Here is an 89,522-nt window from a genome sequence, read left to right as displayed (position 1 = left end):
ATGACAAAAGAAAGTAACCCGCCGCTTTAGTGGCGGAAGCTTTAGGCGTTTGATCTAGATATTGACCTTGCTTGGGAGAAGCGCCGCGAGACCTTCGCAGCGCGGTCGCGGCTTGCGCCGCTCCTACCCGGAAGTATCCGCGACCCGCTCGTCTCCCAGCACTAGACGACCGGTCTAATTGCGGCTATCGTGCCGCCTATGAACGCCACCCCCGCCGCTACCGACGTCCGCCGACACATCCTCGAGGTGGCCCACCCGCTGTTCCTGCGCAAGGGCTTCACCGCGGTCGGGCTGTCGGAGGTGTTGGCCGCGGCGCAGGTGCCGAAGGGCTCGTTCTATCACTACTTCGGTTCCAAGGAAGCCTTCGGCGAAGCGGTGCTCGAGGTCTATTTCGCCGAATACCTGGGGCGGATGGACGCGCTGTTGTCGCAGCCCGGTACCGGGGCGCAGCGGACGATCGCCTTCTTCAACGACTGGCTCGATTCGCAGACCGGCGAGGAAAACCAAAGCCGCTGCCCGGTGGTCAAGCTCGGCGCCGAGGTCTGCGATTTGTCGGAAAGCATGCGCGCGGCGCTGGCGCGCGGCACGCGCGGGGTCGTCGATCGTCTGGCCCAGTGCATCGAAGCAGGGCGCGTGGACGGCTCGCTCGCCGGTCTCGCCGATGCATCGGATTCGCAGGCGACCGCGGTCGCGCTCTACCAGAGCTGGCTCGGCGCCAGTCTGCTGGCCAAGATCGCCCGCGACCGCAGCGGCCTGGATATGGTCATGGCCGGCACGCGCGAGCGGCTGGGCCTGGCCCAAGACGCCTGAGCCGAGGCGGGAGCGTGCCTGCGTTCCCGCCTTTAGTTTTGCCTGTTTTATAGACGACCGGTCTATTTGTCGTGCGGCCTGTCGTCAGCACCTCGCTTACGAACGATCCAACCCCCACCCCAGCGCTAAAGGAATGCACTCATGTCGCAACGCGATACCGTCAACCGCCGCATCGTCCTGGCCAACCGCCCGCGCGGCTTGCCGACGGCCCAGGATGTCCGCTTCGAAGAAACCGCCGTACCGACGCCCGACGAAGGCCAGGTGCTGCTGCGCACCCTGTACCTGTCGCTCGATCCCTACATGCGCAATCTGATGGACGAAGCCGGGACCAGTTACGCGCCGCCGGTGGCGCTGGGCGCGCCGATGGTCGGCGGCACGGTCAGCCGCGTCGCCGCCTCGCGGCACCCGCAGTTCCGCGTCGGCGAGGTGGTGCTCGGCAATGCCGGCTGGCAGGACTACGCCCTGTCCGATGGCAAGGATCTGCAGGCGCTCGGCGACATGCCGCAGCCCTCGTTCGCCCTCGGCGGCCTCGGCATGCCGGCGTTCACCGCTTACGTCGGCCTGCTCGACATCGGCCAGCCGCAAGCCGGCGAAACCGTGGTCGTGGCCGCGGCGACCGGTGCGGTCGGCTCGGTGGTCGGGCAGATCGCCAAGCTCAAGGGCGCGCGCGTGGTCGGCATCGCCGGCGGCGCCGACAAATGCCGCCATGCGGTCGAGGAACTCGGCTTCGACGTGTGCCTGGACCGCCACGACCCCCGACTGGCCGAACACCTTGCCGCGGCCTGCCCGGACGGCATCGACGTCTATTTCGAGAACGTCGGCGGCGCCGTGTTCGACGCGGTGTTGCCGCTGCTCAACATCGGCGCACGCGTGCCGGTCTGCGGCGTGATCGCGCATTACAACGGCGCTGAGCACACCTCGGGCCCGGACCGTTTGGCGCAGACGATGACTGCGCTGCTGCAGAAGCGCATCCGCATGCAGGGCTTCATCATCCTCGACCATTACGGCGATCGCTTCGAAACGTTCAGCCGCGACATGAGCCAGTGGGTCGCCGAAGGCCGGGTCAAGTTGCTCGAGGATGTCGTCGACGGCCTGGAGAATGCGCCGACGGCTTTCATCGGCCTGCTCGAAGGGCAGAACCTCGGCAAGCGCGTGGTGCGAGTCGCCGCGGCCTGAGGCAAGGCTCGGCCCGGCCTGCACGAGTAGGTTCGGCCCGAACGCCCGGCGCGCATGCGAGCGGCGTCCTCGCGGCTTGCATGCGTGCGACGGATTCAATCCGCGTCGGCGCCGGGCCGTTGCGCGATCGCATACACCGCCTGCACCACCTTGGCCATGCGTGCGTAGTCGAGCTTGTCGTAGGTGTCGCTGGCTTGATGGTAGGTCGTGCTGCGAAGGAAGGCGGTGTCGCTGACCATGAAGGCCGGATAGCCTTCATGCCAGTAGCTCAGGTGGTCGGAGAAATCGATGCCCTGCAATAGCGGCGGGGCATTGATCGAGTGCACCGGCAGGTCGGTCGCCCCGGCCATGATCGCCTTGAGCCGGCGCAGGCGGCCGAAGTCGCCCAGCCTGCCGACCAGGATCACGAAGTCGCCGCGGTCCGGGTACAAACGGTCCATGCCGCGCAGCGGATAACGCTGGCTACCGGGGCGGTCGCTGAAGCGGCCGATCATCTCCAGCGACAGCATGAACTCTACTTCGCGCCCGCTCGCCTTGAGCGAACGCGCATGCCAGGCGCTGCCCATGTGCTCGCTGCGGAAATGCGGCGGCTCTTCCAAGGTGTAGGCGACCAGTTCGACCGCATGCGCGGGCGGGTTGCGGCCGAGCAGACGCGCCAGCTCCAGCAAGCCGGCGACGCCGCTGGCGTTGTCGTCGGCGCCCGGCGTATGCGTGCGCGGCGAATAGCCGCGCGGATCGTCGGTGTCGAAGCCGACATCGGCGAAGGAATCGTAGTGCGCGCCGATCACCCGCACAGGCCCGCTGTCGGGGCCGAAGCGCACGATGAGGTTGCGGTAGGTGCGTTCTTCGACTTTCACGTCCTGGTGGGACACGCGGCCGCCGCTGTTGGCGAATTCGTCGCGGATGAAGTTCGCGGAGCGCTCCAGGCTGTCGGGCTGGTCGTAGCTGCGCGGGTACAGATCGACCGACAGGTGCCTGACGTCGGCCTTCAAGCGCGCGCTATCGACGGCCACAGGTTGCGAGGGCAAGGGGCTGACGAACGGTTGCACCACGGCGACCACGACGGCGGCGGCGATCGCTGCGAGGGCCGCAAGCAGCAGGAGAAAACGGCGAAACAGCATGGGAGCGACGGCCTTGTCTGCGGATCGGCCAGGACGAGGCCGGATGGGCAGATATACCAGCGAACGCGGTCGCCTTGCGACTGCGTCCGATGTGCCGCGGACTCCGTGGGCCGGTTCCCGGTGCCGGTCGACGTTTCCAACGGCAGGCATGGTCGCGATTCTCGGCCTTGCAGGTGGCGGCAACCGCGAATGCCGCGGTCGCGAGCCTTACAGTTTCTTCAGGCCTTGGTTGTCGAACCCGTCCGGGCTCTCTTTCATCGTCGACTCGGTGATGCTGGAAGCGCCGCGTCCGGCCAGCGTGTTCGCCACACCCAGGGCCAGATCGATCGCGACGGCGGTCTGGCCCAGCAACTTACGCGCGCCCGTGGTGGGTTCGAGGAAGTCGTAGCCGGCCATGACCGCTCTGATCGCCACTTCCTGGTTGGCCATGAAGGCCGCGATCGGAACCGCATTCGTCGCCGGCGCTGCGCCCGTGGTATTGGCGAGGGTGCGGTTGTACGCGCGGGCAAGCTCTTCTGCGGCCGCTGCCCTCTCGCTCTCGGGCAGTGTCCAATAGTTGATCACGACACGTGGAGTCGGGGCCGAGGTCGAGCCGGCACTGGAACCGGTACTGGAGGTGGAGGCGGTAGTCGGCACGAAGTTGGTGAGGCTGACCGGCGCCGGAGGCGTGTAGTTGGTGGACTGATCGATGAAGTCCCGGTCGGCTTTCACCGCGGCCATCAACGATCCCGTGTCGAAGCGGATCAGCCGCTCCCTGGTCCAGCCGGCGAGCACAAGATAACTGTGGGTGTTGCCGAGCGATTCGTCGAGCTGCCGCAGCAAGAGCGCCGGATGGGCCGGAACATCGCTGCCGCCGATACTGCCGCTGGTGCTGTCGCTGTCGCTGTCGCTGCTGTCGTCATTTCTCAGCGATGCCCGGTCTGTGCTCATGTCTTCGTTGTAGTTCAAGACTCTGCGAAACTGCTCCAGGATCTGCGATTGGCGCTCCGTACCCATGCCGATCTGCTTCACCAAATCCCGCACCATCTCGTACCAATGCACGCGATGCAGCATGTCCATCGCCGCCCAATCGTCGGATCGCATCGGGGCTTTGAGGAGATGGCGGATGATGCCGTCCAGGGTCACCGCATCGATGCCGTCCTGGGGATCGACTTTCGAGAGCGCGAACAGATCGCTGATGGTTTTGGCTTTGGCTTTGGCTTTGGCGTCGGCCTGTTCGGCCTCTTTAGGCGGCTTGTTTCCCATGAGGGGCTCCCGTGGGCGCAATGGCGGAATGCACAAAGAAACGCCGTCGGCAGGTAGCCGTGAAACCCGAACGGCGAAGGGCGCTCGCGCCGCCGTGCGCGTTGACATGAGCCCCTGCGGGTGGAGGGCGGCGGCCCCGGCCTGGCATTCGGGGCCGCCGCGCCGGCTCAGCCCGGGAACTCCGCGAGCGGCTGCCACACATCCGGCTTCACCCCGATGCGCAGATCGATCAGGTTCACGCCGACCGGCGACATCACCAGCAACTCCTTGGGCCGCGCGAACCAGATCACCGCGATCTTGGTCGCCATGTCGAGGTCGTTGCTGTTGAGGTATAGCTTCATCTTCGGCACGTTGTCCTTGCCGAGCACCGTCCACGGCTGCTGGACCAGGCCATCGGTATTGATGCGATAGAAGAACTGGTAGGTGTCGTAGGCGGTTTCTTCGTCCAGCCCCGTGCTGAAGAACCAACCGTTCTCGCGGTTCTTGTCGATGCACCAGCGCTCGGCTTCGATGGCCAGGGTGCCGGTGTTCACCAACTGCCTGAGGTTGGCGCGGCTGGTCTGGATGTTGTCCGATCTCCATGGCCTGAAGCCGCCGGATCGTTTGACATCACCCGGGGTGCGCCCGGGTTTGCCCCCGATGGGGCCGTCTTCGCCGCGATAGGCATAAGTCATTGCATGTCTCCGTTTCGATGGGTGAGGGCGAACGCGCGCTGTGTACGCAGCCGCTGTCGGCCACGGGCGCGGCGCCGGCCGTACCCGCATCGGAAACGAACGTTGTCGGAGGAGCCAGTGTGAAAGGCCGCTAGGCAGGCGCATACGCCGCGGCCGCGGGCGCGTGTCCGCTCATGCGCCGTGACAGAAGCCGCCGTACGCACTCGCATACGCCCGCCTGTCGCACCTCGATGGCCCCGGCCTTGCGCCGGGGCCATCGCGCCGACTCAATTTCCGTTGTAGTCCTCGAGGGGCAGCCACGCGTCCGGATTCCTGCCGATGCGCAGATCGATCCGGTTCACGCCGACCGGCGACATGACCAGCAACTGCATGGGGCTGGCCATCCAGATCACTGCGATCTTGGTCGCCGTGTCGAGGTCGTCGCTGTCGAGGTACAGGTGCATCTCCGGTGCGCCGATATCGCCCAGCACCGTCCATGCCTTCTGGGTCAGGCCGCTGATGTCGAAGCGGTAGAAATAGGGAGAGGCACGGTAGTCGGTCGGTTCATCCAGCTGCGAGCTGAAGAACCAGCCGTCCTTGCGGTCTTTTTCGCCGCACCAGCGCGCTGCTTCCAGAGCCAGGGTGCCGTTGTTCACCAACCTGCGCAGGTTGGCGCGGCTGATGGCGAGGCTGTCCGAGTTCCACGGCTTGAAACCGCTGGCCAGCTTGATCTCGGATGGGATCACGCCTGTGGCGCTCTCACTGGGGTTTTCCGGGCAGAAATAGGCGTGGGTCATTGCGGTCTCCGTTTCGGTGGGGGGCGATCGAGCGGTTCCTTGCGCAGCGGCGACCGTGCCCGCATCGGAACCAAGGTTCTGCACAGGAGCTCGCGCTAAGTCGTCGCCGGCAGCGCTACCCGCGTGTTCGACTTGGCGCCGAGCCGGCTTGCGATGCGCTTGCCGAGGCGAATGCCGGGCTCTTCGACGTAGCGATAGGTGAGCAGGGCGCTCGCACACAGCAGCAGGGCACAGCCGAGGTAGACGATGCAGAACGCCGGACCGCCGCTGGCGGCATAAGCGCCGACGCCCGGGATCGCGAACACCGCGACCAGGATCAGCCCCTGCGAGAGGTAGATGCCGTAGCTGAGGTTGCTCAGCCGGCGCGAGGCCGGCCACGCCAACAGGCCGAACAAACGGTTGCCCGAGCAGACGATGAAGAAGAACGTGCCGGCGAGCGGGCACAGCAGGAACAACTGCGCCAACCCGATGCGCGGCGCGCCCGCGATCATGGTGGCGAACAGCGCCGCCAGGCAAAGCAACGCGACCACGCCCCACAGCGGCCGCCGCCATTGCACGCGCGCGCCGATGCCGGCATGCAGCAGCGAGGCGACGAACATGCCGGCGCCGAGCATCAACACCAGCTCGGCCAACACCGCCAGAAAAAGTATCGGCCGCGGCTTGATGCCGGGCTCGAAGCCGCCGTGCCAGCTCGCCGCGGCGATGGTCAGCAGGCACAAGGCGACCAGGCCGGCGCTGAAGGCCAGATGCCGGCCGCGGCGCACGAACCAGGCCGAGACCGGCAGGGAGAAATAGAACAGCCACTCGAAGAACAAGGTCCAGGTGACGCCGGCCAGGATGGTGCCGGTGTCGGCATACCCGTTGAGGGTCGGCGGTGGCGGCACGATGCCGAGCGCCAACCAGCCCAGGGCCGAGGCGATCGCCTGCGACGGCGGAACCCGTAGCTCAAAGCCGGTGCGGTAGGCGACGATGGCGATCATCGTCAGCACCGCGACGAGATACATCGGCCCCAGACGGAACACACGGCCGATATACAGGGCTTTCCAGCCGGGGCGGCCGCCGGCCGTGAGCAGTTTGTTCCAGAACAGGAAGCCGGTGATCATGAAGAACAGGCAGATCCCGAGCAGGCCGGCGCTGTTGTAGAACGCCGACGGCGACGGTTCCCACACGCCGGTGCGCAGGTATTCGTGATGGACGATGACGTGGCTGGCGAACACGCTGAGGGCGAGAAACCCGCGCAGGCCGTCGAGGGTGTCGCTGCGTTGGTCCGCTTGCGGCGGGGCGCGGTCGGCGGCGCGGAACCAGGGCAGGGCGGCGAAGGCCAAGGCCAGCGCCAGCATCGCGAAGTACGGCCATACCTGATGGATATCGACCATGCGGCTTCCGATGCGGGGCGGGGTGGATTGGCCGAGACTAGCGGCGCCGCCGGCGCGCTTCCGTTGGTTGGATCACGCTTCCTCATGCGCTGCGCTGCGCGGCGGATGTCGAGACTCGGAACGGGGTTGCCGTTCGAGCGGACCTAGGTCGCATGCGCCGTGCTCGTGCGCAGGCATCGGCCCAGCGCGTACTCTCTCGTCGGCACCCTGGCATCCAAGCCGGGCCGCGATGCGCCGGCGCTGCCGCTGCCGTCGGCCCGCTGCAGGCTCCTTTCGCATGACGGACGATTCGATGATCGCTTTGGACACACGTGGGGCGCCTTGGCTGCGCTGGCTGTTGCTGGCGCCGGCGATCGCCTTGTCGGCCGCCTGGGGTGGGTTGGCCTTGTGGTATCGATTGCCGCTGGCGGTCGCGTTCAAGGGCGTGATGGTGGCGGCCTTCGTCGTCAGCGCGCTGGCGGCGTTGTTCGCCGTGCGCCGCCTGCGCAAACCGGAGTTATGGGTCTATCTGTTGGCCTTCGCCGGCGTGCTGCTGTGGTGGAGCACGCTGCGCCCGTCGCAGAACCGGGCATGGGCCGACGATGTCGCCCGCCACTTGCACGCGCAGGTCGACGGCGACCGGGTCCGGCTCGACAACGTGCGCAATTTCGATTGGCGCAGCGACGACGACTACACGCCGCGCTGGGAACGCCGCGAATACGACCTCGGTCGTCTGCAGTCGGCGGATCTGGTGTTGTCGTACTGGATGGGGCCGGCGATCGCCCACACCCTGGTGTCGTTCGGGTTCGACGACGGCCGCAAGCTGGTGTTCTCGGTCGAGATCCGCAAGGAGCGCGGCGAGCAGTTCTCGACCCTCGGCGGATTCTTCCGCGAGTTCGAGACCACCCTGGTCGCGGCCGACGAGCGCGATATCCTGCGGGTGCGCAGCAATGTGCGCAACGAAGACGTCTATCTGTACCGGCTGCGTCTGCCGAAGGAGGCGCTGCGTTCGTTGTTTCTCGGCTATGTCGCCGAAGCCGGCGAGCTCGAACGGCAGCCGAGTTTCTACAACACTCTGACCAGCAACTGCACCACCATCGTGTTCGACCTGATGCGCCAGATAGCGCCGGGCCTGCCGCTCGATTACCGATTGCTGCTGTCGGGCTATCTGGCCGAGTACGCCTACGACCAAGACGGGTTGGTGCCGGGTTACGACTACCGCACCCTGCACGATCGCGGGCGCGTGACCGACCGCGCGCGCGCAGCGGGCGACTCGTCGGCGTTCTCGGAACTCATTCGCGAAGGCGTGCCCGGCGTGGCGGCCGATCAGGTCCGCGCTCGCTGAGGCCTCCGCGCGCGGATCGAGGCGTTGCGGCCAAGGCTTACTCGACGCGCGACAAGCCGAAACCCTGCAGGTACTCGTCGGTGACCTTGGGCATGCCGGGGCCGCTCCACACGAACGAGAAGATCGCATCCTCGTGGATGGTGTCGGTGATCTTCGGTGCGGTGACGCCGGGCACGCCGTCCAAGGCGGCCACGCCCAGGTCGGACATGGGCACAGGCGACAGCTTCGGATTGCCGTTACGCCTCAATCGGATCGACAGGCGCATGGCCTTCCCCTTGGTGGTGGACGTTGCGTGCGATACAGCTTAGGCGGTGGGCCGTGACTGCCCCGTCAGGTCCCGGGGGCTGCGGGCATAGCTCGCATGCAGCGGGATGCGGCAATGCAGGTCGACCCATGAGCGCATGAGTCCGAAGTCGGCCAGATAACGGTCGTTGAGATCCGGCTCGGCGCGCAGGCGCCATGCGAAAGACACGCACACGCAGGTCGAGGTTTGCCAACCGATTTCGGGTGCCGCCGAGCCGGGCAATGCATTGACGGCTTGCAGGGCGAGTTCGTGCAGCGGCGTGGCGAGGAATCGCGGATCCAGCGTCCGCCTCAGTGCCGCGACCCAGCGCGATCCCATAGGCCGATCGGTCGCCGCGCGATAGGCGCCGAAGCCATGCGCATGCTTGTCGTCGGGCTGGATGCGGCCGTCGGGCTCGTTCGTGCTGCTCATGGCGCGCATGACCGGCGGATACTGCGTGAGATTGCCGTTGCCTGGCCGTCCGATCGGTAGCTGCATGGTCGTCCCCTGGGCGGAAGTGTGCTTTCCAAGGCCAGCATGGGCGCGCCGGGTGACTGCCACCTAACCCCTGCGACGGCGGTTCAGTTTGAGCGCTCGCACCTGCGCCGCATCGCGGTCGGTTCGGGCCGATCACCGCCGTTCGAGCCATGCCGCGCGCCGCTCATTCGGCGGTGGACTCCAGCATCGTCAACAGTTCCGACAAGGCATCGTCGAGTGAGCGCAGGCTGGCCGGCGCCAGGCTCGCCATGATGCGGCGCTCGTTCTCGATGTGCGCCTCGACGGCCCGGTCGATCAGCGCCAGGCCAGCCGGCGTCAGTTGCACCAACAGGCTGCGCGCATCGCTCGGGTTGGCCCGGCGTTCGATCCAACCGGCCGCTTCCAGCCTTTGCAGGCGGTGGGTCATGGTGCCGGAGGTGATCATCAGCGCCGAGAACAGCGCGGTGGGCGCCAGGCAGTGGGGCGCGCCGGAACGCCGCAGCGTGGCCAGCACGTCGAACTCCCAACTGGTCATGTCGAAGGTCGAGAAGGTCTTGTCCAGCCGGCGCTGCAACAGGGCCGCGCAGCGCTTGACCCGGCCGATGGCGCCCATCGGGCTGGCGTCGAGATCGGGACGCTCGCGGCGCCATTGGTCGAGGATCGCGTCGACCGAGTCGGGCTGTCGTTCGCTCGTGGCCACGAGGGCTCCCTGATTTGTCTTGACTTCAAGATAAATTGTCTTCAGGCTAGGATCTTATCTTGAATTGAAGATAGTTTCATGAGCGCAGCCCCGCACCGCCCGGTCTGGATCGACATGCTCCTGACCGCCCTGGCCCCCGCCATCTGGGGTTCGACCTACATCGTCGCGTCCGAGCTGTTGCCGCCGGACCGGCCTTTCACCGCCGCCCTGATCCGCACCCTGCCGGCCGGCCTGTTGCTGGTCGCCTTCATGCGGCATTGGCCGGCGCGCGGCGAATGGCTCCGTCTGCTGGTCTTGTCGGGCTTGAACATCGCCGTCTTCCAGGCGCTGTTGTTCGTCGCCGCCTACCGCCTGCCCGGCGGTCTCGCCGCGGTGGTCGGCGCGATCCAGCCCTTGTTGGTGATTGCCCTGACCTGGGCGGTCGACCAGCGCCGGCCGCTGCAGTTCACCGTCTGGGCCTGCGTGCTCGGCGTGGTCGGTATGGGCGTGCTGCTGCTGTCGCCGGACACGGTCTGGGAGCCGGTCGGCATCGCCGCGGCCCTGGCCGGTGCCGCCTGCATGGCGACCGGCAACTACCTGACCCGGCGCTGGCGCAGCGACCTGCCGGTGTTCGCCCTGACCGGTTGGCAGTTGCTGCTCGGCGGCCTGATGTTGGCGCCGGTCGCCCTCGCCATCGATGCGCCGCTGCCGCGCCTGAGTCTGTTGCAGGTATCGGCCTATGCCTATTTGTCGATCGCCGGTGCGTTGCTGTCGTACGCCCTGTGGTTCCGCGGCCTGGCGCGTTTGCCGCAGGTAGCGGTGTCCTCGCTCGGCCTGTTGAGCCCACTGACCGCGGTGATCCTCGGCTGGGCCCTGCTGGGGCAAGCCCTTACCGGCGTCTCTCTGCTCGGCCTGCTGGTCGTGCTCGGCAGCGTCCTGGCCGTGCAATGGCGCAGCAGCCGGCCGGCCTGAACCAGCGGCCTGCGTTCTCGCTGCGCCCCTCCAGTCCTCTCATCAGAAGTGCCATGAACCATCCGATCAGACAACTCATCGAATCGCGCGTGTCGGCCAACCGTTACGACCCCGACCGACGGATTTCCGACGAAGACATCGCCGCCCTGGTCGATCAGGCCACGCGCGCGCCGTCGGCGTACCACTTCCAGAATTGGAAATTCATCGCCGTGCGCACGCCCGAGGCGAAAGCGCGCCTGAAAGCGCTGTCCTACGGCCAGCAGAAGATCGCCGACGCCTCGGTCGCCTTCATCGTCTGCGGCACGCTCGCGGCGCACGAACACCTGCAGCGGGCGCTACAGCCCTCGGTCGAGGCCGGGATCATGGCGCAGTCGATGGCCGATGGTTGGGTGGCCCAGGCGGCGCGTGCGCACGCCGACGATCCGTCCTTGCAACGCGACGAAGCGATTCGTTCGGCGTCGCTGGCGGCGATGACCTTGATCCTCGCCGCCGAAGGCATGGGCTGGGCCACCGGCGCGATGGGCGGGATCGATTTCGCGGGCGTCGCGCGCGAGTTCGCGCTCGACGCCGACGAAGTGCCGGTGCTGGTCGTCACCGTCGGCCATCCGCTGCCGGGCAACTGGCCGCAAAAACCGCGCAAGCCGGTGCACGAAGTCATCGCCTACGTTTGAACGTCGGTGCCGGCTCGGGCCGGCGCCGGCATCAGCCCGGGCGGACCCGGGTCGAGAGGAATTCGGCGAGCGCGCGGCCGATCGCGTGCGGTGCGTCTTCCTGCAGGTAGTGAATGCCCGGCACGGTCACTTCGGTCTGGTTCTTCCAACTGCGGCAGAACTCGCGCGCGCGTCCGGTCAACAAGGCCCCGGGCTCGGCGTTGACGAACAACTTCGGCAGCGTGCTCGACGCCAGCCAATCGGCGTACGCGTCCACCGCCTGGGCGACGTCGGCCGGCTCGCCGTCGATCGGCAGCTCGCGTGCGAACGCCAAAGTCGGCAGGCGCGATTCGCGGGTCGCGAACGGCGCGCGATAGGCCTGCAATTCCTCTTCACTGAGTTGGCGCAGGATGCTCTTGGGCAGTACGGTCTCGACGAAGAAGTTCTCGTCGAGCACGAGTCGTTCGCCCTGTTGCGAACGCATCGCCCGGAACAAGGTGTCGCGGCCGGCCGGGAAATCCGCCCAGGTCCGCGACTGCACCAGCGATTCCATATAGGCGATCGCGGCGACGCGCTGCGGGAACCGGCGCGCGTAATGGAAGCCGAGCGCCGAGCCCCAGTCGTGCAGGACCAGGGTGATGCCGTCGGGCAGGTCCTTGGCTTCGAACCAGGCGTCGAGATAGCGCACGTGGTCGGCGAAACGATAACCGCCGCCGGGTATCGGGCCGGACTGGCCCATGCCGGCCAAGTCCGGTGCGAGACAGCGGCCGAGGTGGCGTACCTGCGGAATGATGTTGCGCCACAGATAGGACGAGGTCGGATTGCCGTGCAGGAACACGATCGGCGCGCCCTCGCCGACATCGACATAGCTGATCTCGGTATCGAGCACGTGGATGCGACGGCGCGGCAGGGTGTCGATGGGCAGGACGGGGTGTTCGCTGGCGTTCATCGCAGACCTTTCGATTGGACTGGGCAAATTTTTTCCGCGCCGCCCGCGTGCCGGTAGGGCCAGATCCAGGCAAAACCGAGGGGCCAGCGGGGCGGCGGCGAGGGCTTGCGCACGCTGGCTGCCCTGATTCGCGCGCAGAAGCGTGGACTGTCGCCGATCGGGCACCGCCGACGCATTCCCGGTACGCGCCGGGCGGGTACTATCCGAGGCGCAGGGGGCGATATCTGAGGATGACCGCGATGACATCATCGGGGCAGAGCTTGCCGCGCGTGGCCTTGGTGGAAGACGACGCGCTGCTGCGCGAGCGGGTGTTGGTGCCGGGCCTGGCGAACTTCGGTTTCGCGGTGACCGGCATGGACACGGCAGCCGCGCTGCACCTGCATCTGGCCGCGGCGACGTTCGACATCGTCGTGCTGGATGTGGGCCTGCCCGATGCCGACGGCTTCGCAGTCGCGCGCGAGGTGCGCGAGGCTTTTCCCGGCATCGGCATCGTCATGCTGACCGGACGCGGCGACACCTTGGATCGCGTGCGCGGATTGAGCCAGGGCGCCGACGCTTATCTGACCAAGCCGGCCGAGGTCGAAGTGCTGGCGGCGACTTTGCACAGTCTGGCGCGTCGCTTACGCGGTGCAGCACCGGTGCGCCGCCGCTGGCAGCTCGACGCCGATGGCTGGTGCCTGCTGTCGCCGTCCGGTGGCGCGGTGGCACTGACCCGTACCGAGCGCCGCGTCGTCGAGCGACTCACCGCTGCATCCGGACAGTTGGTGACGCGCGAGCAACTGGTCGCGGCGCTGACCGACAATGTCTACGACTTCGACATGCACCGCCTCGATTCGCTGGTCTATCGCTTGCGCCGCAAGGTCGCCGACGCCTGCGGCGAACCTTTGCCGCTCAACGCCGTGCACGGCGAAGGCTACGTACTCGGCGGCGCGCACTGAACGATCGGTCCGGCCTAGTCGTCAGGCCATGCCCTCGGCGTTATCGACCGCCTCGTGGGCCAACGGCAGGCGAATGGTGAACGCGGTGCCTGCGCCGGGCGCGCTGTCGACGCGGATATCGCCCCCCAGGGCCTTGACCAGGTCGTGCACCACCGACAGGCCCAGGCCGGTGCCATGGGCAGCCAGCTTGGTGCTGAAGAACGGTTCGAACACGCGTTCGCGCACGTGCTCGTCCATGCCCAGGCCGTTGTCGGCCAGGCGGATTTCGATCTCGCCGCCTTGCGCCGTCGCGGCGATCGCGAAGCGGCCGCCGTCGGGCATCGCATCGCGCGCGTTCGCGGCGATATTGAGCACCATCAGCTCGAACTCGCTGCGATCCAGACGCACCGGCAATGCGGCGGCGACGGCCGGCAGTTCCAGACGGACCGCGGCAGGCAGCAGCTGCCGCAGCATCGGCTGCAGGTCGCGCAGCGCGCGCGCCGCATCGAAGGTCTCGATCCGCAGCACGTCGTTGCGGCTGAAGATGAGCAGCTTGCGGGTCACCGCGCAACCGCGCTCGGCCGCTTCCTCGACGCCCTCGAGGGCGGCGGCCAAGGCCGCGCTGCGTTCGCGCGGGTCCGGCAGGTCGAGCGCGGCATCGCGCTGCGCGGCGAAGCCCTGGATCAGCCCGAGGATGTTGTTGAAATCATGGGCGATGCCGCTGGCCAGGCGTCCGCTGGCCTCCATCTTCTGCGCATGGATGAGCTGGGTCTGGGCGCGTTCGCGCCGGGCCATCTCCAATTGCAGTTCGCGGCCGCGCGCGTTCGATTCGTCCAGGCTTTCGCGCAATGCGGTGACGGCGCGGTCGAGGATCGCGGTGATGATCAGGTAGCTCGCCACCAGCGAGGGCGCGTTGCGCAGGGCATTGCCGATCCATTGCGGGCCCTTGGCGGTGTTGTGGGCATCGGTGGCGAAACCGATGGCGAAGATCGCCAGCAACAACGCGAACACCGTCCACAGCGCGCGCCGGCCCAGCACTACGCCGGCGATGACCAGGGTCAGGATCATCGCGGTCTGGTCGATCAATTGCGCCTGCGTGCCGAGCTTGTGGAAGGCCAGCGCCAGCGAGGTCAACAGCGCGCCGAGGAACAGCATCATCGCCGTGCGGTAACGATCGCGGCGGATCAGCCGCACGCACAACAACGCCAGCGCGGCGGTGGTCAGGTCGAGCAGCAGGACGATGGCCCAGCCCGCGGGAATCGGTCGAGACGACAGATGCCAGGCCCAGTTGGCCGGCAGGGCGATGCCGTAGAACAACAGCAGCAACTGCATCGCCGGCGCGTTGCGGCGATCGACGGCATCGGCGATGGGGGCGCTGCGCAACCAGTGCGCGAAGGGTTTCCACATGGGCAGGCGGCTCGTCGTGTCGGACGCAGAGGGATGACGCAGCGGCACGGTCGCACGTCGTCCATGGCGCTGGCGATCCGAACGGCCGCGGCCGTCGGTGAGAACTCGGTGATTATTCGGTGAGATCGCGAGCGTGACAACGCGGAAGCCGGCGTCTTAGGTTCGCACTCAGCCGATGTCGTCATCCACGTACGCGGCGAATCATCCAGGCGACCGGCCAGGGCGGGGCCGGCCATTCATCCAACGGCATTCGATGCGACGGCATCGACCGGTCTTCCGGTCGTTCTGGGCCGACGGGCGTCGCATGCCTCCGAAACGACACAGTGGGCGGGAGAGCGATCGATGAACAAGATTTTCAGCCGCGTATGGAGTCACGCCAAGCAGGCGATGGTGGTGACCTCGGAATTGGCCTCGAGCGGCGGCAAGCGCGATGGCCGTCGCCGCCTGGCCGATGCCAGCGCCGGCGTGGCGGCGATGAGCCTGTTGCTGGCACTGGGCGCCCCACCTGCGTGGGCCGACGACGTCGTCGGCAAGACGACGAGCGCCGCGCCGACGGCCGAATCGATCGCCGCCGACGAGACTTGCGCACGCGCGCAGGCCGACGATGCGGCGGATATCGACTGCGCCGCGGCCGCGCAGGCCGTCGTCGCGGCGACGCCGATCGTCGATACGCCCTACTTCAAGATCAACGGCCCCGAAGACCTGCCGTGGACGCCGGAAGTCGAAGGCCCGGTGGATGCCATCGCCGACGGCTACAGCGCGATCGCGATGGGCTCTGGTGCCAAGGCCGAAGGCGACTACGCCAGCGCCATCGGCGACAGCAGTTGGGCGGCGAACAATGCCGCTACCGCGGTCGGCGCGCAGAGCGCGGGTGTAGGCATCGGCGCCAGCGCTTTCGGCCAGGGCGCGATGGGCTTCGGCGATGCCAGCACCGCGATCGGCCAGAGTGCGTTCGCCGGCGGTTTCGGCAACACCGCGCTCGGCGCCGGCGCCGAGGCCACCGCCGAACAAGCCGCCACCGCGCTGGGCGCCTTGAGCACCGCGGCCGGCATGGGTTCGGTTGCGATCGGCGGTTATGCCCAGGCCTATGGCAGCGGCAGCCTGGTCGGCGGTTTCAATGCCGGCGCCAACGGCGAAGCCGGTGTGGCCCTGGGCGCGAATTCGCGCGCGGTGGCCGGCGATTTCGGCGTGGCCATCGGCGGCTATGCCAACGCGGTCGGCGGCGGCAGCGTCGGCATCGGCGGCAACAGCCTGGCTTATGGCGCGCGCGCGGTCGCACTCGGACATAACGCCGCGGCGAGCGGCGAAGGCACCATCGCCATCGGCGGCAGCGAATGGGTCGATCTCGATGGCGACGGTGCACCCGACGTCGGCGAGGCGACCTATGCCGAAGGCCAGAACGCGGTCGCGATCGGCAACGTCGCCGGCGCCAGCGGCATCGGCGCGCAAGCGATCGGCGATCACGCCAGCGCCTTGAACCACAACGCCACCGCCAGCGGCGCGCAGAGCCTGGCTGCGGGCGAGGCGAGCACCGCGACCGGCGCTTACAGCGTCGCCAGCGGCGTCGAGAGCAGTGCCTACGGCTATCAGAGCCAGGCCGCGGGCGATCATGCCACCGCGGCCGGCGGTTCCAGCCTGGCCTTGGGTCAGGGCGCTTCCGCGTTCGGTACCGCCGCCAACGCGATCGGCGACTACAGCATCGCCAGCGGGTATGGCAGCGTCGCCGACGGCGCGAATTCGGTCGCCCACGGCAACGGCGCGCAAGCCCAGGGCGGCGGTGCCATTGCTCTGGGCAGCGCCAGCGTCGCGATGCACGGCAACGGCATCGCCATCGGCAACCAGAGCCTCGCCCAGGGCTTGGGCGCGACCGCGATCGGCGGTCTGGCCGAGGCCAGCGGTTTGTTCGCCACCGCTCACGGCATGTTCGCCTGGGCCAACGGACGCGAGAGTTCGGCCTTCGGCGCGGCGGCGACCGCCAACGGTTGGAAGGCGAGCGCGCTCGGCGTGGGGGCGTGGGCCGAGGGGCTGTTCGCCACCGCGCTCGGCGCCGATGCGCAGGCCAAGGACGTATCGGTCGCGGTCGGCCAGGGCACGCTCGCCGACATCGCCTCCACCGCCGTCGGCGTGCAGGCGCGCGCCGGCGAAGGCGGCGTTTCGGTCGGCAACAACACCTTGACCTCGCTCAACAGCGTCGCCCTCGGCCGCGAAAGCTGGGCCACCGGCACCGAAGCGACTTCGGTCGGCTACAACAGCTACGGCAATGGCGACGGCGCCGCGGCCCTGGGCTCGAACGCGTGGGCGATGGCGGGCAACAGCACCGCGGTCGGCTCCTACACGTCGGCAACGGCCGACAACAGCGTGGCTCTCGGCCATGGCTCCAGTACCGGCGAACGTGCCAACACGGTGTCGGTCGGCGCCGCGCAAGCCTGGACCGATCAATACGGCAACACCTTCGCCGCGATCGACCGGCAGATCGCCAACGTCGCCGCCGGCACCGAGGCGACCGACGCGGTCAACAAGGCCCAGCTTGATGCAGTCGCCGACAGCGTCGGCGATGCCAACGATTACCTCGCCGCCGATGGCGCCGGCGACGGCAGCGATGCCGCCATCGCCGATGCCGAACATGCCAGCGCGGTCGGCGCCAACGCCGTCGCCGGTGGCGTCGAGAGCACCGCGGTGGGCTATCAAAGCAATGCCGTCGGCGATCATTCGACCGCGGTCGGCGGTTCCAGCCTGGCCCTGGGGCAGGGCGCATCGGCGTTCGGCACCGGCGCCAACGCAATCGGCGAACAGAGCACCGCCAACGGCTACGGCGCGGTCGCCAACGGCGCGAACAGCGCCGCGGTCGGCAGCGATGCCCTCGCCGACGGCGACGACAGCTTCGCCGGCGGCAACGGCGCGCAAGCCAACGGCGGCGGCGCGGTCGCGCTCGGCGCCGGTTCGGTGTCGAACGGCGCCTTGGGTGTGTCGATCGGTTCGGGCGCGCAGAACAACGGCTTCCTCGCGACCGCGGTCGGCGGCCTGGCGCTCGCCGATGCGCCGTTCTCGACCGCGCTCGGCAGCTTCGCCACGGCGTCGGCCTGGCAATCGACCGCGGTCGGTTCCGGCGCGTATGCGCAGGGTTGGAACTCGACTTCGGTCGGCGCCAACTCCAGCGCAGGCGGCGGTGGCGTCGCCGTCGGTGTCGGCGCCAAATCCGGCTACTGGCAGTTCGACGAGAGCACCGGCGAGAACGTCTACATCGCCACCAGCGGCACTGCGATCGGTGAGAACGCCGCCGCGACCGGGCAGTACAGCACCGCCCTGGGCGGTTTCTCGGCGGGCTCCTTCAGCTCCGCCGGCGCGAGCGGTCTGTACAGCACCGCGCTCGGCGCCGGTGCGTATGCCGGTTCGTACTGGGACAGCAGCCTGGTCGGCGACTACACCACGGCGGTGGGCGCCGAGAGCTGGGCGATAGGCGGCTCCTCGACCTCACTGGGCTTCAACAGTTTCGCCCAGGCCGAGCACGCGACCGTGCTCGGCGCCAATGCCTGGACCACGCCGGATGCCGCCAATGCGGTGGCCTTGGGCGAGGGCTCGCTGGCCGACCGCGCCGACAGCGTGTCGGTGGGCGCGGCCCGCGCCTGGACCGATGCCGGCGGCACCGTGCACGCCGCCATCGATCGCCAGATCGCCAACGTCGCGGCCGGCACCGAAGCCACCGATGCGGTCAACAAGGCGCAGCTCGATGCGGTGGCCGGCGGCGTCAGTCAGGCCAATCACTACTTCAAGTCCAGCGGCAAGCAGGACGGCAGCGACGATGCCAGCATCAACGGCCAAGGCGCATTGGCCGCGGGCGCGAGTGCGGTCGCCAACGCTAACGGCAGCACCGCGGTCGGCGCCAACGCTCGCGCCGACAAGGTCAGTGGGTCGGCGTTCGGCAGCAACGCCCGGGCCGCCGAAACCAACGCCACCGCCCTGGGTGCGAACAGCCAGGCGATCGCCGCGACGGCGACGGCGGCCGGTTCCAATGCACAGGCGCGAGCCCAAGCGTCCACCGCGATCGGTTACGACGCGCGTGTCGCCGACGCCGCGCAGGACGGCACCGCGCTCGGTGCGCGTGCCCGGGTCACGGCGGCCAATGCGGTGGCGGTGGGTGCGGGCTCGGTCGCCGACCGCGCCGGCACGGTCGCGGTGGGCGCTGCCGGCAAGGAACGCCAGATCGCTCATCTCAAGGCCGGCAGCGCGAACACCGATGCGGTCAACGTCGGTCAGTTGAACGCGGCGGTCGGCGAGATCGACGAAGCACTCGCCACCGCGGTCAAGTACGACGACGACGGCAAGAGCGCACTGACTCTGGAAGGCGCGGACGGCACGGTGATCGGCAACGTCGCCGACGGCCGGCTCGCCGGCGGCAGCCGCGAAGCGGTCAACGGCGGCCAGTTGTTCCAACTCGGCGACAACGCTGCGCAGATGCTCGGCGGCGGCGCTTCGATGGGGCCGAGCGGCATGATCGGGCCGACCTACGCCATCCAGGGCGGCAGTTACTACAACGTCGGCGATGCGCTCGGCGCGCTCGATGGAGCCATCGACGGACTCGATGCGCGCGTCGATCAGCTCGAGCACAAGCCGGGCAACGGCAACGGCAATGGTCACGGCAAGGGCAAGGCGGCGAGCGCTGGAGAAGGCGCGGTTGCCTCGAGCGGGCTGACCGACAGTGCTCCAGTCACGGCCGAAGCCAATGCGGTCTCGGTCGCCAGCGCCGGCAGCGAACGCAAGCTGAGCAACGTCGCCGCCGGCGTCGGCGCCACCGATGCGGCCAACGTGCAACAGGTGCAGGCCGCCAACGCGCAAGCGGTCGGCAGCGCCAATGCCTATACCGACAGCGCCGCGACGCGCACCTTGTCGTCGGCCAACGCCTACACCGACAGCCGCTACCAGGCGTTGAGCGATGAGTTCACCGGTCTGCGCGACGAACTGGGCCTGCGTCTCAACAAACAGGACCAGCGTATCGACCGCCAGGGTGCGATGAGCGCGGCGATGATGAACATGTCCATCAACGCCGCCAACAGCCGCAGCCCGCGCGGACGCATCGCCGTGGGCGCCGGCTGGCAGAACGGCGAAAGCGCCTTGTCGGTCGGTTATTCCAAGGCGATCGGCGAACGCGCCTCGATGAGCATCGGCGGCGCTTTCAGCAGCGACGACTCGTCGGCCGGTATCGGCTTCGGCTTCGATCTGTGAGCCGGTTGCCGTTGTCGTAACGCCTCGCTCTTTCCTGCGCCGGCTCGCCTGCGCAGGAAAGACACAGGTCAGCGCAGCGTCAGTCCGCTTCGCGCCTATCCACCCACAAAACAGCGAGCGCCGCGACCGGATCCCCCGCAACGGTCGCCTTGCCCGCATCCGAATCGCACTTCCCTGGGAGAGAGATATGAAGAAGAGCACGCGCATCCTCTGCAACGGCGCGCTGGCCACCGCCGTCATCGCCGGCCTGTCGGCCTTCGCTTCGGGCTACCTGACCGGTGCCGCGCCGTGGCCGGCGTCGGGCCTGACCGCACTGGCGACGGCGAACGGCCCGGTCGCCGGCGCGCCATCCGTGCGCAAGACCTTGCTCGGCAGCGCGCCGGCGCAAGCGCGCTTCGATCGCATCATCGTCCGCTACCAGGACGCCGCACAGACGCGCAGCCGTCCTGCCTCCGTGCTCGGCGCGGTGAATGCCGCGGCGACGCGTGCCGGCCTGGCCGGATCGCGTGCCCTCGCCGGCCACGGCGCGTCCGTACTCGACGTGCAGCACGTGCGCCGATTGGCGACGGGCGCCGACGTGCTGCGTTTGTCGCGCGGCCTCGACCGCGGCGAAACCGACCGGCTGCTGGCGGAACTGCGCGCCGATCCGGCAGTGAAGTACGCCCAGCCCGATTACCTCAAGCAACGCCTGGACTTCGTCCCCGACGACCCGCGTTTCGACCTGCAGTGGCACTACACCCACCCGAGCGCGGGCATCGACGCACCGGCCGCCTGGGACACCAGCCACGGCGACGGTGTCGTGGTGGCGGTGCTCGACACCGGCTACCTCGATCATGCCGATCTCAACGCCAACATCGTGGCCGGTTACGACTTCATCCACGACCCGGACGTCGGCGGCGACGGCGACGGACGCGATGCCGACGCGCACGATCCGGGCGACTGGGTCGGCGGCAATCCGAGCTCGTTCCACGGCACCCATGTCGCCGGCACGGTCGCCGCGCTGACCAACAACGGCGTCGGCGTGGCCGGCGTGGCGTTCGCTGCGAAAGTGCAACCGGTGCGCGTGCTCGGTCACGGCGGCGGCTACACCTCGGATATCGCCGATGCCATCGTCTGGGCTTCCGGCGGCCACGTCGACGGTGTGCCGGACAATGCCGATCCCGCTGAAGTGATCAACCTGAGTCTCGGCGGCAGCGGTTCCTGCAGCCAGGACCCGGTAACGCAGGAGGCCATCGACGGCGCGGTCGCGCGCGGCGTCACCGTGGTCGTCGCCGCCGGCAACGACAATGCCGACGCCGGCTTCTTCTCGCCGGCCAGTTGCAAGGGCGTGATCACCGTCGGCGCGAGCGGCATCGACGGCGCTCGCTCGTGGTTCTCCAACTACGGCGCCACCGTCGCCGTCACCGCGCCGGGCGGCAACGCCACCAGCGGTTCCGATCCCGACGATCGCTGGATCTGGTCGCTCGGCAACGCCGGCACCCAGGCGCCGCTGCCGAGCCCGGAGGGCGATCGCCTGATGGGCATGATCGGCACCTCGATGGCGAGCCCGCACGTTGCCGGCGTGGTTGCGTTGATGCAAGCCGCGGCCACCGAGGCAGGGCGTCCGCCGCTGACGCCGGCGCAGGTGAAGGCATTGCTGCGCGGCACGGTCAAGCCGTTCACCGTCGTGCCGCCGGCGAGCAAGCCGCAAGGCCCCGGCATCGTCGACGCGGCCGCTGCGGTGCATGCGGCCACCCAGGAAATCCCGGTCGACCAGGGCGAACTGCTGAGCAACCGTGTCGCCATCGCCGGCCAGACCGGTGCGGCCGGCGATGCGCGGTTGTTCAAGATCGTGGTCCCGGCCGGAATGCGCAGCCTCAATCTGCGCAGCTACGGCGGCAGCGGCGACGTGTCGATCTACGTCGCCTACGAGCGCGTGGCGACACCGACGCTGTTCGATCGCAAGTCGGCCAAGCCCGGCACCGGCGAAGCGGTAGTGATCACCCAGCCGGCGGCGGGTACGTATTACCTGAGCGTGGTCGGCGAGAGCGCCTTCAGCGGCGTCTCGGTGCTGGGGGTGTATCAGTAAGCAGCCTGCCGCGGAAACGCAGGGAGGCGGGTATGTTCCGCCTCCCTGATCCTGCGGCTGCAGATTCGATCCTGACCGGGTCGGATCGAACTCAACGTCGCTCGATATCGAAACGCACCACCTGATCGAGGTCGTTGTACTCGATCGCATAGCGCTCCAAATGCACGCCGTAAGGCGAAGCGCCGAGTTCGTAGTAATCGTTACGCAAGGTACTTCGATCGGGCGGGCCGAGCAGCTCGGTCACCTCGGTGCGGCGCATGCCTTCGCGGATATGGCCGCCCTCTTCGAGGGGGACGACCTGTTCGACCCGCGGATTGTCCAAAACGGTGGAACCGCGCTGTTCGCGCCACAGCTCGGCATCGAAGTCGCTGGACATTTTGCAACCTGCCATCGTTAGGCCCAGGAGGGCAAGTAAGAGGCGTTTCGGGCAGTGCGACAAGGAGTGCGCTCCTGACGTCGGTCCGGCCGTGGCTCAGGTGCTTCAGGAAGGATAGGTCTCGCCGTCGGGCCTGGGTTTGCCTTCTTCCATGAACTGGCCATCGGCCTTTCCATGATCTCCCACCGGCACCTGATCGCTCCACGCCAGATTGCCCTGCCGATCGATCACGATCATCTCGCCGTTGCCGACCGCCGCCTGGACCAGGTCGGCGAGCTCCTTATTGCTGGCATGAGGGTTCTCGGTGGCGATGCGGCGACCGACCTCGTTGTTGTAGAGGTCCATCGCCTCGCGATCGCTCTTATTGCTCGTTCCCTCATGCGCGGTGGCGAAGTCCTTGGCGAATTTCTCGCCGTACTCCTTGGTCATGCGTGCGTTCCAATAGGCATGGCGGAACGCATCCTGGTGACCGTCCTCGGCGCTTTCGGTGTCGAATCGCTTCTCGGACGTGCTGAAGGCCTCCTTCCCGATCTTCTTGAACTCGTCGACGCCGATCAAACCCTCCTTGGACTGGAGGTTGTCGAGCATCTCGCCTTCGGTCTTGGTCATCTTCGTCGACTTGACGAACCAGCCGACGTAGTTCGGCTCCCATTTGATCATCTTGTCGGTTTCGACTTGATAATCGCGCTCGATCTGGCCCAGGTCCGGGCGCGAGTTCAAGGGTTGATTGGGTTGAATCGCACTGCCACCGCCGATGGGATCCAACAACATGACACGCTCCTGTGCAGTTGTGACTGGAGGCCAGTAGACGATGACCGAGCGTGGCCGGCAACCTAGGTCGATCCCTAGTGCAAGTATCTGAAATTAAAGAAATTATTCGGTAAATTTATTGGCGCGGAAGAAATCTTGTGCGGGTTGGATAAGGCTATCGTCGGAGATCACGTTCCCGATCACGACACGCGTCGCAGTTCCGTCGTCGCCCGCTTCCTGGCGTTGGAAGCGTGCGTAGATTTCCGCTGATGTCGCACGGGCGGTCGTTCCGCCAAGTGAACGACAAGTCGCGGAGTGCAGGAGTCCAGGCAATCGCATGCCACGAAATCCGCAGCGTGCCGGGCGCAGTCCAGTCGCCGAGACTCAGGGCTTGGGATGGGCGAGAAAGAAATCCCAGCTGAGGTTGCTGGCATCGGGGCCGGAGGGATCGCCGTAGAGGCTGCAAGGGCAGCCGCCCGGGTAGGCATGGCCGGCGCCGTCGATCAGATAGGACTCGATCAAGGACGGGCCGGTCGCGGCCGCGCGATACGCCTTGTGGGTGTAGGTGCGGCCGCCCGGCACCTGGCCATGCACCACCTCGTCGGCGACGCTGTCGATGCCCGCGACGGTCGCCCACTGACCGACGAGGCGTTCGGCCGTCGACGGCGCCACGACCAGATCGGCGCTGCCCTGGAAGATCAATGCCGGCACGGCGCGGCGGCGGCTGCCCATCTCGGCGATGGCCTTGTTCCCAGAGGTTTCGGGCGACTGCAGCTGCAGGATGTCGCAGTCGTATTCGCAGCCGGCGAGGATGCTGGCGGCGGCGTAGAGGTCCGGATAGGTTACGGCCATGATGTTGGCCATGACCCCGCCGGCGGACACGCCGGTGACGTAGATCCGCCGCGGATCGACGCTGTAGCGCGAGCGCAGCTTGTTGGTGATGCCGGCGATGATCGACGGCTCGCCGAGGCCGCGATGCTGGTTGCTCTCCAGGTACCAGTTCCAGCAGCCGAGCGGATTGGCGAGGTTGTTCTGGTCGGGAAAGACGACGATGAAGCCGCGTTGCTCGGCGAGCTGGGTCCAGCCGGAAAGCAATTCGAAACCGACGTCGTTTTCGGTGCAGCCGTGCAGGGCCACCAGCATCGGTATCGGCACACCGGGGCGGTAACTGGTCGGTACGTAGCCGTGGTAATCGCGGGCGCCGGCCAGGCTGACGTAGAGGTCGCGGAAATAGCCGGCTGCGTAAGCGGGCGCCGGGATCGACGACACCAACAACAGGGCGGCGAGCGCGCACAGGAAGCGGCGGCGCAGGGCGATGGACGGTAGCGACATGACGGTCTCTCCTGGCGGTCGGACGACCGCGCGGTCTTCGCGTTGTAGCCGCTCGCGTCGGGCCAAGTTTCACCGCGGGAGCACCAAGTCTTGACCACAGCCGATCGCTTGCGCGAAGTGCGGGCCGCGGTCGCGAATCCGGTCGGACCTCGCCGCCGGGCGCGATCGTCGCGCTAAGCTGGCGTGCACTTCACCGCATCGGCCAGGGAGTCTCGATGAGCCAGCGTTATACCTTCGACAATCTCGGCGAGCACGTGGCGAAGGAGCTCGGCGTGTCCGCCTGGCAGACGGTCGACCAGACGATGATCGACCGATTCGCCGAGACCACCGGCGACCGCCAGTGGATCCATGTCGATGTCGAACGCTGCCGCAAGGAGAGTCCGTTCGGCGGCACCATCGCCCACGGTTTCCTGTTGTTGTCGCTGCTCGCGCCGCTGCAGATGCAGCTCGGCATCTTGCCCGAAGACATTTCGCAGGCCCTCAACGCCGGTCTCGGCGAGGTCAGGTTCCAGGCGCCGGTGCTGGCCGGCGAGCGTGTGCGGGTGCGGGTCGCGTTGGCCGCGGTCGGAGCGAAGGGCGAGGGCCGCCTGCTGATGATCACCCGCAACGTCATGGAAATAGAAGGCAAGGACAAGCCAGCGCTGGTCGCCGACATGGCGGCGATGCTGTATCGCTGATCCAGCAGGGACGTGCTGGCCGGCGTGGCGCGCTCAGTGGCGGCGCAGTTCGCTCGGCGAAACCCCGAACTGCTGGCGGAACACTCGGCAGAAGTTCGACTGCGAACGAAAGCCGTTGCGGTAGGCGATCTCGGAGATCGGCAGCTTGGCCAGGGCCGCGTTGGTCAGCATATCGCGGGCCTTGCCCAGGCGCAGGGCGCGCAGCCGCTCCATCACCGACTGCCCGCTGTCGCGGAACAAGCGGTGCAGATAGCCTTCGGAGATGCTGCAACGCTGGGCGATCATTTCCGCCGACAGGTCCTCGTTCGAGTAATGCGCCTCGATGAAATCCAGCGCGCGCTGCTTGTGCGCGGCGGCCAGCGAGCGGTCGTCGCAGAAGGTGCGCGAATCGCCGCGCAGCATCAGGGCGACCAGGTCGCACAACTGCGTGGTCAGGACCTGCGCTTCGCCTTCGCCGAGCTGCTTGGCCAGGCGGTCGATCTGCCGCGCATAGGCGCCGAGCAATTCGGCGCGCGGGTCGGTGCCATCCAGCGGCGCCGAGAACACGGTCGGCAGATGCGACACGCGTTGCTGCAGCAGATGCGCCGGTATCAGGGTGTTGAAGCTTTTGTAGCAGCCTTCCGGTTGTACCTCGCCGACCACCGCGGCCGAGATCAGGTAGATGCGGTCGGGCACCAGGATCACGTCGTGGCCGCCGACGAGGTTGCGCGAGCTGCCGGCGGCGGGCAGGGCGAGCACGTAGTTCTGCGCCAGTCCCGACAGATGCTGCGGGGTGCGGCGCATGTGCAGCCCGCTCAGGGCGATGTGGTTGAGTTGCAGCGCGCCGACCGATTGGCTCGCCAGCCAGCCCATGCGTCCTTCAGGGCGGGTCAGTTGAACGTCGGCGCTGCCGAAGCCGGGCGAATGCACGGTCGACCAGCCGCCCATCGCGATCCGTGGAGTCGCCGCGGCCTTGGCGGGGAATGCAGTCGGCGCTGCAACCTCGGTTGCGAACATGGCGATCCCTCGGTGAACTGTCGATCGGCATCTTAGGAGCCTTGCGGCTCGCGCTGCATGTTGCGACGCAGCACGTCTGTGCACTCAGGGTCAATGCGGTGTGCTCCCGCGGTGGAACCGCGGCGAGGCGACGCCGCTATGTTGCAGCCATGCCGTCATTGCGACGACGGCGATGCGCGCAGGGGAATGGACCAGGATGAGACACAGGCTTTTGAGCGTGGCGATCGGTGTGGCGATGTCGACGCAGTGGTCGGCGGTGCGGGCGCAGGAGGTGCAGGGGGCATCGACCGAGACCCGAACCGAGGCCGAAGCAGTGCAGGGCGAATCGGAAAAGAAACCGACCCAGTTGGAATCGATCACGGTGACCGCGCGCAAACGCGAGGAAACCCTGCAGGACGTGCCGGTCGCGGTCAGCGCCTTCACCGCCTCTGCGCTGTTCAAGCAGAACGTGCAGACCCTGGCCGACCTGCAGGGCAAGGTGCCGTCGCTGCAGGTGTATGCGGCGCGCGGTTCCAACACCACCCTGACCGCCTACATCCGCGGCATCGGCCAGTCCGACCCGACCTGGGGCTTCGACCCGGCCGTGGGCGTGTACCTCGACGACGTCTATCTGGCGCGGCCGCAAGGGGCCTTGCTCGACGTGTTCGACGTCAGCCGCATCGAAGTGCTGCGCGGCCCGCAAGGCAGCCTGTACGGCAAGAACACCATCGGCGGCGCGATCAAGTACGTATCGAGCCCCTTGCCCAAGAGCACTCAAGGTTCCGTCGAAGCCACGGTCGGCACCCATGGCGAACGCGGTGCCAAGGCCAGTCTGGGCGGTGCCAGCGACGATGGCGTCTGGCGCGCCCGTGTCGCCGTCGCCAGCATGCACAACGACGGCTACGGCAAGAACCTGGTCCAGGACAGCCGCAACGGCAACAAGAACACCAACGCCGCACGCGCCACCTTCGGTTACTTCCCGTCGGATACGTTCAACGTCGAACTCGCGCTCGACGGCATGCACGACAACTCCAATCCGCGCGGCGCCAAGATGTTGAAGGCGAACAAGTACTATCCGGCGTACAAGCCGCTCGCCAGCGACTTCGACACCCGCAGCGCGATGCCCCAGGTCAACCACAGCGAGCTGGAAGGGGCGGCGCTGACCGTCAAGTGGATCGCCAGCGCCGACTGGGCGTTCAAGTCGATCACCGCCTACCGCAGCTCATCGACCCAGAGCAATATCGATTTCGACACCTTGCCGGAACGGATCGGCGAAGCTTCCGGCGGCTACAGCGACCATCAGTTCAGCCAGGAACTGCAGGCCAATTACGATGCCGGCGGCAAGCTCCACGGCGTGTTCGGCCTGTTCTACTTCAAGGGTGCGGCCGGCGGCATCAACCGCAGCACCTTCCTGGGCTCGCCGCCGTACACCGCGCTGCGGCTGTCGCAGTACGCGGTCAGCAGCGGCCGCATCGGCACCCGCAGCATCGCCGCCTATGGCGATTTCACCTGGGACCTCGACCCGCAGTGGAGCCTCGATCTGGGGCTGCGCCTGACCGAGGAGACCAAGGACGCGCTGATCCAGAACTACGCCTTCGCCGACGGCGCCTTCCAGGTGCCGATCGCCGAGCTGGCCGACTTCACCGGCTCGAACACCTCGCGCAACGTCTCGCCGAAACTGACCCTGTCCTGGCGCGCCAACGATCACGTCAATCTGTATGCCAGCTATAACGCCGGCTTCCATTCCGGCGGCTACAACATCCGCGCCAATTGCGCGGTGATCCCGGCCTCGTGCCGGCCGATCGACGACGAGAAGGTCCAGTCCTTTGAGCTGGGCAGCAAGATGACCTTCTTCGACGACCGCCTGATGATGAACACCTCGTTGTTCCACAACGACTACAGCAACATCCAGTTGTCGGTGTTCACCTCCTACACCTTGCCGAACGGCAGTCCCGGCTTCTTCGGCGACTTCACCAACGCCGGCAAGGGCACCATCCAGGGGCTGGAACACGAGTTCGCCTGGAAGCCCTCCGAGCATTGGACGCTCAGCGGCAACGTCGCTTACCTGCGCAGTAAGTACGATGAGTACCGCAGCGGCGGCGTGGACATCGCCGACAGCCAGCGCTTCACCAACGCACCGAAATGGTCGGGCGGGCTGAGCCTGGACGCGCTGTATCCGCTCGCCAACGGCGGCAGCCTCGGCGGGCGCATCAATTACAGCTATCAGAGCAAGACCTATCCCGAGACGACCTTGTCGCCGCTGATCGCGCAGCCGGCTTACGGATTGTGGAACGCCGGGCTGATCTGGCAGGTCAACCAGCCGTGGACCTTGAGCCTGCAGGGCAGCAACCTGGGCAACAAGTCCTATCGCAGCACCGGCTACCACATCGCCGCGCTCGACATCGTCACCGGTTTCTACGGCGCGCCGCGCACAGTGAGCCTGTCAGCGCGCTACGAGTTCTGAGCGCAGGTCCTCCGGCGCACGCCGCGAACGGCGCAGCGGGCGTTTCCATCGGCCCTCGGTCGGCACATGCTCGGGGGCCGACCACACTTTCGTTGGCACAGGAATTCCCTCCCCACCATGTCGGCCGAACCTTACGACGCATTGCATTGGCACAGCCGCGATGGACTGCGGCTGTACGCCCGCGATTACCCCGCGGCGGTCTATTCCGGCGCGAAGCCGCGCTGCCCGGTGATCTGCATTCCGGGGTTGACCCGCAACTCGGCCGATTTCGACGAGATCGCCACGGTGCTCGCCGCGGCCGGGCGGCGCGTACTGGCGGTGGACCTGCGCGGCCGCGGCCGTTCGCAGTACGCCGACGATCCGTCCAGCTACAGCGCCGACCGCTATGCGCTGGATATTCTCGATTTGATGGCCGCGCAATCGATCCCGCGCGCGGTCTTCATCGGCACCTCGCTCGGCGTGTGGGTGACCATGACCGTGGCGGTGAAGCAGCCGGCCGCGGTGGCGGCGGCGGTACTCAACGACGCCGGCCCGCAGGCGCCGAAGTCGGCGCTGGACCGGATCGCGCGCTACGCCGGCGTGCCGGTGCCGCCGATGACGCGCGAAGACGCGGCGGCTTATATCGAACGCATCGGCAGCGCCGCCTATCCGAAGTACACGCGCGCGGACTGGGCGCGGATGATCGAGCGCATGTTCCGGGTCCGCGACGACGGCCTGCTGGTGCTCGACTACGACCCGAAGATCATCCGCACGGTCAGCCCTACCAAGCTGTGGCTGCTGCGGCCGTTGATGTGGCATCTCTACCGCAAGCTCGCCGCCGGCCGGCCGATCCTGCTGCTGCGCGGCGCCTTGTCCGACATCCTCGAGGCCAAGACCGCCCGGCGCATGGCCGCGGTGTCGCCGCTGGTGCGCCTGGTCGAGGTGCCCGATGTCGGCCATGCGCCGTCCTTGTCCGAACTGGATGCCCGAATCGGCATAGAAACCCTGCTCGACGTTGCGGATTGAGACCGCGGCCCTGTCTGCGCGCGTCGATGCCCTCAATCTGGGCGGGCAGCGGCGCGTTCCGATCCCTTCGCCCTGACCGAGCCTTCACGCGACACGGAGACCCTTCCATGTTGGATGCACCGCAACCGTTGCTGCCCGAAATCTTCGCCCTGCACGGCCGCTGGCGCGCGCGCTCGCCCGCGCTAGTCGCGCCGCAGCGGACCCTGGACTGGCAAAGCCTGGACCGCAGCACCAACCGCATCGCCAATGCCCTGATCGGCGCCGGCTCGCGCCACGGCGACCGCGTCGCGCTGCTGATGTCCAACTGCATCGAGATGGCCGAATTGATCGTCGGCATCATGAAGGCCGGTTGCGTCGCCGTGCCGCTCAACACCGCGATCAGCGCCGAGAGCGCGGCGAGCATGTTGGCCGATTCGGGGGCCGTGTTCGTATTCGCGACCGCCGATCACGCCGCTCGCATCGGTGCGATTCCCGGCATCGCCCGCATCGAGGTGGTCGGCGAGGGCGCCTCGGCCACGGCCGGTTGGCGCGCGTATGCGGACTGGCTCGGCGGCGCCGACTCGCATCCGCCGGCGGTGCCGGTGTCCGCGACCGACCTGTGCAACATCATCTATTCCTCGGGCACCACCGGCGAGCCGAAAGGCATCGTCCACAGCCACGGCACGCGCGTGGCCTGGGCCTACGACGCGGCCCTGGCGCTGCGCTATCACGCCGGCGCGCGCACTCTGCTGGTCACCGGGTTGTACTCGAACATCAGCTGGGCCGCCTTGCTCGGCACTTGGCTCAGCGGCGGCACGGTGGTGCTGCGGCATGTCTTCGATGTCGCCGACACCCTGGCCACCATCGCCCGCGAGCGCATCACCCACACCGCGATGGTGCCGGTGCAATACCAGCGCCTGCTCGATCATCCGCAGTTCTGGACCACCGACCGTTCTTCGCTGCAGGCGATCATGAGCGTGGGTTCGTCCTTGCCGCTGGCGACCAAGGCCGGCCTGATCGAGACCTGCCGTTGCGACGTGATCGAGGTCTACGGCACCACCGAAGGCATCATCACCGCGCTCGACCCGGAGGATGCCGAGAGCCATCTCTCCTCGGTCGGTAAGCCCTTGCCCGGCGTCGACCTGTTGATCCTCGACGAGCACGACCGCCCGCTCGAAGCCGGCCAGGCCGGCGAAATCGTCGGCCGCAGCCGTTTCGCCATGGCGGGTTATTGGCGACGGCCCGAAGCCACCGCGCAGGCCACCTGGATCGACGAGGCCGGACGCACCTGGTTGCGCACCGGCGACATCGGCCGTCTCGACGAGGAGGGTTATCTCTACATCCTCGACCGCAAGAAGGACCTGATCATCTCCGGCGGCCAGAACATCTATCCGGCCGACATCGAGGCCGTGTTGATGCAGCACGCCGCGATCGCCGAATGCGCGGTCATCGGCGTGCCGAGCCCGGTCTGGGGCGAATCGCCGTTGGCCCTGGTGATCGTCAAGGACGCCGAGGCCGGCGACGGCGAAGCGATCAAGCACTGGCTCAACGAGCGCGTCGGCAAACAGCAGCGGGTGGCCGCGGTCGAGATCCGCGATCACCTGCCACGCAACCCGACCGGCAAGCTGCTCAAGCGCGAGTTGCGCGCGCCGTATTGGCCGAGCGCCTGAGACGCGGCGACCGACCCGCCGGCTTACGCCGGTTGCGCGACCGGCGTCGGCCGAGGCTTGAACAGAAACCCGCCGATCGACTGCACGGGACGTTCGAGCCAGCGATACGAAGCGATGCCGACCGCCAGGCATAGCAGGATCGCCACGACCACCGAGGCTGCGTGCAGGCCCTGCACCTGGCCGATGGCGGTGTTGCGCCACAGCCGGCCCGTCAACGAGATCACGAACGGGTGCGCGAGGTAGATCGAGTACGAGGCGTTGCCGAGGATCAGCAGCCAGCGCGGAATGCGCACCGGGCCGGCGCTCTCCCACGCCACCGCGCCGAGGACGATGACGGCGCTGGCCGAGCCGAACATCGCAGTCCGCAGCATCGGCGAGGGCTCGTGGGCACCGGCCTGGGCCAGGACGAACATGCTCGCAACGAAAGCGAACGCACCTAGCGACAGGCAGGGCAGGCCGTAGCGCGCCGGCAGCCGTCGCCAGTGCAGCCCGACCAGGGCGCCGGCGATGAATTCGAGCACCATAGGGCTGGACGCGACCGTCAGCCACGGCGGCGCATTGGCGCCGGCCGCGGCGTGGACCGCCATTGCCGTGATGCCCCAACCGGCCAGGAAGGTCCCGGCGTAACGCTCTGGCAGCAGTGCGATGGCGACCGCCATGGCCAGATAGAAATACGCTTCGTAGATCAGGGTCCAACCGACCATCAGGATCGGGAGCGAGGCCTGCGGCCACAACAGGTACGAGGTCGCGATTTTGCCGTAGTCGTGCGAGGCGTCGAGGACGCCGGGCATCAGCAGCATCGGCGCGACCAGCAGGCTGGTGTAGAACCAATAGGGCGGTACGATGCGCCAGGCCCGGCGCAACAGGAAGCGCCCGGCGCCGGCCGGCGAGCGGTAGCTGCCCGCGGCCACCGAGACCATGACGAAGCCCGAAATCACGAAGAACAGGTCGACGCCGCCGTAGGCGAATTCGAGCAGACTCGGCAAGATCTGCCGGCCTTGCCCGTGCAGGTCTTCCATCAGGCGCAGATGGAACAGGACGACCAATACCACGGCGATGCCGCGCAAAGCCTGGATCGAAGAAAAGAATGCGGCGCGCGGCCGCATCGTAGTGCTGGGTTCTGTCACTGCGCCTTCTCTGAGCTGCCGATTCGCTTGCGTTCCGACGGGCCGGTCGCGCAACGTGCCGGGCCTCAGGGGACGCAAGAGCTTTCGCGTCACGCGCGAGTGGGCAGTAGAGAGGGAGCCGTCGAAGATTTCTCCGTCGCTTGAATCGGTTGAGAACTTTGAAACATTTCTTGTCGGCCGGGTTCAGTGCGGGTTTACGCACCAGCCTGGTATCGGTCTGCGACGATTCGCTGCCTTGGCACGAGGGTGGCGCCGCTGTCCAGGTCGCGGTTTCCGGGCGAGGCGGCCCACGTCGAAGAGGGGGCGCGCAGGGATTACGGAATGTCCGCAATCAGGCGCTCACCGAAAGGCCTCGACGATCAAGGCATGAGGCTGCTCGAGATAGTTGTGCCAGAACTCGTCGTCCCTGACGCTGCGCCCGCTCTCCGACAGGGTCGGCAGGTGCCATTGCACGTGGCCGAAGCCGGCCTCGCGGAAGGCGCGGTCGTGGGCGTCGCGCGACCAATAAAACGCATCCAGGTCGAGTGTGTGCTCGCCGAACCAGGCGTGCAGGTGCACCGGCGCGCCTTCCTTGCGGCCCTGTGCGGCGGTCAAGGTCATGCCGTAATGCCGGTACCACTGCTCGTCGCTGGAGAACTCGGGGTTCAGCACCGCTGCGACGAAACGATCGCCCGGGCCGGACAAGGCTTCGAAGGCCGTGCGGCAGATCGCGGTGAGGCCTTCGCGGGATTCGGCGTACGGCAACACGTACACCGCCGTGACCAGGTCGAAACGTTCGCCGAGGTCGTCGGCGACGGTGCCCGGATCGCGCGCGGCGTCGCGCCAATGGTAGTGGATGCCGAGCGGGGCCAGGCGCTCGTGGGCGCGGGCGTGGCTGATCATCCCGGCCGACACGTCCAAGCCGACCACGCGGCGTGCGCCGCGCTCGGCGATGGCGCGGGTGTAGAGCCCGCTGCCGCAGCCCAGGTCGAGCACGCGCAAGTGGCGGGTGTCGCCGATCACCCGCAGCACGCTGTGCATTTCGATATGGCGGCGAAACGGCATCTCGTCGATGCTGCTCTCGTAGGCATCGGCGAGCGCATCGAACTGGCTGTCCATCGTTTGCATGGGAACCTCGATAAGGTCGGTGGGCGGGTCACCAGGCGACCGGCAGGCTGACCGGCCGAATGAAGAGAATGTTCTTTTCCCAGGGAATCTCGCCGGCGGGAACGGCGAGGGTGAGGCTCGGGAACCGGGCGAACAGCATGCGATAAGCGACTTCCAGGAACATCCGCACCAGCCCCGAGCCGAGGCAGAAGTGCGGGCCGGCGCCGAAGGTCGCGGTGCCGTCGGTCGAGCGGTGGATGTCGAATTTGGCCGGGTGCTTGTAGTACTTCGGGTCCCAGGTCACGCCGAGCATGGTGGCGCATACCGCTTCGCCGCGACGGATCAGGGTGTCCTTGAGCGCCACGTCCTCGGTGGCCACGCGCGGCAGGCCCAGCACGCCGTTGTGGTGATAGCGCAACACTTCCTCGATCGCCTTGGGCCACAGGGTGGGATCGTCGATGCACTGCTGCAACTGGGGGCGATGCTCCAGCAAGGTCAGCACGCCGGTCGACAGCGGCGGGATCAGCGGCTCCGAGCCGGTGACGAACAGATAGCAGACCGTGCCGACGAGTTCGTCTTCGTCGATCAAGCCTTGCGTGCGGGCTTCGATCAAGGCGCCGATCGGATCGGCGTGGCCGGGGTGCTTGCGCTTGAGGGCGATGATGTCGCGCGAGAAATCCAGGATCTTGGCCGTCGCCTGCGCGACTTCCTCCGCCGTCGCCTGATAATTGGTCTGGGTGTGGAAATACGCCAGGTACTGCTCGCGAAAATCCACCGGCACCTGCAGCATGTCGCAGCTGCTGTGCAGCGGCAGTTGGGTGGAATAGGCCTGCATCAGATCGGCCGGGTTGTCGCCGCCGGCCATGGCGTCGAGCAACTGCGTGGCATGCCGTTCGACCAGCGGACGGAACCGCTCGACGCCGGTGCGCGTGTAGAAATGGCCGATGACCCGTCGCACCCTGGTGTGATCGGGCGGGTCGAGGTTGAACAGGCCGCCGGGCACCGCGGTGAAATCCTCGCCGACGAAACGCGGCGCGCCCGAGTAGGTCAGGTCGCGCGAGAAACGCTTGTCGGTGAGGACCAGGCCGATGTCGTCCTTGTTCGTCACCATCCAGGCGCGGGTACCGCTGGGCAGGCTGATCGGGCACACCGGCCGGTGTTTGCGCGCCCAGGCGATGGTCTCGGGCGGCGTGCCGAGCGGGCCGATGGCGAACGGATAGCTGAGAACGTCCTGGGCTTGATCGAGCGGGCTGGGCATGGCGGCTCTCCTGTCGCTATTCGAACGAGACGAATCCTTGACCATCGGCCCGGGCGAGCGCGGCGTCGCTGGGGATCGACAATGCGCGGACCAGGGAGATCGGCCGCGGGTAGGCGAAGACCGAGCTGCGCACGCCGTAGATCGCCGGACTGTCGACGAAGAAGGGCAGCTCGGCGAGCGGGTAATGCACGGCCTGTGCGAGGCGCCTCTCGTCCGGCCGCTGGCCCATGGCGCCTTCGACCGCTGTGACTGCAGCGTTGCGACAGGCCTGGCGCACCGAGAAATCGTCGCGGTAGGTGCGCCGCACCTGCTGCCGCAAAGTCAGGTAAGCGCGGTTTTCGAGCAGCCGCGTCCAACTGTGGATGCGTTGCTGCGGATGCTCGACATCGTGGTCCTGCAAGCTGCGCAGACTGGTGTTGCGCAGGCGCAGCAATTCGCGCCTGAGCTTGCGCGTCGCCTCGATCGGAGCGAGGCCGGCGGCGGTGAGCGTATAAATCGCCTCATAGCCCGGCAGCAGCACATCGACCTTGCGGAAGTGCCGGCAACCCCAGGCGATCATGCGCTGGATCGCGATGGCGCTGAAATAGCCGTTGAACGGGCTCAATCCGATCACGACATGTTCGGCGCGTTCGAGGATATCGGCGCAGGCATCCGTGTACGGCCGCGCGCGCAGACGGCCGGAGACGTCCTCCACGATAGGCAGGCGAGGGCGATCAGGCGTTTCGGCGACGATCGACAGCGACATGATCCTCACTCCTCCTTGAGCCGATCAGAACGATGCCATCGAAGCCGCAACCGGCGAAGGCGGCGCATCCGACATCGCGACCCATCCGCGATATCGGATGCGAACCTTGGCGGTACACCGCCGAGCCGGCATGCATCCGATACTCTGCGCGTCTACGGTGGCGAGTGGCGCTGCGGCAATGCAGGCCAACCCGGAAGCTCGGCCGGCACTCTACGCCGATAGGCGCTCGACGACGTTACCGCGGTCGCGTTTATGGGGATCGTCGGCACTGAAACAAAGGACTGCAAACGCCCGTCACTGTTCAGTGTGCTTTGTGTCGTCAGAGGACGCGGACGACTCGCAGTGAGCGTTCGTGAGTGTCGTACCGGACGCAGTGAAAGTCCGTGCGGCGTACTGTGGAAAACCGGTTCTCCGATGGGATCAGACAATCCATGAAACTCAGGCATCTGTATCTGTCGCTGTGCGTGCCCGGTCTGCTGCTGCCGTATGCGCAGTTGCTGCCGTGGTTGAACGAGCACGGTCCGGACCTGCCGCGCTTGGTTGCCGAACTGTTTTCCACGCGCATCGGCGCTTTCTTCGGCATCGACGTGCTGGTGTCGGCGCTGGTGCTGTTGGTGTTTATCGCAAGCGAAGGGTGTCGCTTGGCGGTGCGCCGTCCATGGGTGTCGGTCGTCGCGACCCTGCTCGTCGGCGTGTCGCTGGGGCTGCCGTTGTTTCTCTACCAGCGTCAGGCGAAACTCGATGCCGGCAGGCCCTGATCGTTCGACCCGGTCCGGCGCAGGAGGCGCAATGAGCCCGTATCCATTCGATGAGCTTTGCCCGCGGTGTGGTTTGGCCACCGCGTTGGCGCCGAAGCTGCTGTTGATCGACCAGGCCTGGGTGGCCGCGCCGGGCAAGGACCCGCGGATGGCGTACGCGGCCGATCTTCGCGTCGACGACGTCCTGCCCTCGCAGGTGCGCGAGGCGCCGTTACAACAATTCGTCGAGGGGTACTACTGCCGGAGCTGCGGCACGGGCTTCGTATCCGAGCAGGCGCTCAAGGCCGAGCGCCGCCGTTATAAGTGACGCGGCCTGTGGGCCGGTCCGGGCTCCGCTCCTGTCGCAGGAGCGGAGGGGCGCCGGGAGCGGCGCCGGTGCAGCGTGATGCAACCCGCCGAGACTCAGAGCTCGATGCAGTCGAACTTCACGTCGGGGTCGACCTCGGCGTCGTAGTCGACGTCGCTGCGCTCGAAGCCGAACAGCTTGAGGAACTCGTGCTTGTAAGCGGCGTAGTCGGTGAGCTCGAACAGATTCTCGGTGGTCACCTGCGGCCACAGCGCCTTGCAGGTGTCCTGGACTTCGTCGCGCAGTTCCCAATCGTCCAGGCGCAGGCGGTGCTCGTCGTCGGTCTGCGGTGCCTGGCCGTCTTCACGGTAGAGGCGCTCGCGGAACAAGCGGCTGAGCTGGTCGACGGTGCCTTCGTGCAGTCCCTTTTCCTTCATCACCTTGAACACCAGCGAGATGTACAGCGGCATCACCGGGATGGCCGCGCTGGCCTGGGTCACCACCGACTTCAGCACCGCCACGTTGGCGCCGCCGCCGATCTTGCGCAGGCGCGCATCCAGGCGCTGCGCGGTCAGGTCGAGGTCGACCTTGGCCTTGCCGAGCGCGCCGTGCCAGTAGATCGGCCAGGTGATCTCGGTGCCGATGTAGCTGAAGGCGACGGTGCGCGCGCCCGGCGCGAGCACGCCGGCGCGTTCGAGCGCGTCGATCCACAGCTCCCAGTCCTGTCCGCCCATCACCGTGACGGTGTCTTCGATCTCCTGCTCGGTGGCGGGCTCGACCGTGGCCTGGATGATGGTGTCCTTGTTGGTGTCGATCGCGGTCGAGACGTAAGGCTCGCCGATGGTCTTCAGCGCCGAGCGCTTGAGCTCGCCGGTGTCGGGCAGCTTGCGTACCGGCGAGGCCAGCGAATACACGATCAGGTCGATCTGCCCGCCCATCTCGTTCTTGATCAGCTCGATGGCGGTGTCGCGCGCTTCATTGGAGAAGGCGTCGCCGTTGATCGACTTGCTGTACAGGCCCTCGGCCTTGGCGAACTTGTCGAACGCGGCCGAGTTGTACCAGCCGGCGGTGCCGGCCTTCTTGTCGCTGCCGGGCTTCTCGAAAAACACGCCGAGGGTGTCGGCGCCGAAGCCGAACGCGGCGGTGATGCGCGCGGCCAGGCCGTAGCCGCTGGACGCGCCGATCACCAGCACCTTCTTCGGTCCGTCCTTGCGGACGCCGCGCGCGCGCGTGGCTTCGATCTGCTCGCGTACGTTGAGCTCGCAGCCGAGCGGGTGCGTGGTGGTGCAGATGAAACCGCGAACCTTGGGGTGGATGATCAACTGGTCTACCTCGTCATCGATGGGGCGTCCGCGGCAGCGCGATGCGCGCCGCGGGCTTGAGAGTCCTGCTGTCGCGGTCGAAGGCGAGCCGTGGCGCATCCGTCGCGAGCGGCCGTCCGGCCGCGGCCGGGCCTCGCAGCGGGGCACGGACGGGAACCGGGATGGCGCGATGCCGTCGACCGGCCATGGCGAAAAGTATGCCTCGAACGGGTGCGCTCGCCCAGCCGAGGCCGGCCCGGGAGTGTGGCCGCTGTTTCCGAACGGTGGCGTATTGCGCATCATGGGCGCCGCTGCGCACGACGTGCCTGCGGCGGTCCGGGCTCCGACATCTATCGGACATCGGGAATGTCAGCATTCGCCGATTGCGTCCCTTGCCGATGCAGGCGGGCCCATGCGAGCCGAGGTCTGCGCGCGGTCGTGTGCGAGCCGTCATGCCGAGGCTGCGATCGGCCTCGATACAATGCCGGCGCTTCGCCCTGCGGGCGTTCGCAGCACGCCGATCCGGCACCACCGTTCCTGCTGCCCTGCTTCAAGACCACGCCACTACCGATCACGCGATGACCACGATCCTGCACAGCGCCGCGCTACATCGAGTCGCCAGACGCAACCAGACCGTCCTGTTCTGGGTGCTGGCGGTGCTGGTGCTCGGGGTCGGCTTGGGCCTGCGCGATCCCTGGCCGGCCGACGAGCCGCGTTTCGCCCTGGTCGCCAAGCAGATGATCGAGAGCGGCGATTGGCTGTTCCCGCATCGCGGCCACGAGCTGTATTCCGACAAGCCGCCGTTGTTCATGTGGCTGCAGGCCGCCGCTTATCAGGTGTTCGGTGAGTGGCGCATCGCCTTCCTGTTGCCGTCGCTGCTGGCCTCGCTGGGCACGCTGTGGTGCGTGGTCGATCTCGGCCGCCGCCTGTGGACGCGTCGTGTCGGCCTGTACGCCGGCTATGCGTTGCTGTTCGCCCTGCAGTTCACCTGGCAGGCGAAGAAGGCCCAGATCGATCCGTTGGTGGTGTTCTGGATCACCCTGGCCAATTACGGTCTGCTGCGCCATGTCTTGCTGAGCGCGCGCAAGCGCGGCCCGGACTGGCCGATGTGGATGCTCGGCTGGGCCGCGGCGGGGCTGGGCACGATCAGCAAGGGCGTCGGTGCGATCGCCTTGCTGATGCTGATCCCGGCCGCCATCGCCTCGTTGCGCGGCTGGAACGTGAAGCTGCATGCCAAGAGCGCGAAGTTCTGGCTCGGGCCGCTCGCCTTCGTCGCCGCCGCCGGCATCTGGCTGGTGCCGCTGGCGATCGCCGCGCTCGGGCCGGACGGCGGCCAGTACTCGGCCTATCTCAACGACATTCTGGTGCGCCAGACCGCCAAGCGTTACGGCGCGTCCTGGGATCACGGCCAACCGACTTGGTACTTCCTGGAAGTGATGGCGACCATGTGGTTGCCGACCATGCTCGCCTTGCCGTGGGCGCTGCCGGCCTGGCGCCGGCGTCTGCGCCGTCGCGATGCGCGCTATCTGTTGCCGCTGGCGTGGTGGTTGCTGGTCCTGCTGTTCTTCAGCATTCCCGGCGGAAAGCGCGATATGTACATCTTGCCGGCGCTGCCGATGGTCGCGTTGGCGCTGGCGCCGTTGCTGCCGGGCTTGCTGCGCAAGGCGTCGGCGCAGCGCGTCGCGCTCGGTTTCACCGCGGTATTGTCCATCGCACTGCTGCTCGGCGGCCTGGCGATGTGGTTCGGCGATCCCGGGTTCGAACGGCGCTTCGTCGCCGAGCGCTCGCTCGAGGACGTGTCCTCGGCGCTGGCCGCCAGCGTCGCCGCGGTCGGCGGTTGGGGCCTGGCCTGTCTGTTGTGGACCGGGCGACGCCGCGCCTTCGCCGGCATGGCGGCGATGCTGGCCGGCTTGTGGGTCGCGTTCGGCCTGGTCATGGCGCCGTTGCTCAACGATTCGTCGTCCGCGCGCGGCCTGATGGCCGAAGTGGGCAAGCGCATCGGCCCGAAGGCCGAACTGGGCCTGGTGGCCTGGCGCGAGCAGAACCTGTTGATGGCCGACCGGCCGGTCGCCGAGTTCGGCTTCAAGGCGATCTTCCCGGTGCAGATGCGGCGCGGACTGGAGTGGCAGCGGCAGTCGCCGCAGACGCGCTGGTTGTTGGTGCAGGACATCGCCCTGGCGGCCTGCATCGATACCACCCGCAGCCAACACTTGGGCCACGCGAACCGGCGCGGTTGGACTTTGGTGCCGGGTAGCGCGACGCACGGCTGCACCTGGTCGAGCGCCGAGCATGCGCTGAGCATGGATTGGGACGTCTGTCTGGCGCCTGTGGTCGCCGACGCCTGCAGCCTGCGTGGGCTCGTCGGGGCGTCGGGCACGAACTCCGGCCTCGGCCGCGAGCTCGGCCGCTGCGCGCGCGCCGCCGCCGTCGAAACGCTGTAGCGGCGCGCGGTCCGCAATAGCCGCAACGCGGCAAGCGTGCGCTGGGTGGCGGAACGAGCGCGAGGCGGCGGTTTTGCCAAGACGGATGCACGAAAGTGTGAGGCGTTTCGGAGCGCGCGGCGGGCTTCGAAGTCACCTTCTGTGCAGTTCCAGTCAGCACGCAGGAGGCTCCATGCATCGATATTCCATGGCCGGTGCGGCAGCGGTTCGTCCGCAGCGGCAGCGCGGTTTCGTCGCCGGCGTCATCGCCCTGTGTTTCGCCGCATTGGCGCCGGGCGCAGCGAGCGCGGCGAATCAGAACGGCGGTTTCTATGTCGACCCGTACTCGAATCCGGCGATCTGGGTGCGCGACCATGCCGGCGATCCGCGCGCGACGCGGATCGGCAGCGCGATCTCGACCCGGCCGATGGCGCGCTGGTTCGGCAACTGGAGCGGCAACATCAATACCGCGGTGGCGAGCTTCGTCGGTGCGGCGCAGACCGCAGACAAGTTACCGATCCTGGTCGCCTACAACATTCCCGGCCGCGATTGCGGCAGTCACTCCGGCGGCGGCGCCGGCAGTCCCGAGGCTTATCGCGCCTGGATCTCCGGCTTCGCCGCGGGCATCGGCAGCCGCCGCGCGGTGGTGGTGATCGAGCCCGACGCACTGGCCCAACTGGATTGCCTGCCCGCCGATCAGCGCAGCGTCCGCACCGGTCTGCTGCAGTACGCCGCGAACGAATTCAAGCTGCGCGCGCCGAATGCCTTGGTCTATCACGACGGCGGCAACGCCCGTTGGATCGGCGCCGACGAAATGGCGCGGCGTCTGAACTCGGCCGGCGTCAAAGGCATTCGCGGCTTCGCCCTGAACGTGTCGAACTACTACACCACCGCCGATTCCAATGCTTACGGCGTCGCCGTCGCCGGCGCCTTGCAGCGGCAGTTCGGCTACCCCAAGCCGTTCATAGTCGACACCAGCCGCAACGGCAACGGCTCCAACGGCGAGTGGTGCAACCCGCCCGGCCGCAAGCTCGGCACGGTCTCGCAGAACAGCGGCAGCGGCGCGGAAATGCTGTTATGGATCAAAGTGCCGGGCGATTCCGACGGCAACTGCGGCATTGGGCCGGGGATCCCGGCCGGGCAGTTCTCGCCCGACATCGCGATACGCTTGATCGAGGGGCGCTGAGGGCGCTGCGCTTCAAGGGGTAGGAGCGGCGTCCTTCTGGATTTTCTTCGGTCACAAGCCGCGACCGCGAAGCACCGGTCTGCATCGCGACGATCCGGAGATTCGTCGCTCGCGAGGGCTGGTCGGCTTCGCGCAGGTTGCGTCGGGCTCCGGTACTTCGTAGTCGCGGCTCACGCCGCCCTTACAGTGGGAGCGGAGCGAGTCGAGCGACATCGGCAGCCGTTTTTGTAGGAGCGGCGTGAGCCGCGACTGGCGCCGCATGCAGAAGCTTCGCAGCCGCGGCTTGTGAGCGAAGGAAATCCAGGGCGCCGCTGCTACCCCAAGGGGTGGTGGCTCGGGCGGAACCGGCTCGGCGTGGCGCCGGTGGCCTTGCGCATCAGCCGCCGCAACGCCGTCGCATCCTCGTAGCCGACCTGCGCCGCGACCTGTTCGATGCTCATGCGGCTGGTCTCGATCAAGCGCCTCGCGCGGTTCAAGCGCACGCTTTGGATCAGGGCCAGCGCGGTCCGGCCGGTGGCGGCGCGCACGTGCCGGGCCAGGGTTCTCGGCGACATCGCGAACTCCGAGGCGAGTTCGCTCAGGCTTGGCGGATGCGGCAGCGAGGACTCGATGCGCCGGGTCAGCCGCGCCACCAGTTCGTTGCCGCCGGCGAGCATCGACGGGATCACGAACGGCGCCTGCGCCTGGCGGCCGTCGAGCAGCAGGATCTTGGCGACGACGTCGGCCAGCGCGCTGCCGAAACGCAGGCGCAGCAACTGCAGCATCAGGTCCGACTGGGCGAACGCCGCGCCGGCGGTGCTGACCGGGCCGTCGCTGCAGACCATGCGGTCGGCGTCGACCTTGCAGTCCGGGGCGATGCGTTGCAGGTCCGCGGCCAACCACCACGAAGTCGTAGCCCGGCGCCCCTGCAGCAGGCCGGCGGCCTGCAGCAGGAACACCGCCGAGCACGAGGCGGCGACACTGCCGCCGCGCGCGGCATGGCGGCGCAGCCCTGCGATTGCATATTGCGCATCGGCCTGGGCCAGGCGAGCGATGAGTTGCGCAGGCTGGTCCACGCCCAGGCCCGGTACCACCCAGGTCGAGGCGTCGTTGCGCGAGCGCCTGGGCAAGGCTCGAGTGTCGATGCGCAGGCCGTTGCCGAGCGTCACGCTGCCGCCGTCGGGCGATAGCACCCGCCAATTCGGTCGCGGCGTTTGCAGTCGCGGTGCGAGCACGGCCGCGGCGCCGAGCAGGTCGAGGGTGACGGCGACGCTGCTGGCGTAGGCGCCGGGTAGGATCAGGACGGTGAAATCGTGCATGGCCGGAAACGCCCGAAACATGTCCAAGCGGACACTCGAAGTCTAGCGCGTGGCGGGTTGCAATGCGGTCGAGCCGATGCCGCGCCGCGTAGGCAGCGCCCGACCAGAGGACACCCACGAATGCCGTCTGCCCCGATCAACCGCACCGATCTCGGCCAGTCCGATCCGCTCGACGACTTCGAGCCGCGCACGATTACCCTCGACGGCGTCGGCAAGCGCGTGCACGTCGCCGGCATCGGGCCGGCGGTCATCGTCATGACCGAGATGCCGGGCATCAGCCCGCAGGTGGCGCGCTTCGCCCGCTGGGTCCGGGACGCGGGGTTCACCGTCTACATGCCTTCGCTGTTCGGCCGAGATGGCGCCGTGCCCGGTGTCGAGGAGAGCAAGGCGATCTTCCAGCGCGCTTGCGTCAGCGCCGAGTTTCGCGCCTTCGCCGGCCAGGGTTCGAGCCCGGTCACGCAATGGCTGCGCGCGCTGGCGCGCTTCGCGCACGGCGAATGCGGCGGCCCCGGCGTCGGCGCGATCGGTATGTGCTTCACCGGCAACTTCGCCCTGACCATGATGCTCGAACCTTCGATGTTGGCGCCGGTGTTGGCGCAGCCTTCGCTGCCGCTGGACGACCCGGCCGGGCTGGAGATCGCGCCCGAGCAACTCGCCGCGGTGCGGCAACGCCTGGAACGCGAGAACCTGACGGTCATGGCCTATCGCTTCGACGGCGACCGTTTCTGCAAGGCGCAGCGCTTCGCTGCTTACGCCGAGGCGCTCGGCGAGCGTTTCGTCGCGCGGGTGCTGCCCGACAGTGCGGCCAATCGCGAGGGCCTGGCGCCGTTCTTCGAGCACGTGGTCGCCAGCCCGCACAGCGTGGTGACGGCGCATCTGATCGACGAAGCCGGTCAGCCGACCATCGCCGCGCGCGACGAGATCCTGGCGTTCTTCGCCCGGCGTCTTGCCAGGACAGAGTCGCGCGATTGAATCGATGCCGGTAACCGCCGCCTGCCGGAACCCCGATGCAGGCGGCCGCCGAATCGCGCGGCGTGCGCGATGGCTCAGCGAACGAGCGGCCTCAGCGCCAGCACACCAGCGGATAGCGCTGGCCGTTCCAGGTCGTCCAACCCTTGGACCGATTGTCCGTCGGCGTGGGCAGGTACCAGCGGTTGCCGTCGGCATGGTTGAAGTACAGGCCGCCGTTTTTGCCGCGGCGCGCATTGTTCAGCGCCACCCAGGCCGAGCCGTTGTCGGAGAACCTACCCTTCCAGCGGGCGCCGAAGGTGTGAGTGCAGACCTCGTCGTCGTCGCAGGTCGTTTGACTGTCATTGACGGCGCTCCATTTCATCTTGGCAGGGCGGCCATCGATGGTGCAGTTCCAGTTGCCGTCCCACCAGCCGGAGACTTGGCTGGCGGCGACCGGGCTGCAGCCCTCGGCCGCAGCGGCGATGGCGAGGGCGATCCAAAGTGCGGTGTTCAACGCGGTGTTCATGGTCGGCTACTCCTGTGGCCTTGAGTCCAGTTACGACCAAGCCAACGACAGGTGTCGGCCGGACAGGCCAACAGGGAGCGCGTCAGAAATGCAACGCAGACATGAATCGGCGGGCGCTGCAGTGGCTTGGCGCAGGCGTATGGACGTATCGACGCGCGGCTTGCGTTATACGGCCGCGGCGGCAGCGGGTCGCGTCATCCGCGCTTGTTCGGTGAGCTGGCAGGCTTCGCCTTTGTCCTCGCCGTGGGCATGGCCGCTTGGATGGAGTCGCGGAATCGCGGTGCCTGTTCGCCAAGATAGCTCCACAATCGGTTCGCGACCGGGCCGTGCGCGCGGTCGCTGCGCCGCGCCGCCACCAGGTCCTCGACGCTGCCGGGCAGGTAGCGGCCAGCGATCGAATGCAGCCGCCCCTCGCGCAATTCCTGTTCGATCAGGAACCGCGGCATGTGGCCCCAGCCCATGCCCTGCAGGATGATGTCCTTCTTCATGAGCTGATCGGCGACGGTGCATTGATGCGCGCCTTCGATCATGAAGTAGTCGCGTGGCGGCGAGTGACGCGCGCTGTCGCGCATGACGCATTGGGTAAAGTCGCGCATCCGTTCGGGCTTGATCGCGCGCGAGATCGGGAACGGCAGGAAACCCGCGGCGACCACCGGCACGAACGGCACCGGGCACAGATCCATCCACTCGATGCGCGGATCGCGCTTGTCGACGCGATGCAGGATCAAGTCGGCGTCGCCGTCGAACAAACGCTCGGTAGGCCCGCTGACCGCCTCGAAATGCAGATGCAGGCGGGTGCCCGGGCGGGCGGCGAAGAAGCGGCTCAACAGGGCCAGCATCTGCGGCCGCGGGCAGAGGTCGCCGATCACCACGCGCAGTTCGCTTTCCTCGCCCATGGCCAGTTGCGCGGCATGAGTACGCAATTCCTCCATCTCGCGCAGCAAGGCCTGGGCGCGGCGATGGAAGGACTGGCCGGCGTCGGTCGGGCGCACCCGGTAGCCGCTGCGGTCGAGCAGGTCGAAACCGAGCTGGCGCTCCAGCTTGGCGACCGCGGCGAACACCGCCGGATGCGAGCGATGCAAGGTCGCGGCCGCGGCCTGGAAGCCGCCGGCGCGGACTACGGCGTCGAAGCATTGCAGGTCGTGCAGGGTGAAGGCGCTCATGTCGGATATGACTACAAAGAATGTACGAGCTTTGTAATATCCGCCGGGATCGGCCGCAACTAGGATTTGCTCCGCGGCGTCTGCCGTTGCAGGAGCGACACCGGGCTGAACGACTGCCCGCGAAGCTCACAAGCGGCCTATCCGAACGGAGCATCGCCATGAACGACCTGTCTTACCTCAACGCCAGCGACGGCGTGCGCATCGCCTACCGCCTCGACGGCGCGGCCGAGCGCCCGGTGCTCGTGCTGTCCAACTCGATCGGCACCGATCTGCATATGTGGGATGCGCAAGTGGCGGAACTCGCGCGGCATTTCCGCGTGCTGCGTTATGACACGCGCGGCCACGGCGCGTCCGGCGTGCCCGCGGGCGAGTACTCGCTCGAACGCCTGGGCCGCGACGTGATCGACCTGCTCGACGCCCTGCGCATAGAACGCGCGCATTTTCTCGGCCTGTCGCTCGGCGGCATGATCGGGCAGTGGCTCGGCGTGCATGCCGGCGAGCGCATCGACCGTTTGATTCTGAGCAATACCTCGGCCTATCTGGGGCCGGCCGGGCAATGGGCGGAGCGGATCGCCGCAGTGCTGGGCGTCGAGGACATGGCCGACACCGCCGAGATGTTTCTCGGCAACTGGTTCCCGGCGGCGCTGCGCGAGGCGAACGGGCCGGCGATCCAGGCCTTCCGCGGCATGTTGCTCGCCACCGATCCGCGCGGCCTGGCCGGCAATTACGCGGCGGTGCGCGATCTGGATATGCGCCCGACGCTCGAGCGGGTGGCGCGCCCGACCCTGGTGATCGCCGGCCGCTACGACACGGTGACCCTGGCCAGCCACGGCGAGGCCATCGCCGCGAGCGTGCCCGGCGCGAGCCTGCTGGTGCTGCCGGCGGTGCATCTGTCGAACGTCGAATGCCCGGCCGAGTTCATGAGCGCGGTGCTCGGTTTCCTGCTCCAGCGCTGACTAGTCGGTGCGCTCCAGCGCCGGCACCTGCAGCTTGCCGGCCAGCAGATCCATGCCGCGTTTGCCGGGGGCCATGGCGATGCCCGAGGCGACCAGCAGGAAGCGTTCGAGCTCGAAGGACACGCAACTGACCACGCAGAAGTCATCGCCCTGGCGATGGTTGATCGCGTGGTAGAGGTGGATACCCTTGTGCTGCAGCAGGGTCACCATCTCGCGCAGCAGCGCCTTGGGCGTCTGGACCTCGCGCGTCGGATGCGACCATTCGACCGTTTCGAGCCGCTCGGCCGATACCTGGAAGTAAGCGCAGTCCCTGAGCTTCGGGTATTCGGCCAACGCCTCCAGGGCGAGGCGGCTGTACTCGTGCATGCTCGGCAACTGCTCGCGGATGCCGACGCATTGCACCAGTTCGGTCAATGCGCGGATGGCGGCATGGGCGGCGTACAAGGACGCACCGAAGCCGCTCGGGTACACCACTTCGTCGTCGAGGATCCGGTCGGTGGTGGCGATGAAGGCGGGGAAACCGAGGTCGCTGGTCACCTCGATCAGGACGATGCCGCGCCCGAGCTGAGCGCTGGCGGCCTGGTGGATCGCGGCGACCTGCGGCGGCAGCGACCGCGGATCGATTACGCTGCCGAGGCTGGCCGGCTCGCCGAGGTAGTGCGCGACCAGGAACAAGGACCAGGAATCGCGCTCGACCAATTCGCCGATCGCGTGCACCGCGGCTTCTTCGACGCTGGCGCCGATCGCGATGCCGCTGTTGGAGCCATAGCGGATGACGCTGGAGTAGTCGAAGTCGTCCTCGGCCGGAAGTTGGTCCAGGTAGTTCGGAAACGTCAGGAACAAGGGTGCCGGCACGTCGGCGGCGTCGCCGAAGAAGGGGCGATAGGTTCGGCACGCCAGACGCTGCTGCGGGTTCTGCGCGAACGCCGACAGGAACGGCAGCCCGGCATAGCGCGGGTCGCGGAACAGATCGATCGAGCGTACGAAATCGATGCGTTCTCCGGCAGGCGGTGCGTTGGTGTACAGATGCTCGACCGCTTCGTAGATGGCGCCGACCCGGGCCGCCTCGCCGTCGCCCTTGCCGAAGCCGCTGGCGATGACCTCGTCGTCGCCGTCGTGCAGGGTGCAGACGGTGGACTGCAAGCGCTCGCCGTGCGTCTGGGTGCGTATGCGCCAGCCCTGCTCGCTTACGAATCTGCGGATGACGCGTTCGGCGTCGGCCAGCGATCGCTCTCGCTCCAGCGGAATCATGCAGTCGCTCCTTGCGGGGTGCCGGAACGAAGCGGCACGAACCTGGGTTCGTGCCGCCCGTTCGCTCAGGATGGAAGCCGGGCTTACTTCGCCAGCTTGTCCAGGATGGCTTTCTCTTCCGGCGTCGGCGCCGGTTTGACGTCCTGGTTCTGCTCGATCTTGTTGGCGAGGAGCAGATGCGGGACGGACTTGACGATGGTCGTGCCGATGAGCTTCTTCATACGGTCCCTTTGAGGTGGTGTCGTTGCAGGTTGGTGCGACGCGCCGAGTCGTTCGACGATGGCGGTCCCCGCGAATCCGCCCGCTTGCGGGCCGGCGATACGCAAGGTCCTAGGCAAGGTCCAGGGTCGGCGCCGAATCGCTTATGGCGGTTGATGGCTCGTCGCGGCTCGCGGCAGGCCGCCGGCGCACCGGAGTCGGCCGCGCGATGCGGCCCGGTTACTTCGCCAGCTTCTCCAGGAGTTCTTTCTCCTGCGGCGTCAGCACCGGCGTGATGCCCTGGGCCGTGATCGCCTTGGTGGCATCGATCAAGACCGGACGCGACTTGATGATGAATATCTCGATCGTCTTCTTCATAACAATCCCTCGTTGTGATGTGACTTGCGGAAGTTCCATGCAGCAAGCCGGGGCGCTCGACGCTAGCGACCGAGCCCGGCGGCCCGCGCGCCAGCTATACGGGGCGGCTGGGAGCACGGTCAATCTCGGTTCGGGCGCCGATCTCATCGGTTGTGAAACTTCGGACCCAGTTTCGGAAACGCCTGGGCCAAGGCCGGCGCTGTACCGGCCGAGGGCCGGATGTCGGGATGGCTGAATGGGCGGGCCGGAGACGAAGGCGGCCGGCCCGGATCGGCGACTCCGGGCATTGCTTGCCCGTTCGCGATCGGGCGCGAATTCGCCGCGCATCTTGCGCTTGCGTCGATGAGTCTTCTATCCGCACGCATCGCGGGGCCGATGCCATGGCTTAGCAGGTCGATGCGTGACGCTGTCGCTCCGGCTGCATTGCGCAGCCGTTGGCGGACCCGAGTGGGTTGGAGTCGCCTCGCGTGCCGGCGACACGCGAGGCGAGTCGGGCGTGCTCAGAACGCCGGCAACACCGCGCCGCGGTACTTCTTCTCGATGAAGCTCTTGACCTCGGGGCCGGTCAGCGCCGCAGCGAGCTTCTTGACCCGCGGGTCGTCGCGATTGTCCGGACGGCCGACCAGGAAGTTGACGTAGGGCGAGTCGCGGCCTTCTATGGCCAGCGCGTCTTTGGTCGGGTCGAGGCCGGCGTCGAGCGCGTAGTTGGTGTTGATCAACGCCAGGTCGACCTGGTCGAGGATGCGCGGCAGCATCGCCGCATCGAGTTCGCGGAACTTGAGCTGCTTGGGGTTGGCGGTGATGTCGCGCAGGGTCGCCAGCGCATCGTTCGGGTCGCGCAGCTGGATCACCCCGGACTTGTGCAGCAGGATCAGGGCGCGGCTGTTGTTGCTCGGGTCGTTGGGGATGACCACGTCGGCGCCCTGCGGCAGCGCGTCGAGCGACTTGAACTTGCGCGAGTAGGCGCCGAAGGGCTCGATGTGCACGCCGACGATGGTGGTCAGCTTCGTGCCGCGGCTGCGGTTGTAGGAATCGAGATAGGGCTCGGTCTCGAAATAGCTGACGTCGAGCAGCTTCTGCGCCACTTGGTCGTTGGGCTGCACGTAGTCGTTGAACACGCGCACCTCGAGTTCGACGCCCTGCTTGGCCAGCAGGGGCTTCACCACTTCGAGGATTTCCGCATGCGGCACCGCGGTGGCGGCGACGGTGAGCTTTTGCGACGCCGGGTCGTTGCCGCCGCCGCAACCGCTCAGGCCCGCGGCGGTCAGGGCCAGGATGGCCATCAGCTTTTTCATCTTGCGTCCTCGATCGATTCGATAGCTTGGAGCGGCCGCTCAGCGTCGGCTGAAGCGCGCCACGAGTTTGTCGCCGAGCGTCTGCAACGCCTGCACCAGCAGCAGCAACAGCAGCACCGTCACCACCGCCACGTCGGTATGCGAGCGCAGATAGCCGTCGCGGTAGGCGAGGTCGCCGAGGCCGCCGGAACCGATCGCGCCGCCCATGGCGGTATAGCCGATCAGGGCGACGGTGGTCACCGTGGCGCCGGCGATGAGCCCGGGCAGCGCTTCGGGCAGCAGCGCGCGCAACACGATCTGCCGCGTCGTCGCGCCCATCGCCTGGCAGGCCTCGATGATGCCGCGGTCGACTTCGCGCAGCGAGGTTTCCACCAATCGCGCGTAGAACGGCGCCGCGCCGACCACCAGCGGCAGGATCGCGCCGCGCACGCCGAGCGAGGTGCCCATCGCCGCGAGGGTCAGCGGAATCATCACGATCATCAGGATGATGAAAGGCACCGAGCGCAGGATGTTGATGACCAGCGACAGCACGCCGTACAGGCGCGGCTGCGCGCGCAGCTGGCGCGGGCCGGTCAGGAACAGGGCGATGCCGAGCGGCAGGCCGATCAGCAGGGTCAGCGGCAGGGCGCCGGCGAGCATCAGCAAGGTGTCGAGCGTGGCCTGGCCGATCTCGGCCCACTTGCCGGCGTCGAGGTGTTGCAACCAACCGGGGTTCGGGCTCATCGCGCGATCTCCTCGACGTGCACACCGGCCGCGCCGAGCGCGGCGATGGCGGCATGGCTGTCGCCGCCGACCAGGGCGATGGTGAGCTGGCCGTACGGCGTGTCCTTGATGCGGTCGATGCGGCCGGCGAGGATGTTGTAGTCGACCCCGGTCTCGCGCGCGACCCGGCCGAGCAGGGGTTCGTAGGTGTGCTCGCCGATGAAGGTCAGGCGCAGCAAACGCCCGGACACGGCGGCGAAATCGCGATGCAGGCCGCCTTCGTCGACATGCTCGGCCTCGGAGACGAAGCGGCGCGTGGTCGGATGGCGCGGGTGCAGGAATACGTCGGCGACCGGGCCGCTTTCGACCAGACGGCCGGCGTCGAGCACGGCGACGCGGTCGCAGACGCGGCGGATCACTTCCATCTCGTGGGTGATCAGGACGATGGTCAGGCCGAGTTCGCGGTTGATCTCGGCCAGCAACGCCAGCACCGAGGCGGTGGTTTGCGGGTCGAGCGCGCTGGTGGCTTCGTCGCAGAGCAGGATGCGCGGGCGGCAGGCGAGGGCGCGGGCGATGCCGACGCGCTGTTTCTGCCCGCCCGACAGCTGCGCCGGGTACTTGTCGGCGTGCGCGCTCAGGCCGACGCGGGCGAGCAACTCGGCGACGCGGGCGGCGATCTCGGCGCGCGGGGTGCCGGCCAGTTCCAACGGAAAGGCGACGTTGGCCGCTACCGTGCGCGAGGACAGCAGGTTGAAGTGCTGGAAGATCATGCCGATGCGTTGGCGCAGGGCACGCAGGCCGGCGCCGTCGAGCGCGCTGGCGTCTTCGCCGTCGACCAGCACGCGGCCGCCGCTGGGGCGCTCGAGGCCGTTGATCAGCCGGATCAGGGTCGATTTGCCGGCGCCGGAGTGGCCGATGATGCCGAACACCTCGCCTTCGACGATGTCGAGATCGAGCGGCAGCAAGGCCGGCACCTCGTGACCGCCGACGCGGAACGATTTATGGACCTGCTGGAATTGGATCATGGACCGTCGTGGGCGTGGCTGTGCGGGAGAGGCGAGGCCGTGCGGCGCGGCACGGCGCCACTCCGAAGCCGGGCGTCGGACCGCCACACTATCACCCGGCAAACCGTGAGGCGGTCGGCATTGTAAGGCGGCCGCGAGGGCGCGACCCGCCGTTGCGGTTATGTGCTTATGCCACCGAGTCGAGAACCGACGGCGAATCCGGCTGTGACAGCGTCTGTGATTGCGGACGGCGCGGGTCAAAATGTGACGTGATAAGCGGTTTTGACGCCTCCGCCGACTAGTGTGCTTTGTGTCGCTGAGCGCGCCGTTGGTGGCTCTCGCGCGTCTGCGCCGTTGGCACGATTCGTGTGCATTCCCTCATGCAGGTATCGGCATGGCAGGAGCCAACGGCATGAGTGGCAAATCGGACAAGCAAACTCCGCAAGACGATCACGGGCGTGCGCCGTCGGCCTCGCTGGTGGCCGCCTTGACGGTCGCGTCGATCTTGGCCGTGATCGCCGCCCTCATCGCCAGCCTCGCCCGGGCCTAGCGCAAGCCAGCCCAAAGCCAGCGAGAACCAGCGCAAAACTGGCGCGCACCTGCATCCGTCTACCGTCATTGAGGTTCCCTATGCGTCTGACCCCGCCCAGCTTTCCCATCTTCTTCATTGCCCTGCTGGCCGGCGGCGCCGGCATCGCCGCGCGTCTGGGCTATCTGCCGTTCCTCGCGGGCTTCGCGTTCTGGCTGGCGGCGTTGGGCTTCGTCCTGCTGCTGATCGGGTCTTTGTTCCGCAGTCTTTGATCGACTCGAGGACAGGGGCGGCAAGCCGCTCCTGTCCTTGAATGCCTTCGCTGGCATCGCGCCACTGGCTCCAGCGAAATCGCGGGAACTGGCGCCGTCGTCATCGGCGCGCATGCGTACCGTATCCGGCACCGGCCAATCGGCCTCCAGTGCTGCGATGGGAATTCGTCATGTCTTTGTCCACGGCTTTCATGCGGCGGTCGATCGCCGCGAGCTTGCTCTTCGCCGCTGCGTTCCTGCCGGCCCATGCCGACATCCGCACCCCGCTGACCCCGGAAAACAGCGTCGTGCTGATGGTCGACTACCAGCCGCAGTTCGTGTTCTCGGTGCAGTCGATCGAGGTCGGCAAGCTGATCAACAACGCCGAGGGCTTGAGCAAGGCGGCGAAAGCCTTCGAAGTGCCGACCCTGTACGCGACGATCAGCGCCGAGAAATTCGGCGGCCCGTTCTTCAAGCAACTGACCCAGGCGCGTCCGGAGCTGGTGCCCTACGACCGCACCGCGATCGACCCCTGGCAGGACCCGCGCATCCGCGAGGCCGTGCGCAAGACCGGCCGCAAGAAGCTGCTGGTCAGCGGTTTGTGGACCGACAGCTGCGTGACCTTGCCGGTGTTGTCGGCGCTGCGCGACGGCTACGAGGTCTACGTGGTCGTCGACGCCAGCGGCGATGTCTCGCACGAATCGCACGACATGGCGGTGCAGCGCATGATCCAGGCCGGCGCGGTGCCGGTGACCTGGCTGGCGGTGATGCTGGAATGGCAGGGCGACTGGAGCAAGGGCGCCACCGGCGCGCAGGTGCAGAAGATCGCCCAGCAACACGGCGGCGCCTGGGGTCAGGGGATCGATTATTTCCAGAGCATGATCGCGCCGAAGCCCTGAGCGGGTGATGCGGGCCTGGCGTCGCGCGACGGCGCCTAGGCCTTGGACGGTACCGCCGAACTGCTCTTGCTGAAACGGGGCAGTGAGTCGGCGGTATCGAACCAAGGCAACTGCGAACGGGTCCAGACGTGGTCGTCGACGCCTACCCGTTCCGGCTCGTCGAGGCTGCCGATGCAGACTTGCACGCGATCGGCCAACACGCTTTCGCGCATGCCGAGGGTGCTGCCGCAGTTCGCGCAGAAGCCGCGTTCGGCGTATTCGGAAGAGCGGTACCAGGTTGGCGGCGAAGCGAGCCAGGCGAAGGCCTCGGCCGGGAAATGCACGAAAGCGAGCGCCGGCGCGCCGGAATGGCGGCGGCACAGGCCGCAGTGGCATATCACCCCGCGCAACGGCGCGGCGGTCGCGCGATAGCGGATCGCGCCGCACAGGCAGCCGCCTTCGAAGTGGGTGTCGTTCATCGTTCGTCGTCTCCTCGCGGGGCGGGCCGACGCAGGCCGGGTCGATCTGCGTCGTCGCCGTACCCCAGAATGCGCCGTCGGCATCGACTGCGCTAGGCTGGCGGTCCCGTTGCCGCGCGTTGGATGCTCATGCCGAAACGCTCGTCCCCGGCCGACACAGGCAACGGCCCTGGTGCGGACCTGCGCGGTATCGGCCGCCTGACCATCGACGCGATCACCGGGGTGGTCGACCTGGTCGAATCCGTCCACGCCACCATCGTCGCTTTGCCGGGCCCGTTCGGCGCGCCGGTGCGCGATCCGACCCGTGGCATCAGCGGATTGGTTTATCGCAGCGTGCGCGGCATCGCCCGTTTCGTCGGCGACGGCCTCGATCTGGCGCTCGCGCAGTTCGCGCCGCTGCTGGACCGGATCGACTCGCTACCGCAGCGCGACGGCGTGGTCTGCGCGCTCAACGGCGTGCTCGGCGATCATCTGGCCGCGACCGCCAACCCGCTGGCGATCCGCATGCGCCTGCGCCGCGACGGCACGCCCTTGCGGCTGGGTCGCAAGGCTTTGGCCGCAGCCTGTCCGCAGGCGACCGGAAAACTGTTGGTGATGGTGCACGGCCTGTGCATGAACGACCTGCAATGGCGTTGGAACAGCCACGACCATGCCGCGGCATTGGCGCGCGATGCCGGTTGGACGCCGGTCTATCTGCATTACAACAGCGGCCGCCACATCTCCAGCAACGGCAGCGAGTTCGCCGCGCGTCTGGAGCGCCTGTTGCGCGAGTGGCCGGTGCCGGTGGAGCGTTTCGCCATCGTCGGCCACAGCATGGGCGGCCTGGTCGCGCGCAGCGCCTGCCATGCCGCCGCCGGCGCCGGGCTGCGCTGGCCGGAGCGGCTCGACAGCCTGATTTTTCTCGGCACGCCGCATCACGGTGCGCCGCTCGAACGCGCCGGCAGTTGGTTCGACATGCTGATCGGACGCAGCCCCTACACCGCGCCGTTCGCACGTCTCGGCAAGATCCGCAGCGCCGGCATCCAGGACCTGCGCCACGGCAATCTGCTCGACGCGGATTGGCGCAAGCCTAAGCACGAGGGCGACGGACGCCGCGATGCGCGCACGCCGGTGCCGCTGCCCGCGCACGTGCGCAGTTACGCGGTGGCGGTTTCGACCGACAAGAACGGTGCAGCGAAGGACGCGGGCATCGACAGGCTCAGCGGCGACGGCCTGGTGCCGGTCGCCAGCGCGCTCGGGCATCATCCCGACCCGGTTTTCGACCTGCGCATTCCCAAGTCGCGGCAATGGGTGGGCCATGGCCTGCATCATCTCGATCTGCTCGGCGACCCGCAGGTCTACGAGCGCATCCGGCGCTGGCTGGAGTGAGGCGGTCGCCGCCGGACTGGGCAGACGAATCCATCATCGGGCCGGCAGCGGCCGCCGGAGGTTGCAGTGGTAGACATATCGCGGGAAACGATCGAACAGACCAACACGCGCTTGCTGGTCGTGACCAAGCAGGCGCGTCTGCAGGTCTACCCGGGCACCTATGCTTTTCTCGAGTTCCCCTTGGCCGACTTCCCGGGCGCGGTGCGTGCCGATGCCTTGGCCCTGGTGCGCGACGATGAAGTCTGGAGTCAGCTGGTGCCCTGCACAGACCCCGCCGAGGATCTGTTCGCCTTGTTCCGCTTCCACTTTCCGAGCCGCGTCGACAACAGCGGTTTCGTCGGCTGGCTGGCCTCGCGGCTCAAGCGCAAATTCGGCACCGGCGTGTTCGTGACCTGCGGGCAGAATCGCCGCGACGGCGGCATCTTCGATTACTGGGGCGTGCCGGTGGCGGTCGCGGCGGAGATCGCGGCCGAACTCGATGCCCTGGTGTCGCCGGAGAAGATGGCTCTGGCGCCGTGACGGCGACGGCCGCGGACGACATCGCCCGGGCCGTCCCGACATCCTGCCGACGGCAGCCGCCCGATCGCGTGCCTGTGGCCGCGGCGGCGGTTGGCTATGCTGTCGGCCCTATCAACGCTTCAGGATCGTCATGGCACAAGGTCGTGCAAGTTTTCTCAAAATCCTTCCGCTGATCATCGTCGGCGCCATCGTCGGCCGGGTTATGGCTTCGATGGCGAGCGGCTCGAACTTCTTCAATTGGCTGATCGGCCTGCTGGTCCTCGGCTTCGTGGTCTATCTGATCTGGTTGTTCGCGTTCAAGAACCAGGCCACCCGCAAGGCGACGCCGGCGGAAACCGCGGCGGCACTGAATTTCCAGCCCGAGCCCGGCAAGGGCGTGATCTACCTCTACCGCAAGCAGTTCGTCGCGGTGTTGGTCGGCATGGACGTGGTGCTCGACGGCCAGCCGATCGGCCAGACCCGCGGTTACTGCTTCTATCGACTGGTGCTCGAGCCGGGCCAGCACGTGCTCAGCGGCGACGGCAAATGCAAGGAACCGCTGAGCTTCGAGGTAGCGGCCGGCGAGGTGGCCTACATCGAGAAGGAAATCCTCATGGGCGCATTCAAGGGCGGCTATCACTACCGCCGCAACGCCGACGTGGCGGCGGCGCAGACCGCGATCCGCAGCTGCAAGCTGCTGTTGCCCAAGGGCTGATCTGTCGTCCGCGATCCGGCGATTCGCACGGATCGGACGGCGCAGCGATCAAGCCGGCGCCGCCGCGGACACCGCAGCGGCGCCGGTTCCGTATCCGGTTCCGAATCCGGTTCCGAATCCGAATCCGAATCCGAATCCGAATCCGAATCCGAATCCGAATCCGAATCCGTATCCGTATCCGTCAGTCTTGGCTGGCCTGCGACTCGCCCACGTGGCGGCCCAGGAAGCTGCGGATGCGCAGGGCGATCGGCTGCGCGTCTTCTTCGAGGGCGAAATGCCCGGTATCGAACAGATGCACCTCGGCCTTCGGCAAGTCGCGCTGGTAGGCGTGGGCGCCGGCGCTGAGGAAGATCGGATCGTTCTTGCCCCACAGCACCAGCATCGGCGGCTGACGCTCGCGGAAATAGGCCTGCCATTGCGGGTACTTGCCGGGATTGGAGCCGTAGTCGTAGAGCAGACGCAGCTGTATGTCCTGCACGCCCGGCCGGTCGAGCAAGGCCTGGTCGAGCAGCCAGTTCTCCGGTGCGATCGCCGACGGGTCGCGCACGCCTTCGAGGTAATGCCATTTCGTCGAGGCCAGGCTCAGCAGTTTTTCCGCGAGCAAGCTCGAGCGTTGTGGGGTGGGCTCCTTCCAATAGGCGCGCAACGGATCCCACAACGTACCCATGCCTTCGTCATAGGCATTGCCGTTCTGCACGATCAGCGTCTGGATACGTTCCGGATGCTCGACGGCCAGGCGAAAGCCGACCGGCGCGCCGTAGTCGAAGAGGTAGAGGCTGTAGCGCTGGATCTTGAGTGCCTGCAGCAAGCGGTCGATGCTCTGCGCCAGCCGATCGAAGCTGTAGTCGTACTCGGCCGGCGAGGGCGTGGCGCTGGCGCCGAAGCCGGGGTAGTCCGGCGCGATGACCCGATAGCGATCGGCGAGCAGCGGCATCAGCTCGCGGAACATGTGCGAGGAACTCGGCAGGCCGTGCAGCAGCACGATGACCGGTGCGTCCTTGGGGCCGGCCTCGCGATAGAACAGTTCGGTGCCGTCGACGGCGATATGGTGATGGGTGGTCATTGGACGCTCGGCGATGGGCGGCAGAGTCTCCGCAATGGCGGAAGCCTCGGCCGAGAGGGGGAGGAACGAAAGTGCGGCGCCCGCGAGGGCGGCGCTCAGCAGGGCGACAGACAATCGAAGCATGACGGTTCTCGGTAGAGTGGGGGAGATCGTTGCGATCGCAAGGACCGGCGGATCCAAACGAGGGTGGGGTGCCGCGGCGACGCGCTAGAGATCCAGCGCCAGATGTTCGGAATGCGCCCGCGAGACACAAATGCACATCAAGGAGGCACGCTCTTTTTCGGCGGCGCTGAGGGCGTTGTCGCGATGCTCGGGTACTCCGTCGAGCACCTTGATCGCGCAAGTGCCGCAATTGCCCACCCTGCAGTCCGATGGCGTGCTCACCCCGGCCTGCAACAGCGCATCGAGGATGGTTTGTGTGCCGGCGACGCGGATCCGCCGCTCGGAACGGCGTAACTCGACCTCGATGGCGCGGTCGTCGGGCCGGGCGGCCGCATCGAAACGTTCGATCCGCACCTGGTCGCTCATTCCGAGCGTAGCCGCGGTCGCGTTGAGCTCATCGATCAGGCGTGCGGGGCCGCAGGCATAGACGAGCGTATCCGCTGCCGCAGCCGACAACAGCCGGTGCAGGTCGAGACGCCGCCCTTGATCGGCCGGATACAAAGTGAGCCGTTCGCCGAACTCGGCCTGCAAGGCCTCCAGGAACGGCAGTTCGCGCAGGCCGCGGCCGGCATAGTGGATCTGAAACGGCTGTCCGCGCCGCGCCAGCGTGTGCGCCATGGCCTTGATCGGGGTGATGCCGATGCCGCCGGCGATCAGGACCACGGGGCGCGCGTCTTCGCTCAGCGCGAAATCGTTGCGCGCGGGCTCGCAACGCAGGCGCAGCCCCAGCTCGAATCCCGCGTGCAGGGCTTTCGACGCGCCGCGCCCGGCGTCTTCGCGCAGCACCGCGATCTCGTAGGCATCGCGCCGCGAAGGGTCGGAACTGATCGAGTAATGGCGCAGCTCGGTCTTGCCGTCCAGTTGCACCGGCACGCGCAGATGCGCGCCGGCGGCGACCGCCGGCAAGGCATCGCCTTGCGGATGGCGCAGTTCGTAGGCCCGCACCCGTGCGGTGAGTTGCCTGACGCCGGCGACGACCAGTTCCAGCGGGCCCTCGCCCCAGACCGCGGCCTCGGCGGCGCGCGGTTTTTCCTCCGGCGGCGGCGCCGGCCGTGTCGGCGCGATGCGTTCGATCTCGGCCTCGGTGTAGCGCGGGGTGATGTGTTGCGGGCAATTCCAGTCGCAGGCTTCGACCTCGATGACGATGCCGCGTTCGACCCGGGCGCGGTATGCGGGCACTTCCAGCCGTGCGATCAGGGCGGCGTCGCTGCTTTCGTCGACGATGCGCGCGCGGCCCCAGATCTTGAGCCGGCGCCGGTTCGGGTAGTCCATCAGGATCAGCGAAATGCGGCCGTCGGCGGCGAGGTTGCCGACGCTGAGGTATTGGCGGTTGCCGCGGAAATCGGCGAAGCCGATCGTCTTGGCATCGAGCACCTTGAGGAAGCCCGCCGGGCCGCCGCGATGCTGAACATAGGGCCAGCCGGTTTCGGACACGGTCGCCTGATAGAAGCTGTCGCGTTCGGCGATGAATTCGGCCTCGCGCTCGCCGATCGAGTCGCGCGCATCCTCGGCCAGTTCGAAGGCGCGATTGGCCTCGCGGCTGCCGTGGCGTTGCTGCGCGTCTTTGACGCTGGGGGTGAAGGTTATATCGGCGAATGCGCGGCTCATGGCGTGCTCCAGCCGGCGGCGACGCTGCGCCGCCGGCCCTGGTTCTGGTGATCGTGGTGGCGCGCGGCCTGGGGGCCGCCGCTCAGGCGGCCAAGGCTACCTTGGGGAAGTCGATTTCGACCCGGCTGGCCTTGCCGAGGATGTTGGTCAGCAGGTTCATGCCGACGTGGGTGATGATCTCGACGATGTCGGCATCGCTGAAGCCGGCCTCGCGCACTTCGACGATCTCGGCGCTGGTGACTTCGCCCTGGTGCTCCACCAGCGAGCGGGCGAACTTCACCGCGATCGCGGCCTTGGCGTCCTGGCTGCCGCCGGCGCGGTTGGCGGCGATCTCGTCGCCGTTCAAACCGGCGTTGCGGCCCAGGGCGGTGTGGGCGGACAGGCAGTACTCGCAGGCGTTCTGCTGGGCCAGGGCCAGGGCGATGCGTTCGCGGGTCTGGAGGTCGAGGCTGCCCTCCTTGGCGATGCCGTGCAGGCCGAGGAAGGCGCGCAGGGCGGCCGGCGAGTTGGCGAATACCTTGAGGAAATTCGGCACCGTGCCGAGTTCGCGTTGGATGGCGTCCAGCAACTGCTGTTGTTCGGTGTCGGCGGTGTTGCGGTCGATGACGGCGATGCGGCTCATGGGGGTGTCCAGTGTCGATAAGGAAGGGGAGTGATCCGGTCCGGCGAGGCCTGGTATCGGTTGCTGTGGGCTTCGGCGTGGCGACACTGTCAGCCATTTCGCTTGCCATAAGAATCACCGGGTCGCAAAATTCATTATTGCGATTACAGGAATAATCCAGATGGATCGACTGCACCTGATGACGGTGTTCGTCGCGGTCGCCGAAGAGGAAAGCTTCGCCCGCGCCGCCCGCAAGCTGGGCCTGTCGCCGCCGGCGGTGACGCGGGCGATCGCTGGCCTGGAAGAACGGCTTGCGGTGAAGTTGCTCGATCGCACCACCCGCTTCGTCCGCGCCACCGAAGCGGGGCAGCGCTATCTCGACGATGCGCGCCGGATCCTGGCCGAGGTCGACGAAGCCGATGAAGCCGCCGCCGGCATCAACGCCGAACCGCGCGGGCATCTGGCCGTTACCGCGCCGGTCCAATTCGGCAAGTTGTTCGTGCTGCCGATCGTGGTCGAGTACCTGCAGCGCTATCCCGCGACCCAGGTGTCGGCGCTGTTTCTCGATCGCGTGGCCAATCTGATCGAAGAGGGGCTGGACGTCGGCGTGCGCATCGGCGCGCTGCCCGATTCGAGCCTGCAGGCCATCCAGGTGGCGCAGGTGCGCAGGCTGTTGTGCGCATCGCCGGAGTATCTGCGCCGGCAAGGTTTGCCGAAGACTCCCGCCGACCTGGTTCGGCACGACATCATTTCCGCGCTCGGCATCAGCCCGTCCACCGAATGGAAGTTCGGCGACGGCCGCAAGGCTTTATCGGTGCGGATAAAGCCTCGCCTGATCGTTACCACCAACGATGCGGCGATCGAGGCGGCGGTGCGGGGTTTCGGCATCACCCGGCTGCTGTCCTACCAGGTGGCGCCGCACCTCGCTTCCGGGCAATTGAAGATCGTCTTGGGCGAGTACGGGCATTCGTCGCTGCCCGTGCACGTGCTGCATCGCGAAGGGCGTTACGCCTCGCCTAAGGTTCGCACCTTCGTCGACCTGGTGGTCGCGCAACTGCGCGGGAATAGCGCGTTGAATTGAGCTGCGGCTGCGGCGGCCGGCATGCGCAGAAACACCAGAACTTGCGGTTCGCCGGTATTTTGGGCCGGCAGGCCGGGAGGAGCCAGGAACTACTGCTCGCCTGATTCACGGTGTCGATGCAAACGACGGCGATCGCCCTCCCGTGTCATGCAGAGAATGGAGGCGGCCAGACCCGGTCGGGCCGCCTCTTCGGTCAAGGCGTCGCGAGCGGGATCTGCCAACCCTGTTCGCAGCGTTGCAGGGTCAGGTGATAGTCGGAACCGGCCCCCGCGGCGCGCAGGCACAGGCCCGACGGGACGCCGCGGAATTCGCTGCCGACCCGGTTCCACTGTTGATTGGCGCCGCCGTGGCAGGTGTAGACGTAGATCGGCGTGCCTGCCGTGGTGCCGCCGTTGTAGGCGTCGATGCATAGATTCGAGGCGGTGCGCAGTGTTTTGTCCGCGCCATAGACCCAGGCTTGGTTATCCAGGCCATGACAACTGGCGAGGATGGGCTGGACGCCGCTTTGGTAGGTGTAGGCATCGAGGCATTGATTGCCGGAATGCACGATCGGGCCGCGCGGCGAGTTGCCGATCGCGTGCTGATGCACGCTGCCCGTCGGGGTCTGGTCGATGCGGCCGCTACAGGCCGGGATACTCGTGGTCGTGATGCTGGCCATGGCCGTACCGCCGTTGCCGGACGGCAGCAGAAACTCGGCGCGGCTATAGGGTTGGTTGTAGCAACTCACCGACGGCGAGCTCCATTCGAAGTATTCGACCCAGTTCACCATGCCTTTCGGGGAAATCTGGGTCGCATCGGTAAGCACGCTGCCGAGCTTGAACGAGGTGCCGTCGGTTAGGTCGTTGATGGTGACGCCGAACCAGCCGCCGCCTTCCTGTTCGATATGGAATTGAAAGGTATGGTCCTGCTTCCACGCGCGCTTGATGTAACAGCTGTAGCCGGCTCCGAACTCGTCGAAGGGACCGCAGACCGTGCCGGGGCTGCCCACTTTCGCGGCGGTCGCCGCCCAGATCGAGAACAGGAAGTAGCCGTCGGTGCCCGACAACCGCTGCATGCCCGTATAGCCGCCGGCGCGGGAGCCGACGAGGCCGAACTGATTGCTCCAGAACACGTTGGAACGAGGGCCGGGGTCGGACTTCACCGTGATGGCGAAATCGACCGAATCCAGCCCAGTGACGATGGGGTCGAACTTGTAGTTCGTATAGCCGCCAGGTGCGGCGGCGGGGACCTGCAAGGGCAGCAATGCCAACAGCAGCAGCGCTCCCCAGCGTTGTAACGGCTTGACGATCTTCATTGCTCTTACTCCGATGCTGTAGCAGTACTCGCGCCGTGGCGTTCGCCGTCCATGCAGGCCGCTCAGGCTGGCGCGTAAGTCATGAGCGGGTCTTTGGTTTGCTTGCGTCGGCATTCGCTCCCGGCGCGGCCGGGCGCGTTCGTGCGATGCCCGGCCAGACAGCCAGGAGCCGGCCGCTCACGGGGCGGGCTTGGGAATCTGCCAGTTCTGGTTCGTTTGCGCGGTGCAGGCCTGGATCGTGAGTTGCGCGGCGGCGCCCGCCGAGGTCAGGCACAGGCCGGACAGATCGTTGCGCAGTTGGTTGCCGACCCGATTCCACTGTTGGTTACGGCCGGCATGGCAACTGAAGACGATCACCGGCGAGCCAGGCGCGGTCTGGCCGTTGGCCACATCCAGGCACAGGTTGGAGCGCAGCCGCAGCGTGCGATCGACGCCGTGTACCCAGGCCTGGTTGTCGCCGCCGTGGCAAGCGAAGCTTTGCGCAGGGACGTTGCTGGTCGTCGCGCCGCCTTTGGCATCCAGGCACAGGCCGCCGGTATCGGTCACCGCGCCGCGCGGCGAGTTGCCGATGGCGTGGTGGTGCACGGTGCCAATCGGCAGCGTGTCGATGCGGCCGTAACAGCCCGGAACATTTTTGCGCGAGATGCTGGCGACGCGAGGAGAAGCGGTGCCGGTGTTGCCGATCGGCAACAGGAATTCCGCGCGGCTATAGGGTTGGTTGTAGCAATTCGACTCCGGCCAGTTCCACTCCCAGTATTCGACCCAGTTGGTCATGTTCTTCGGTGAGATCTGGGTGGCCGCTGTGAGCACGCTGCCGATCTTCACCGAAGCGCCCGTGGTCAGGTCGGTGACGGTGACGCCGAACCAGCCGCCGCCTTCGTGTGCGAGGTGGAACTGGTAGGTGTGGTCGACCTTCCAGTCGTAAACCATGTGGCAGCTGTAGCCGGTGCCGAACTCGTCGAACGGGCCGCAACTGCTGCCCGGGCTGCCGACCCGGCCTGCGGTCGCGCCCCAGATCGAAAGCAGGAGATAGCCGCCGAGTTGGGAGTGGCGTTGCATGCCGGTATAGCCGCCGGGATAGCCGACGAGCCAGAACTGATTGGCCCAGAACACGTTGGCCCGAGGGCCGGGATCGGATTCCACCGTGATGCCGTAATTCATCGAATCGAACCCGGTGATGGCGGGGTCGAACTCGTAGTAGGTGTAGCCACCCGGTGCGGCGGCCATGACCTGGAGGGGTAGCAGTGCCAACAGCAGCAGCGCTCCCCAGCGTCGCAGCGACTTGACGATCTTCATGACTCTTACTCCGAGGCTGTAGCGGTGGCGCCACGATGTTCGCGATCCATGCAGGCCCGCCCAGGCTGGCGCGAAACTCAGGAGCGGGTTGTTCTTCATTGCGGCCGGACTCGCATGCGGGACGGTTGGGGCGCGCTCATGTCGCACCGAGTGCGCTGGCGCTGCGTATGCATTAGGCGAGTGAGGGGGCGGTGTCGGTCTTGATATCGGCGCACCCGATTCGTGCGCGATGCACGAGTCCTTGAGTTGCGTGAATGACTGCGCGCCGCCTACGGCGTCGGTAATGAAAGCGAGCATCGCCTGCTGCACTCCTGTCGCGGAGGGTGTGCTTGCTCGCTCTATGCTCGGAGGTTCGACGAGGGGCCGCAGGAGGGCCCGGTGCCGTATCGGTGGAGCTTGTGGCGATAGCACATGAATCGTTGCGGCGAATGTAGCTAACTTTCTTGAGATTTATTTAGAATTTATTGTTATGTGTTTTTCCGGATGCCCGAGTCATCAAGCTTAAACATGCCGCGGACATCGCAGCGCCGGGGTGCGGCCGTTTTGAAAGCTGGAATCGCAAGTATTTCCCGGTGTTTTTTTCGATTTTCCGATGAGCGGCATGGCGTTTCCGATCGAATTCGGAAGCTGGTTATGTGCTGCGAAGTACACACTCTGAAGTGTGGGCGAAGAGCCAGGTGGCCGAATTCCGGCCGTGTAAATAAAAAACATGGCCCGGCGATGGGCGGCTTTGCATCGATGCGCTCGGCGCATCGGATTTGGCCCGGTCTCAGCCGGGCACTCGCCAGCGATGCAAGGCATCGACGAGTTCCTCGTGGCGCGAATGGCGGTAACGCCTCGCCTTGGGGATTTGCTTCCGCGCCGGCCACATAGCGGCGAGCTGCGGGTAAATCCCCTAGCGCAGTTGCAACGCTGCTCAGCCCAACGATGCAGGCGCCCGCCCCCCTTTGCAAAGGGAGCGGATTAAAAAGGAGAGGCTTACGAAAAGGCGGGTTGTGTAAGTCCGGTAGGCCGTCGACGGAAGCCCGCGCCTCAGAAGCGTTCGCCGACCGGCAGGTAACGCCATTCGCCGACCGGCATCTTGCTCAACGAGATGCGGCCGATGCGCAGGCGGCGGATCGAGACCACCTCGAACCCGACCTGGCGGCACATGTCGCGCAACTGCCCGGGCTGTACGTCCTTGATCGCGAAGCGCAGGCGGGTTTCGTTCTGCCAGCTGACCTTGCACGGCCGCAGCGCGCGGCCCTGGTAGCTCAGGCCGTGGGCGAGCTTCTGCATGCCGTAGGGCAGCAGGTCGCCGGCCACTTCGACGACGAACTCCTGTTCGATCTGGGCGTAGTCCTCGGTTAGGCGGCGCCAGACGCGGCCGTCCTGGGTCAACACGACCAGCCCGCTGGCGTCGCGGTCGAGCGGGACCAGCGGGGTCAGGCGATGGAAATGGCGCTTGAGCAGGCGCACCTCGGACAGGTCGCCGGGCGCATGGCTGGCCGGCGTGACCAGGCTGGCGGCGTCCTTGAGGTCCAGGCCGGCCGGTTTGTGCAACAGCATCGTCGCCGGCTCGATGGGGTCGAGGCGGGCGTCCGCGGCCAGCTCGACGGTCTGGGTCGAGACCAGGGTCTGCGGCTCCTCGACGATTTCGCCATCCACCGACACCCAGCCGCCCTCGATGTATTGCTGGGCGTCCGTGCGCGAACAGGGGACTTGTTCGGCGAGGCGTTTGTCGAGGCGGACGGGATCGGACATGACGGAATTCGATACTGGGGTCGCCAAGTGTAAAGATATACGCCTGTTACGCCGGGATTCCCCCTCAGCCGGCGCCGTTTCCCCCCACAGGACTACATGAAGACTCCACCCGGATTGCAGGCGCTGATCGACGACGGCGTGATCGACGAGGTCATGCGCCCGCTCAAGAGCGGCAAGGAGGCCGCGGTGTACGTGGTGCGTTCCGGCGACGACGTGCGCTGTGCCAAGGTCTACAAGGACATGGCGCAACGCAGCTTCCAGCAGCGCGTGCAGTACCAGGAAGGGCGCAAGGTGCGCGGCAGCCGCGAGGCGCGCGCGATCGGCAAGGCCACCAAGTACGGGCGCAAGCAGCAGGAAACCGCCTGGAAGAACACCGAAGTCGAGGCGCTGTACCAGTTGCGCGATGCCGGCGTGCGCGTGCCCGAACCGTACGGTTATTACCACGGCGTACTGGTGATGGAGCTGGTCACCGACGCCGACGGCCATTCCGCGCCGCGTCTGGGCGAGGTCGAGCTGGCGCCGGAGCAGGCCCGCGGCTTCCACCGCTTCCTGGTGCGGCAGGTGGTCAAGATGCTCTGCGTCGGCCTGATCCACGGCGACTTGTCCGAGTACAACGTCTTGGTTGCCCCGGACGGTCCGGTCATCATCGATTTCCCGCAGGTGGTCAGCGCCGCCGGCAACAACGCCGCGCGCAAGATGCTGTTGCGCGACGTCAACAACCTGACCGCCAGCCTGGGCGCCTGGGCGCCGGAGCTGCTGGACACCTGGTACGCCGAGGAAATGTGGGCCCTGTTCGAAGCCGGCGACTTGCGTCCCGACAGCGAACTGACCGGCGTGTTCGTGCACGACGAGTCCGCGGTCGACCTCGACAGCGTCCGCCACGCCATCAACGATGCGCGCGACGAAGCGCTGATCCGTCAGCAGGGCCGCGAGGCCGCGGCCGAAATGGACTGAGCCGGCGGCGCCGACGGCCAGGGGATCGGCCGACCGGGCTGCGTTCGCTCCCGGTCCGGCGTCCGCCGCATCCGCCCGTCTTTTCGCCGATCGCTTCGCCGCTCATGGCGCGAAGGCCGCCGTTACCGAACCTGCGCGATCCGGAGCCGGGTGTAGATTAGGGCCGCGACACTCTCGGGTCGACGCATAGTGAGACGCCGTTGGCTTTTCACGGCGGTGCGGACCAGGCGAGGTCATAGTCCGAAGGCCGGTTCAAGTCGGTCCGTCCGTTCGCAGCCGTGATGGTGGGCAGGGGCGAAGCGCGTCTCTACACTGGGGCTTCGTCCGCGACAGGCGGTCCTCACAATCACTGCCCAGATAGGTAATGCTTCATGGCATACACGGGGATCGGTCATGAATAACATCACGATTCGGCAGCGAATCATCTTGAGCTTCGCCGTGATCATCGTGGCGATGGTGGTGATGGGCGGCATCGCCCTGCAGCGGCTGCTGCACGTGCAGGCCGAAGAAAGCCGGCTGCGCGCGGACTCCATTCCCGGGCTGTATGCCTCCGGGCAGATGGAAACCGAGTGGCACGCCTACTACACCGCGATCAACGGATTGTCCTCGGCCGACGCGAGCCAGCGCGCCGAAGCGCAGGAGCTCTTGCGCACGCGTCGGACCGCCTTCGAGCAGGCGATCGGCCGTTATCGCGCCACCGTCACCCAGACCGAGGATCGCCGCAATCTCGACGCCCTGGCCGGTTCCAGTGCGTCGCTGTTCGCCCTGCAGCCGGATTTGATCCGGGCCGGCGAGGCCGGTTCGGCGGCCTTGCAGGAGGCGATGCGCACGCGCGCCGAGCCGATCTTCGCCAAGGCGGTCGACACCATCACCCGCATCATCCAGTACAACTACAACGAGTCGGTCGAATCCGGCAACCGCATCGACGCGGCGGTGAAATCGGCCGAGCTCGGCATCGGCCTGACCTTCGTCGGCGCGGTGTTGGCGGCGGTGCTGGCCGGCTTCTTCCTATTGAAGGCGATCACTCTGCCGCTGCACCGGCTGGCGCGCGCTGCCGACGTCATGGCCAAGGGCGACTTCAGCCAGCGCCTGGGGTTCTCGCGCAGCGACGAATTCGGCACCGTGGCGCAGGGCTACGACCGCATGAGCGGCGAGCTGGCGGAACTGGTCGGGCAGATCCAGACCTCCGGCATCCAGGTCAATTCCTCGATCAACGAGATCACCGCGACCTTGCGCGAACAGCAGGCCACCGCCGCGCAGATCGCCGCGACGACCACCGAGATCGGCGCGACCTCGCGCGAAATCGCCGCGACCTCGAAGGAACTGGCGCGGACCATGGGCACGGTGGCCGGCAGCGCCGAGCAGACCGCCTCGCTGGCCGGCGACGGCCAGCACGGCGTGGCGCAGATGGAGGAGACCATGGGCCGGATGATCGACGCGACCGCGGCGATCAGCGCCAAGCTCGCGGTGCTGGCCGAGAAGGCCAGCAACATCAGCCAGGTCGTCACCACCATCACCAAGGTCGCCGACCAGACCAACCTGCTCTCGCTCAACGCCGCCATCGAGGCGGAAAAAGCCGGCGAATACGGCCGCGGTTTCTCGGTGGTGGCGGTGGAAATCCGCCGCCTCGCCGACCAGACCGCGGTGGCGACACTCGACATCGAACAGATGGTGCGCGAGATCCAGTCGGCGGTGTCGGCCGGCGTGATGGGCATGGACAAGTTCTCCGAAGAAGTCCGCCGCGGCACCAGCGACGTGCAGCAGGTCGGCGGCCAGTTGTCGCAGGTGATCGAACACGTGCAGGCGATGGTGCCGCGCTTCGAGGTGGTGAACGAAGGCGTGCAGGCGCAGGCGGCCGGCGCGGAGCAGATCAACCTGGCCCTGGGCCAGTTGAGCGAGGCCGCGCAACAGACCGTCGACGCCTTGAAGCAGTCCAACCAGGCGATCGACGAACTGCACCAGGTCAGCGCCGGGCTGCGCGACGGGGTTTCCAAGTTCAAGTTGCTGGCGTAAGCGCCGCCGCTTCGGACAGCCAGACGCAGCCGGGAGGACGATGCCGTGCTTTTCCTTGTCTTCCAACTCGACCAGGACCGTTACGCCATCGAAGCGGCGCAGGTCGTGTCGGTGCTGAACCTGGTCAACCCGAAAGCCATTCCGCAGGCGCCCGCGGCGGTGGCCGGCGCCTTCGACTACCGCGGCGAACCGGTGCCGCTGATCGACCTGTGCCAGTTGGCGCTGGGGCGTCCCGCGCGTGCGCTGTTGAGCACGCGGGTGATCGTGGTGAACTACCCGGCCAGCGACGGCGCTACCCGCAAGCTCGGCCTGATCGCCGAGCAAGTGCTGGAAACGGTGCGGCGCGAGGCCGCCGAGTTCGCTCCGGCCGGTGTCGATGCGGCGCAGGCGCCGTATCTGGGGCCGGTCGCCGCCGATGCGCAGGGCCTGATCCAGTGGGTGCGGATCGAGCAGTTGCTGCCCGATTCGGTGCGCGAGCTGTTGTTCCAGGCCTCGGTCGAAAGCGCATGAAGCCGGGCGGCTTCCAGCAATGGCTCAAGGACACCATGGGGCTGGACGCCAGCACCATCGGCCCGACCGTGGTCGAACGCGCGGTCGCCAGCCGCATGGCCGCCTGCGAATGCAAGCAGCTCGGCGAGTACTGGCAGACCTTGCGCGCCTCGCCGCTGGAGCAGCAGGAACTGATCGAAGCGGTGGTGGTGCCGGAGACCTGGTTCTTCCGCGATACCCAGGCCTTCAGCGCCTTGTCGGGCAGCTACGGCCTGGAATGGGCGGCGACCCACCCCGGCGAGCGTCTGCGCCTGCTGAGCCTGCCGTGTTCGACCGGCGAAGAGCCCTACACGATGGCGATGGCCCTGTACGACGCCGGCTTTCCGCTCGAGCGGCTCAGCATCGACGCGGTCGACATCAGCGAGCGCGCGTTGGCGAAGGCGCGGCGCGGGTTGTACGGCAGCAACTCCTTCCGCGGCCGCGAGCTGCAATTCCGCGAGCGCCATTTCGCTGCCGTGGCGGGCGGCTGGCAGTTGCCGGAGACGGTGCGTTCGCGGGTCAACTTCATCCAGGGCAACGTCCTCGATGTCGCTTTCCTGCCGGGCGAGGCGGTGTACGACGCGATTTTCTGCCGCAACCTGCTGATCTATTTCGATGCCGATACCCAGGTGCGCACGGTCGGGATTCTCAAGCGGCTGTTGCGTCCGCAAGGCCTGCTGTTCGTCGGCCCGGCCGAGGCCGGGCTGATCCTGTCGCAGGGTTTCGCCTCGGCGCAGTTGCCGATGGCGTTCGCCTTCCGTCCGCCGCGCGCCGACAGCGGCGGCGGAGTGTCGGCGGCGATGCTGGCGACGACGGCGTCGGCGCTGGCGGGCGCCGCGGCCAAGGCCGCCACGGTGAAAGCCATCGCCAAGCCGCGGCCGCTGGCGCGGCCACGGCCGGCGCCGGCCGCCAACCCCGCGCCGCCTGCGGTCGAGGGCGCCGAGGCCTTGCTCGACGCCGCGCAGCGCCTGGCCGACAACGGCGACTTCGACCGGGCCGCGAGCTCCTGCCAGGCCTATCTGCAGGCGCAGGGGCCGTCGGCGCGCGCGCTGTACCTGCTCGGGCTGATCGAGGGAGCGAAGGGCCGCAACGAGCTCGCCGAAGACTATTTCCGCAAGGCCTTGTACTTGCAGCCGCAACACGAAGAGACCCTGATGCACCTGGCCTTGCTGTTAGAAACCCGCGGCGACGCCGCCGCTGGGCGGGTCCTGCGCCTGCGTGCGCAACGCTCGCGCAGGACGGCAGGTTGATGGGCACCGATAAGGACCGCGCAGGATGAGCGCCAAACACACGCCGGCCGGATCGAGCAGCGCCGTGGCGCGCTTGCTCGACCGCGCGCCCGAGCCGGAGGCGCTGCGCGAGGCGACCCGGCACGTCGCGGCCAAGGCCGAAGACCTGAGGTCGCTGACTGGGTCGCTGTTCGTGTTCCGCCTCGGTGCGGAATGGTTGGGCCTGACCGCCTCGGTGGTCGACGAAGTCATCGAGCCGCGCCCGGTCCACACCCTGCCGCACCGTCGCGAAGGCGTGGTGCGCGGGCTGGTCAACGTGCGCGGCCAGCTCACCGTCTGCGTGGCGCTCGAATCGCTGTTCCATCTCGAACCGGGCCAGGCCGACGCCGCGCGCAGCGTATTGAACCGGCGCCTGGTGGTGCTGGCCTGGCAGGAGCAGCGTCTGGCTTTCGAGGCCGACGAAGTGCACGGTTCGCATCGTTACGACCCGGCCACGATCGGCAACGTGCCGGCGACGGTCGCGCATTCGGTGTCGCCGTTCAGTACCGGCATCCTGGCCATGGGCCAGCGCAACGTCGGCGTGCTCGACGACGCGCTGGTGCTCAGCGCACTCAATCGGCGGCTCGGATGAGCACAGGCAACCTCCAGGACTATTCGCTGCACGACCTGTTCCGCATGGAAGTGGAGGGGCAGGCGCAGGTGCTGACCGAGGGGCTGCTGATCCTCGAAAGCCATCCGGCCTCGGCGCCGGAACTCGAAGCCTGCATGCGCGCGGCGCATTCGGTGAAAGGCGCCGCGCGCATCCTCGGCCTGTCGGCCGCGGTGGCGGTCGCGCATTCGATGGAAGATTGCCTGGTCGAGGCGCAACAGGGGCGGCTGGTCCTCGGCAACGTCGTCATCGATGCTTTGCTCGGCGGCGTCGACCTGCTCGCCCGCATCGCCGCGACCCCGGCTACGGAGACCGCGCCGTGGATGCAGGACGATGCGCCGGACGCCGAGCGTTTCCGCGCCGCTCTGGCCGCGGCCCTGGCCGCCGATCCCGCTCCGGCCGCGGCGTCGGCGTCGGCGTCGGCGCTGGCCGTGACGATCGAGCCGGAGCCGGCGTCGAGTGCGGACGCGGCCCATGCCGACGCCGAAAGCGAAGAGCGGGTGCTGCGCATCACCGCGCGCAGCCTCAACCGCCTGCTCGGCCTGGCCGGCGAATCGCTGGTGGTGTCGCGCTGGCTCGATCCCTACATCCGCTCGTTGAGCCGCCTGAAGCGTCTGCAGCACGACAGCGCGGTCGTGCTGGACCGGCTGGCCGACGTCTCGCCGGGCATGTCGCGCGATCAACATGCGAACGCGTTGCTGATGGAGGCGCGCTCGGCGATCGCCGAGTCGCAGCGGCAACTGGCCGATCGCATCGCCCAGTTGGACTTGTTCGAGCGCCGCATCGCCAGCGTCGCCCATCGCCTCTACGACGAGGCGTTGTCGAGCCATATGCGGCCGTTCGCCGACGGCACCCGCGGTTTCAAGCGCATGGTCCGCGATCTGGCGCGCGAACTCGGCAAGGAGGCGCGCCTGGAGATCGTCGGCGCCAAGACCCAGGTCGACCGCGACGTCCTCGCCAAGCTCGAAGCGCCGTTGGGCCACCTGCTGCGCAATGCGGTCGATCACGGCATCGAGTCGGCCGAGCAGCGCCGCGCCGGCGGCAAGCCCGCCGGTGGCCTGGTGCGGCTGGAAGCGCATCACGTGTCCGGCCTGCTCGAAATCACCATCGAGGACGACGGTCGCGGCATCGATCTGGAACAGGTGCGCCGCATCGTCGTCTCCCGCCGCCTGGCCGACGAGGACACCGCCTCGCGCCTGAGCGAGGCGGAACTGCTCGAATTCCTGTTCCTGCCCGGATTCACCCTGCGCGAGGTAGTCACCGAGATCTCCGGGCGCGGGGTCGGGCTCGACGCCGTGCAGAACATGGTCAAGCAGTTGCGCGGCACGGTCCGGCTGTCGTCGCAGGCGGGCGGCGGTACCCGCTTCCAGTTGTTGCTGCCGCTGACGACCTCGGTGTTGCGCGCGCTGGTGGTCGAGATCGGCGCGGAAGCCTATGCGTTTCCGCTGACCCAGATCGTCTGCACGGCGATGCTCGCGCGCGAGGACGTGCACTGGCTGGAAGGGCGCCAGCATTTCGAGTTGAACGGCCGCCGCATCGGCCTGGTGTCGGCGCAGCAGGTGCTCGGCGGCGCCGAGGCCAAGGCCGCGCCCGAGCAATTGCACGTGATCGTGCTCGGCGCGCCCGGCGGCGGTCACGAATACGGCCTGGCGGTGGAGCGTTTCCGCGGCGTCAGCGAGTTGGTGGTGCAGTCGCTGCCGAGCCAGCTCGGCAAGGTCAAGGACATCAGCGCCGGCGCCCTGCTCGACGACGGCACGCCGGTGCTGATCGTCGACGTGGAGGACCTGCTGCGTTCGGTCGAGCGCCTGGTGTCGACCGGACGCCTGACCCAGCTGCGTTACGACGACAGCGCGCAGACCGCGACCCGCAAGCGCGTGCTGGTGGTCGACGATTCACTCACCGTACGCGAGCTCGAACGCAAACTGATCGAAAGCGGAGGCTACGTGGTCGAGGTGGCGGTGGACGGGATGGACGGCTGGAACGCGGTGCGGGCGGGTCATTTCGATCTGGTCGTGACCGACATCGACATGCCGCGCATGGACGGCATCGAGCTGGTCGGCCTGATCAAGAAGGATGCGCGTCTGCGCAGCGTGCCGGTCATGATCGTGTCGTATAAGGATCGCGAGGAAGATCGCCGGCGCGGCCTCGATGCCGGCGCCGATTTCTATCTGACCAAGGGCGGCTTCCATGAGGAAGCGTTGTTGCAGGCGGTGGTCGACTTGATCGGCGAGGCCGCCGCATGAGGATCGGCATCGTCAACGACCTGGCGCTGGCGGTCGAAGCGCTGCGCCGCGCGATCGGCCGGCGCAGCGAGCACCGCATCGCCTGGACCGCGGCCAGCGGCGAGGAAGCGGTCGCGCGCTGCGCCGAGGACACGCCCGACCTGGTGCTGATGGACTTGCTGATGCCGGGCATGGGCGGGGTCGAAGCGACGCGCCAGATCATGGCGCGCAGCCCCTGCGCGATCCTGGTGGTGACCGCCAGCGTCGGCGGCAACGCCTCGCTGGTGTTCGAGGCCATGGGCCACGGCGCCATCGACGCCGCCGACGTGCCGACCCTCGGCATCGACGACTACGCCGGCGCGCAGGAACTGCTGGCCAAGATCGACCTGATCGGCCGCCTGGTCGGCGATGCGCCGTCGCGGCAGGCCAAGAAGCCGCCGATGCGCCGCTCCGGCGCCAAGCGCCTGGTCGCGATCGGTGCTTCCGCCGGCGGCCCGGCGGCGCTGGCCGAGTTGCTCGGCGGATTGCCGGCCGGTTTTCCGGCGGCGATCGTCGTCGTCCAGCACATCGACGAAAAGTTCGCCAGCAGCATGGCCGACTGGCTCAATCGCTTTTCCGCCAACCCGGTGCGGCTGGCGCGGCCGGGCGATCGGCCGGCCACCGGCAGCGTTCTGCTGGCCGGCACCAACGAGCATCTCGTGCTCGAGCCCGACGGCGCGCTGGCGTACACGCCCGAGCCGGTGGAGCAGCCGTACCGGCCTTCGGTCGACGTGTTCTTCGAGAGCATCAACAAGGACTGGCCCGGCGAGATCGTCGGTGTGCTGCTGACCGGCATGGGCCGCGACGGCGCCAGCGGTCTGCACTCGCTGCGGATGCGCGGCCACCACACCATCGCCCAGGACCAGGCCAGCAGCGCCGTCTACGGCATGCCCAAGGCGGCCGCCGATCGCGGCGCCGCCGTCGAGATTCTTCCCCTGGATCGAATCGCATCGAAGTTGCGGTTGCTCTTCGGTGACATCAGGAACGTAGCCCCATGACTGAGCATTCCTCGAGCTTTACGCCGGCCACGCCCCGCAGGCGCCGGTTCGTCGTGTTGCTGGTCGACGATCAACCGATCATCGGCGAGGCCGTGCGCCGCGCGATCGCCAGCGAGCAGGACGTCGAGTTCCACTACTGCAGCTCGGCCAGCGACGCGGTCGCGACCGCCGAGGCGCTGCAGCCGACGGTGATCATGCAGGACCTGGTCATGCCCGGCGTCGACGGCATGACCCTGGTGCACCTGTACCGGGTGCACGCGAGCTTGCGCAACGTGCCGATCGTGGTCCTGTCGAGCAAGGAGGACGCGGCGGTGAAAAGCCAGGCCTTCGCGACCGGCGCCGCGGATTATCTGGTCAAGCTGCCGGACCCGATCGAGCTGATCGCGCGCATCCGCCACCACTCGCAGGCCTATCTCAACCAGATCGAACGCGACGCGGCCTATCGCGCGCTGAGCGAGAACCAGCAGAAGCTGTTGGAAATGAACGAAGTGCTGCGCCGGCTCAGCGATGTCGACGGCCTCACCGGGCTGAACAACCGCCGCTACCTCGACAGCTACCTCGACACCGAATGGCGCCGCGCGGTGCGCGAGCAGGGCGACTTCTCGATCCTCATGGTCGATGTCGACAACTTCAAGGTCTACAACGACGCCTACGGCCATTTGATCGGCGACGAGGCGCTCAAGGCGGTGGCCGGCGCGGTGCAGCGTTGCGCGCAGCGTCCGGCCGACGTCGCCGCGCGTTTCGGCGGCGAAGAGTTCGCGTTGGTGTTGCCGTCGACGCCGAGCGAAGGCGCGCGCCAGGTTGCCGAGCAGATTTGCGCCAGCGTCTACGAACTGGCGATTCCGAACACCGGCGCCGAGGTCGGCCGCGTCACCGTCAGCGTCGGCGGCGCGACCTATTCGCCGTGCAGCGGCGATTCCTACGAGCCCTTGCTCGAAGCGGCCGACTTCGCCCTCTACGAAGCCAAGCGCGCCGGCAAGAACCAGGCGGTTCACCGCGAACTGCCCTGAGCCGCCGTGGCCCAGCCGCGGCGGATTCACGGGGCCGATGAGCGCGGTCCGGCGCCGTTGCGTGCGCAGCGGCGCCTGGGTTCACGCCATCGAGCGTAGGTGCCTGTCGCGTGCCGGCAAGTCGATTAGCGACGAGGAAAGCGGCTTCGCGTGCGACTCGGCGCAAGGCTCGCGTGCCTGCGCGACGACTAATGTGCTTTGTGCGATCGAGCGCAATGAACTGACACAAATGAGTGACGCATGACGTCACTATGTGTCATTAATGTTGATTAACGTCACAAATTTTCCCTGCCGAGTCGTTGCTGCCGAGCTTGGCACGTGGCTTGCGTCTCTAAGTCGAAATTGTGATTCACGTCACAAAAATAATAGAGACATAAGGCACGCCTCTCCGGTCGTGGCTGCTCTCTGCCTTACCGGACAGCCCGCCTCGGGTTGTAAACGAGGGAAGCAAGGATATGCGTCAAACGGAACGACTTCTGCGCCGGAGTGCGCTCAGCACATTAGCCTGTGCCATCGCCGCGACCTGCGGCACGGCCCAGGCGCAATTCAAGACCGATCGCCCCCTGCCGGCGCCGCTGCTGGCGCAACGCCTGGCACCGCAACCGGCTGCGACGATCCGCGTCGCGGTCGATCGCGACAGCCTGCCGGCCGACGGCCAGACCCCGGCGAAACTCGATATCCAGGTGCTCGACCGCGACGGTCGGCCGCTGCCGGGCGAGACGGTCCTGACCCTGGAGTCTTCGGCCGGCCGCTTGCAACTGCCGGGTGCGAGCAGCGACCAGTTCGGCCTGGCGCCGCGCGACCTCGATGCGGCGATGCCGGGTTTCCAGCTCATGGCGAAAGACGGTGCCGCGCAGGTCTGGTTGCTGGCGCCGATCGAACCGCAGCGCGTGCAGGTGCAAGTGTCCGCGGGTGCGGCGGTGGCCAAGGGCGAGATCGGCTTCGTGCCGGCGCTGCGCGAGATGATCGCGGTGGGCCTGGTCGAAGGCATCGTCAGCTTCGACCGCAAGAACCCTTTGAGCCTCAGTCAGGCGCGGCCCGAGGACGGCTTCGAGGACGAGATACGCAACTGGTCGCGGCGTTCCGGCGACGGCAAGCGCAGTGCCGCCTTGCGCACGGCGTTCTTCCTCAAGGGCAAGGTCCGCGGCGATGCCTTGCTGACCATGGCCTACGACAGCGACAAGCCCGATCGCGACCGCCTGTTCCGCGATCTCGACCCGGAGCGTTGGTACCCGGTCTACGGCGACGCCTCCATCGTCGGCTTCGAGGCGCGCAGCAACAGTCGCCTGTATCTGCGCCTGGACAAAGACCGCAACTACCTGTTGTACGGCGACATCGTCACCGGCGACGGTTTCAGCCAGCGCAACGGGCAGGGCAGTGTCGCCCCGGTCGCGACGCGCGAGCTCGGCCAGTACCACCGCGCCATGACCGGTCTGCGCGCGCATGCCGAAGGCGCGCGCGGCGCGCTCGACGTGTTCGCCGCCTACGACAACCTGCGCCAGGTGATCGAGGAATTCCCCGGGCGCGGCCTGTCAGGCCCGTACACCGTCAGCAACAGCGCCGGCGCGGTGCTCGGCAGCGAACGCGTGGAGATGATCGTGCGCGACCGCCACGCGCCCTCGCGCATCGTCGAGGTCAAGCCGATGCAGCGCTTCGTCGACTACAACTTCGAACCCTTCAGCGGCCGCATCCTGTTCGCGCAATCGGTGCCTTCGGTCGATGCCGCGCTCAACCCGGTGTCGGTGCGCATCAGCTACGAAGTCGACCAGGGCGGCGAGCGCTACTGGGTTTACGGCGCCAACGGCCAATACCGCGTCAACGAGCGCTTCGAACTCGGCGGCAGCTACGTCAAGGACGAAAACCCCCTTTCGCCTTATGAGCTGGCCAGCGCCAACGCCAGCGTGCATTTCGGCGAGCGGACCTGGCTCAGCGGCGAAGTGGCGCGCAGCCGCAGCGCCTACAACACCTTGCCGGGGCTGCTGTACACCGCGTTGCCTGGCGCAGGGGTCGGTGGTGGCCCGATCGATCCGCTGCGCAGCGATCAGGTCGAAGGCGATGCCTGGCGCCTGGCCTTCGGCCATCGCGGCGAACACAGCGACATCGGTGCCTATTACGGCGAAAGCGACGCGGGCTTCAATAACCCCGCTTCGTCGTTCATCGGCGGGCGCAAGCAGGGCGGCTTGGATGCGCAACTGCGCCTCGACGAAACCTGGGGCTTGTACGCACAGGGCACGCATGTCGAAGACACGGTCAGCGATGCGCGCCGCGACCAGTTGCAGGCCGGCGTGCGCTACACGCCGAACGAAGCCTTCACCTTGGAAGTCGGCGCCAACCGGGTCGACGAACGCGCCGGCCGCTACGGTTACGGCAACGGCCTGTCGGTACCGGCGCCGATCACCGCGCCGTTCGGCGTCGGCGTGGTCTCGCCGGGCTTCGGCGGCGGCTTTTACGGCGGCTCGCCGAACGCGATCAATCCCGGCACCGGCCAGACGCTGTACAACACTGGCTACGGCTGGAGCGGCCAATACGGCAGTTGGGTCGGTAACGGCCTGGCCGGCGTGCCGGTCGAATACACCGCGTTGCGCGTGGCCGCGCAGTGGCGCGTCGACGAACGCTTCGACCTCAGCGCCGAAGCCGAGCAGGACCTAGACCACAGCGAGCATCGCCGCGCCGCGCTCGGCGCGGGCCTGCGCGTGCACGACAAGACGCGTTTGTACGGCCGCTATGAGTGGAACACCGGCCTGGCGTCGGTCGCGACCGCCGAGGGCGCGGTCGATGCCGCCGGCCGTCGCCATGCCAGCCCCTACGAAAGCAATGCCTTCGTCTACGGCCTCGACACCGAGTACATGGACGGCGGCACCGTGTTCAGCGAATACCGCATGTACGACGCCTACGGCGCGCGCCAATTGCAATGGGCCAACGGCCTGCGCAATCGCTGGCGGGTGACGCCGGCGCTGAGCCTGCAGACCGGCCTGGAGAAATTGCAGGTGCTCGACGGCCGCGGCCAGCAAGCCACCGCCGCGAGCCTCGCCGCGGAGTGGCGTCCGGACGAGTTGTGGCTGATCAGCGGGCGCCTGGAGTGGCGGCGCAGCGACAACGTCGGCGACAACGTCCTGCCGAACGACCCGGTCACCGGCCTGCCGACCACGGTGCCATGGCTGAGCCAGGGCTACGACACCTGGCTGTCGACTTTCACCCTCGCGCGCAAGCTCAATCGCGACTGGACCGGCTTGCTGCGCAACTACCATCTGCGAAACCGTTACGACGGCGATGCCCAGGACAGTTACGAAGACCGTTTCCAGCTTGGCTTCGCCTATCGCGACACCGACTGCAACCGCCTCAACGTGCTCGGCAAATACGAGTTCTGGACGCGCCGCGACAGCAGTCTGGCCAACAGCGGTCTCGGCAGCGGCGGCTTTCCCGTCGACGGCGACGACCGCTTCGTGCTGGGCAACGAAGGTTTCGACAAACACGTCCTGTCGGTGCACGCCGACTGGCACCCGTCGCGGCCGTGGTGGCTCAGCGGCCGTCTTGCCGGCAAGCGCCAGCGCGACTACTTCGACGGGCGCAGCGATCGCTACACCGCGTACCTGGCCTCGGGCCGGCTGACCTACGACGTGTCCGAACGTTGGGACGTCAGCGCCCTCGCGGCGCAGATGTGGAGCCCCGGCGGCGCGCGCCAGTACGCCTTCGGCGCCGAACTGGGCTATCTGGTCAAGGACAACCTGTGGCTGTCGGCCGGCTACAACCTGCGCGGCTTCCGCGACGACGACCTGACCCAGGGCGAATACACCAACCAGGGCGCGTATCTGCGCCTGCGCTTCAAGTTCGACGAAACCCTGTTCCGCGGCAACGACCCCGCGACCAACCCCGCCTTGCCGCGCTGAGGAGTATCGAGTGATGAAACACCACCCAACGAAGGATCGTCGGCACCTGTCGGTGTTGCTCGCGCTGATCGGCCTGACCGCATCGCCGGCGCAAAGCCAGACCGCGCAGGAGAGCTTGACGCCGGCGCCGCAGCGCATCGCCAACGCGGCCATTCGCGCCGACCACCAAACTTATGAAGCGACGCAGGCACGGATCAAGGCGCTCAACGATCGCGGCATCGAAGTCGACGACTACGCGCTGTCGAAAGCGCAGTGCTGGCTCGACACCAGCTTCCACGAGTACAGCCGCAACGACCGCGGCGGCTACCCGCAGGCGGCGTTGGCCGAATCGGCCAGGTTGATCGCCGCGCTCGAAGCCGGCACCGACCCGGGCAGCGAAACCCCGCTGGTCAACGGCGCCGAAAAATTGCGCCCCGACCTGTGGGCGCGTTACGACGCCTTGCGCCGCCACGCCGGCTTCCGTTGCGCGCGCCAGGCCACCGCCTGCGCCGAAGTCGAGCTGGTGCACGCCGGCAACGAGAGCCACGACGGCGGCTGGCGCCATGCCAAGCCCTACATCCAGATCGCCGAAGACTTGTCGGCGCGCGCGGAAGCCGCCGCCGAGGCCTGCCCACCGCCGCCGTCGCCGCAAGCGCCGCCGTCGCAGCAGGCGAACTACGAGCTGTCGGCCGATGCGTTGTTCGCGTTCGATCGCGGCGACCTCGCCGGCCTGTTGCCGCGCGGCAAGGGACGGCTCGATGCGCTCGCCGCCGAGTTGCGCGCGCGCACCGAGGTGACCGGCTTCAACGTCGTCGGTCACAGCGACCGGCTGGGCAACGAGGCCTATAACCAACGCTTGTCGCAGCAGCGCGCCGACACCGTGCGCGCCTATCTGCAAGGGCAGGGCGTGCGTACGCCGATCAGCGCCGAAGGGCGCGGCGAACGCGAACCGGTCAGCCAGGGCTGTGTCGGCGAGCGTGCGACCGCGGCATTGAAGCGATGCCTGCAGCCGGATCGTCGCGTGCAGATCGAAGTCCGGGCCGCGGCGAAGTGAGGACCGGCATGGCCATCGCACCCCTTTCCCGCCTGCGCGGCTGGTTGCCGCGCGCGGCGGCGTTGTTGCTCGCCGCGGCGCTGCCGATCGCGCCCGCCGCGGCGCAGACCTGCGCGCCGCTGTTCAACGAAAGCTTCGGTTTCGGTTCCGGCACCAGCCGCATCGGTCCGCCGCTGTCGCCGGCGCAGACCACCTACCGTTACGAAGACACCGCACCGCCGTGCATCGGCCCGGATTGCCGGGTCAACGACGGCGAGTACTCCCTGGTGCAATCGCCGCGCAGCGACGGCGGCAACATCGCCTGGCGCGACGGCACCGACCACACCGGCGATCCGAACGGCTACATGATGCTGGTCAACGCCGACTTCGATCCCGGCGTGTTCTATTCGCGCGACTTCACCGGCCTGGCGGTCGGCGTGCGCCACGACTTCACCGCCTGGCTGACCAACGTGCAGGAATACCTGCCCGGCGACGGCGATATCGACCCCAACGTCACCTTCCGCATCGTCGACCCGAGCACCGGCGCGGTGCTCGGCAGCGTCAGCAGCGGCGACATTCCGGAACTGCCCGGCACCGTGCTGACCTGGAACGAGTACGGCGTGAGCTTCGTCCCGACCCAATCGAGCCTGCGCCTGGAAGTCGTCAACAACAGCCCCGGCGGCGCCGGCAACGACCTCGCCCTCGACGACATCTCGTTGACCGCGCTGGACAGCTGCGCCAGCGACGTGACCCTGGTCAAGAGCGTGACCGACGCCAACGGCAACGGCATCGCCGAACCCGGCGAGGCGCTCAACTACACCATCACCCTGCGCAACATCGGCAACCTGACCGCGATCAACTACGATGTCCTGGACAACCTCGATGCCAACACCGTCTACGTGTCGTCCGACAACGGTGGCATTCACGACGGCGCAGCGAGCGGCGGCACGGTGGCCTGGCGCAACCTCAGCATCGCGCCCGGTGCAAGCCTGAGCCTTACCGTCGCGGTGACCGTGGTCGACCCGATACCGGCCGGCGTCGCGCGCATCCTCAACCGCGCCTACAACCCGGATAAGGGCCCGCCGGATTGCAACAGCGACCCGAGCCTGCCCGGTTGCGCGCAGATCCCGACCGGCCCCCGCGTGACGGTTGCGAAGACGCTGTCGGCCGAGTCCGGCAACGTCGCCGGCCGCGCCGAGGCCGGCGAAACACTGACCTACACCTTGACCCTCAGCAACACCGGCGGCTCGGCCGCGAGCGCTCACAGTTTCTACGAGTTGCTGCCGGCGCATACCAGCCTGGTGTCGGTGAGCGGGGCCAGCATCGCCGGTTGCGCGGTCGGCGATGCCGGCGCGCGTGCCTGCACCCTGACCGTGGCCGGCCCGATCGCCGGCAACGGCGGCAGCGCCGCAGTGAGCTTCGTCGTGCGCGTGGTCGATCCGATTCCGAATGCCGTCACCGCGATCTACAACCTCGTCACCGATAACACCGGCAATCCTCCGCCGGTGGGCTGCGATCCGGCCACCGACCCGAACGGCTGCACCGCGCCGCCGCCTGGCTGCGATGCCGCGACCGATCCGAACCATTGCGTGCAAACGCCGGTGATCCAGCCGACCGTGACCGTCGCCAAGCGCCTGAGCGGCGAGAGCGGCAACCTGCCCGGTCAGGCCGAGCCCGGCGAAACCCTGAGCTACACCCTGACCCTGACCAACGGCAGCGCGGTCGCGGCGAGCAACCATAGCTTCTACGAGTTGTTGCCGGCGCATACCACCTTGGTGTCGGTGAGCGGCGCGAGCCTCGCCGGTTGCGCGATCGGCGATGCCGGCGCGCGTCCTTGCACCCTGACCGTGGCCGGGCCGATCGCCGGCAACGGAGGCACCGCCGAAGCGAGCTTCGTGGTGCGCGTGGTCGACCCGATTCCCGCCGGCGTGAGCGGCATCTACAACCTGATCACCGACAACACCGGCACGCCGCCGCCGGTCGCGTGCGATCCGTCCACCGACCCGAACGGCTGCGCCACGCCGCCGCCTGGGTGCGATGTCGCCGCCGACCCCGCGCATTGCGTCGGTACGCCGGTGGCGACGGTGTTAAGCGTGAGCAAGGACGCGCCAGGCCCGCCGCAGGCGGTGCCCGGAACGGCCGACGAATTCCTGGTGCGTTACGCGATCGTGGTGCGCAATCAGGGCGCCGCGGTCGGCCGTTACGAGCTCAGCGACACGCCGCAGTTCGGCGCCGGCGTCAGCGTGCTATCGGCCACCGCGACCCGCAACGGAGCCAGTGTTGTGGTCAGCGGCGTTGGCCCGTGGGCGCTCGCCACTGCCCGTGATCTCGCCGCCGGCGCCAGCGATACCTATGCGCTGGAGCTGCGGGTGCGGGTAGCGGCATCGATGATCGCCGACCCGTCCAATAACGCCTGCGTCGCCGGCGGTAGCGGGCGCGGTCTGTTCAACGAAGCCGTGCTGAGCGTAGCCGGCCGCACGCTGCGCGACGATGCCTGTGTCGATACGCCGTTGCCGTCGACCGATGCGGTGCTCAGCGTCGAGAAGATCGGCTCGGTGCGCGAAGCCGAGGTCGGCGACCTTGTTTCTTACAGCGTGCGCATCCGCAACAGCGGCGCCGGCCTGGCCTTGGCGCCGGTGCTGGTCGATCGCCTGCCGGCCGGTTTCCGTCTCGTCGCCGACACCGCGCAAGTGCGCGGCGCCGGCCTGGTGTCGCTGAGCGGCGCGCCCGGACCGGTGCTGCGCATCGCCCTCGATCGCCTCGCCCCCGGCGCCGAAGCGGTGGTGCGTTACCGCGTGCGTATCGGCGTCGGCGCGCAGCAGGGCGACGGCATCAACCGCGCCCAGGCCGAATGCACGGCCGGCACCGGCCTGCGCCCGTGCTCGAACGTGTCGCAATGGAAGGTCGAGATCCGTGGCGGCGTGTTTTCCGATGAGGGCTGCGTGGTCGGACAGATCTTCGTCGACTGCAACCTCGACTCGGTGAAGGACCGCGAGGAACTCGGCATCCCCGGCGTGCGCCTGTATTTCGAGGACGGCACCTATCTGATCAGCGACGTCGAAGGCAAGTACAGTTATTGCGGGCTGCGTCCGGTGACCCATGTGTTGAAGGTCGATTCGACCACCTTGCCGCGCGACAGCCGATTGACCACGTCGAGCAACCGCAATGCCGGCGACGCCCACAGCCTGTTCGTCGATCTCAAGAACGGCGAACTGCAGCGCGCCGACTTCATCGAAGGCTCGTGCAGCAACCCGGTGCTGGAGCAGGTCAAGGCGCGCCGCGCCAACGGCGAGGTGCGCTCGGTGGAAACCGAGAGCGGCCAGCCGGCGCTGCGCTTCGAAGGCAAGGCGCCGGATGCGCCGCAGCAGGCGACCGAATCGGCGAATCAGCCGATCGAACGGGCGCGTCACGACGGCGGCGAGCGCTGACGGCGGCCCGATGGTCTCGGCCCGTCGCGACGGTGACGGGCCGACGTCAGTCGGCAAAACTCCAGGCAAGTCGCCCTGTGGGCGAGCCTGTTCGTGGCGGGCTGCGGGCGTTCGCGGCGGACACGGCGTTGGAGGAACAGGCTTCTAGCGTCGCCGAGTGCGCGGCTGTCGTTCGCTTGGAAACGCGGAGCGAAGCAAGGCGAGCCAAAGCAAATCCCCCACGTCCGCTGCGCGGCCGCTCGCCCCCTTTATCAAAAGGGGCAGGGTGGATTTGCTCTGCATGTGCTGATGGCCCGCACCGCATCGCAGCGCGCGGCCTTCGATCAGGCGGTTTCGGCCTGCAACAGCGCGAGTTGTTCGCGCAAGGCGTCGTTCTCGGCGGTCAGCTCGGCCACGCGCTGGCGCAATGCCAGCACCTGGTCGGCGAGCGCGGCGTCCAGCGCCGAGGTTTCGCCCTCATCGCCTTCGCGCGGCTCGCGCGGTTTGCGCCGCGATTCGCGCACGCGCTTGGCCGCTTCCTTGAGTTCGCTTTTGCCGGCCAGGGCCGCGGCGCGCTGTTCGTCTTCCGGCAAGGTCGCGACCGCGGCGGCGGCATTGAGCGACAACGTGCCCGATTTCACCGCCGCCACCACTTCCGGCGCCGCCTGCTTGTGGATGGTTTCGATCAGGCCGACCTGGGCGGTGCTCAGGCGCGCTTCGCGGGCGATCTCGCCGCGTTGCTTGCGCGCGCCCGGTGCCGGCTTCGCCGCGGCTGCCGCGGCGGGCTGCGGCGTGTCGGCGCCCGGTTCGGCCGCCGAGGTGTCCCAGGGGGCGTCGTCGCTGCCAGCGTCGGCCGTTGCCGCCGCCGGTGCGCCGGCGGCGGCGCGCTCGGCCAGGATCTCGCGCTTGCGCAGAGCCAGCACGCCGCGCTGGAAATCGGAGACGCTGCGCCGGCCGAGGTGCTGGTCGATCATCCACAGGTAGACGTCGTCGATCGACTGGAAGCGCGGGTTCTGCACGGTCTGGAACGGCAGGCCGTGCTTGCGGCAGATGCCGTAGCGGTTGTGGCCGTCGACCAGGACGTCGCCCCACAGCACCAGCGCGTCGCGGCAACCCTCGGCGAGGATGCTGCGCTCCAGCGCTTCGTGCTCTTCCTCCGTCAGCGGGTCGATATAGGCTTTGAGCTCTTGGTTGACGAGAATTTCCATGACGGGCACTGCAACTTCGGGCGCGGCATTGTAGGCAGATGCGGCCCATCGGTCAGCCCTGTGCCCATCCTGGCCTGCGGCCTTGCCGGTTGCGCCGGTGTTGGCGCGGTGCGGCGGATGAGCCGGATCGCCCCCTGCGGCAGGCTCAGTGGGGGCGCATCGGCGCTGGGCGGGTCCGGTCCTGGGCGTCAGGCGCCAGGACTGGCGCGGGCGCCTGGGTGTTCAGGGCAGCGAGTGCGCGCAACGATTCGGCGACCGGCGTCTTCGCCGCGTCGGCGGCCGCCATCTGCGCGCGGATATGGGCTGGGTCGCGCGGATCGCCCTGGACCACAAACAACTGCTCGGGCTGGCCCGGAGCGTGGCCGGCGACGACCTGATCGACGCGGCTCAAGCCGCTGCGCTTGGCCAGCACCAGCAGGCTTGCGGCGGTGCGTTCGCCGTCTTCGCCGTACCCCAGGCCCTGGCCTTGATGGATCGCGGCGACGCCTGCGCGGACCTGCCCGTACAAGCGGTGGTCCGGATGCTCGGCCAAGCGTGGGTCGCTGGAGGCCGCGGCCGGCATCGGCGGCAGGCGCCGCGCAGTTTCGTCGAACGGATTCTGCGGCCGATCGGGCAGGTGGCGCAGCAGTTCTCCGGCCACGCCGCGCGCGCCTTGCGCGAGCGCCGCCGCGATCGATGCGCCTTCGCGGGTCAACAGCATGTCGCTGCGGTACTTGTCGAACATCGGCCGATGTTGCTGCGCCAGTCGTTGCGCCTGCGGGTCGTCGAGCACCGAGCGGTCGCGCCGCCCCGCACCGTCGACCGGGAGAAAGTGGTGCATGCGGTGTGACTCCCAACCGGCCGCTGCCGCAGGCAGGGCGTAGCGGATGTCGAGGCGGTCGCCGTTGTCGGCATAGCGGCCGACCCGGGTCAGCGTATCGACCTCTTGTTCGACCGCGTACATGCGGACCCGGCCGAAATGCCGGCCGGCGGCGCTGACCATGTCGCCGGCCATGACGTGATTGAGCACCTGGATGCCGCCCTCGGGGATGCGATCGCGCAGGCTTGCGGCGCCATAGGGGTTGAAGGTCTCGCCGCCCAGACCGAAACGGTAGGCGCTGATCTGCGCCAGGCAACCGCCGAGCGAATGACCGGTGACCGACACCGGCACGTCGCGGCCGAGTTCGTGCTTCAAGCCCTGCGCATATTCCACGGCGCGGCGGGTCAGGCCGATGGCGTCGTCGGCCTGGCGGTTGACGCGTGCGGCGATCATGCCGCCGTCGGCGAGCAGACCGTCCTTGACGAACTCGCGGCCGAATTCGGTGCCGCGGTGCGCGACCACGATGGCGCCGGTGTCGAGGCGTTGGTAGATCGTGCCCTGGTAACCGGACGGGCGGTCGACGTGCTCGACGACTTTGTAGGTCACCTCGTCGATGCGCACTTTCTCTTCCAGGCCCCTGGCGCGGCGACCCGGTTGGTAGGGGCTGTAGGCGTCGCTGGCGAGGTTCGCGTACTGCTGGCTGTTCGTGCTCATGGCGTGCTCGCCCTCGGAATGAAGGTGACGGAGAAGACGTCCGCGCGGATCTCCTCGCGGTAAGTGCGCGGACCTTGGTAATCCAGGGCGACCGCATCCTGCGGATTGACCCGCGGACGCCCGTCGCGCCAGAAATGCAGGGTGCTGCCGCGCCCGGACAGCAGCGCCTCGCCCGGCAGCGTCGGGTCGATGGCGATGTCGCGATGCTCGCGGTCGGCGAGGTGCAGGCTGACGTGCAGCGCGGCGAGCTTCCAACGGCAGACGCCGAGGCCGTGGTAATCCTCGTCGCGCATCGCATCGGCGTGCACGGCGATGACATAGCGGTTGGCCGCCGTGCGGATATAGGTTGCCGGCAAGCTGTGTCGGGGCATCGGCCGTACCCCGGTGCCCGCCAGCTCGGGCACGCAGGACAGGTCCGTTACCTCGTACTGGGCCGCGCCCTGCAGCGTCAAAACCGGCCCGGGCGCATCGTCGAGGCGCAGGGTGATCTCGTAACGTTGCTGCGGGTGCGGATTGCGTCGGTAGTGCGGCATGGTCGGCTCGGAGACATTGGAGCAAGCGCCGAGGGCCAGGGCGAAGACGAGGACCAGGCCGGGCGTGGCGGGGGTAGTGCGCATGCAAGCTGGTGGCGGAGGCGGAGGCGGACGAACGGCGCTGCGGCAACGACTCGGCAGCGCCGCTGTCGTCGCAGCGGTCGATGGCGCCGTGCGCGGTGTCGCGCGGTCAGGCCAGGCCATGCTCGACCGCGAGATAGACCAGGGACGCATCGCCCCTGACGTCGAGCTTGTCGAACACGCGCGAGCGGATCGTGCGCACGGTCGACTCGGTGACGCGCAACGAATCGGCGATGCGACGGATGCTTTCGCCCTTGACCATCAGCATCGCGACCTCGAGCTCGCGCGGGCTGAGTTGGTCGAACGGCGAAGAGTCGAACAACACCTGGCAGGCCAGGGCGTTGTCGAGGAAGCGCCGGCCGCTGGCCACTTCGCGCACGGCACGCAAGACCACCAGCGGATCGCTGGTCTTGCTGACGTAGCCCAGCGCGCCCGCGGCGAGCAAGCGCCGCGGAATCGGGCTGCGTTCGAGCATCGAGACGATCAGTACCTTGCGCTCGGGGTCCTGGCGCAGCAGGCGGCGGGTCAGGTCGAGGCCGTCGGTATCGGGCAGGTCGAAATCGCACACCACCAGGTCGATGGCGAACGTCGGGATCAAGGCCAGCGCATCGCGACCGTTGGCGGCTTCGCCGACCACTTCGATGTCGCCCGCTTCTTCCAGTACCCAGCGCATTCCGGTGCGCATGAGGGGGTGATCGTCGATCATGAAGACGCGGATCATTACGAACTCTCTTGCCAAGTCAGATCCATCTGGATGACATCTAATCTCAATAAAACCCCAGAGTTGGCAAGCATCGCTTCTCGAATTTGCTTTGTGTCCACAAGAACGTAGACATTTGTCTACAAGGCGTGGCCAAACGCGCACAACGAATCAGAGTTTTCCTACAACGCATTCCGGAATTCCGGTGCTAGCCTCACTCACGGATTCGATGTCGTTGCGATGCATCTACAACGACGACGCAGCCCGCGACCTCATTCGCAGACGGAGGCTTGCGAACGGCGACGAAACGCTCGCACCGCGGTCCCGTCGCGGCGGATATCCACTCTGGAGCGCGGGCCTGCCGTCCTGCGATTCGGGCGGCGCGACCCGGGCAACGCGACTTGCATGGCGCGACCCGGGCCGCTCGATTCGTAAAGCACCATCCGGAAGCACGATTCGTAAAGCACGGCTCGTAAAGCACGAACCGGAAAGCACGGTACGTACAGCACGACCTGGGAAGCACGGCCCGAACCACGCGATCCGAAGCGTCGCCGTAAACAACAGCCTTCGAGGCGCACGCATCACATTGCCGCACGACGCAATGGCCGCGCCATCGGGCAGTGGGGCCATCGCGGGTCCGTGTGCGTGGCTGCGATTCGTAAGGTTTTTCCAGGCCGGAGTAGCGCCTTCCGGATGGCTACGCAGCATGCGCAGACCCAAGGCAGCGCGGTAATCAGGCACCGGTCAGCGGGCCGTCCCGTCGGCAAGCCCGGCCGCAACGAAGGGGAACGCAATGGCAGGGATGGATCGGGTGTCGAATGGGCTGCATGAGGCGTATCTCGCCGGCATCCAGTCGGGGCTGGGCGACTTCGCCTTCTACAAGCTGATCGACGGCTACTTCAGCCACGAGATCGATGCCTTCGGCCTGCAGCTGATGGGGCGAATGATGGCCTGGGCCAGCAGCGTCGTCCTGACGCTGGTGACCTTGTGGGTGCTGCTGGCGGGTTACCGCATCGTCACCGGGCAATCGCGCGAGCCGATGATGGCCTTGGTCGCCAATGCGATGCGGATCGCCGTCATCGTGTCGGCCGCCACCGGCATGTCGATGTTCGGCGGCAGCCTGCACGGCTTGTTCACCGACAGCCTGGATCGCGAGATCCATCAGGTGTTCACCGGCATCGAGGGGCGGACCGCCGCCGACAGCATCGACGAGAACCTGGCCTATACCCAGGTCGCCCTGGCGGCGATCGATGCGGTGCAGGTCGTCGACGGCGACGATGCGATGCGTGAGGAGAAGGCGCGGGCCTTGCTGTTCGCCGGCTTCGGTTCGGCCAGTCCGGCGATGACGGCCGGCGCGATGTTGCTGTTGTACAAATTCGGCATCGCCGTGTTCATCGGTCTCGGCCCCTTGTTCATCCTGTGCCTGCTCTTCGAGCAGACCAAGGAACTGTTCCGCAAGTGGTTGCTCTATGGTCTGGGTACGTTGTTCTCGATGGCGACGCTGAGCGTGGTCACGGCGATGGCGATGAAACTGCTGGCGAAAGTGGCGGTCGCGTTCTGGGTGTCGAAGGCGTTCAACGGCATCGTCGGTCTCGACGCCGAGGGCATGACCAGCCTGGCGATGCAGCAGGGCGGCATCGGCCTGATCCTGACCACCTTCATCGTCGTCGCACCACCGGTGGCGGCGGTGTTCTTCAACGGCACCATGGGCAACTTCGTGCATTACTCGGCGTTCGGCGGCGGTGCCGGCGCCGCATCCGCGCAGTCGGGCCAAGCCTCGGCCGGGTCGCATTTATCGCCGCGGTCGGGCAGCGAGCAGCGCGCCGCCACGCCGGCCTTGATGACCGGGGCGGCGCACGAACTCGGCCGGCCGCCGTCGGGGCGCGAGTCGCGCGGCGAAGATTCGGTACGCCGGAGCTGATGGCGATGCGCGAGCGTCCATCCCGGCACTGCAAACGCGCGATCTGCATCGCCGCGTTGGCGTTGTCTGCCGTATCGGCGGGGGCCGCCTGGGCGGAAGGCGGATGCCCGCCTGGCATGGTTCCCTACACCGCGGCCTCGCCGAACGCCTGCGCGCCGATGCCCAATAGCCCCGCCCCGCGCGGGGCGGCGGGACCGCGTTGGGCCAGCCAATGGGGCGCGCTCGCCTTCGATGCGGCCGCCGGCATCATGGGTGCGGCCAGCGACACGCGCAGCAAGCGCGAGGCCAAACGCATCGCCCTGGAGGATTGCCGCGCGCGCGGCGGCCAGGCCTGCAAGGTCGAGATGAGCTATCGCGACAGCTGCGTGGTGGTGGTCGCCGGCGATCGCCAATCGGACACGACGACCGCAAGCAGCGCCGAACGCGCCGCGGAAATCGGCTTGGGCGCTTGCGAGGCGCGCAAGGATCGGCGTTGTCAGTTGTACTACGCGGAGTGCAGTTTTCCGGTGCGGGAACGTTAGCGATGTAGTGTCGTATCGCCGAGGTGGGCGATGCGATTGCATCGTTTCGATACTTGCTTCTCGCGCGGGGGATGCACCGCAAGACCGCCATGGCGCGGTCGCGGCTTGTGACCGTACGAAATTCCCAAGAAGAGCCGCTCCTACCCTGGAGCAGCGTTGCCTTTGCCTTTGCCTTTGCTGTTGCTGTGCGCCGATTCGCACTAGCGAAGGCAATGGAAGACCCGGAGGGCGGCACGCATGGATGCGGGCCGTTTTTCATCGGGACAGGGATGTCCCGTATGAAAAATCCC

At 67.6% G+C, this 89,522-nt stretch carries 77 protein-coding genes and 1 pseudogene; 39 read left to right on the top strand and 39 right to left on the bottom strand.

The window, feature by feature from the left end; all coding sequences use genetic code 11:
* The first annotated feature begins 198 nt into the window (after positions 1–198).
* Positions 199–810, top strand: a complete 612-nt coding sequence (locus tag EX88_RS0100790) for a TetR/AcrR family transcriptional regulator (protein WP_031370125.1) — start codon at positions 199–201, stop codon at positions 808–810.
* Positions 811–951: 141 nt separating this feature from the next.
* On the top strand, positions 952–1,986 hold the full coding sequence (locus tag EX88_RS0100785; RefSeq protein WP_031370124.1) for an NADP-dependent oxidoreductase: 1,035 nt from the start codon (positions 952–954) through the stop codon (positions 1,984–1,986).
* Between the two features lie 95 nt (positions 1,987–2,081).
* On the opposite strand, the gene EX88_RS0100780 is transcribed toward EX88_RS0100785, so the two are convergent.
* From EX88_RS0100780 to EX88_RS0100760, 5 genes are all read right to left on the bottom strand, one after another.
* Positions 2,082–3,107, bottom strand: a complete 1,026-nt coding sequence (locus tag EX88_RS0100780; RefSeq protein WP_031370123.1) for a M28 family peptidase — start codon at positions 3,105–3,107, stop codon at positions 2,082–2,084.
* A gap of 207 nt (positions 3,108–3,314) precedes the next feature.
* Positions 3,315–4,352, bottom strand: a complete 1,038-nt coding sequence (locus tag EX88_RS0100775) for a hypothetical protein (RefSeq protein WP_031370122.1) — start codon at positions 4,350–4,352, stop codon at positions 3,315–3,317.
* 167 nt (positions 4,353–4,519) lie between these two features.
* Positions 4,520–5,026, bottom strand: coding sequence for a hypothetical protein (locus EX88_RS0100770; RefSeq protein WP_031370121.1), 507 nt, complete (start codon positions 5,024–5,026; stop codon positions 4,520–4,522).
* Between the two features lie 266 nt (positions 5,027–5,292).
* Entirely contained in the window at positions 5,293–5,802 is a 510-nt protein-coding gene (locus tag EX88_RS0100765; protein ID WP_031370120.1) for a hypothetical protein, read from the bottom strand.
* Between the two features lie 95 nt (positions 5,803–5,897).
* On the bottom strand, positions 5,898–7,178 hold the full coding sequence (locus EX88_RS0100760; RefSeq protein ID WP_031370119.1) for an acyltransferase family protein: 1,281 nt from the start codon (positions 7,176–7,178) through the stop codon (positions 5,898–5,900).
* A 292-nt stretch (positions 7,179–7,470) separates the two neighbouring features.
* On the opposite strand from EX88_RS0100760, the gene EX88_RS0100755 reads away from it, so the two are divergent.
* On the top strand, positions 7,471–8,502 hold the full coding sequence (locus EX88_RS0100755) for a DUF4105 domain-containing protein (RefSeq protein ID WP_031370118.1): 1,032 nt from the start codon (positions 7,471–7,473) through the stop codon (positions 8,500–8,502).
* 37 nt (positions 8,503–8,539) lie between these two features.
* Here EX88_RS0100755 and EX88_RS0100750 read toward each other — a convergent pair whose 3' ends face one another.
* The 3 genes from EX88_RS0100750 to EX88_RS0100740 form a co-directional block, all read right to left on the bottom strand.
* Positions 8,540–8,767 carry a hypothetical protein gene (locus EX88_RS0100750; RefSeq protein ID WP_031370117.1) on the bottom strand — a complete coding sequence of 76 codons (228 nt, stop codon included), beginning with the start codon at positions 8,765–8,767 and terminating at the stop codon, positions 8,540–8,542.
* A gap of 39 nt (positions 8,768–8,806) precedes the next feature.
* Complete coding sequence (locus EX88_RS0100745; protein ID WP_031370116.1) at positions 8,807–9,283, bottom strand: hypothetical protein; 477 nt, start codon at positions 9,281–9,283, stop codon at positions 8,807–8,809.
* Between the two features lie 163 nt (positions 9,284–9,446).
* Positions 9,447–9,962, bottom strand: coding sequence for a MarR family winged helix-turn-helix transcriptional regulator (locus tag EX88_RS0100740; RefSeq protein ID WP_031370115.1), 516 nt, complete (start codon positions 9,960–9,962; stop codon positions 9,447–9,449).
* A 78-nt stretch (positions 9,963–10,040) separates the two neighbouring features.
* On the opposite strand from EX88_RS0100740, the gene EX88_RS0100735 reads away from it, so the two are divergent.
* The gene (locus tag EX88_RS0100735; RefSeq protein WP_031370114.1) at positions 10,041–10,913 is read left to right on the top strand and encodes an EamA family transporter; all 873 of its coding nucleotides are present in this window, start codon (positions 10,041–10,043) and stop codon (positions 10,911–10,913) included.
* A gap of 53 nt (positions 10,914–10,966) precedes the next feature.
* Positions 10,967–11,584: a nitroreductase family protein gene (locus EX88_RS0100730; RefSeq protein ID WP_031370113.1), complete on the top strand. Its 618-nt coding sequence runs from the start codon at positions 10,967–10,969 to the stop codon at positions 11,582–11,584.
* A 31-nt stretch (positions 11,585–11,615) separates the two neighbouring features.
* On the opposite strand, the gene EX88_RS0100725 is transcribed toward EX88_RS0100730, so the two are convergent.
* Positions 11,616–12,512 (bottom strand): haloalkane dehalogenase, encoded by an 897-nt coding sequence (locus EX88_RS0100725; RefSeq protein WP_051884270.1) that lies wholly within the window; start codon positions 12,510–12,512, stop codon positions 11,616–11,618.
* Between the two features lie 239 nt (positions 12,513–12,751).
* On the opposite strand from EX88_RS0100725, the gene EX88_RS0100720 reads away from it, so the two are divergent.
* A complete protein-coding gene (locus EX88_RS0100720; protein ID WP_031370111.1) occupies positions 12,752–13,450 on the top strand; it encodes a response regulator transcription factor in 699 nt (232 codons plus the stop codon).
* Positions 13,451–13,471: 21 nt separating this feature from the next.
* On the opposite strand, the gene EX88_RS0100715 is transcribed toward EX88_RS0100720, so the two are convergent.
* Complete coding sequence (locus EX88_RS0100715; protein WP_031370110.1) at positions 13,472–14,836, bottom strand: sensor histidine kinase; 1,365 nt, start codon at positions 14,834–14,836, stop codon at positions 13,472–13,474.
* Positions 14,837–15,178: 342 nt separating this feature from the next.
* Between EX88_RS0100715 and EX88_RS26385 the strand changes: the two genes are divergently transcribed.
* Positions 15,179–20,056, top strand: coding sequence for an ESPR-type extended signal peptide-containing protein (locus EX88_RS26385; protein ID WP_036147742.1), 4,878 nt, complete (start codon positions 15,179–15,181; stop codon positions 20,054–20,056).
* Between the two features lie 187 nt (positions 20,057–20,243).
* The gene (locus EX88_RS0100705) at positions 20,244–22,124 is read left to right on the top strand and encodes a S8 family peptidase (protein ID WP_051884269.1); all 1,881 of its coding nucleotides are present in this window, start codon (positions 20,244–20,246) and stop codon (positions 22,122–22,124) included.
* Between the two features lie 91 nt (positions 22,125–22,215).
* On the opposite strand, the gene EX88_RS0100700 is transcribed toward EX88_RS0100705, so the two are convergent.
* From EX88_RS0100700 to EX88_RS0100690, 3 genes are all read right to left on the bottom strand, one after another.
* Complete coding sequence (locus EX88_RS0100700; protein WP_031370108.1) at positions 22,216–22,500, bottom strand: hypothetical protein; 285 nt, start codon at positions 22,498–22,500, stop codon at positions 22,216–22,218.
* A 105-nt stretch (positions 22,501–22,605) separates the two neighbouring features.
* Positions 22,606–23,271 carry a DUF6973 domain-containing protein gene (locus EX88_RS0100695; protein WP_152566004.1) on the bottom strand — a complete coding sequence of 222 codons (666 nt, stop codon included), beginning with the start codon at positions 23,269–23,271 and terminating at the stop codon, positions 22,606–22,608.
* Between the two features lie 363 nt (positions 23,272–23,634).
* Positions 23,635–24,582 (bottom strand): extracellular catalytic domain type 1 short-chain-length polyhydroxyalkanoate depolymerase, encoded by a 948-nt coding sequence (locus EX88_RS0100690; RefSeq protein ID WP_051884267.1) that lies wholly within the window; start codon positions 24,580–24,582, stop codon positions 23,635–23,637.
* Between the two features lie 215 nt (positions 24,583–24,797).
* Here EX88_RS0100690 and EX88_RS0100685 point away from each other — a divergent pair, with 215 nt between their 5' ends.
* Positions 24,798–25,259: a MaoC family dehydratase gene (locus tag EX88_RS0100685; RefSeq protein WP_031370105.1), complete on the top strand. Its 462-nt coding sequence runs from the start codon at positions 24,798–24,800 to the stop codon at positions 25,257–25,259.
* A gap of 33 nt (positions 25,260–25,292) precedes the next feature.
* Here the strand turns inward: EX88_RS0100685 and EX88_RS24175 are convergent, their stop codons facing one another.
* Positions 25,293–26,255: a helix-turn-helix domain-containing protein gene (locus EX88_RS24175; RefSeq protein ID WP_081930508.1), complete on the bottom strand. Its 963-nt coding sequence runs from the start codon at positions 26,253–26,255 to the stop codon at positions 25,293–25,295.
* A 196-nt stretch (positions 26,256–26,451) separates the two neighbouring features.
* On the opposite strand from EX88_RS24175, the gene EX88_RS0100675 reads away from it, so the two are divergent.
* From EX88_RS0100675 to EX88_RS0100665, 3 genes are all read left to right on the top strand, one after another.
* Positions 26,452–28,698 (top strand): TonB-dependent receptor, encoded by a 2,247-nt coding sequence (locus tag EX88_RS0100675; protein ID WP_031370103.1) that lies wholly within the window; start codon positions 26,452–26,454, stop codon positions 28,696–28,698.
* A gap of 117 nt (positions 28,699–28,815) precedes the next feature.
* On the top strand, positions 28,816–29,703 hold the full coding sequence (locus EX88_RS0100670; RefSeq protein WP_031370102.1) for an alpha/beta fold hydrolase: 888 nt from the start codon (positions 28,816–28,818) through the stop codon (positions 29,701–29,703).
* 107 nt (positions 29,704–29,810) lie between these two features.
* Positions 29,811–31,352 (top strand): class I adenylate-forming enzyme family protein, encoded by a 1,542-nt coding sequence (locus EX88_RS0100665; RefSeq protein ID WP_031370101.1) that lies wholly within the window; start codon positions 29,811–29,813, stop codon positions 31,350–31,352.
* Positions 31,353–31,375: 23 nt separating this feature from the next.
* Here EX88_RS0100665 and EX88_RS24170 read toward each other — a convergent pair whose 3' ends face one another.
* The 4 genes from EX88_RS24170 to EX88_RS0100645 form a co-directional block, all read right to left on the bottom strand.
* Positions 31,376–32,479, bottom strand: a complete 1,104-nt coding sequence (locus tag EX88_RS24170; protein ID WP_152566003.1) for an acyltransferase family protein — start codon at positions 32,477–32,479, stop codon at positions 31,376–31,378.
* Between the two features lie 339 nt (positions 32,480–32,818).
* Positions 32,819–33,586 (bottom strand): class I SAM-dependent DNA methyltransferase, encoded by a 768-nt coding sequence (locus EX88_RS0100655; protein WP_081930507.1) that lies wholly within the window; start codon positions 33,584–33,586, stop codon positions 32,819–32,821.
* A 28-nt stretch (positions 33,587–33,614) separates the two neighbouring features.
* Positions 33,615–34,823, bottom strand: a complete 1,209-nt coding sequence (locus tag EX88_RS0100650) for a cytochrome P450 (protein ID WP_031370098.1) — start codon at positions 34,821–34,823, stop codon at positions 33,615–33,617.
* A gap of 16 nt (positions 34,824–34,839) precedes the next feature.
* Positions 34,840–35,568 (bottom strand): tRNA-dependent cyclodipeptide synthase, encoded by a 729-nt coding sequence (locus EX88_RS0100645; protein WP_031370097.1) that lies wholly within the window; start codon positions 35,566–35,568, stop codon positions 34,840–34,842.
* Positions 35,569–35,999: 431 nt separating this feature from the next.
* On the opposite strand from EX88_RS0100645, the gene EX88_RS0100640 reads away from it, so the two are divergent.
* Both EX88_RS0100640 and EX88_RS0100635 read left to right on the top strand, forming a co-directional pair.
* On the top strand, positions 36,000–36,326 hold the full coding sequence (locus EX88_RS0100640; protein WP_031370096.1) for a DUF2834 domain-containing protein: 327 nt from the start codon (positions 36,000–36,002) through the stop codon (positions 36,324–36,326).
* Positions 36,327–36,399: 73 nt separating this feature from the next.
* Entirely contained in the window at positions 36,400–36,633 is a 234-nt protein-coding gene (locus EX88_RS0100635) for a hypothetical protein (RefSeq protein WP_031370095.1), read from the top strand.
* A gap of 95 nt (positions 36,634–36,728) precedes the next feature.
* Here EX88_RS0100635 and fabV read toward each other — a convergent pair whose 3' ends face one another.
* Positions 36,729–37,934 (bottom strand): enoyl-ACP reductase FabV, encoded by a 1,206-nt coding sequence (fabV, locus tag EX88_RS0100630; RefSeq protein ID WP_031370094.1) that lies wholly within the window; start codon positions 37,932–37,934, stop codon positions 36,729–36,731.
* 557 nt (positions 37,935–38,491) lie between these two features.
* Here fabV and EX88_RS0100625 point away from each other — a divergent pair.
* Together EX88_RS0100625 and EX88_RS0100620 are read left to right on the top strand one after the other, a co-directional pair.
* Positions 38,492–40,210: pseudogene (locus EX88_RS0100625) on the top strand (ArnT family glycosyltransferase); the annotation flags it as partial.
* 316 nt (positions 40,211–40,526) lie between these two features.
* Positions 40,527–41,519, top strand: coding sequence for a glycoside hydrolase family 6 protein (locus EX88_RS0100620; RefSeq protein ID WP_200875778.1), 993 nt, complete (start codon positions 40,527–40,529; stop codon positions 41,517–41,519).
* A 314-nt stretch (positions 41,520–41,833) separates the two neighbouring features.
* On the opposite strand, the gene EX88_RS0100615 is transcribed toward EX88_RS0100620, so the two are convergent.
* Positions 41,834–42,817 (bottom strand): GlxA family transcriptional regulator, encoded by a 984-nt coding sequence (locus EX88_RS0100615; protein WP_031370091.1) that lies wholly within the window; start codon positions 42,815–42,817, stop codon positions 41,834–41,836.
* 120 nt (positions 42,818–42,937) lie between these two features.
* On the opposite strand from EX88_RS0100615, the gene EX88_RS0100610 reads away from it, so the two are divergent.
* Positions 42,938–43,789 carry a dienelactone hydrolase family protein gene (locus tag EX88_RS0100610; protein ID WP_031370090.1) on the top strand — a complete coding sequence of 284 codons (852 nt, stop codon included), beginning with the start codon at positions 42,938–42,940 and terminating at the stop codon, positions 43,787–43,789.
* 91 nt (positions 43,790–43,880) lie between these two features.
* Here the strand turns inward: EX88_RS0100610 and EX88_RS0100605 are convergent, their stop codons facing one another.
* A complete protein-coding gene (locus tag EX88_RS0100605) occupies positions 43,881–44,294 on the bottom strand; it encodes a DUF6006 family protein (protein WP_031370089.1) in 414 nt (137 codons plus the stop codon).
* A 194-nt stretch (positions 44,295–44,488) separates the two neighbouring features.
* Positions 44,489–45,457: a LysR family transcriptional regulator gene (locus EX88_RS0100600; protein ID WP_051884264.1), complete on the bottom strand. Its 969-nt coding sequence runs from the start codon at positions 45,455–45,457 to the stop codon at positions 44,489–44,491.
* A 158-nt stretch (positions 45,458–45,615) separates the two neighbouring features.
* Here EX88_RS0100600 and pcaD point away from each other — a divergent pair, with 158 nt between their 5' ends.
* On the top strand, positions 45,616–46,413 hold the full coding sequence (gene pcaD, locus EX88_RS0100595; protein ID WP_031370087.1) for a 3-oxoadipate enol-lactonase: 798 nt from the start codon (positions 45,616–45,618) through the stop codon (positions 46,411–46,413).
* On the opposite strand, the gene EX88_RS0100590 is transcribed toward pcaD, so the two are convergent.
* From EX88_RS0100590 to EX88_RS0100565, 6 genes are all read right to left on the bottom strand, one after another.
* On the bottom strand, positions 46,414–47,664 hold the full coding sequence (locus EX88_RS0100590) for a YcaO-like family protein (RefSeq protein ID WP_031370086.1): 1,251 nt from the start codon (positions 47,662–47,664) through the stop codon (positions 46,414–46,416). It abuts the gene before it with no gap.
* Positions 47,665–47,747: 83 nt separating this feature from the next.
* Entirely contained in the window at positions 47,748–47,885 is a 138-nt protein-coding gene (locus EX88_RS26380) for a hypothetical protein (RefSeq protein WP_161786053.1), read from the bottom strand.
* A gap of 217 nt (positions 47,886–48,102) precedes the next feature.
* Positions 48,103–48,240 (bottom strand): hypothetical protein, encoded by a 138-nt coding sequence (locus EX88_RS26375; RefSeq protein ID WP_161786052.1) that lies wholly within the window; start codon positions 48,238–48,240, stop codon positions 48,103–48,105.
* Positions 48,241–48,740: 500 nt separating this feature from the next.
* A complete protein-coding gene (locus EX88_RS0100575; protein WP_031370085.1) occupies positions 48,741–49,535 on the bottom strand; it encodes a MetQ/NlpA family ABC transporter substrate-binding protein in 795 nt (264 codons plus the stop codon).
* Positions 49,536–49,574: 39 nt separating this feature from the next.
* Positions 49,575–50,258, bottom strand: a complete 684-nt coding sequence (locus tag EX88_RS0100570; protein ID WP_031370084.1) for a methionine ABC transporter permease — start codon at positions 50,256–50,258, stop codon at positions 49,575–49,577.
* Positions 50,255–51,262: a methionine ABC transporter ATP-binding protein gene (locus EX88_RS0100565; RefSeq protein WP_031370083.1), complete on the bottom strand. Its 1,008-nt coding sequence runs from the start codon at positions 51,260–51,262 to the stop codon at positions 50,255–50,257. Before EX88_RS0100565 ends, EX88_RS0100570 begins: the two co-directional genes overlap by 4 nt.
* A 391-nt stretch (positions 51,263–51,653) precedes the next feature.
* On the opposite strand from EX88_RS0100565, the gene EX88_RS26370 reads away from it, so the two are divergent.
* From EX88_RS26370 to EX88_RS0100550, 3 genes are all read left to right on the top strand, one after another.
* Positions 51,654–51,791: a hypothetical protein gene (locus EX88_RS26370; RefSeq protein WP_161786051.1), complete on the top strand. Its 138-nt coding sequence runs from the start codon at positions 51,654–51,656 to the stop codon at positions 51,789–51,791.
* Between the two features lie 80 nt (positions 51,792–51,871).
* Positions 51,872–52,042 carry a hypothetical protein gene (locus EX88_RS26365; RefSeq protein ID WP_161786050.1) on the top strand — a complete coding sequence of 57 codons (171 nt, stop codon included), beginning with the start codon at positions 51,872–51,874 and terminating at the stop codon, positions 52,040–52,042.
* A 170-nt stretch (positions 52,043–52,212) separates the two neighbouring features.
* A complete protein-coding gene (locus EX88_RS0100550; RefSeq protein WP_051884263.1) occupies positions 52,213–52,920 on the top strand; it encodes a hydrolase in 708 nt (235 codons plus the stop codon).
* A gap of 35 nt (positions 52,921–52,955) precedes the next feature.
* Here EX88_RS0100550 and EX88_RS0100545 read toward each other — a convergent pair whose 3' ends face one another.
* Positions 52,956–53,378: a GFA family protein gene (locus EX88_RS0100545; RefSeq protein WP_036147740.1), complete on the bottom strand. Its 423-nt coding sequence runs from the start codon at positions 53,376–53,378 to the stop codon at positions 52,956–52,958.
* 129 nt (positions 53,379–53,507) lie between these two features.
* Here EX88_RS0100545 and EX88_RS0100540 point away from each other — a divergent pair, with 129 nt between their 5' ends.
* From EX88_RS0100540 to EX88_RS0100530, 3 genes are all read left to right on the top strand, one after another.
* The gene (locus tag EX88_RS0100540) at positions 53,508–54,746 is read left to right on the top strand and encodes an esterase/lipase family protein (protein WP_036147755.1); all 1,239 of its coding nucleotides are present in this window, start codon (positions 53,508–53,510) and stop codon (positions 54,744–54,746) included.
* 66 nt (positions 54,747–54,812) lie between these two features.
* Positions 54,813–55,265, top strand: a complete 453-nt coding sequence (locus tag EX88_RS0100535) for a DUF6196 family protein (RefSeq protein WP_031370079.1) — start codon at positions 54,813–54,815, stop codon at positions 55,263–55,265.
* A gap of 130 nt (positions 55,266–55,395) precedes the next feature.
* The gene (locus EX88_RS0100530) at positions 55,396–55,959 is read left to right on the top strand and encodes a DUF2846 domain-containing protein (protein WP_031370078.1); all 564 of its coding nucleotides are present in this window, start codon (positions 55,396–55,398) and stop codon (positions 55,957–55,959) included.
* A 181-nt stretch (positions 55,960–56,140) separates the two neighbouring features.
* Here the strand turns inward: EX88_RS0100530 and EX88_RS0100525 are convergent, their stop codons facing one another.
* From EX88_RS0100525 to EX88_RS0100515, 3 genes are all read right to left on the bottom strand, one after another.
* Positions 56,141–57,022 carry an alpha/beta fold hydrolase gene (locus EX88_RS0100525; RefSeq protein ID WP_200875777.1) on the bottom strand — a complete coding sequence of 294 codons (882 nt, stop codon included), beginning with the start codon at positions 57,020–57,022 and terminating at the stop codon, positions 56,141–56,143.
* 207 nt (positions 57,023–57,229) lie between these two features.
* A complete protein-coding gene (locus EX88_RS0100520) occupies positions 57,230–58,792 on the bottom strand; it encodes a pyridoxamine 5'-phosphate oxidase family protein (RefSeq protein WP_031370076.1) in 1,563 nt (520 codons plus the stop codon).
* An 82-nt stretch (positions 58,793–58,874) separates the two neighbouring features.
* Positions 58,875–59,414 carry a carboxymuconolactone decarboxylase family protein gene (locus tag EX88_RS0100515; RefSeq protein WP_031370075.1) on the bottom strand — a complete coding sequence of 180 codons (540 nt, stop codon included), beginning with the start codon at positions 59,412–59,414 and terminating at the stop codon, positions 58,875–58,877.
* Between the two features lie 160 nt (positions 59,415–59,574).
* Here EX88_RS0100515 and EX88_RS0100510 point away from each other — a divergent pair, with 160 nt between their 5' ends.
* The gene (locus tag EX88_RS0100510; protein WP_031370074.1) at positions 59,575–60,474 is read left to right on the top strand and encodes a LysR family transcriptional regulator; all 900 of its coding nucleotides are present in this window, start codon (positions 59,575–59,577) and stop codon (positions 60,472–60,474) included.
* Positions 60,475–60,667: 193 nt separating this feature from the next.
* Here EX88_RS0100510 and EX88_RS0100505 read toward each other — a convergent pair whose 3' ends face one another.
* The 3 genes from EX88_RS0100505 to EX88_RS0100495 form a co-directional block, all read right to left on the bottom strand.
* Positions 60,668–61,768 (bottom strand): RICIN domain-containing protein, encoded by a 1,101-nt coding sequence (locus EX88_RS0100505; RefSeq protein WP_051884261.1) that lies wholly within the window; start codon positions 61,766–61,768, stop codon positions 60,668–60,670.
* 177 nt (positions 61,769–61,945) lie between these two features.
* Positions 61,946–63,064 carry an RICIN domain-containing protein gene (locus EX88_RS0100500; protein ID WP_051884260.1) on the bottom strand — a complete coding sequence of 373 codons (1,119 nt, stop codon included), beginning with the start codon at positions 63,062–63,064 and terminating at the stop codon, positions 61,946–61,948.
* A gap of 1,032 nt (positions 63,065–64,096) precedes the next feature.
* Entirely contained in the window at positions 64,097–64,807 is a 711-nt protein-coding gene (locus EX88_RS0100495) for an rRNA pseudouridine synthase (RefSeq protein WP_031370071.1), read from the bottom strand.
* Positions 64,808–64,903: 96 nt separating this feature from the next.
* Here EX88_RS0100495 and EX88_RS0100490 point away from each other — a divergent pair, with 96 nt between their 5' ends.
* The 11 genes from EX88_RS0100490 to EX88_RS0100440 all read left to right on the top strand — a co-directional run bounded on the left by EX88_RS0100490 (position 64,904) and on the right by EX88_RS0100440 (position 82,776).
* A complete protein-coding gene (locus EX88_RS0100490; RefSeq protein ID WP_031370070.1) occupies positions 64,904–65,761 on the top strand; it encodes a PA4780 family RIO1-like protein kinase in 858 nt (285 codons plus the stop codon).
* A 393-nt stretch (positions 65,762–66,154) separates the two neighbouring features.
* Positions 66,155–67,774, top strand: coding sequence for a methyl-accepting chemotaxis protein (locus EX88_RS0100485; protein ID WP_031370069.1), 1,620 nt, complete (start codon positions 66,155–66,157; stop codon positions 67,772–67,774).
* A 45-nt stretch (positions 67,775–67,819) separates the two neighbouring features.
* Positions 67,820–68,284, top strand: coding sequence for a chemotaxis protein CheW (locus EX88_RS0100480; RefSeq protein ID WP_031370068.1), 465 nt, complete (start codon positions 67,820–67,822; stop codon positions 68,282–68,284).
* On the top strand, positions 68,281–69,552 hold the full coding sequence (locus EX88_RS0100475; RefSeq protein ID WP_031370067.1) for a CheR family methyltransferase: 1,272 nt from the start codon (positions 68,281–68,283) through the stop codon (positions 69,550–69,552). The genes EX88_RS0100480 and EX88_RS0100475 overlap by 4 nt, the downstream gene beginning before the upstream one ends.
* Before the next feature lie 25 nt (positions 69,553–69,577).
* Entirely contained in the window at positions 69,578–70,162 is a 585-nt protein-coding gene (locus EX88_RS0100470) for a chemotaxis protein CheW (protein ID WP_051884259.1), read from the top strand.
* Complete coding sequence (locus tag EX88_RS0100465) at positions 70,159–72,423, top strand: hybrid sensor histidine kinase/response regulator (RefSeq protein WP_031370065.1); 2,265 nt, start codon at positions 70,159–70,161, stop codon at positions 72,421–72,423. The genes EX88_RS0100470 and EX88_RS0100465 overlap by 4 nt, the downstream gene beginning before the upstream one ends.
* The gene (locus tag EX88_RS0100460; RefSeq protein ID WP_031370064.1) at positions 72,420–73,439 is read left to right on the top strand and encodes a chemotaxis response regulator protein-glutamate methylesterase; all 1,020 of its coding nucleotides are present in this window, start codon (positions 72,420–72,422) and stop codon (positions 73,437–73,439) included. Before EX88_RS0100465 ends, EX88_RS0100460 begins: the two co-directional genes overlap by 4 nt.
* Positions 73,436–74,449 carry a diguanylate cyclase gene (locus EX88_RS0100455; protein WP_051884258.1) on the top strand — a complete coding sequence of 338 codons (1,014 nt, stop codon included), beginning with the start codon at positions 73,436–73,438 and terminating at the stop codon, positions 74,447–74,449. Before EX88_RS0100460 ends, EX88_RS0100455 begins: the two co-directional genes overlap by 4 nt.
* Before the next feature lie 455 nt (positions 74,450–74,904).
* Complete coding sequence (locus EX88_RS0100450; protein ID WP_051884257.1) at positions 74,905–78,336, top strand: hypothetical protein; 3,432 nt, start codon at positions 74,905–74,907, stop codon at positions 78,334–78,336.
* A gap of 13 nt (positions 78,337–78,349) precedes the next feature.
* Positions 78,350–79,369: an OmpA family protein gene (locus EX88_RS0100445; protein WP_081930500.1), complete on the top strand. Its 1,020-nt coding sequence runs from the start codon at positions 78,350–78,352 to the stop codon at positions 79,367–79,369.
* Positions 79,370–79,377: 8 nt separating this feature from the next.
* The gene (locus EX88_RS0100440) at positions 79,378–82,776 is read left to right on the top strand and encodes a DUF11 domain-containing protein (protein WP_031370060.1); all 3,399 of its coding nucleotides are present in this window, start codon (positions 79,378–79,380) and stop codon (positions 82,774–82,776) included.
* A gap of 323 nt (positions 82,777–83,099) precedes the next feature.
* Here the strand turns inward: EX88_RS0100440 and EX88_RS0100435 are convergent, their stop codons facing one another.
* From EX88_RS0100435 to EX88_RS0100420, 4 genes are all read right to left on the bottom strand, one after another.
* Positions 83,100–83,963: a hypothetical protein gene (locus EX88_RS0100435; protein ID WP_031370059.1), complete on the bottom strand. Its 864-nt coding sequence runs from the start codon at positions 83,961–83,963 to the stop codon at positions 83,100–83,102.
* 145 nt (positions 83,964–84,108) lie between these two features.
* Positions 84,109–85,476, bottom strand: coding sequence for an XVIPCD domain-containing protein (locus EX88_RS24165; RefSeq protein ID WP_051884255.1), 1,368 nt, complete (start codon positions 85,474–85,476; stop codon positions 84,109–84,111).
* On the bottom strand, positions 85,473–86,093 hold the full coding sequence (locus tag EX88_RS0100425) for a hypothetical protein (RefSeq protein ID WP_031370057.1): 621 nt from the start codon (positions 86,091–86,093) through the stop codon (positions 85,473–85,475). The genes EX88_RS24165 and EX88_RS0100425 overlap by 4 nt, the downstream gene beginning before the upstream one ends.
* Positions 86,094–86,199: 106 nt before the next feature.
* Complete coding sequence (locus EX88_RS0100420) at positions 86,200–86,796, bottom strand: response regulator (RefSeq protein ID WP_223620887.1); 597 nt, start codon at positions 86,794–86,796, stop codon at positions 86,200–86,202.
* Between the two features lie 787 nt (positions 86,797–87,583).
* Between EX88_RS0100420 and EX88_RS0100415 the strand changes: the two genes are divergently transcribed.
* From EX88_RS0100415 to EX88_RS26980, 3 genes are all read left to right on the top strand, one after another.
* A complete protein-coding gene (locus EX88_RS0100415) occupies positions 87,584–88,711 on the top strand; it encodes a type IV secretion system protein (RefSeq protein WP_235186174.1) in 1,128 nt (375 codons plus the stop codon).
* On the top strand, positions 88,711–89,232 hold the full coding sequence (locus EX88_RS23325) for a DUF4189 domain-containing protein (RefSeq protein ID WP_051884253.1): 522 nt from the start codon (positions 88,711–88,713) through the stop codon (positions 89,230–89,232). Before EX88_RS0100415 ends, EX88_RS23325 begins: the two co-directional genes overlap by 1 nt.
* 71 nt (positions 89,233–89,303) lie before the next feature.
* On the top strand, positions 89,304–89,522 hold a 219-nt coding region (locus tag EX88_RS26980), incomplete at its 3' end, for a hypothetical protein (protein WP_235186173.1).

Origin of the sequence: Lysobacter antibioticus (genome assembly GCF_000731095.1) — a bacterium.
Taxonomy (GTDB): domain Bacteria; phylum Pseudomonadota; class Gammaproteobacteria; order Xanthomonadales; family Xanthomonadaceae; genus Lysobacter; species Lysobacter antibioticus_B.
Note: the sequence above shows the minus strand (reverse complement) of the source record. Positions and strands in the feature narration are given on the sequence as shown.

Bases quoted from the DNA above. Each gene is read 5' to 3' on its own strand.
- EX88_RS0100790 (WP_031370125.1), top strand. From the start codon at position 199: ATGAACGCCACCCCCGCCGCTACCGACGTCCGCCGACACATCCTCGAG.
- EX88_RS0100785 (WP_031370124.1), top strand. From the start codon at position 952: ATGTCGCAACGCGATACCGTCAACCGCCGCATCGTCCTGGCCAACCGC.
- EX88_RS0100780 (WP_031370123.1), bottom strand. From the start codon at position 3,107: ATGCTGTTTCGCCGTTTTCTCCTGCTGCTTGCGGCCCTCGCAGCGATC.
- EX88_RS0100775 (WP_031370122.1), bottom strand. From the start codon at position 4,352: ATGGGAAACAAGCCGCCTAAAGAGGCCGAACAGGCCGACGCCAAAGCC.
- EX88_RS0100770 (WP_031370121.1), bottom strand. From the start codon at position 5,026: ATGACTTATGCCTATCGCGGCGAAGACGGCCCCATCGGGGGCAAACCC.
- EX88_RS0100765 (WP_031370120.1), bottom strand. From the start codon at position 5,802: ATGACCCACGCCTATTTCTGCCCGGAAAACCCCAGTGAGAGCGCCACA.
- EX88_RS0100760 (WP_031370119.1), bottom strand. From the start codon at position 7,178: ATGGTCGATATCCATCAGGTATGGCCGTACTTCGCGATGCTGGCGCTG.
- EX88_RS0100755 (WP_031370118.1), top strand. From the start codon at position 7,471: ATGATCGCTTTGGACACACGTGGGGCGCCTTGGCTGCGCTGGCTGTTG.
- EX88_RS0100750 (WP_031370117.1), bottom strand. From the start codon at position 8,767: ATGCGCCTGTCGATCCGATTGAGGCGTAACGGCAATCCGAAGCTGTCG.
- EX88_RS0100745 (WP_031370116.1), bottom strand. From the start codon at position 9,283: ATGCAGCTACCGATCGGACGGCCAGGCAACGGCAATCTCACGCAGTAT.
- EX88_RS0100735 (WP_031370114.1), top strand. From the start codon at position 10,041: ATGAGCGCAGCCCCGCACCGCCCGGTCTGGATCGACATGCTCCTGACC.
- EX88_RS0100730 (WP_031370113.1), top strand. From the start codon at position 10,967: ATGAACCATCCGATCAGACAACTCATCGAATCGCGCGTGTCGGCCAAC.
- EX88_RS0100725 (WP_051884270.1), bottom strand. From the start codon at position 12,512: ATGAACGCCAGCGAACACCCCGTCCTGCCCATCGACACCCTGCCGCGC.
- EX88_RS0100720 (WP_031370111.1), top strand. From the start codon at position 12,752: ATGACATCATCGGGGCAGAGCTTGCCGCGCGTGGCCTTGGTGGAAGAC.
- EX88_RS0100715 (WP_031370110.1), bottom strand. From the start codon at position 14,836: ATGTGGAAACCCTTCGCGCACTGGTTGCGCAGCGCCCCCATCGCCGAT.
- EX88_RS26385 (WP_036147742.1), top strand. From the start codon at position 15,179: ATGAACAAGATTTTCAGCCGCGTATGGAGTCACGCCAAGCAGGCGATG.
- EX88_RS0100705 (WP_051884269.1), top strand. From the start codon at position 20,244: ATGAAGAAGAGCACGCGCATCCTCTGCAACGGCGCGCTGGCCACCGCC.
- EX88_RS0100700 (WP_031370108.1), bottom strand. From the start codon at position 22,500: ATGTCCAGCGACTTCGATGCCGAGCTGTGGCGCGAACAGCGCGGTTCC.
- EX88_RS0100695 (WP_152566004.1), bottom strand. From the start codon at position 23,271: ATGTTGTTGGATCCCATCGGCGGTGGCAGTGCGATTCAACCCAATCAA.
- EX88_RS0100690 (WP_051884267.1), bottom strand. From the start codon at position 24,582: ATGTCGCTACCGTCCATCGCCCTGCGCCGCCGCTTCCTGTGCGCGCTC.
- EX88_RS0100685 (WP_031370105.1), top strand. From the start codon at position 24,798: ATGAGCCAGCGTTATACCTTCGACAATCTCGGCGAGCACGTGGCGAAG.
- EX88_RS24175 (WP_081930508.1), bottom strand. From the start codon at position 26,255: ATGTTCGCAACCGAGGTTGCAGCGCCGACTGCATTCCCCGCCAAGGCC.
- EX88_RS0100675 (WP_031370103.1), top strand. From the start codon at position 26,452: ATGAGACACAGGCTTTTGAGCGTGGCGATCGGTGTGGCGATGTCGACG.
- EX88_RS0100670 (WP_031370102.1), top strand. From the start codon at position 28,816: ATGTCGGCCGAACCTTACGACGCATTGCATTGGCACAGCCGCGATGGA.
- EX88_RS0100665 (WP_031370101.1), top strand. From the start codon at position 29,811: ATGTTGGATGCACCGCAACCGTTGCTGCCCGAAATCTTCGCCCTGCAC.
- EX88_RS0100655 (WP_081930507.1), bottom strand. From the start codon at position 33,586: ATGCAAACGATGGACAGCCAGTTCGATGCGCTCGCCGATGCCTACGAG.
- EX88_RS0100650 (WP_031370098.1), bottom strand. From the start codon at position 34,823: ATGCCCAGCCCGCTCGATCAAGCCCAGGACGTTCTCAGCTATCCGTTC.
- EX88_RS0100645 (WP_031370097.1), bottom strand. From the start codon at position 35,568: ATGTCGCTGTCGATCGTCGCCGAAACGCCTGATCGCCCTCGCCTGCCT.
- EX88_RS0100640 (WP_031370096.1), top strand. From the start codon at position 36,000: ATGAAACTCAGGCATCTGTATCTGTCGCTGTGCGTGCCCGGTCTGCTG.
- EX88_RS0100620 (WP_200875778.1), top strand. From the start codon at position 40,527: ATGCATCGATATTCCATGGCCGGTGCGGCAGCGGTTCGTCCGCAGCGG.
- EX88_RS0100615 (WP_031370091.1), bottom strand. From the start codon at position 42,817: ATGCACGATTTCACCGTCCTGATCCTACCCGGCGCCTACGCCAGCAGC.
- EX88_RS0100610 (WP_031370090.1), top strand. From the start codon at position 42,938: ATGCCGTCTGCCCCGATCAACCGCACCGATCTCGGCCAGTCCGATCCG.
- EX88_RS0100605 (WP_031370089.1), bottom strand. From the start codon at position 44,294: ATGAACACCGCGTTGAACACCGCACTTTGGATCGCCCTCGCCATCGCC.
- EX88_RS0100600 (WP_051884264.1), bottom strand. From the start codon at position 45,457: ATGAGCGCCTTCACCCTGCACGACCTGCAATGCTTCGACGCCGTAGTC.
- pcaD (WP_031370087.1), top strand. From the start codon at position 45,616: ATGAACGACCTGTCTTACCTCAACGCCAGCGACGGCGTGCGCATCGCC.
- EX88_RS0100590 (WP_031370086.1), bottom strand. From the start codon at position 47,664: ATGATTCCGCTGGAGCGAGAGCGATCGCTGGCCGACGCCGAACGCGTC.
- EX88_RS26380 (WP_161786053.1), bottom strand. From the start codon at position 47,885: ATGAAGAAGCTCATCGGCACGACCATCGTCAAGTCCGTCCCGCATCTG.
- EX88_RS26375 (WP_161786052.1), bottom strand. From the start codon at position 48,240: ATGAAGAAGACGATCGAGATATTCATCATCAAGTCGCGTCCGGTCTTG.
- EX88_RS0100575 (WP_031370085.1), bottom strand. From the start codon at position 49,535: ATGAAAAAGCTGATGGCCATCCTGGCCCTGACCGCCGCGGGCCTGAGC.
- EX88_RS0100570 (WP_031370084.1), bottom strand. From the start codon at position 50,258: ATGAGCCCGAACCCCGGTTGGTTGCAACACCTCGACGCCGGCAAGTGG.
- EX88_RS0100565 (WP_031370083.1), bottom strand. From the start codon at position 51,262: ATGATCCAATTCCAGCAGGTCCATAAATCGTTCCGCGTCGGCGGTCAC.
- EX88_RS26370 (WP_161786051.1), top strand. From the start codon at position 51,654: ATGAGTGGCAAATCGGACAAGCAAACTCCGCAAGACGATCACGGGCGT.
- EX88_RS26365 (WP_161786050.1), top strand. From the start codon at position 51,872: ATGCGTCTGACCCCGCCCAGCTTTCCCATCTTCTTCATTGCCCTGCTG.
- EX88_RS0100550 (WP_051884263.1), top strand. From the start codon at position 52,213: ATGTCTTTGTCCACGGCTTTCATGCGGCGGTCGATCGCCGCGAGCTTG.
- EX88_RS0100545 (WP_036147740.1), bottom strand. From the start codon at position 53,378: ATGAACGACACCCACTTCGAAGGCGGCTGCCTGTGCGGCGCGATCCGC.
- EX88_RS0100540 (WP_036147755.1), top strand. From the start codon at position 53,508: ATGCCGAAACGCTCGTCCCCGGCCGACACAGGCAACGGCCCTGGTGCG.
- EX88_RS0100530 (WP_031370078.1), top strand. From the start codon at position 55,396: ATGGCACAAGGTCGTGCAAGTTTTCTCAAAATCCTTCCGCTGATCATC.
- EX88_RS0100525 (WP_200875777.1), bottom strand. From the start codon at position 57,022: ATGACCACCCATCACCATATCGCCGTCGACGGCACCGAACTGTTCTAT.
- EX88_RS0100520 (WP_031370076.1), bottom strand. From the start codon at position 58,792: ATGAGCCGCGCATTCGCCGATATAACCTTCACCCCCAGCGTCAAAGAC.
- EX88_RS0100515 (WP_031370075.1), bottom strand. From the start codon at position 59,414: ATGAGCCGCATCGCCGTCATCGACCGCAACACCGCCGACACCGAACAA.
- EX88_RS0100510 (WP_031370074.1), top strand. From the start codon at position 59,575: ATGGATCGACTGCACCTGATGACGGTGTTCGTCGCGGTCGCCGAAGAG.
- EX88_RS0100505 (WP_051884261.1), bottom strand. From the start codon at position 61,768: ATGAAGATCGTCAAGCCGTTACAACGCTGGGGAGCGCTGCTGCTGTTG.
- EX88_RS0100500 (WP_051884260.1), bottom strand. From the start codon at position 63,064: ATGAAGATCGTCAAGTCGCTGCGACGCTGGGGAGCGCTGCTGCTGTTG.
- EX88_RS0100495 (WP_031370071.1), bottom strand. From the start codon at position 64,807: ATGTCCGATCCCGTCCGCCTCGACAAACGCCTCGCCGAACAAGTCCCC.
- EX88_RS0100490 (WP_031370070.1), top strand. From the start codon at position 64,904: ATGAAGACTCCACCCGGATTGCAGGCGCTGATCGACGACGGCGTGATC.
- EX88_RS0100485 (WP_031370069.1), top strand. From the start codon at position 66,155: ATGAATAACATCACGATTCGGCAGCGAATCATCTTGAGCTTCGCCGTG.
- EX88_RS0100475 (WP_031370067.1), top strand. From the start codon at position 68,281: ATGAAGCCGGGCGGCTTCCAGCAATGGCTCAAGGACACCATGGGGCTG.
- EX88_RS0100470 (WP_051884259.1), top strand. From the start codon at position 69,578: ATGAGCGCCAAACACACGCCGGCCGGATCGAGCAGCGCCGTGGCGCGC.
- EX88_RS0100465 (WP_031370065.1), top strand. From the start codon at position 70,159: ATGAGCACAGGCAACCTCCAGGACTATTCGCTGCACGACCTGTTCCGC.
- EX88_RS0100460 (WP_031370064.1), top strand. From the start codon at position 72,420: ATGAGGATCGGCATCGTCAACGACCTGGCGCTGGCGGTCGAAGCGCTG.
- EX88_RS0100455 (WP_051884258.1), top strand. From the start codon at position 73,436: ATGACTGAGCATTCCTCGAGCTTTACGCCGGCCACGCCCCGCAGGCGC.
- EX88_RS0100450 (WP_051884257.1), top strand. From the start codon at position 74,905: ATGCGTCAAACGGAACGACTTCTGCGCCGGAGTGCGCTCAGCACATTA.
- EX88_RS0100445 (WP_081930500.1), top strand. From the start codon at position 78,350: ATGAAACACCACCCAACGAAGGATCGTCGGCACCTGTCGGTGTTGCTC.
- EX88_RS0100440 (WP_031370060.1), top strand. From the start codon at position 79,378: ATGGCCATCGCACCCCTTTCCCGCCTGCGCGGCTGGTTGCCGCGCGCG.
- EX88_RS0100435 (WP_031370059.1), bottom strand. From the start codon at position 83,963: ATGGAAATTCTCGTCAACCAAGAGCTCAAAGCCTATATCGACCCGCTG.
- EX88_RS24165 (WP_051884255.1), bottom strand. From the start codon at position 85,476: ATGAGCACGAACAGCCAGCAGTACGCGAACCTCGCCAGCGACGCCTAC.
- EX88_RS0100425 (WP_031370057.1), bottom strand. From the start codon at position 86,093: ATGCGCACTACCCCCGCCACGCCCGGCCTGGTCCTCGTCTTCGCCCTG.
- EX88_RS0100420 (WP_223620887.1), bottom strand. From the start codon at position 86,796: ATGATCGACGATCACCCCCTCATGCGCACCGGAATGCGCTGGGTACTG.
- EX88_RS0100415 (WP_235186174.1), top strand. From the start codon at position 87,584: ATGGCAGGGATGGATCGGGTGTCGAATGGGCTGCATGAGGCGTATCTC.
- EX88_RS23325 (WP_051884253.1), top strand. From the start codon at position 88,711: ATGGCGATGCGCGAGCGTCCATCCCGGCACTGCAAACGCGCGATCTGC.